Origin of the sequence: Pectobacterium sp. 1950-15, assembly GCF_037136835.1 — a bacterium.
Classification (GTDB): Bacteria; Pseudomonadota; Gammaproteobacteria; order Enterobacterales; family Enterobacteriaceae; genus Pectobacterium.
Genome location: NZ_JBBBQR010000006.1, coordinates 115,344 through 230,686 on the forward strand (window position 1 = coordinate 115,344; position 115,343 = coordinate 230,686).

99 protein-coding genes, 2 pseudogenes and 4 CRISPR repeat arrays (2 of these 105 cut by a window edge) are annotated in these 115,343 nt (G+C 49.5%); of the genes and pseudogenes, 55 read left to right on the forward strand and 46 right to left on the reverse strand.

What is annotated here, in order from left to right:
• Positions 1 to 439, forward strand: partial view of a peptide chain release factor H gene (gene prfH / locus WCT94_RS09030; RefSeq protein WP_336869172.1) — the 3' portion only. The gene continues 185 nt to the left of window position 1, outside the view; the window shows 439 of its 624 coding nt (coding positions 186–624); its start codon lies beyond the left edge, outside the window; it ends in the stop codon at positions 437 to 439.
• Positions 440 to 473: 34 nt separating this feature from the next.
• Here the strand turns inward: prfH and WCT94_RS09035 are convergent, their stop codons facing one another.
• Positions 474 to 926: a hypothetical protein gene (locus tag WCT94_RS09035; protein ID WP_336869173.1), complete on the reverse strand. Its 453-nt coding sequence runs from the start codon at positions 924 to 926 to the stop codon at positions 474 to 476.
• A 106-nt stretch (positions 927 to 1,032) separates the two neighbouring features.
• Between WCT94_RS09035 and bsmA the strand changes: the two genes are divergently transcribed.
• On the forward strand, positions 1,033 to 1,341 hold the full coding sequence (gene bsmA / locus WCT94_RS09040; RefSeq protein WP_336869175.1) for a biofilm peroxide resistance protein BsmA: 309 nt from the start codon (positions 1,033 to 1,035) through the stop codon (positions 1,339 to 1,341).
• A gap of 63 nt (positions 1,342 to 1,404) precedes the next feature.
• Here bsmA and WCT94_RS09045 read toward each other — a convergent pair whose 3' ends face one another.
• Positions 1,405 to 1,803 (reverse strand): DUF350 domain-containing protein, encoded by a 399-nt coding sequence (locus tag WCT94_RS09045; RefSeq protein WP_336869177.1) that lies wholly within the window; start codon positions 1,801 to 1,803, stop codon positions 1,405 to 1,407.
• A 368-nt stretch (positions 1,804 to 2,171) separates the two neighbouring features.
• On the opposite strand from WCT94_RS09045, the gene WCT94_RS09050 reads away from it, so the two are divergent.
• The gene (locus tag WCT94_RS09050) at positions 2,172 to 3,707 is read left to right on the forward strand and encodes a methyl-accepting chemotaxis protein (RefSeq protein WP_336869178.1); all 1,536 of its coding nucleotides are present in this window, start codon (positions 2,172 to 2,174) and stop codon (positions 3,705 to 3,707) included.
• Between the two features lie 56 nt (positions 3,708 to 3,763).
• Here the strand turns inward: WCT94_RS09050 and rlmB are convergent, their stop codons facing one another.
• From rlmB to nsrR, 3 genes are all read right to left on the reverse strand, one after another.
• Positions 3,764 to 4,495, reverse strand: coding sequence for a 23S rRNA (guanosine(2251)-2'-O)-methyltransferase RlmB (rlmB, locus tag WCT94_RS09055; RefSeq protein ID WP_015841585.1), 732 nt, complete (start codon positions 4,493 to 4,495; stop codon positions 3,764 to 3,766).
• Positions 4,496 to 4,602: 107 nt separating this feature from the next.
• A complete protein-coding gene (rnr, locus tag WCT94_RS09060) occupies positions 4,603 to 7,059 on the reverse strand; it encodes a ribonuclease R (protein WP_336869180.1) in 2,457 nt (818 codons plus the stop codon).
• Positions 7,060 to 7,100: 41 nt separating this feature from the next.
• Complete coding sequence (gene nsrR, locus WCT94_RS09065) at positions 7,101 to 7,526, reverse strand: nitric oxide-sensing transcriptional repressor NsrR (protein ID WP_336869181.1); 426 nt, start codon at positions 7,524 to 7,526, stop codon at positions 7,101 to 7,103.
• A 316-nt stretch (positions 7,527 to 7,842) separates the two neighbouring features.
• Here nsrR and WCT94_RS09070 point away from each other — a divergent pair, with 316 nt between their 5' ends.
• Both WCT94_RS09070 and WCT94_RS09075 read left to right on the forward strand, forming a co-directional pair.
• Complete coding sequence (locus WCT94_RS09070; RefSeq protein ID WP_336869182.1) at positions 7,843 to 9,414, forward strand: methyl-accepting chemotaxis protein; 1,572 nt, start codon at positions 7,843 to 7,845, stop codon at positions 9,412 to 9,414.
• A 522-nt stretch (positions 9,415 to 9,936) separates the two neighbouring features.
• On the forward strand, positions 9,937 to 11,769 hold the full coding sequence (locus tag WCT94_RS09075; protein ID WP_336869183.1) for a sensor domain-containing diguanylate cyclase: 1,833 nt from the start codon (positions 9,937 to 9,939) through the stop codon (positions 11,767 to 11,769).
• Here WCT94_RS09075 and WCT94_RS09080 read toward each other — a convergent pair.
• Positions 11,738 to 12,754: a type IV pilus twitching motility protein PilT gene (locus WCT94_RS09080; RefSeq protein WP_336869185.1), complete on the reverse strand. Its 1,017-nt coding sequence runs from the start codon at positions 12,752 to 12,754 to the stop codon at positions 11,738 to 11,740. The two genes, WCT94_RS09075 and WCT94_RS09080, sit on opposite strands and share 32 nt — an antisense overlap.
• A 20-nt stretch (positions 12,755 to 12,774) precedes the next feature.
• Between WCT94_RS09080 and WCT94_RS09085 the strand changes: the two genes are divergently transcribed.
• From WCT94_RS09085 to WCT94_RS09120, 8 genes are all read left to right on the forward strand, one after another.
• On the forward strand, positions 12,775 to 13,488 hold the full coding sequence (locus tag WCT94_RS09085) for a YggS family pyridoxal phosphate-dependent enzyme (RefSeq protein WP_336869187.1): 714 nt from the start codon (positions 12,775 to 12,777) through the stop codon (positions 13,486 to 13,488).
• A 90-nt stretch (positions 13,489 to 13,578) separates the two neighbouring features.
• Entirely contained in the window at positions 13,579 to 14,400 is an 822-nt protein-coding gene (proC, locus tag WCT94_RS09090; protein WP_336869188.1) for a pyrroline-5-carboxylate reductase, read from the forward strand.
• A gap of 48 nt (positions 14,401 to 14,448) precedes the next feature.
• Positions 14,449 to 15,003, forward strand: a complete 555-nt coding sequence (locus WCT94_RS09095; RefSeq protein ID WP_010295003.1) for a YggT family protein — start codon at positions 14,449 to 14,451, stop codon at positions 15,001 to 15,003.
• A complete protein-coding gene (gene yggU / locus WCT94_RS09100; RefSeq protein WP_010279110.1) occupies positions 15,000 to 15,290 on the forward strand; it encodes a DUF167 family protein YggU in 291 nt (96 codons plus the stop codon). The genes WCT94_RS09095 and yggU overlap by 4 nt, the downstream gene beginning before the upstream one ends.
• A 17-nt stretch (positions 15,291 to 15,307) precedes the next feature.
• Positions 15,308 to 15,901, forward strand: a complete 594-nt coding sequence (locus WCT94_RS09105) for an XTP/dITP diphosphatase (RefSeq protein WP_194430996.1) — start codon at positions 15,308 to 15,310, stop codon at positions 15,899 to 15,901.
• Positions 15,894 to 17,036 (forward strand): radical SAM family heme chaperone HemW, encoded by a 1,143-nt coding sequence (gene hemW, locus WCT94_RS09110; RefSeq protein WP_336869191.1) that lies wholly within the window; start codon positions 15,894 to 15,896, stop codon positions 17,034 to 17,036. Before WCT94_RS09105 ends, hemW begins: the two co-directional genes overlap by 8 nt.
• Positions 17,037 to 17,442: 406 nt before the next feature.
• Positions 17,443 to 18,006: a GNAT family N-acetyltransferase gene (locus WCT94_RS09115; protein ID WP_336869192.1), complete on the forward strand. Its 564-nt coding sequence runs from the start codon at positions 17,443 to 17,445 to the stop codon at positions 18,004 to 18,006.
• Between the two features lie 249 nt (positions 18,007 to 18,255).
• Positions 18,256 to 18,384, forward strand: coding sequence for an entericidin A/B family lipoprotein (locus WCT94_RS09120; protein ID WP_336869193.1), 129 nt, complete (start codon positions 18,256 to 18,258; stop codon positions 18,382 to 18,384).
• A 96-nt stretch (positions 18,385 to 18,480) separates the two neighbouring features.
• Here the strand turns inward: WCT94_RS09120 and WCT94_RS09125 are convergent, their stop codons facing one another.
• The 3 genes from WCT94_RS09125 to aas are packed head-to-tail and all read right to left on the reverse strand — an operon-like array spanning position 18,481 to position 22,339.
• Positions 18,481 to 18,936 (reverse strand): GNAT family N-acetyltransferase, encoded by a 456-nt coding sequence (locus WCT94_RS09125; RefSeq protein ID WP_336869194.1) that lies wholly within the window; start codon positions 18,934 to 18,936, stop codon positions 18,481 to 18,483.
• A gap of 11 nt (positions 18,937 to 18,947) precedes the next feature.
• On the reverse strand, positions 18,948 to 20,171 hold the full coding sequence (gene lplT, locus WCT94_RS09130; RefSeq protein ID WP_336869196.1) for a lysophospholipid transporter LplT: 1,224 nt from the start codon (positions 20,169 to 20,171) through the stop codon (positions 18,948 to 18,950).
• On the reverse strand, positions 20,168 to 22,339 hold the full coding sequence (gene aas, locus WCT94_RS09135) for a bifunctional acyl-ACP--phospholipid O-acyltransferase/long-chain-fatty-acid--ACP ligase (RefSeq protein ID WP_336869198.1): 2,172 nt from the start codon (positions 22,337 to 22,339) through the stop codon (positions 20,168 to 20,170). The genes lplT and aas overlap by 4 nt, the downstream gene beginning before the upstream one ends.
• A 634-nt stretch (positions 22,340 to 22,973) precedes the next feature.
• Between aas and WCT94_RS09140 the strand changes: the two genes are divergently transcribed.
• Positions 22,974 to 24,629: a methyl-accepting chemotaxis protein gene (locus WCT94_RS09140; RefSeq protein WP_336869200.1), complete on the forward strand. Its 1,656-nt coding sequence runs from the start codon at positions 22,974 to 22,976 to the stop codon at positions 24,627 to 24,629.
• Between the two features lie 73 nt (positions 24,630 to 24,702).
• Here WCT94_RS09140 and WCT94_RS09145 read toward each other — a convergent pair whose 3' ends face one another.
• From WCT94_RS09145 to WCT94_RS09165, 5 genes are all read right to left on the reverse strand, one after another.
• Positions 24,703 to 25,170 carry a GNAT family N-acetyltransferase gene (locus WCT94_RS09145; protein ID WP_336869201.1) on the reverse strand — a complete coding sequence of 156 codons (468 nt, stop codon included), beginning with the start codon at positions 25,168 to 25,170 and terminating at the stop codon, positions 24,703 to 24,705.
• Between the two features lie 2 nt (positions 25,171 to 25,172).
• Positions 25,173 to 25,940: an FCD domain-containing protein gene (locus WCT94_RS09150; RefSeq protein ID WP_319849199.1), complete on the reverse strand. Its 768-nt coding sequence runs from the start codon at positions 25,938 to 25,940 to the stop codon at positions 25,173 to 25,175.
• A 95-nt stretch (positions 25,941 to 26,035) separates the two neighbouring features.
• A complete protein-coding gene (locus WCT94_RS09155) occupies positions 26,036 to 26,353 on the reverse strand; it encodes a PTS sugar transporter subunit IIB (RefSeq protein ID WP_180741616.1) in 318 nt (105 codons plus the stop codon).
• Between the two features lie 29 nt (positions 26,354 to 26,382).
• A complete protein-coding gene (locus WCT94_RS09160) occupies positions 26,383 to 27,819 on the reverse strand; it encodes a glycoside hydrolase family 1 protein (protein WP_336869202.1) in 1,437 nt (478 codons plus the stop codon).
• A 24-nt stretch (positions 27,820 to 27,843) separates the two neighbouring features.
• Positions 27,844 to 29,181 carry a PTS sugar transporter subunit IIC gene (locus WCT94_RS09165; RefSeq protein ID WP_336869204.1) on the reverse strand — a complete coding sequence of 446 codons (1,338 nt, stop codon included), beginning with the start codon at positions 29,179 to 29,181 and terminating at the stop codon, positions 27,844 to 27,846.
• A gap of 254 nt (positions 29,182 to 29,435) precedes the next feature.
• Between WCT94_RS09165 and WCT94_RS09170 the strand changes: the two genes are divergently transcribed.
• A complete protein-coding gene (locus tag WCT94_RS09170; RefSeq protein ID WP_336869338.1) occupies positions 29,436 to 29,780 on the forward strand; it encodes a PTS lactose/cellobiose transporter subunit IIA in 345 nt (114 codons plus the stop codon).
• A 132-nt stretch (positions 29,781 to 29,912) separates the two neighbouring features.
• Complete coding sequence (locus tag WCT94_RS09175; protein ID WP_336869205.1) at positions 29,913 to 30,935, forward strand: LacI family DNA-binding transcriptional regulator; 1,023 nt, start codon at positions 29,913 to 29,915, stop codon at positions 30,933 to 30,935.
• Between the two features lie 70 nt (positions 30,936 to 31,005).
• On the opposite strand, the gene WCT94_RS09180 is transcribed toward WCT94_RS09175, so the two are convergent.
• The 6 genes from WCT94_RS09180 to WCT94_RS09205 all read right to left on the reverse strand — a co-directional run bounded on the left by WCT94_RS09180 (position 31,006) and on the right by WCT94_RS09205 (position 33,906).
• A complete protein-coding gene (locus WCT94_RS09180; RefSeq protein WP_442955485.1) occupies positions 31,006 to 31,239 on the reverse strand; it encodes an MFS transporter in 234 nt (77 codons plus the stop codon).
• A 95-nt stretch (positions 31,240 to 31,334) separates the two neighbouring features.
• The gene (locus WCT94_RS09185) at positions 31,335 to 31,940 is read right to left on the reverse strand and encodes an NUDIX domain-containing protein (RefSeq protein WP_336869208.1); all 606 of its coding nucleotides are present in this window, start codon (positions 31,938 to 31,940) and stop codon (positions 31,335 to 31,337) included.
• The gene (locus WCT94_RS09190) at positions 31,937 to 32,203 is read right to left on the reverse strand and encodes a hypothetical protein (RefSeq protein WP_336869209.1); all 267 of its coding nucleotides are present in this window, start codon (positions 32,201 to 32,203) and stop codon (positions 31,937 to 31,939) included. The genes WCT94_RS09185 and WCT94_RS09190 overlap by 4 nt, the downstream gene beginning before the upstream one ends.
• A gap of 161 nt (positions 32,204 to 32,364) precedes the next feature.
• Complete coding sequence (locus tag WCT94_RS09195; protein ID WP_336869210.1) at positions 32,365 to 33,030, reverse strand: HAD family hydrolase; 666 nt, start codon at positions 33,028 to 33,030, stop codon at positions 32,365 to 32,367.
• Between the two features lie 64 nt (positions 33,031 to 33,094).
• Positions 33,095 to 33,217, reverse strand: coding sequence for a hypothetical protein (locus WCT94_RS09200; protein ID WP_336869212.1), 123 nt, complete (start codon positions 33,215 to 33,217; stop codon positions 33,095 to 33,097).
• Positions 33,218 to 33,312: 95 nt separating this feature from the next.
• A complete protein-coding gene (locus tag WCT94_RS09205) occupies positions 33,313 to 33,906 on the reverse strand; it encodes a helix-turn-helix domain-containing protein (RefSeq protein ID WP_336869214.1) in 594 nt (197 codons plus the stop codon).
• Between the two features lie 121 nt (positions 33,907 to 34,027).
• On the opposite strand from WCT94_RS09205, the gene WCT94_RS09210 reads away from it, so the two are divergent.
• Entirely contained in the window at positions 34,028 to 34,948 is a 921-nt protein-coding gene (locus WCT94_RS09210) for a DMT family transporter (protein WP_336869216.1), read from the forward strand.
• Here WCT94_RS09210 and lysA read toward each other — a convergent pair.
• On the reverse strand, positions 34,945 to 36,207 hold the full coding sequence (gene lysA, locus WCT94_RS09215) for a diaminopimelate decarboxylase (protein WP_336869217.1): 1,263 nt from the start codon (positions 36,205 to 36,207) through the stop codon (positions 34,945 to 34,947). The two genes, WCT94_RS09210 and lysA, sit on opposite strands and share 4 nt — an antisense overlap.
• A 150-nt stretch (positions 36,208 to 36,357) precedes the next feature.
• Between lysA and WCT94_RS09220 the strand changes: the two genes are divergently transcribed.
• Positions 36,358 to 37,281, forward strand: a complete 924-nt coding sequence (locus WCT94_RS09220; protein WP_336869218.1) for a LysR family transcriptional regulator — start codon at positions 36,358 to 36,360, stop codon at positions 37,279 to 37,281.
• Positions 37,282 to 37,306: 25 nt separating this feature from the next.
• On the opposite strand, the gene WCT94_RS09225 is transcribed toward WCT94_RS09220, so the two are convergent.
• Positions 37,307 to 38,227: a LysR family transcriptional regulator gene (locus tag WCT94_RS09225; RefSeq protein WP_336869220.1), complete on the reverse strand. Its 921-nt coding sequence runs from the start codon at positions 38,225 to 38,227 to the stop codon at positions 37,307 to 37,309.
• A 107-nt stretch (positions 38,228 to 38,334) separates the two neighbouring features.
• Here WCT94_RS09225 and WCT94_RS09230 point away from each other — a divergent pair, with 107 nt between their 5' ends.
• From WCT94_RS09230 to pspG, 7 genes are all read left to right on the forward strand, one after another.
• Complete coding sequence (locus WCT94_RS09230) at positions 38,335 to 39,216, forward strand: MBL fold metallo-hydrolase (protein WP_336869221.1); 882 nt, start codon at positions 38,335 to 38,337, stop codon at positions 39,214 to 39,216.
• On the forward strand, positions 39,204 to 39,860 hold the full coding sequence (locus WCT94_RS09235; protein WP_336869222.1) for a DsbA family protein: 657 nt from the start codon (positions 39,204 to 39,206) through the stop codon (positions 39,858 to 39,860). The genes WCT94_RS09230 and WCT94_RS09235 overlap by 13 nt, the downstream gene beginning before the upstream one ends.
• 247 nt (positions 39,861 to 40,107) lie before the next feature.
• Positions 40,108 to 40,812, forward strand: a complete 705-nt coding sequence (locus tag WCT94_RS09240; RefSeq protein ID WP_336869224.1) for a tetratricopeptide repeat protein — start codon at positions 40,108 to 40,110, stop codon at positions 40,810 to 40,812.
• 130 nt (positions 40,813 to 40,942) lie between these two features.
• A complete protein-coding gene (locus tag WCT94_RS09245) occupies positions 40,943 to 41,725 on the forward strand; it encodes an ATP-grasp domain-containing protein (RefSeq protein ID WP_336869225.1) in 783 nt (260 codons plus the stop codon).
• 566 nt (positions 41,726 to 42,291) lie between these two features.
• Entirely contained in the window at positions 42,292 to 43,722 is a 1,431-nt protein-coding gene (locus tag WCT94_RS09250) for a hypothetical protein (protein ID WP_336869227.1), read from the forward strand.
• Positions 43,723 to 44,229: 507 nt separating this feature from the next.
• Positions 44,230 to 45,252, forward strand: coding sequence for a tRNA dihydrouridine(20/20a) synthase DusA (dusA, locus tag WCT94_RS09255; RefSeq protein WP_336869228.1), 1,023 nt, complete (start codon positions 44,230 to 44,232; stop codon positions 45,250 to 45,252).
• 183 nt (positions 45,253 to 45,435) lie between these two features.
• Positions 45,436 to 45,708, forward strand: a complete 273-nt coding sequence (gene pspG, locus WCT94_RS09260; RefSeq protein WP_225085712.1) for an envelope stress response protein PspG — start codon at positions 45,436 to 45,438, stop codon at positions 45,706 to 45,708.
• Positions 45,709 to 46,148: 440 nt separating this feature from the next.
• Here the strand turns inward: pspG and WCT94_RS09265 are convergent, their stop codons facing one another.
• Both WCT94_RS09265 and WCT94_RS09270 read right to left on the reverse strand, forming a co-directional pair.
• Positions 46,149 to 47,537 (reverse strand): cytochrome P450, encoded by a 1,389-nt coding sequence (locus WCT94_RS09265; protein WP_336869229.1) that lies wholly within the window; start codon positions 47,535 to 47,537, stop codon positions 46,149 to 46,151.
• Between the two features lie 377 nt (positions 47,538 to 47,914).
• On the reverse strand, positions 47,915 to 48,901 hold the full coding sequence (locus WCT94_RS09270) for a quinone oxidoreductase (RefSeq protein WP_336869231.1): 987 nt from the start codon (positions 48,899 to 48,901) through the stop codon (positions 47,915 to 47,917).
• 128 nt (positions 48,902 to 49,029) lie between these two features.
• Here WCT94_RS09270 and dnaB point away from each other — a divergent pair, with 128 nt between their 5' ends.
• The 8 genes and pseudogenes from dnaB to tssD all read left to right on the forward strand — a co-directional run.
• Positions 49,030 to 50,436: a replicative DNA helicase gene (gene dnaB, locus WCT94_RS09275; protein WP_010279223.1), complete on the forward strand. Its 1,407-nt coding sequence runs from the start codon at positions 49,030 to 49,032 to the stop codon at positions 50,434 to 50,436.
• 41 nt (positions 50,437 to 50,477) lie between these two features.
• Positions 50,478 to 51,560 carry an alanine racemase gene (alr, locus tag WCT94_RS09280; RefSeq protein ID WP_336869233.1) on the forward strand — a complete coding sequence of 361 codons (1,083 nt, stop codon included), beginning with the start codon at positions 50,478 to 50,480 and terminating at the stop codon, positions 51,558 to 51,560.
• Complete coding sequence (locus WCT94_RS09285) at positions 51,553 to 52,191, forward strand: hypothetical protein (protein ID WP_336869234.1); 639 nt, start codon at positions 51,553 to 51,555, stop codon at positions 52,189 to 52,191. Before alr ends, WCT94_RS09285 begins: the two co-directional genes overlap by 8 nt.
• 184 nt (positions 52,192 to 52,375) lie before the next feature.
• Positions 52,376 to 53,063: a CRISPR direct-repeat array (repeat unit 28 nt; unit sequence GTTCACTGCCGTATAGGCAGCTTAGAAA).
• A gap of 102 nt (positions 53,064 to 53,165) precedes the next feature.
• Entirely contained in the window at positions 53,166 to 53,645 is a 480-nt protein-coding gene (locus WCT94_RS09290) for an Lrp/AsnC family transcriptional regulator (protein WP_010279234.1), read from the forward strand.
• A gap of 249 nt (positions 53,646 to 53,894) precedes the next feature.
• On the forward strand, positions 53,895 to 54,509 hold the full coding sequence (locus WCT94_RS09295) for a YitT family protein (protein WP_336869235.1): 615 nt from the start codon (positions 53,895 to 53,897) through the stop codon (positions 54,507 to 54,509).
• Between the two features lie 64 nt (positions 54,510 to 54,573).
• Positions 54,574 to 55,767: an amino acid aminotransferase gene (locus tag WCT94_RS09300; RefSeq protein WP_336869237.1), complete on the forward strand. Its 1,194-nt coding sequence runs from the start codon at positions 54,574 to 54,576 to the stop codon at positions 55,765 to 55,767.
• 83 nt (positions 55,768 to 55,850) lie between these two features.
• Complete coding sequence (locus WCT94_RS09305) at positions 55,851 to 56,348, forward strand: M48 family metallopeptidase (protein ID WP_205947639.1); 498 nt, start codon at positions 55,851 to 55,853, stop codon at positions 56,346 to 56,348.
• Positions 56,349 to 56,729: 381 nt separating this feature from the next.
• Positions 56,730 to 56,966, forward strand: a pseudogene (gene tssD, locus WCT94_RS09310) (type VI secretion system tube protein TssD); the annotation flags it as partial.
• 49 nt (positions 56,967 to 57,015) lie between these two features.
• Here tssD and WCT94_RS09315 read toward each other — a convergent pair.
• The 3 genes from WCT94_RS09315 to WCT94_RS09325 are packed head-to-tail and all read right to left on the reverse strand — an operon-like array spanning position 57,016 to position 58,735.
• Entirely contained in the window at positions 57,016 to 57,423 is a 408-nt protein-coding gene (locus WCT94_RS09315; RefSeq protein ID WP_336869239.1) for a DUF1240 domain-containing protein, read from the reverse strand.
• 57 nt (positions 57,424 to 57,480) lie between these two features.
• The gene (locus WCT94_RS09320) at positions 57,481 to 57,885 is read right to left on the reverse strand and encodes a DUF1240 domain-containing protein (protein ID WP_336869240.1); all 405 of its coding nucleotides are present in this window, start codon (positions 57,883 to 57,885) and stop codon (positions 57,481 to 57,483) included.
• Positions 57,878 to 58,735: a hypothetical protein gene (locus WCT94_RS09325; protein ID WP_336869242.1), complete on the reverse strand. Its 858-nt coding sequence runs from the start codon at positions 58,733 to 58,735 to the stop codon at positions 57,878 to 57,880. Before WCT94_RS09325 ends, WCT94_RS09320 begins: the two co-directional genes overlap by 8 nt.
• Positions 58,736 to 59,047: 312 nt before the next feature.
• Positions 59,048 to 59,918: a CRISPR direct-repeat array (repeat unit 28 nt; unit sequence TTTCTAAGCTGCCTATACGGCAGTGAAC).
• A 293-nt stretch (positions 59,919 to 60,211) separates the two neighbouring features.
• Between WCT94_RS09325 and cas1f the strand changes: the two genes are divergently transcribed.
• The 6 genes from cas1f to cas6f are packed head-to-tail and all read left to right on the forward strand — an operon-like array spanning position 60,212 to position 68,366.
• Positions 60,212 to 61,192, forward strand: coding sequence for a type I-F CRISPR-associated endonuclease Cas1f (gene cas1f / locus WCT94_RS09330; RefSeq protein WP_336869243.1), 981 nt, complete (start codon positions 60,212 to 60,214; stop codon positions 61,190 to 61,192).
• Entirely contained in the window at positions 61,189 to 64,491 is a 3,303-nt protein-coding gene (cas3f, locus tag WCT94_RS09335) for a type I-F CRISPR-associated helicase Cas3f (RefSeq protein WP_336869244.1), read from the forward strand. The genes cas1f and cas3f overlap by 4 nt, the downstream gene beginning before the upstream one ends.
• A gap of 23 nt (positions 64,492 to 64,514) precedes the next feature.
• Positions 64,515 to 65,849 (forward strand): type I-F CRISPR-associated protein Csy1, encoded by a 1,335-nt coding sequence (gene csy1, locus WCT94_RS09340; protein ID WP_336869246.1) that lies wholly within the window; start codon positions 64,515 to 64,517, stop codon positions 65,847 to 65,849.
• Positions 65,846 to 66,778, forward strand: coding sequence for a type I-F CRISPR-associated protein Csy2 (csy2, locus tag WCT94_RS09345; protein WP_336869247.1), 933 nt, complete (start codon positions 65,846 to 65,848; stop codon positions 66,776 to 66,778). The genes csy1 and csy2 overlap by 4 nt, the downstream gene beginning before the upstream one ends.
• A 13-nt stretch (positions 66,779 to 66,791) precedes the next feature.
• Positions 66,792 to 67,802: a type I-F CRISPR-associated protein Csy3 gene (gene csy3 / locus WCT94_RS09350; RefSeq protein WP_248721514.1), complete on the forward strand. Its 1,011-nt coding sequence runs from the start codon at positions 66,792 to 66,794 to the stop codon at positions 67,800 to 67,802.
• A 9-nt stretch (positions 67,803 to 67,811) separates the two neighbouring features.
• Positions 67,812 to 68,366 (forward strand): type I-F CRISPR-associated endoribonuclease Cas6/Csy4, encoded by a 555-nt coding sequence (gene cas6f, locus WCT94_RS09355; protein ID WP_336869250.1) that lies wholly within the window; start codon positions 67,812 to 67,814, stop codon positions 68,364 to 68,366.
• A gap of 129 nt (positions 68,367 to 68,495) precedes the next feature.
• Positions 68,496 to 69,063: a CRISPR direct-repeat array (repeat unit 28 nt; unit sequence GTTCACTGCCGTATAGGCAGCTTAGAAA).
• 48 nt (positions 69,064 to 69,111) lie between these two features.
• On the opposite strand, the gene WCT94_RS09360 is transcribed toward cas6f, so the two are convergent.
• The 9 genes from WCT94_RS09360 to WCT94_RS09400 all read right to left on the reverse strand — a co-directional run bounded on the left by WCT94_RS09360 (position 69,112) and on the right by WCT94_RS09400 (position 82,056).
• Positions 69,112 to 69,513 (reverse strand): type II toxin-antitoxin system VapC family toxin, encoded by a 402-nt coding sequence (locus tag WCT94_RS09360; protein WP_431892030.1) that lies wholly within the window; start codon positions 69,511 to 69,513, stop codon positions 69,112 to 69,114.
• Positions 69,514 to 69,524: 11 nt separating this feature from the next.
• A complete protein-coding gene (gene vapB, locus WCT94_RS09365) occupies positions 69,525 to 69,752 on the reverse strand; it encodes a type II toxin-antitoxin system VapB family antitoxin (protein WP_011095187.1) in 228 nt (75 codons plus the stop codon).
• A gap of 452 nt (positions 69,753 to 70,204) precedes the next feature.
• A complete protein-coding gene (locus WCT94_RS09370) occupies positions 70,205 to 72,088 on the reverse strand; it encodes a sigma 54-interacting transcriptional regulator (RefSeq protein WP_336869253.1) in 1,884 nt (627 codons plus the stop codon).
• 161 nt (positions 72,089 to 72,249) lie between these two features.
• Positions 72,250 to 73,413, reverse strand: coding sequence for a metallo-dependent hydrolase (locus WCT94_RS09375; RefSeq protein ID WP_336869254.1), 1,164 nt, complete (start codon positions 73,411 to 73,413; stop codon positions 72,250 to 72,252).
• A 13-nt stretch (positions 73,414 to 73,426) separates the two neighbouring features.
• Positions 73,427 to 74,821 carry a DASS family sodium-coupled anion symporter gene (locus WCT94_RS09380; protein ID WP_336869255.1) on the reverse strand — a complete coding sequence of 465 codons (1,395 nt, stop codon included), beginning with the start codon at positions 74,819 to 74,821 and terminating at the stop codon, positions 73,427 to 73,429.
• Positions 74,822 to 74,884: 63 nt separating this feature from the next.
• A complete protein-coding gene (locus tag WCT94_RS09385; protein WP_336869256.1) occupies positions 74,885 to 75,583 on the reverse strand; it encodes an RraA family protein in 699 nt (232 codons plus the stop codon).
• Positions 75,584 to 75,593: 10 nt separating this feature from the next.
• Positions 75,594 to 76,547 carry a hydroxyacid dehydrogenase gene (locus tag WCT94_RS09390; RefSeq protein ID WP_336869257.1) on the reverse strand — a complete coding sequence of 318 codons (954 nt, stop codon included), beginning with the start codon at positions 76,545 to 76,547 and terminating at the stop codon, positions 75,594 to 75,596.
• Positions 76,548 to 77,176: 629 nt separating this feature from the next.
• Positions 77,177 to 77,626: direct repeats of the CRISPR family, unit length 28 nt; unit sequence GTTCACTGCCGTATAGGCAGCTTAGAAA.
• A gap of 157 nt (positions 77,627 to 77,783) precedes the next feature.
• Positions 77,784 to 80,888 carry an efflux RND transporter permease subunit gene (locus tag WCT94_RS09395; protein WP_336869258.1) on the reverse strand — a complete coding sequence of 1,035 codons (3,105 nt, stop codon included), beginning with the start codon at positions 80,886 to 80,888 and terminating at the stop codon, positions 77,784 to 77,786.
• 40 nt (positions 80,889 to 80,928) lie between these two features.
• A complete protein-coding gene (locus WCT94_RS09400) occupies positions 80,929 to 82,056 on the reverse strand; it encodes an efflux RND transporter periplasmic adaptor subunit (protein ID WP_336869259.1) in 1,128 nt (375 codons plus the stop codon).
• Positions 82,057 to 82,209: 153 nt separating this feature from the next.
• Between WCT94_RS09400 and WCT94_RS09405 the strand changes: the two genes are divergently transcribed.
• From WCT94_RS09405 to WCT94_RS09415, 3 genes are all read left to right on the forward strand, one after another.
• Positions 82,210 to 82,908, forward strand: a complete 699-nt coding sequence (locus tag WCT94_RS09405) for a response regulator (protein WP_336869261.1) — start codon at positions 82,210 to 82,212, stop codon at positions 82,906 to 82,908.
• A gap of 1 nt (position 82,909) precedes the next feature.
• Positions 82,910 to 83,974, forward strand: coding sequence for an ATP-binding protein (locus WCT94_RS09410; protein WP_336869263.1), 1,065 nt, complete (start codon positions 82,910 to 82,912; stop codon positions 83,972 to 83,974).
• Between the two features lie 369 nt (positions 83,975 to 84,343).
• On the forward strand, positions 84,344 to 85,342 hold the full coding sequence (locus tag WCT94_RS09415) for a VirK/YbjX family protein (RefSeq protein ID WP_336869264.1): 999 nt from the start codon (positions 84,344 to 84,346) through the stop codon (positions 85,340 to 85,342).
• 31 nt (positions 85,343 to 85,373) lie between these two features.
• Here the strand turns inward: WCT94_RS09415 and WCT94_RS09420 are convergent.
• Both WCT94_RS09420 and uvrA read right to left on the reverse strand, forming a co-directional pair.
• Positions 85,374 to 85,469, reverse strand: a pseudogene (locus tag WCT94_RS09420) (secondary thiamine-phosphate synthase enzyme YjbQ); the annotation flags it as partial.
• 33 nt (positions 85,470 to 85,502) lie between these two features.
• Positions 85,503 to 88,337: an excinuclease ABC subunit UvrA gene (uvrA, locus tag WCT94_RS09425; RefSeq protein WP_336869265.1), complete on the reverse strand. Its 2,835-nt coding sequence runs from the start codon at positions 88,335 to 88,337 to the stop codon at positions 85,503 to 85,505.
• Between the two features lie 244 nt (positions 88,338 to 88,581).
• Here uvrA and ssb1 point away from each other — a divergent pair, with 244 nt between their 5' ends.
• The 11 genes from ssb1 to WCT94_RS09480 all read left to right on the forward strand — a co-directional run bounded on the left by ssb1 (position 88,582) and on the right by WCT94_RS09480 (position 103,865).
• Positions 88,582 to 89,112, forward strand: a complete 531-nt coding sequence (gene ssb1, locus WCT94_RS09430; protein WP_336869266.1) for a single-stranded DNA-binding protein SSB1 — start codon at positions 88,582 to 88,584, stop codon at positions 89,110 to 89,112.
• A 160-nt stretch (positions 89,113 to 89,272) separates the two neighbouring features.
• On the forward strand, positions 89,273 to 90,481 hold the full coding sequence (locus WCT94_RS09435) for a tyrosine-type recombinase/integrase (RefSeq protein ID WP_336869267.1): 1,209 nt from the start codon (positions 89,273 to 89,275) through the stop codon (positions 90,479 to 90,481).
• Positions 90,474 to 92,036 carry a site-specific integrase gene (locus WCT94_RS09440; protein ID WP_336869268.1) on the forward strand — a complete coding sequence of 521 codons (1,563 nt, stop codon included), beginning with the start codon at positions 90,474 to 90,476 and terminating at the stop codon, positions 92,034 to 92,036. The genes WCT94_RS09435 and WCT94_RS09440 overlap by 8 nt, the downstream gene beginning before the upstream one ends.
• A gap of 1 nt (position 92,037) precedes the next feature.
• Positions 92,038 to 94,053: an integrase gene (locus WCT94_RS09445; RefSeq protein WP_336869269.1), complete on the forward strand. Its 2,016-nt coding sequence runs from the start codon at positions 92,038 to 92,040 to the stop codon at positions 94,051 to 94,053.
• 1 nt (position 94,054) lies between these two features.
• Positions 94,055 to 94,474, forward strand: coding sequence for a hypothetical protein (locus tag WCT94_RS09450; protein ID WP_052902952.1), 420 nt, complete (start codon positions 94,055 to 94,057; stop codon positions 94,472 to 94,474).
• A 647-nt stretch (positions 94,475 to 95,121) separates the two neighbouring features.
• On the forward strand, positions 95,122 to 96,288 hold the full coding sequence (locus tag WCT94_RS09455; RefSeq protein ID WP_336869271.1) for a hypothetical protein: 1,167 nt from the start codon (positions 95,122 to 95,124) through the stop codon (positions 96,286 to 96,288).
• Positions 96,285 to 96,731, forward strand: coding sequence for a three component ABC system middle component (locus WCT94_RS09460; RefSeq protein WP_336869272.1), 447 nt, complete (start codon positions 96,285 to 96,287; stop codon positions 96,729 to 96,731). Before WCT94_RS09455 ends, WCT94_RS09460 begins: the two co-directional genes overlap by 4 nt.
• Entirely contained in the window at positions 96,731 to 98,563 is a 1,833-nt protein-coding gene (locus tag WCT94_RS09465; RefSeq protein ID WP_336869274.1) for a DUF3732 domain-containing protein, read from the forward strand. The genes WCT94_RS09460 and WCT94_RS09465 overlap by 1 nt, the downstream gene beginning before the upstream one ends.
• A 904-nt stretch (positions 98,564 to 99,467) precedes the next feature.
• Positions 99,468 to 99,791, forward strand: coding sequence for a hypothetical protein (locus WCT94_RS09470; protein ID WP_181829275.1), 324 nt, complete (start codon positions 99,468 to 99,470; stop codon positions 99,789 to 99,791).
• A gap of 1,576 nt (positions 99,792 to 101,367) precedes the next feature.
• Complete coding sequence (locus tag WCT94_RS09475; protein ID WP_336869275.1) at positions 101,368 to 103,194, forward strand: amidohydrolase; 1,827 nt, start codon at positions 101,368 to 101,370, stop codon at positions 103,192 to 103,194.
• A 212-nt stretch (positions 103,195 to 103,406) separates the two neighbouring features.
• Positions 103,407 to 103,865 carry a GNAT family N-acetyltransferase gene (locus WCT94_RS09480; protein WP_336869276.1) on the forward strand — a complete coding sequence of 153 codons (459 nt, stop codon included), beginning with the start codon at positions 103,407 to 103,409 and terminating at the stop codon, positions 103,863 to 103,865.
• A 435-nt stretch (positions 103,866 to 104,300) separates the two neighbouring features.
• On the opposite strand, the gene WCT94_RS09485 is transcribed toward WCT94_RS09480, so the two are convergent.
• Positions 104,301 to 104,732: a carboxymuconolactone decarboxylase family protein gene (locus tag WCT94_RS09485; RefSeq protein ID WP_336869278.1), complete on the reverse strand. Its 432-nt coding sequence runs from the start codon at positions 104,730 to 104,732 to the stop codon at positions 104,301 to 104,303.
• Positions 104,733 to 104,870: 138 nt separating this feature from the next.
• Positions 104,871 to 105,308 carry a GNAT family N-acetyltransferase gene (locus tag WCT94_RS09490; RefSeq protein WP_336869280.1) on the reverse strand — a complete coding sequence of 146 codons (438 nt, stop codon included), beginning with the start codon at positions 105,306 to 105,308 and terminating at the stop codon, positions 104,871 to 104,873.
• Between the two features lie 91 nt (positions 105,309 to 105,399).
• Between WCT94_RS09490 and pdxR the strand changes: the two genes are divergently transcribed.
• Entirely contained in the window at positions 105,400 to 106,818 is a 1,419-nt protein-coding gene (gene pdxR, locus WCT94_RS09495) for a MocR-like pyridoxine biosynthesis transcription factor PdxR (RefSeq protein WP_336869282.1), read from the forward strand.
• A gap of 41 nt (positions 106,819 to 106,859) precedes the next feature.
• Here pdxR and WCT94_RS09500 read toward each other — a convergent pair whose 3' ends face one another.
• From WCT94_RS09500 to WCT94_RS09525, 6 genes are read right to left on the reverse strand one after another with little or no spacing between them, the layout of a single operon-like run.
• Positions 106,860 to 107,909: a LacI family DNA-binding transcriptional regulator gene (locus tag WCT94_RS09500; protein ID WP_336869284.1), complete on the reverse strand. Its 1,050-nt coding sequence runs from the start codon at positions 107,907 to 107,909 to the stop codon at positions 106,860 to 106,862.
• Positions 107,909 to 108,961 (reverse strand): carbohydrate ABC transporter permease, encoded by a 1,053-nt coding sequence (locus WCT94_RS09505; RefSeq protein WP_043881831.1) that lies wholly within the window; start codon positions 108,959 to 108,961, stop codon positions 107,909 to 107,911. The genes WCT94_RS09500 and WCT94_RS09505 overlap by 1 nt, the downstream gene beginning before the upstream one ends.
• A gap of 11 nt (positions 108,962 to 108,972) precedes the next feature.
• Positions 108,973 to 109,968: a carbohydrate ABC transporter permease gene (locus tag WCT94_RS09510; RefSeq protein ID WP_180778586.1), complete on the reverse strand. Its 996-nt coding sequence runs from the start codon at positions 109,966 to 109,968 to the stop codon at positions 108,973 to 108,975.
• Between the two features lie 23 nt (positions 109,969 to 109,991).
• Positions 109,992 to 111,083, reverse strand: a complete 1,092-nt coding sequence (locus WCT94_RS09515) for an ABC transporter ATP-binding protein (RefSeq protein ID WP_336869286.1) — start codon at positions 111,081 to 111,083, stop codon at positions 109,992 to 109,994.
• Between the two features lie 2 nt (positions 111,084 to 111,085).
• Positions 111,086 to 112,192 (reverse strand): beta-galactosidase BglB, encoded by a 1,107-nt coding sequence (bglB, locus tag WCT94_RS09520; RefSeq protein WP_182100583.1) that lies wholly within the window; start codon positions 112,190 to 112,192, stop codon positions 111,086 to 111,088.
• 1 nt (position 112,193) lies between these two features.
• Positions 112,194 to 114,656, reverse strand: a complete 2,463-nt coding sequence (locus WCT94_RS09525; protein ID WP_336869288.1) for a hypothetical protein — start codon at positions 114,654 to 114,656, stop codon at positions 112,194 to 112,196.
• Positions 114,657 to 115,109: 453 nt separating this feature from the next.
• Between WCT94_RS09525 and WCT94_RS09530 the strand changes: the two genes are divergently transcribed.
• Positions 115,110 to 115,343, forward strand: the beginning of a protein-coding gene (locus WCT94_RS09530) for an ABC transporter substrate-binding protein (RefSeq protein WP_336869290.1). 1,074 nt of this gene lie beyond the right edge of the window; 234 of the gene's 1,308 nt are visible here — the first part of the coding sequence; it begins with the start codon at positions 115,110 to 115,112; the stop codon falls past the right edge of the window.

Consider the following 115,343-nt stretch of genomic DNA (forward strand, 5'->3'; position numbering starts at 1 on the left):
GGCGGAACCGCTGACTGCCAGTTGGTGCGGTACACTTCAGTGGACGTGCAATAGCCCCTGGCGCAAGGGTGGTGGACGCAAAAACTGGTTCATCGGCGTCGCACGCTTTCACCAGGAACAGGCGTTTGCCGATAACGAGATTCGCTTTGAAGCCACCAAATCCTCCGGCCCCGGTGGGCAGCATGTGAATAAAACCGAATCTGCCGTCCGCGCAACCCATGTCGCCAGCGGCATCACGGTGAAAGTGCAAAGTGAGCGCAGCCAGCACGCCAACAAGCGTCTGGCCTGTTATCTCATCGCCTATCGTCTGGAAGCGTTACAGCAACAGCAGCACGCCGAACTACGGGCACAGCGGCGTCTGTTCCATCACCAGATAGAACGCGGTAATCCGGTAAAAGTCTTCAAAGGCGAAGATTTCACGCTGGTCACATCGCGCTGACCTCAGTTAACAGCGGGCATCGATTGCCCGCCTGTTATTTCTTCTCGGAAATGGCCTTAAAGTATTGAGATAGGCTGAACGGCATCTGTAAATCTGACTGTTGACCGAGTCGATTAAGCTCATCACGACGCGAAGCTATCCATTGCTGCTGCAAAGGCTTTAACGTTGTTGTTCGCGCCGCAATGAGCCTATCCAAAAACCCGCGATCGCCCTCCACCGCCAAATGGAATGCTTTTAGCGCCAATTTATCCACCTCACTTCCGGTACAGCGGTTCATCGCCTGTTCATTCAAATAAACAAGCGTAGTGGCTTTATCATCGTTGTTTAACGTCCAAAACCAATCATTTTCAGGCGGTAATGTGACGGGACTTTCCTTGCCCCGATCACGGCACTGCTGATAGATCAAATCTAATTCATGTAATGAAGGTTCGGCATATGCGCAGCCAATAAACAACAGCCAAAAAGCAAAGTTAACGATACGACACACAGATCAGACTCCTTCCAAAAATTGAACAGCTTCCCTGTTAAAGAGAATGCCATCGGTCCGACGATAGCGCTACACTTCCGCTATCTACTCTTGTCTGGCTGAAACGATGAACATCGTACGGATACTTTTCTTACCCTTAATACTGGTGCTGTCCGGCTGCCAGATCATACAAGGTAAGCCTGTCGCGGCACCGCCGCCTGCGGAGAAAGCGCTTGAAATTCGCTACGCGCAAACCAGCCAGTTGGAAAAAGTGGGGACGATTTCGGTGAGCATGCGCGGAAACGCAGATGATGTCGATCGCGCCCTTCAACAAAAAGCCGATGCCTCTGGCGCGCACTATTATGTGATTGTAATGAAATCCGAGGCCGAAACGCTCCCCGGCATGTGGTTCGCGCGCGCCGTGCTATACCGCTGAATCGGCGGAGCAGGTTATAAAAAAATACCGGGCGGATTCCCGGTATCGTCACGCAGTGGCAAATTAATACGACATACACGCCGCATTCAGAATCCCGCCGCTGAGCGAGGCGGCACAGAGAAAGGCACCAGAGGCAACATCGTTATTCTGGATATGCTGGCTAAGACGCGGCATATACAGACGCACCGCGAAATAAATCAGTAATTGCACCACTAACGCCACCACGCCCCAGGTAATGTAATCCACCAGACTCACCGAATTAATCGCCGCACTGGAAAGCGGGATCACATAGCCAATTAACGCCCCACCAAACCCAATAGCAGCCGTAGCATTGTTTTCTTTAATCAGCGCCCATTCATCATGCGGCGTAACGCGGGTGTAAATAAACAGGAAAGCCAGCACCATGGCAAACCCGATAAAGAAATAAGAAGCGAAAGCGAGTAGCGACGTAACAATAGGCATAGCGATATTCCTTTCAAATGAGGCACGTTGGCGCGTCAGCAATAAATAAGAGGAAGCATGAAGAATATAGATGATTCCCGCATAGCAAAGCGTCTATACATGACTTTACGTGATAAGCAACGCAGGAATCCCCAGCAGGGCGCTTTATCCCCACCTGTCACCCTATCCGCACGTGTACCCTCACATTTTTTAAGAAAATGAATAAGCATTGCGCCTGACATGCCGATAACAGATAAGGCATTTTTTATCAGTTAGATAGTGCCTGTTTCACATTCATCACCTGCTTTTTATGCAAACACACAACGATAACTAATCCGTTCCTGGCCTGCCATGACGGTAAATAATTAATGAACGAAAGGAAGAGGTTTATGCTGCGCTGGATGTCATTTCAAAACCTGTCTGTAACGCGAAAGTTATTGGTAGGGTTTGGTTTATTGCTCATCATGGGAGTGATTCTTTCCATGGTCGGCTTTTACGGATTACACAATAGCGACCAGTCGTTAAAACGCATCAGCCGTCTTGGCGCCATGTATGACAAAACGGTTGTCGCGCGGGAAGGCAACTTTGGTTATGCGCTGGAGCGTAAAGCCCAGTATCTGGAACAGCACGATAGTGCGATTGGTAACATTAAGGACGAGCTGTCAGCACTGCTGAAAGCGATCGATACGGGCCATTGGCCAACGGAAGATAAAAGCGCGATTCAGGATATCAGCGCCTCACTCAACGCCTACCTGACTCAGCGCCAGCAAGTCATGAGCCCTACCGTTAGCCAACAGACGCTCAGCGAGCTCAATAATCAAATGGCGGGGTTGCAGGAAAACATCAATAAACTTTACTTCACGGAAGAGAGCCGCGCGGGCCGTAACGTCATTAGCAGCGATATACAGCTGGGCGTGATTACGCTTATTGCCATCATACTCGGCCTGACCACGGCAATCGTTATCTCGCGGCAAATTGTACGCCCGCTACATCAGGCGTTACACGCCACCCGCGCGATTGCAGAAGGCGATCTGACCGTACAGCTTCACAATGAACGCCGCGATGAATTGGGCCAGCTGATTTCAGCCATGGGGCAGATGAACAACAACCTGCATAGCATGATTGATAAAATTCGCCTCAGCGCGAACCAGATTTCCCATGCCGCAGGGGAAATTTCCGCCGGTAACGCCGATCTCTCCTCTCGCACCACGCAACAGGCCGCTGCACTGGAAGAAACCGCCGCCAGTATGGAACAGCTGACGTCAACGGTGAAGCAGAATGCCGATAACGCTCATCAAGCCAACCGGCTGGTTATGGATGCCTCCGATACGGCGAACCAGGGGGGAGAGCAGGTTTCTAAAGCCGTCCATACCATGCACGATATCGCGCAAAGCTCCCACCGCATCGCTGAAATTACTTCAATGATCAACAGCATCGCGTTTCAAACCAACATCCTGGCGCTCAATGCCGCAGTAGAAGCGGCACGAGCCGGTGAACAAGGCCGAGGTTTCGCCGTCGTCGCCAGCGAAGTACGCAATCTGGCACAGCGCAGCGCGCAGGCTGCCAAAGAGATCGACACGCTCATTGCCGAGTCGGTTTCGCAGATTAATCACGGGGCAGCACTCGTTAACGGCGCGGGAAAAACGATGGAAGGGATTGTCCAGTCAGTGACGCAGGTCCACGCCATTATGAAAGATATTACGACCGCCTCGGACGAACAACATCGCGGTATTTCTCAGGTCGGTCAGGCCATTATAGAAATGGATCAGAACACGCAGCAAAACACCGTACTGGTGGAGCAGTCCTCTTCTGCCGCCAACTCGCTGGAACAACAGGCGATCGTACTTTCTGACGCGGTTTCCGTCTTCCGGCTTTTACAGCCTTCGCAACAAGGTATTCACAGGCTGGCGAGCCCCGCTGCATAGCCCCAACGAAAAAGAGGTGCCCCAGGGCACCTCTTTACTCTCATTCGCGACACGGATTACGCGCGCTGGCGAACGGCTTCAAACAAGCACACGCCTGTGGCAACAGACACATTCAGGGAAGACACGCTGCCCGCCATCGGAATGCTGATCAATTCATCGCAGTGCTCGCGGGTTAGGCGACGCATGCCTTCCCCTTCCGCGCCCATGACCAGCGCCAGTGGCCCAGTCAGCTTGCTTTGGTACAGCGTATGATCCGCTTCACCCGCCGTGCCGACGATCCAGATATTACGCTCCTGCAACAGTCGCATGGTACGAGCCAGATTGGTCACGCTGATAACCGGCACAGTTTCCGCCGCACCACAGGCCACCTTCTTCACTGTCGCATTCAGTTGCGCAGAACGATCGCGCGGCACGATCACCGCATGCACGCCAGCCCCGTCCGCATTACGCAGGCAAGCGCCCAGGTTGTGTGGATCGGTCACGCCATCCAAGATCAGCAGGAAAGGCGTTTCGAGATTGTCTAACAACGCAGGCAGGTCGTTTTCCTGATATTTCCGCCCTTCTTTGACTTTCGCTACGATCCCCTGATGCACCGCGTCGTCAGCCTGCTTATCCAGCCATTGGCGATTCGCCACTTGAATGACGATGCCCTGCGCTTCCAGCTCCGCAATCACAGGCTGAAGGCGACGATCGTCGCGCCCTTTCAGCACAAAAACTTCCAGAAAACGCTGTGGATCGCGCTCAAGCAGTGCTTTAACCGCATGGATACCGTAAATAATTTCGCTCATTGATACTCTTCAAATTAACCATAACAGGCGGTGCCCGTTAATTTAGAGATAGAGGTTTGCCCCGCGCCATCCTCCCCTTCGCAGGGGAGGGAGCAGATTAGCTAACCTTACTCAGCAGACTTTTTCTTCGCACGTTTCGCTTTGGTCGCGGCGGCGATTTTACGCGTTTTTTCCGCGTTCTTTTTCGCTTTATCGCGGTTCTTTTTCGGCTTGGCTTTTGGCTTATCCGATTTCGCGTTGCGGTCGCCTTCTTTGCGGAACGCGGCATCCGGCTCAAAGTTTGCCGGCGCTTTGCTGGCACTGCGACGACGTCGGGCTGGCTTAGCCTCACGCGACTCCGGTTTCTTCACGCGGTCACGCGCGGTTTTCCCTTCGCCGCGGACCTTACGCGTGCTGGAAATCAGCGCAAAATCAATGTTGCGCTCATCCATATGCACCGCCTCAACGCGAATTTCGACTTCATCACCCAGACGATAAACCTGCCCGCGCGATTCACCGATCAGTCGCTGACCGATATTATCGTAACGGTAGTAGTCGTTATCCAGCGTAGAAACGTGCACTAGCCCATCGATAAACAGGTCTTTCAGGCGCACGAAGAAGCCAAAACCGGTCACGCTGGAGATGATTCCCGTAAAGACTTCACCCACGTGATCCTGCATAAAGTCGCACTTCAGCCAGTCCGCAACGTCACGCGTGGCTTCATCCGCCCGGCGCTCCGTCATCGAACAATGCATGCCCAGCTGTAGCATCTCGTTAATATCGCTATGCCAGCCGCCCGTTGGTGTCCAACGTTCATGACGATTGCTCAGCAGATACTTAATCGCACGGTGCAAAGACAAGTCAGGATAACGACGAATCGGCGACGTAAAGTGGCCGTAAGACGTCAAAGCCAGACCAAAGTGACCCCGATTTTCCGGGTCATAAATCGCCTGCTTCATGGAGCGCAGCAGCATGGTTTGCAGCATTTCCCGATCGGGACGCTCCGCGACCTCATTCATCAATTCCGCGTAGTCTTTCGGCTGTGGCTTCATTCCGCCTTTCAGCGTCAGCCCCAGCTCGCCCAGCACGCTGCGCAGGGCTAAGACATGATCTTCGCTCGGCTGATCGTGTACGCGGAACAGCGCAGGCTCTTCGTTTTTCTCCACAAATCTCGCGGCGGAGATATTCGCCAGAATCATGCACTCTTCAATGAGCTTGTGGGCATCGTTACGCACCACGGCTTCCACACGGTCGATACGACGCTCGGCGTTGAAAATGAACTTCGCTTCTTCGGTTTCAAACGCGATGCCGCCGCGCACTTCACGCGCGTGCTCAAGCACCTTATACATGTGGTGCAGCTCTTCCAGCCCGCCCACCAGCGGTCTGTAGTGCTCACGCAGTTCGGCGTCACCTTGCAGAATATTCCACACTTTGGTGTAGGTCAGACGCGCGTGTGAACTCATCACCGCTTCATAGAACTTGTAAGACGACAGCTTACCCTGCGCCGAGATGGTCATTTCACAAACCATACACAGACGATCGACCTGCGGGTTAAGCGAACATAGCCCGTTCGACAGCACTTCCGGCAGCATCGGGACCACCTGCGACGGGAAATACACCGAGGTGCCACGCGCCCGCGCTTCGTGGTCAAGTGGCGTATTCGGCCGCACGTAATAGCTCACGTCCGCGATGGCAACCCACAGCCGCCAGCCGCCGCCGCGTTTCTTCTCGCAGTACACGGCGTCATCAAAATCGCGGGCATCTTCACCGTCAATCGTGACCAGCGGCAGCTTACGCAGATCCACACGACCTTTTTTCGCCGCTTCCGGCACTTCCTCGGCAAGATCTTTCACCTGTTCTTCCACTTTCGGTGGCCAGGTGTGCGGAATATCGTGGGTACGCAGGGCGATATCCACCGCCAGCCCGGTTCCCATGTTATCACCGAGGATCTCGACGATCTTACCGACCGCCTTCGTGCGGCGCGTGGCGCGTTGCGTCAGCTCAACCACCACCACAAAGCCCATGCGGGCGCCGTTAATTTCTTCTTTCGGGATCAGAATATCGAAGCTCAGACGACTGTCATCCGGCACCACGAACCCGACACCGGCATCGACAAAATAGCGGCCGACAATTTGCCCGGTACGCGGTTCCAGCACGCGTACAATACGCCCTTCACGCCGTCCTTTACGATCCGCGCCCAGCGGCTGTGCCAGCACGACATCGCCGTGAATCGCCCGTTTCATCTCTTCAGCCGACAGGTAAAGATCGTCCTTGCGGCCTTCCACACGCAAGAAACCGAAGCCATCGCGGTGACCGATAACCGTCCCACGCAGCAGATCGAGTTTTTCCGGCAACGCATAACACTGGCGGCGGGTAAAAATCAGCTGACCGTCGCGCTCCATCGCGCGCAGGCGGCGACGCAGCGCTTCGAGGGGTTCTTCTCCGGTTAATTGCAGGTCAGCGGCTAATTCTTCCCGGCTAATCGGGGTATCGCGCTTGGCGATATGCGCCAAAATATATTCACGGCTGGGGATGGGGGATTCGTATTTTTCTGCTTCTCGTTCCAGGAATGGATCTTGTGACATTGCGGTTCCTCCGTTGTCATCAGCAGGAGGCTGAACAAAATTCATTCAACCAACAATAATTTATAAAGCGGTGGGTTTTCTTTGACCATATCAGCCAGCGTGTATTGATCCAGCTCTTGCAGGAAATTTTGTACCGCCTGTTGCAGCACCTGCTTCAAACGGCAGGCTGGCGTAATGTGGCAAAACTCGTGGCTACAGTTAACCAGCGTGAGCGGCTCTAATTCGCGCACGACATCGCCAATTCGAATGGTTTCAGCTGGTTTCCCAAGACGGATACCGCCATTCTTGCCGCGCACGGCCATCACCAACCCAGCGCGACTAAGTTGATTGATAATTTTGACCATATGATTACGAGACACGCCATACACTTCCGTTACCTCAGAAATGCTGGTCATTTTCCCGTCCGGCAGCGACGCCATATAAATCAGCGCCCGCAAGCCATAATCCGTGAAACTTGTTAACTGCACATAAACCTCGGATACCTCTGGGTATCATTGACTGGCGTGTTAAGTACGCCCCTGAAAAACCAACGCTATTGACAGATAATAAACCAGGCGTAAACGCTACGGCTAATTATTTATACCCTTATGTGTTAAGAGAAACCCGCGTTGCAAGAAACCGCCAGGCTACGCCCTTCCCCCACATCCTCTTTCTTAGGCCAGCCATATCTTTTTAATTTTATCTCACCGCAACACAGATAACGTATTCTCTTCTGTTGGACACACCATATCCATTGATGACTGGGCTATCCCCCACGAAAGGCGGCGTAAGGAAAAGGACACCATGAGGTTGAAAAATATTTCTATTCGTACCGGCTTATTAACACTATTGCTGTTAACTACCCTGTTGCTGCTTATGGTTAGCGGCATGGGCGTGGTTGCCATTAAGAAAGACAGGGAAACGCTGACAGCACAAAATCAGATTCAGGGGATTGAGCTGGGCAACCTGATGAGCGGCTATAACCAAACGCTCAGCGCGCGCGCGTCGGCAACACTCGCCGTCAGGAAAATCGAAATCGGCCTGCTGGATGACGGGGCAAAGGAAACCGGGGTCGTAGAGAAACACCTCAGCCAGTCGCAGGAAGACATTGACCGCGTGATCAAATCAGCCAATGCCGATCCCAAACAGCAAGCGCTCGCGCAGGACGTGTTAAAAACCTATCAGGCCTATTTTCAACAGGGCATGACCCCGATGCTAAGCGCGCTGCAAAAACAGTATACCGATGAATATTATGAGGTTCTGGAAAAACAGCTCGGCCCGCTGAGTGAAGCCTTTGATTTATCGATCCAAAACTTTCGTCAGTACGCGCAGCAGCTGTCCGAACAGGGTCTGGCACAGTCCGAACGTAATGAGAGCATGATGCTGCTGCTCATTGCCATCGCCTGCCTGCTGTCTGTCACGCTGGTTGCATTAGCCTGGATCGCACTGCGACACATGCTGCTCAAACCGCTGGATTATGCCATTGAGCAATTGGAGCAGGTTGCCGCCGGTAACTTAACCCGCCGCCTGATTCAAGGCGGAGACAACGAACTGGGTAGACTCAACGATGCCATCGGCCGCATGCAGGGTGCGCTGCTGGAATCGGTGAGCCAGGTGCGTGATGCCAGCACCCAAATCGATCTCGGCAGCCGCGAGCTCTTTGAAGAGAACGCCCAGCTTGCGCAACGCACCGAAGAATCCGTTGCCGCACTGGAACAGACGGCAGCAAGCATGGAACAGCTAAGCGCTACGGTGAAACTCAATGCCGACCATGCTGAACTCGCGCACCAGCTCGCCAACAACGTCTCGAACACCAGCAGCCGCAGCAACGAGTCCGTCTGTTACGTGATTGAGAAAATGCAGGAGATCGCCGTCAGCGCCAAGCGCATCAATGACATCCTCAGCGTCATTGACGGGATCGCATTCCAGACCAACATTCTGGCGCTGAATGCCTCCGTTGAATCCGCTCGCGCAGGCGAACAAGGCAGAGGCTTTGCCGTCGTCGCCGGAGAGGTACGCAATCTGGCGCAGCATAGCTCGCAGGCCGCAAAAGAGATCCGTTCGCTGATTCTGGATTCCCAGACGCGCGTGTCCGAAGGGCTTGAGTTGGCTTCTAAAGCGGGTGAAACCATGGATGAAGTGACCGACGAAATCATTCGTATTACGCAACTGATGCGAGATATCTCCACCGCCACGCAAGAGCAGCATCGAGGTATCGAACAGGTTAACGTCGCTTTCACGCAAATCGACAAGGTTGCTCAGCACAATGCACAGCTCGTCAAAGCCTCATCCGCCACCACGCAGTCCTTGGAGCAGCAGTCTCAACAGCTCATGCGTTCGATGGCGCTGTTTCAGGTAGAACCTCACCTTTCCTAATCTACGGGTACATTACATCGCCTGTGGTCGGCCTCCGCGCTGACTACAGGCATCCTCCCGCTAATCCCCTATTGACTCCATCCTCTTTAAAAACCGAATAAATAATCAAACAAGGCTGGAACCCTCTTCACGCTTAGCGCACTTATTTTATAAGTATACTTTCAGATAATTTGAGTATTATTTTTTTACCGCTATTCTCTGTTTTTATACATAAGCGTATAAATAAGGTTTCAGCGTAAAAGCGGCCAACGTAATTGCCTCAACGCATTGAATAAAAAGACAATGAGAAACATTCCTTATTGGTGATATTCGCCGTACGTTTCAGGCTATTAATTACATTCTGACACAATGATTATTAACTTAATTAATAGCACGCTATTTTATTAATTCGTTCCATTGATTCTCGCGCACAAAAAAGGGACAGCCAATTACCCGATAACATCACAGACGGCATCATGATAAAGCGGGCGCCTCTGACAATAGCGAATCAAGGATAAAGAAAGAATATAGGCAAATATAAACATGAATAATCAGTCAGTTGATGTTGATTTGATTACCAGGTTTGACAATGAAGCCAAACTGCACGCGTTCAATTCCGTTTATGCCATCGCCGAATTCGACCTGGCAGGGAAACTGATTGAAGCCAATCCTCTTTTTTGCAAAATGCTGGGCTACAAAAAAGAAGACATTATTCAGAAGAACCACACGCTTTTTATGCCAGAAGCACAGCGCCAAAAACACGATCATTTCTGGCACGATGTGATTAAAGGGAATATTAATGCAGGGGAATTCCAACGGAAAACCCAAAAAGGTGACATCATTTGGCTCCACGCCGCGTATACGCCCATTATTGATCATTCAGGCCGTCGCATTGGCGTAATCAAGCTGGCTCTCGATATTACTCAGGAAAAGCGTTTGATGTCGGAGCATCGGGCACAGTTGGACGCGATTGAAAATTCGCAAGGCGTGATCGAGTTTGATAAAGACGGCTACATCACCCACGTCAATAAACACTACCTGATGCTGACGGGCTACGAAGAAAAAGAAATTCTCGGCCTGCACCACAAGTCACTCTGCGATCCTCTTTATACCGAACAAGCCGACTATCAAACCTTCTGGGAGACCCTACACCGCGGTCATCCTATCAGCGGGCGCTTTCATCGACTGGGCAAAGACAGTCATTCATTCTGGATACAGGCAACCTACAGCCCGGTCATGGATAGTGACGGCAATGTGCGAAAAATCATTAAATACGCTCACAACATCACGCAGAATGTCGAAATCGAAAAAAAAGCCCACCAGCAAGGCATCATTCTCGATATCCTGCTATCCGTTCACGACAGCTTTCTGCTCGACCATAATCTGCCCTCCGCCTGCGATAAAGTCTTTGAACGGCTGCTTGATATCACCAACAGCACCTTCGGCTTCATTGCCACGTTGCAGGAAGACGAAGACGGTCAGTCGCTCTACCTTCCTGCAATATCCAATCTTGCCTGGGATGAAGAGACGCTGGCCTGGTACAGAAACCAGCGCAGAACCCACGGCGGCCTGACGCTCCGCAAACTGGATAATCTGTTTGGTCACGTGGTGACCCACAACACGGTGGTGTGTACCAATAACCTGCTGAGACAAAAGGCTGGCCGGGACCTCCCGCCTATCCATCCCGCACTCTATTCCCTCTTGGGGATCCCTATCACCCACAACGGCAAAGCGATCGGAATGATCGCACTGGCTAACCGTCGGGAAGGTTATGATCAAACGATGATCGAACTACTGGCTCCGCTGGTGAAAACGCTCGGCATCATCATTCACGCCCGCTCACGGGAAGATGAGCGAGCACAGATAGAGGCCTCCCTGCGTTTTCACGCGGGGCATGATTTTCTTACCGGCCTACCCAATCGCAGCAGTTTCTTCGAGCAAGCCAACGCCTTTTTTCTGCACAAGCAGCAAAATCAGCAGACGGATAAAAGCTGCCTGGCGATTATTGATATCGATTTATTCAAAAACATTAACGATCAATACGGTCATCTGGCTGGCGATGCCGTCCTCAAAGAGCTGGCGATGCTCATGCGCATGTCGCTGCGTCAGGAAGATCTGGTCGCCCGCCTCGGCGGTGAGGAGTTCATCATCCTGTTAAAAGATGTCTCTTACCAAACAGCGGCGGTAACGATTGAGCGTATTCGTAAAGCAATTGAGCAGCATACGCTGGAATACGATCGCCAGACTCTGCATTTCACGATCAGCGCAGGCATTGCTGCTTACCGCTCCGATCTTGCTTCCGTTGAGGACTGGATTCAGTTAGCCGATGCAAACCTCTATGCGGCTAAACGGCAAGGACGCAACTGTGTGAAATAAGCCCATCCCGACAGCGCTGCTGGTAGCTTTGCTCGAACGTTTGCATTCCCGCAGCCGTTCCCGTTTGAATCAGGCCGGGAAGCTGATGCGTTTTCCCTTCCCGAATCAGGTTGCCGACTGCCGCTGTCGCCGTCAGCACTTCATAAAGTGCAATGCGACCGCCTTGCACTGCGGGCAACAGTCTTTGCGTCACCACAGCCTGCAAGCAGGTGGCGAGCTGGCTGCGAACATAGGCTTTCTCTTCGCCGGGAAAGACGTCAATCAGACGATCAACCGCCTGCGATGCGCTGCGCGTATGCAGCGTGGATAGCACCAGATGACCGGTTTCCGCCGCCGTCAGCGCCAGCCGAATCGTCTCCGTATCGCGCAATTCCCCCAGCAGAATCACATCGGGATCTTCCCGCAAGGCGGCCCGTAGCGCCTGTGCAAAAGACGCGCTGTGCGCACCGATCTCTCGCTGTTGAATCAGGCAGCGTCGGCTGGCATGGATAAACTCGATCGGATCCTCCAGCGTAATCACATGACGATCGCTGCTATCGTTTAACGCCCCGATCATTGCCGCCAGCGTCGTGGATTTGCCGCTCCCCGTCGCACCAGTAATCAGGATCAGGCCGTTCGGTTTCTCCAGCAGCGTCGACAGAACGGGTGGCGCCTGTAGCCCCGCCAATGAAGGTTGAGCGGACGGGATAATACGCAGTGCCGCAGATAGCCCTTCCCGCTGGCGAAACACATTGACTCGCAGACGTTGACCGTCGGGCAGCATTAACGCGCCGTCCACCTGACCAGACTGTCGCAGTTGCTCTCTCTGTGCCGGTTCGAGCCAGGCATCGCACCATTGTGCCACCTGCTCCGGCGTTAAACGTGGTAAGGTATTTTCAGGCTGTAGCCGCCCATCCACGCGTAGCACCGGGGGGTGACCGCTACAAAGGTGCAGATCCGAGGCATTATGTTTTACACTACGCACCATCCACTCATCCAACTCCATAGATAACCTCCTGAACAACCATGACGACAATCCAGCAGAATCTACAGGACATCCGGCAGCAAATCGCCACCGCCGCTGCGCATTGCGCACGAGCACCAGAAGACATTACGCTACTTGCAGTCAGTAAAACCAAACCTGTGAGCGCGATCGAAGAAGCCATCGCGGCAGGGCAACGGGCGTTTGGCGAGAACTACGTTCAGGAAGGCGTGGAGAAGATTCATTATTTCCAGGAAAACCACTCGGATACGCCGCTGGAATGGCACTTTATCGGCCCGTTACAGTCAAACAAAAGTCGGCTGGTAGCCGAGAATTTCGACTGGTTTCATACCGTAGATCGTCTGCGCATCGCGCAGCGTCTGAGTGAGCAACGTCCGGCCACGTTGCCACCGTTAAATGTTCTGCTGCAGATTAATATCAGCGGCGAACCGAGTAAATCCGGCATTATGGTCGATGAGCTGGCGGAGCTCGCTGCCAGCGTCGCCGCGCAGCCCAACCTGCGCCTGCGTGGCCTGATGGCGATCCCGGCACCGGAAACCGATTATGAACAGCAGTTGGTCGTTTTCAAACAAATGGCAGCACTGTTCCAAACGTTGTCCGTAACTTATCCGCATATTGATACACTCTCTATGGGGATGACGGACGACATGCGCGCGGCGATTACCGCGGGCAGTACGCTGGTGCGTATTGGCACGGCAATCTTTGGCGCGCGTGACTACGCAGCAAAAAGCGCATAACGATACAGTCAGCCAAAAGCGCATAAACCGCAGAGGCACGCCCTGAACGGCACGTCATCTTTGACAAACAGGTGAGCAACGAGGATGCAGATGCAGCAACGTAAAATAGCGTTTATTGGTGCCGGAAACATGGCACAGGCCATTATCGCCGGATTAGTCAACGGCGGTTACCCCGCTCAACACATCAGCGTCTGCGCGCCTTCGGGCAAGAATCGCGATGCGCTGGCTGCACAATACGGCGTGATCAGCAGCGCGGACAATATCCGTTGCGCGCAGGAAGCGGATGTCATTGTGCTGGCCGTCAAACCGCAAATGATGGCGACAGTTTGCGAACCGTTGCATGAACACGTCAACTTCACGGGTAAACTGGTACTCTCGATTGCGGCAGGCATCAGCATTGCACGTTTCCAGGCGCTGCTGGGAGAACCGCTGAATATCGTACGGATTATGCCAAATACGCCGTCTCTGGTCGGAAAAGGCATGAGTGGGATGTACGCCCCTGCCTCCGTCAGTCAGGCGGATAAAGACTTCACCGCACAACTGATGCAGAGCGTCGGTAAAATTTGCTGGGTGGATAGCGAATCAGGCATTAACGGCGTGATCGCCGCAGCGGGCAGCGCACCAGCCTATTTCTTCCTGTTTATGGAAGCCATGCAGCAGGAAGCCATCCGTCAGGGGTTCAGCCAGGAAACGGCTCGCCTGTTGGTGCAGCAGGCCGCGTCGGGCGCCGCTGCGCTGGTTGAAGCCAACCCCGATACGGCGCTGTCAACGCTGCGGGAAAATGTCACCTCCAAGGGCGGCACCACGGCAGAAGCCCTACGAGTCTTTAACGAACAGCAGTTGACGCAAACCGTGGCTGAGGCCATGCAGGCGGCCATTGCTCGCGCACAGGAAATGGAAACGCTGTTTTAACCAAAGCGGATTCCCCGATTCTTTATCTTATAAGGAAAAGACGTACTTATGCTCACCCTGACTTTTCTGGTCAAAACGCTGGTCGACCTCTATGTAATGGTCCTGTTGCTACGCATCTGGATGCAGTGGTCACGCAGCGATTTCTATAACCCGCTGTCGCAGTTTGTCGTCAAAATCACCCAGCCGATTGTCGGGCCGCTGCGCCGCATTTTGCCGTCGTTAGGGCCGATTGACAGCGCTTCGCTGCTGCTGGCCTTTATTCTCACGACGATCAAATACCCGTTACTGCTGTTGATTCAGGTTGGCGCGATTTCCCTCAGCCCCATGAACCTGCTGGTCGGGCTCATTTCGCTGATTAAATCCGCGGGCTATCTGGTCTTCTGGGTCATCATTATCCGTTCCATCATGAGCTGGGTCAGTCAGGGCCGTAGCCCTATTGAGTATCTGCTGCATCAGTTAACTGAACCGCTAATGGCACCGCTCCGTCGCATTATTCCGGTCATGGGCGGCATTGATTTCTCTGCGATGGCCGTCATTCTGATTCTGTATATGCTCAACTATCTGGGCATGGACCTGTTCCCGGGGCTGTGGTTTCTGCTGTGAGTGCGATTACCCGCCACGGCGATGCGCTGGTGATTCGGCTGTATATTCAGCCGAAAGCCAGCCGGGATCAGATCGTGGGTTTGCATGGCGACGAACTGAAAGTCGCCATTACCGCACCGCCGGTTGATGGGCAGGCTAATGCCCATCTGACCAAATTTCTCGCCAAACAGTTTCGGGTCGCCAAGAGTCTGGTCGTGATTGAAAAAGGCGAACTCGGGCGGCATAAACAGATTAGAATTACCCATCCGCAACACATCCCGGCTGACGTCGCGGACTTCATTGAATAAACACGCAGGACAAGACGATGCAAAAAGTGGTTTTGGCTACCGGAAACCCCGGTAAAGTGCGCGAGCTCGCCAGCTTGCTGGCCGATTTCGGTCTGGATATTGTGGCGCAGACCGAACTGGGCGTGGATTCCGCCGAAGAAACCGGCCTGACCTTCATCGAAAACGCCATCCTGAAAGCACGTCATGCGGCGCACATCACAGGGCTACCGGCGATTGCCGATGATTCGGGTCTGGCTGTCGATGCGCTGGGCGGCGCGCCGGGCATTTACTCGGCACGCTACGCGGGCGCAGATGCCAGCGACCAGCAAAATCTGGACAAGCTGCTGCTGACACTAAAAGACGTACCGGATGAACAGCGCCGCGCCAGCTTCCACTGCGTTCTGGTGTATCTGCGCCATGCGGAAGACCCAACGCCGATTGTCTGCCACGGTAGCTGGCAGGGTGTGCTGACGCATGAAGCGGCAGGCAGCGGCGGCTTCGGCTATGACCCGATCTTCTTCGTGCCGGAGTTGGGTAAAACAGCAGCAGAACTGACGCGTGAAGAGAAGAACGCGCAGTCTCACCGCGGTCAGGCGCTGCGCCTGCTGCTGGATGCGCTACGCAATGCTTAAGCTTCCCCCGCTCAGCCTGTACATCCATATTCCGTGGTGCGTACAGAAATGTCCGTACTGCGATTTCAACTCTCACGCGCTGAAAGGCGACGTACCGCATCAGGAATATGTCGATCACCTGCTGGCGGATCTGGACGCCGATTTGCCGTTAGCGAGCGGTCGTGCGCTGCACTCGATCTTCATCGGTGGCGGCACGCCCAGCCTGCTGAGCGCGGAAGCGATGCAGGCACTGCTCGACGGCGTTCGCGCGCGCATTCCGCTAACGCCGGATGCCGAAATTACGATGGAAGCCAATCCCGGAACGGTTGAAGCCGATCGTTTCAGCGGCTATCAGAAAGCGGGGATTAACCGTATCTCCATCGGCGTGCAGAGTTTCGATCCGCAAAAGCTGACGCGCTTAGGGCGTATTCACGGCCCGGACGAAGCCAAGCGCGCAGCGCATCTGGCGGCCGGTCTGGGGTTACGCAGCTTTAATCTGGACCTGATGCACGGCCTACCGGATCAATCGCTGGACGAGGCGCTGGACGACCTGCGTCAGGCCATTGCGCTCAATCCACCGCATCTGTCCTGGTATCAGCTCACCATCGAACCCAATACGCTGTTTAGCTCGCGTCCGCCGACGCTGCCGGACGACGACGCGCTGTGGGACATCTACGAGCAGGGCCACGCGCTACTGAGCGCCGCGGGTTACCAGCAATATGAAACCTCCGCCTACGCCAAACCGGGCTATCAGTGTCAGCACAACCTGAACTACTGGCGCTTCGGTGACTATTTGGGAATTGGCTGCGGGGCACATGGCAAGCTGACCTTCAGCGACGGCCGTATTCTGCGCACGGTCAAAGTCCGTCATCCGCGCGGTTATATGCAGGGCACGTATCTGGATAAACTGCACAACGTTGCTAACGACGATCGGCCTTTTGAGTTCTTCATGAACCGCTTTCGCCTGCTGGAAGCTGCTCCGCGCGCGGATTTCACGGCGTATACCGGTTTGGAAGAACACAGCATCCGCCCGCAGTTGGATCAGGCGCTAGCGCAAGGCTACCTGACGGAAACCGCCACGCACTGGCAAATCACCGAACACGGCAAACTATTTCTGAATTCCCTGCTGGAGCTGTTTCTGGCGGAAGAAGAGTAATCATTCGGTAGGCAGGTTTTCTCTGGTAAACCTGCCCATTGCTTCCCACCTTATCTCTCCTTTTTTACCTCTACGGCTTGCTGCATTTTAATCAGGAAAGGGCTGAAGCCTATCTGGAAGCCATCGATCACGCGTTTACCGCTATCAGGCATAACAAGAGAGGGACCGAACGTAAAGAGCTTAGGCCAGATTTGTACTCATTTCCCGTCGCCAGACATACGCTATTTTTCTGTACGAAACAGACAGCGTCCTTGTTGTGCGAAGCCTTCATCAGTCGCAGGAAGAACACAATCAAATATGAGAGGCTGTAATGAGCAAAAGCGGCCGTCAGGTTTCATGTTAGCATTCTGTAGGACGACGCTCGGGTATACTGATGTTATGACTGTTTAGTTTTTTAGGGAAGAACATGAAAGGCGATATTTTCAAATCGGCCAGGATTCGGCTTTGCGCACCGAGAGCCGACGATATAAAAGAAGTTTCCGCATGGTATGAAGATACTTTTTATTTGCGCAGTGTTGATACAGAACCTGCATATCCACTGTCAGCAGAAAAAATTGAAAAAGAAATACAAGGCGCAGGAGATGCGTTTTATTTTCATATAAGGGCTCTGGATGATGACAGGCTGATAGGCTTTGCCACGTTACATAGTCTTGAGTGGAATAATCAGCTCGCCAGTCTTGCCATCGGCATCGGTAATGAGAAGGACCGAGGACAGGGATTTGGCGACGAAGCCCTGAAGCTCATAATCCATTACGCTTTTATGGAGCTAAATTTATTCCGGCTGAATCTGGAGGTCATTGCTTATAACAGCAACGCAATTAACCTCTATCTCAGAAATGGTTTCATAAAAGAAGGTGTTATCAGAAAGGCAGTCTATCGCGATAATCAGCGCCACGATCGCATAGCGATGGGCATCCTGCGCCCTGACTGGCTCAAAGAAAATTACGGTGAAGATGGATGCGAACGCTGATAGGTGCAACATTTTTTATTCTTGACTAGCTTCTTGCATGCACGGTGATTGTGAAATGTTCGTTTCTGGCACAGAGCCGCCTGTCAGATCAGACCTGAACTAATATCCATAAGCAGCAACATAATCTCAAACAATATCAGTTGTTTCAGGGCTATCAAGGATTGAATTTTTACCTGCGGTTATGCCACAGTAGAAATCTATCGCATTCTGTTTATAGCCCTGTTTATCAACAACCTGCGGGTAATGATGATGAAACGTATAACAACAATCGTAGTGGCGCTGCTGGTCACAGCAGTATTGAGTGGCTGTAACACCACGCGCGGCTTTGGCCAAGATGTGCAAAAGCTCGGTAGCACAATTTCCCACGCCGCCAGCTAGTTCACCGTCAGAAAGCAAAAAACCGGCCATACGTTAGCGTTAGCCGGTTTTTTTAGCGGTAGCACCTATTCCTTCCGATGCGTACTCAATCCCCCCTCAGAACGCCGACAACATATCAATATGCGGAATGCCGTCTTCGTCGTATTCCTCGCCGGTCGCCACAAAACCAAATGCGCCGTAGAACGATTGCAGGTGAGCCTGCGCGGACAGGAAAAGATGCTTTTGCGGCCAGTGCCGTGCGCAGGCGATCAGCGTGTGTTCCATCAACTGGTGCCCCAGATGTTGCCCGCGGGCATGCGGCGCAACAATCACACGCCCAATCGTCACCACATCGTTGTTCGGATGGGGCGCGAGCAGGCGGGCGCATGCGGCCAGCTTGCCGTCACGGTACGCCGTAATATGGCGATTGCCTTCCACCAGATCGCGGCCATCAATATCCAAATAGGGGCAGGTTTGCTCAACCACGAAGACCTGATTGCGCAGCGCCAATATGTCATGCAGTGAATACACGTTAAGATCTGCTACATCCCAGTCATGCCATATCAGACTCATTTTCACCCTTCCTATTCTGCATCAGCGGAGCGCGCACGGCGCTTAGCCAGAATCAACCATGCCCACAGTAGCGCAATCGCCAGCGCAAACAAGGCGCCAAAGCCGATCCCAATGGCGATAACCGACACGCCCAGTTTCACCACCAGAGAATAGAGCCCAAGCATTAACAGCATAGCGCCGTTCTCACCCAAATTCTGTACGGCGATCGCATTCCCCGCACCGACGCTGGCCTTCCCTCGCTCCTGCAACAGCGCATTCAGCGGGACAATGAAGAACCCGCCAAGTGCCCCCAGCAAAATCAGCAGGGAGTAGGCACTCATGAGGTTATGCTGAAGCGTGAAAATCACTACCACCACGCCGATGAGGAAGCCCGCAGGCAGGCAGCGCCGCACGCTATCGAGCGTTACCAGTTTCGCCGCCGCACCGGCTCCCACCACGATGCCCACGGCGACCATCGCGTTAAGCAACGTCGGCGTCGCATTGTCGGTAATCCCGAGCGCATGCGGCACCCACAGCACCAGCAGAAAGCGCAGCGTCACGCCTGCGCCCCAGAACATACTGGTGCCAACCAGCGAAAGCCGGGCGTCGCCATCGCGCCACAGCACCCGACAGGCGGAAAAGAAGCTGCTCGCCATCTGCACCGGATGCCACGGCTGTCCCGGCCGTGCCGCGTTGAGGCGAGGAATCAGCATATTCGCCCCCAGCGCCACGCCGTAAGCCACCGCACAAATCGACAGCGCCCCGTAAATGTTCCAGTCCGCCAGCACGCCGCCTGCGACGGAACCGGTCAGAATCGCCGCAATGGTCGAGGCTTCCATCAGACCATTCGCTTTGACCAACTGGTCGCCGCGCGTGATCTCACCCAAAATGCCGTACTTCGCCGGTGAGTAAGCCGCAGCGCCAACCCCTACCAGCGTGTACCCCAGAAACGGATTCCCGCCGATGCAAATCAGCAGCGCGCCCGCCAACTTCAGGGTATTGGCGAACATCATCACCTGCCCTTTGGAGAAGCTGTCCGCAATTTGTCCAACAAACGGTGCCAGAATGATGTAGGCGGCGACAAACCCCATCTGCAAAAACGGCTGGCTCCAGTCGGGATACACCAACTGTTTAATCAGCGCTAACGTGGCAAACAACAGCGCATTGTCGCCAAACGCAGAGAAGAACTGCGCGATAATTACCGCGTTCATACTGCGCGACAGCAAAGGCGTCGCGGGTTCAGTCTGTTGACTCATGCGCTCTGCTCCGATGCGTTAGTAACAGGCTCTTCGGCCATATGGCGCAGCGTGACAAAGTCAGGCTTGCCGCTGCCGAGTAGCGGTAAGGCTTTCACATAGCGAATATCACGCGGCACGGCCAGTTCCGGCACGCCGCTACTGCGAGCCTGTGCAAGCAGCACGTCACGGGTAATCTGGCTGTCTGTCGTAAACAGCACCAGCGCCTCGCCTTTGCTGCTGTCGCTTTTCGCACTGGCGGCATGCTGCGCTTCCGGCGACACTTTAACCGCCAGCTGTTCCACACTTTCGAGCGAAACCATCTCCCCTGCCAATTTGGCAAAGCGCTTCACGCGGCCGATGATGGTGCAGAATCCTTTTTCGTCCAGTTCGACGATATCACCTGTGTCATACCAGCCCTGCTGCAATTCGCCCTGTGCATTTTCTGCCGCTGGCACTTCGAGCACGCCGGGGTTTTCCACCCGCAGATAGCCTTTCATGATATTCGGCCCACGCAGTTGCAGACGACCACCGCGCGTAATGCCCGGAACCGTAATCAAGCGCGATTCGATTTCCGGCAGCAGCAGGCCAACAGAATGGATTTTCGTCGCCATCGGCACGTTGATCGCCACCACCGGCGCACACTCGGTCACACCGTACCCTTCCAGAATGCGGATACCAAATTTGTCCTGCCAGACCTGACGCGTGGTTTCAGACAGCTTCTCTGCCCCGGCCACCACATAGCGCAAACGAGCAAAATCATACGGATGGGCAAAGCGTGCGTAGTTGCCTAAAAACGTAGACGTGCCAAACAGCACGGTACAGTTCTGGTCGTAAACCAGCTCCGGCACAATGCGATAGTGCAACGGGCTAGGATAAAGAAATACGCGAGCGCCCGTCATCAGCGGCGTTAACAGCCCCACCGTCAGGCCGAACGCATGGAACAACGGCAGCGCAGACATAAAGCGGTCGCGCGGCGTGAAATCCGCTACCGTACGAATCTGCTCGACGTTCGCCAGCAGACTGTCATGGGAATGCACGACGCCTTTCGGGTTCCCCTCGGAACCGGAGGTAAACAGCACGATAGCCGCATCATCGGGTTTCTGCGGCAGCATCGCGCGGGCAGGAAACAGCAGATGAAACAGGATCCACAGCTTATCCGCCAGCGTCACGGTGTCTTTCAAATCTTCCAGATAGACCCAGTTGGCTTCGCTGACCAGCTTCGGCAGATCCGTCAGCTTGCCCTTTTCAAGAAACTGGCGAGACGTGACGATGGTTTTGATGCCCGCCGCTTTCATCGCGCTTTGTAACCCTTTTGCGCCAGCGGTGTAGTTCAGCATGGCAGGAACGCGGTTACGCAGCGATGCGCCCAGGATGGATGCGGCAGTAATGGTCGCGTTGGGCAACAGCATACCGACATGTTCATCCGCACGGGTGAAGCGCTGCAAAATGCGCGACACGCCCAGCGATTTTTTTAATAAGCTCTGATAGCTGTCTTCGTTGAAGGAGATATCGGCGATGCTCGGGGAACGCCGTCCGTAACGGGTTCTCGCTGCCAGAAAAGCTTGATACAACGTGTGTTGCGGGCGCGTTTCCATCCGCGCCTTCATCATAATCTGGTGCAAATGTTCACCGGCCAGCGCACGACGCGTTCTGGCGCTGCTGGCTTCCGGCATGGGCAGCGTCGTAGGGGGCAAGTACGTGATCGTAATCTGCGGGAAGCAGCGGCGTTTAAACACACCCGCCAATCGGCCAAACGGCGTGAACTCGGCGCCATCAATGCGCACGGGGATGATCGTTGCCCCGGATTTCGCCGCGACAAACGCCGCGCCGCTGTAAATCTTCATCAACGATCCGGTGACGCTGATGCGCCCTTCAGGGAAAACTACGACGGGCTGGCCGCGCTCGATCACTTTGATCAACCCTTTGATCGCCAGAGGCTTGGTGGGATCTAGCGGCACAAAGTCGATATACGGCTTCAGCCAGCGCATAAACCAGCGATCGGAAATGGAGGAGTACACCGCAAAGACGGGTTTTATCGGTAAGAATAACGCCAGCAAGACACCATCAAGGAAAGAGACGTGATTGGGGGTGATGAGCAATTTGGCTTGCTGAAACTGGCTGCTGTCGCCCTCGATCCGGATGCGGTACAGACGCTGGAACACCCAACGTAACAGGGTATGAATCATGCCTTCTCCCAATAGACAGATAAACGGGCGGCTTGCCGAAGCGCAAAACCACCGGGCGATACGTCAAAATACTACATACATATCATACTTCAAGTGATGGGTACGTGGCTGAACGTGAAGATTGCCGTCGGCACAGCATTCGCATAGCATGAAAATCACTGGAGATAACGAAAACGGGAAATTCAGGCAAAAAAAAACCTACGCATCCGCGTAGGTTGGTGTAATCAAATGGTTTCAATGTACAGAGCACATTGATATATCACCAATCAATACCTCTGGGACTTGTTACTCTAAGGATCGCCACTTATCTTCACCAGCGATGAATCGAAAGAGTTATTCTATAAGTGCAACCAACTGTAAAATTCTAGCGAATCATGTAAGGCAACCCACGTTTCACCGCACTTTCGCCAGATAAATACCGCAATTTTCCCCGAAAGGTTCCTTTTCCCTCCGATGCCCGTTTTTCTCCATTTTACCGCTCGATCACATTTCCCGACTTTTTATGGGTAAATGACCCTTCAAATACAGGGGCATTAGTCCACTTTTTCAGCAGAATCAATCGGAAAGTGAGGAGTAGGATCGCGGAGTCTGCATGGGGCAGACATTGAATTTAACCAGGTGTGTGTAACGAATAATGAAGAACTACAAAATAGGTACCCGACTGGCCGGCGGCTTTGGCCTGCTTATTGCGCTTTCGCTGGCTATGCTGACCAGCGGCATTTATCAACTTAACCAGGTGTCCAGCAGTACGAAACAGATGATGCAAGAACCGCTGCGCAAGGAGCGGCTGGCATCGGACTGGCATGCTACGCTCGTCGCTGGCGTCCAGCGCAGTATGGCGGTTGCCCGCAGTAATGACGACTCGCTGGTTGAGCTATTTGCCGCAGAGAATACCCGCGCCAGTAAAGAAAGCGGTAAACGACAGGAGGACTTTGCCAGCCTGATCTCTACGCCAGAAGAAAAAGCGTTATTCGATAAAGTTGGCGAATATCGTCAGTCCTACATTAAAAAGCGCGATGCGATTATCACGGAAAAAGGGGCGGGCAATTTCGATCGCGCCAGAGCGCTCTTCGACAACGAGTTCGTTCCGGCTTCCAACGGCTATTTGGCCAGCGTGGAAGCGCTGCGTGACCATCAGCGCGCCAGCATCGACCAAATGGGACAAGACATCAACACCGGCGCCAGCCGTGGCGATCTCATCCTCGCCGTCACGGGCGCGCTGAGCGCCATCATCGGCGTCCTGATCGCCTGGGTGCTCACTCGCAGCATCGTGCAACCACTCGCGCGGGCAGTCCATGCGACACAGGCCGTCGCAGCGGGCGATCTGACACACAATGTGCAGCCAGAAGGACGCGATGAAGCCGCCCAACTGCTCCACGCCCTGCAAGACATGACGGTGCGTCTGCGTACTATTGTTGGCGAAGTTCGTCAGGGTTCCGAATCCATTGCCGGCGCGTCCTCACAGCTTGCCGCAGGCAACATCGACCTATCCAGCCGCACGGAAGAACAGGCCAGCGCGCTACAGGAAACCGCGGCCTCCATTGAGCAGTTAAGTTCAACGGTCAGACAGAATGCCGATAACGCGCGTCAGGCCAACCAATTGGCACAATCGACCACGCAGCAAGCGCAGTCGGGTGGACAACTGGTGACGGAAGTGGTGGAAACGATGGGCGCGATCGATTCCTCATCGAAGAAGATCGTCGATATCATCGGCGTTATCGACAGCATCGCGTTCCAGACCAACATTCTGGCGCTGAATGCCGCCGTAGAAGCCGCGCGGGCGGGTGAACAAGGTCGCGGTTTCGCCGTGGTCGCCAGTGAAGTGCGCAGTCTGGCACAGCGCAGCGCCTCTGCCGCTAAAGAGATCAAAGAGCTGATCGACCGTTCCGTTCAAACCGTGGAAGCGGGCAACCGGCTGGTGGTACAAGCGGGCGCGTCGATACAGGATATCGTCAACGGCGTGCGTAAGGTCAGCGATTTGGTTGGCGAGATTAGCTCTGCCAGCAATGAGCAGACGATGGGCATTGAGCAGGTGAATGTTGCAGTGAACCAGATGGAAGTGACGACTCAGCAGAATGCGTCGCTGGTGAATGAAGCCTCAGCCGCCACGCAGTCTCTGCAACAGCAGGCCGCGCAGCTGGCGGAGACGGTCAGCCAGTTCCGTCTGGGCAACAGCCATCAGATCGCCCGTACGCCAGTGGCAGCGCCCACGTTAGCCCTGCAACCCGCGCTGACCGCGCCGGGTAAGAACGCAGCCACAGCCGGTGAAGGTGACTGGACATCGTTCTGATGTCCGCGATGCTTCTCGGGTCTGCTTCATTTTTCTATGCAAACTCAGAGGCAGTTTGCATAAAAAAGACCACCTACAGCGGCTGGTGATACAGCCGCACGGTTTTATCCGGGTAATCCAACCCATCGCCGATGTAACGCCAGCCGTGTTTTTCGTAATAGCCGCTAAACGTGGCGTACAGATAGAGATCGTCAAAGCCCTGACGGCGGCAGAAGTCCAGTACGTGCTGTTGCAGCGCGATGCCCAGCCCTTTGTCACGCTGGCTTTCTTCCACATACAGCGATGCCAGCCAGGGAGTCAGATCCTGTCTGCTGATTAAATCACAGCGCCAGAGCCCCACCGTTCCGACTAAGCGCTCGCCTTCCAGCGCGATAAACGTCAGCGGCAGCGCCGCAGGGTTCAGGCTATTGCGTACCACGCTGGCAAAGAAGTCACGGCTGTTCTGGCTGCCGAATGCCTGCCATATCCAGTCAATCACCTGTTCCTGATGCTGGGGGTGATCCGCCAGATAAACAATGCTTACCCCTGAACTGTTCGCCATGATTACACCAACTTCCCCTGAAAAATCGGCACAGAATCAAACAAATAGCCGTCAAACTCCGGGGCATCGGCGTCAGAGATTTCCATCAGCGTATTTTTGACATTTTCGAGGTGCTGCCACATAGCCTGATAAGAACCGGACACATCACGACGCCGCAGCGCCGCCAGAATAGCCTGATGATCCGCCAGCCATTTCAGGCGATAACCCTGCGTCCCGACGTGGGTATAAAGCTGCTGCCAGAGCGCGTTATCATCACGGCACGCCCAGATATTGCTGACAGTTTCCAGCAGCATCTGATTTTGTGTCGCACCGGCAATTTGCAGGTGGAACAGGCGATCAAAATCGCCACGGTAATCTTTTCCGGCAATCGCCGCCTGCTCTTGCTCCAGCGTCTTACGCAGGTTTTCGATATCCGCCCGCGTTGCCATACGTGCCGCAAACGCGGCGATGTTGCTTTCCAGCAGTTGACGAGCCTGTAGCATTTCAAATGCGCCGATATGGTTTTTAGCGCCGTCTGCCGCCTCGTCTTCATCAGGAATGCGCAGGACATACACCCCAGATCCCTGGCGAATATCGACCGTGCCTTCCAGTTCAAGCATCAGTAGCGCTTCGCGCACTATCGTCCGGCTAACGCCATAGGTTTCCGCAATATTTCGTTCAGGAGGAAGGCGCGATCCAACGGGGTAATCCCCTGACTGAATCTTCTGACGCAAATCACAGCCGATTTCCTGATATTGCTTCTTCTCTTGCAGAACCACATCCTTCGCCACGCTTTCACCCTACCTGCACTGTCGCCCTGAGTGTGGACCGGACGTCAGGCCCACACCGAATGTACCCAGCCGCGTACTGACGCCGCGGTGGGGCATTAGTCTACCAAACTCAGCGCCTGATCCAGTACTTTTGCACCATTTAATGTGCCGTAGGCGACAGGGTCGATCACCGCGATAGGAATCTGGTAGCTGTCCGTCAGCTTTTTATTTTCGTTGAGCTTGAAGCGCACCTGCGGCCCCAGCAAAACGGCAATAATATCGCTGCTGAACTCCTGCAATTCATCCCGCAGATTTTGTTCGGGGATGGCGTAGATTTTCAGTTCCATCCCCCGGGTTTCCGCTTCTTTCTCCATCTTGGTGACCACCAGTGAGGTCGACATGCCTGCCGAGCAAGCCAGTACGATTCTTTTCATATTCCGTTCCTCATTTTGGTTATCTGCGCCTACTTCTCTTCATCATCCAGCGTTAATTCAAGCCGACGCGTGTCGTGTAGCTGGCGAAACCAGGCGGCAGACTTTTTCGGCCGCCGCTGCCGATCCTGTTCCAGATCGATTTCGATTAATCCGTAGCGATTTTTAAACGCGTTCATCGGCGAGACGTTGTCGGTAAAGGCCCACAGCATGTAGCCGCGGCAGTTTGCGCCCTCTTCCTTCGCCTTCAGCGTCCAGTAAAGGTGCTCAGCGATAAAGGCGATGCGGTAATCGTCCTGAATCACACCCTTATCGTCTTTAAAGCGCGCTTCGTTCTCAATACCGATGCCGTTTTCCGCCACAAACCACGGCGCATTGCCGTAGTCACGCTCCATGCGTTTCGCCATGTCGTAAATAATTTTGGGATTGATCTCCCAGCCGCGCGAGGTGTTCATACGACGTCCCGGCAGCTCAAAATGCTCGTAGTAATAGGCCGGATGGAACGGCGTCTCTTTGTTCCACTCACGGCTGGGCGCTTTGACCCGGTGCGGGTAATACAGGTTGATTCCTACTTCATCGACCGTGTTATCCCGAATGATCGCCAGCTCTTCTTCCGTGTAATCCCACTTCACCTGATGCTGTGCCAGCAGCGCCACCAGCTCCGCCGGATAGTCGCCTTTTAACGCCGGATCGAGAAAAACCCGGTTATAGAACAGATCGTAAAGGTGCGCGGCTTTCACATCGTGCGCGGCACGGGATCGTGGATACGTCACTTCGGGATTGAGGATCACACCGATCGAGCCGCCATCCCGGTGATAGCCTTTCTGCCGAAAGCGCTGCACCACTTTCGCCGTCGCCAGATTCTTATGGTGATTCCACTGCATCCACGTGTGCGTGTTCTGCTCATAAGGGTAGCGTAGCGCGTCCAGATAAACGCGCGTCTGCACCACAATCGGCTCATTGAAGGTAAACCAGCGCTTCACTTTTCCGGCATAGCGGGCGAACACCGCCTCAGCGTATAGCACAAACCACTCCACCACCTGCTTGGATGACCAGCCCTGATACTTCTCCAGCAGACAGGCGGGCAGTTCATAATGTTCAAGGCAGATCATCGGTTCGATCCCCTGCCGGTGCATCTCATCCAGCAGGTTATCGATATAGGCCGCGTATTCCTCATCCACCACGCCTTTCTCATAGTCCAGCATAAAGCGTGACCAGTTGATCGACGTACGATAGTGCGTCAGCCCAGCCAGTTTCATCAGCGCCACGTCTTCCCGATAGCGATTAAAGAAATCCGTCGCTTTTGCCGGGCCGTAGCCGTTATGCCAGACCTGACGATCCTGCTGGTACCAGAGATCCAGATAGGAATCCTGCCCCGCTTTCTTGCCGCTCCACCCTTCCGTTTGCCATGCCGATGCCGCCGCGCCCAGAATAAAATCAGGTGGAATAGTCAGTGCAACCTTACTCATGCGTTACCTCTCTTCTCGCCCCTTTCAGGCTTTTTCCGCTGCGACCTGTTTTTCCGCTTCCAACTGCGCCAGCTCGGCACGACGGGACGCGACTTTGACAAACGGCAGATAGATCAGCGTTGCCACCATGATGCACACGATCTGTGTAGCGACCGCCCCCATCGAACCCGCCGTCGACAGCCAGGCGTTAATGATCGGCGGCGTTGTCCACGGCACCATCACCACCGCTTTACCCGCGAACCCCATACTGGTGGCGAAATAACCAATCGTGCCCGTCACTAACGGTGTGATAATAAAGGGAATAGCCAGAATCGGGTTGAGCATAATCGGCATACCAAAAATCACCGGCTCATTAATATTGAACACGCTGGGGCCGAAAGAAATTTTGGCGATCTCTTTCATCTCTTTGCGTTTAGACGCGATCATCACCGCCAGCAGCAGGCCAATCGTCAGGCCGGAACCACCGATACTCATATACACATCCCAAAACGGCATGGTGATAATGTTCGGTATCTCCTGCCCTTGTTCGAACGCGGTCATGTTGACAGCAATCGCCCCCAGCAGTAGCGGTTCACGAATCGGTTTAATCATCTGGTTACCGTGGATGCCGATCACCCAGAACAGCTGTGCGACAAACATCAGCACCAGTAAACCGGGCAGGCTTTGCACCACAGATTCCAGCGGCTGCTGCACGACTTTATAAACGGCGTCATACAGATACATGCCCGTCACGCGCTGAAACACAAATCCAAAGGTGGCGATAGCGACAACCGTGATGATGGAAGGAAACAGCGCAGAAAAAGAGGCCGCAACGTTGGGCGGCACGCTGTCCGGCATTTTAATCTGCAGCCGATCGACATTTTGCAGCTTGGTATACATCTCGACAGACAGGATGGCGATAAACATCCCCAGAAACAGGCTCTTCGTATCGGAGAACTGTTTCGCCAGCACGTCTTTCACCACCATCATCTGCCCGTTGACGGCCATTTCGATCGTGGTTGGCGTCACGGCAATAAAGCAGATCACCGCCAGCAGGCCGGGAAACAGCCCGCGTGAACCGTTAATCTTCCCAAGCTCGATACCAATCAGGAAGACGGCACCGATAGTCAGAAAGCTGAGCGTGGCGTAGTTAATGCCGCTCATAATCGGTTTAAGTTCAGCCAGAAACGAGAACATGGAAAAACTGGCCAGACCATTTTTCGGATCCATCACCATGTTGGAAATCAGAACGGAAAACGCCCCGACGATAATGACGGGCATCAGCGTAATAAAGGATGCCTTAATCGCCATAATATAACGCAGACTGTTAAATTTATTGGCAAAGGAGCCCAATGAATCAATCAGTTGGTCCTTAAATGACATAACACCACCTCTTTCATCATCATATTGTTATATCGCGTGTAACACGCGGGATGGCCGTTACGCGCAGGGTAAATGCAGGTACCGCGCTTTCGCGTTTGGCATACCAAAAATCAACCATAATGAATTATTTTTCTGTGACACGATTCTCACAAGACGATATTGGAATTCCAATATGATGAAAATGTGATTTTTGGCATACCATAAATGGTCAGTGGACGTAGAGCCGATTCCTGACAGCGAGAAGGAAATTGATGATGAAAGACACAGAGAACCTCCCTGCATTCGATATGGAACAAACCGTGATGGAGCTGCTGATCAACGCGGGCGAAGCCCGTTCAAACGCCATGATGGCGATTCAGGCTGCGCGTCAACGGGAATGGCAACAGGCTGACGACCTGCTCGCCGCGTCGCTCGAAGCGGCTCGTGAGGCTCACCGTGTTCAAACACGGCTGATCGGCCTGGACGAAGGGGAAGGCAAAGTGCCCGTCAATCTGATCATGGTGCATGCGCAGGATCATTTGATGACCGCGATGCTATGCCGGGATCTGGCGGAAGAAATCGTCTTATTACGCCGCGAAATAGCGACATCACAAAACTGACAAAAATCTGATTGAGAAACGAGCACCGGACGTTAAATCCAACAATATGCCTGTGGTAACATGGCATAGGGTGTTCGTAACAGGGATGGACAGGCGCTTCAGCCCGTCATCATACTCAATTAAGGTGCAGCCATGAAAACCATGCTGGAAGTGGCGAAACGTGCAGGGGTGTCTAAAGCGACCGTTTCCCGCGTGCTAAACGGCACCGGTCAGGTCAAGCAGGCAACACGGGATGCGGTATTTCAGGCAATGGACGAGCTTGGCTACCGCCCTAACTTTCTGGCTCGCTCTCTGGCTCGCCGTACGTCAAACAGCATTGGCCTCGTTATCTCTAATTTTGACGGGCCTTACTTCGGCCGTCTGCTACGCCGCGCGACGGATATCGCGGAAAGCAATGGTAAACACCTCATCGTGACCGACGGGCACGATACCCCGGAAGATGAACATCGCGCGGTACAACTTCTGTCTGACAGACAGTGTGACGCCATTATTCTCTATACCCGCTATATGTCCGAAGCGGATCTCATGACGCTGCTGAATACGCTGACCATTCCGATGATCGTGATGAATCGCGATCTGCCGCAGGCGCGAGAGCGCTGCATTTTCTTCCGCCAGCAGTTGGCCGCGTTTGAGGTGGTGAATTACCTGATCGAACAAGGTCACCGCGAGATCGCCTGCATCACCGCACCGATGCAAACGCCGACGGCACGGGCGCGGCTCGCGGGCTATCAGCAAGCCTTAGTCGACCACCACATAGAGGTTGACCCGCGTCGGGTGGCACACGGAACCAGCATGGTCGCCAGCGGCTATCAGGCTGCCAAGCAATTGCTGAATAACGGCATCAGTTTTAGCGCGCTGTTTGTCAGCAACGATCACATGGCGATTGGCGCGATGAAAGCGCTGTACGAGGCGGGGAAAAAGTTACCGCAGGATGTCTCCGTCTTCGGCTTTGACGATGAGCCCTGCGCCACCTACCTGCACCCTTCACTTTCCACCGTCTATATGCCGATTGAAGAGATGGCCGCGACGGCGATTACGCAGGTGCTGGATCTGATTGCAGGCAAAGACGTCAAACCGCTACAGCCCTTCACCGGTGAACTTAAGCTGCGCGAATCGGTACAAAAAGGGCCGTACTATTCCCGCAGCGATCGCTGATCCCGCAATTCCCGCTGATATCGACCAGCTCACCGAGCAGGTCTGACAGCCTGCGTCGCAACCGATAATATCAGCGGGAAAAAATGGCAACCGCAATCGTCACCGCAAACGAGCCGGTGAGCAGAATACGTTTTGGCGAGACCCTTTTGGAACAGTAGGTAACGATGAAGCCTGTCGCAAACATGCCAATCGCGTAGAGGCTAAAGTGCCAGCCAATCACGATTCGGGACAGCTGTAATTCATCACGCAGGAAAGGGGTGATAGAGCCCGGTACGGCCTGATGAAAGCCGCACACCACCGACAACAGATATAAATAGAACGTGTAATCGTCGCGCTTGAATTGGGGTTTAACCAGACTCTGTTCCGTTATCTCTTCATTTCCTTTATGGGAATCGGGAATTACGGTTTACAAATATTTTTAATAACCAGGTGCTGAAGCAAAATAATGGTTTTGGCATCAATAATCTGACCGTCATCAATCATTCGCAGCGCATCTTTAATCGGAATTTCCATAACCTTGATATCTTCGCCTTCTTCAGCAATACCGCCGCCTTCATGAATTCGCATCTCATGCGTAAACGGCGCAATAAAGAAGTGTAGACGCTCGGTCACAGAGCCGGGACTCATGAATATTTCGCCAATTTTGGTGACGTCATTGAGCTTATATCCGGTTTCCTCCTCCGCCTCTTTTCTGATGGCCTGTATTGGGTCACGTTCATCCAACAGGCCTGCACACGCTTCAATAAGCTCATAATGATGGCCAATCAAAAAGGCTGGCAGACGAAACTGGCTGGTGAGAATGACCGTACGCGCATCCGGGTTGTAGAGCGCAATGGTCGCACCATGACCACGGTCATAGGCTTCGCGAATCAGGCGCTGTTCCGTGCCGTTTGAACGCGTATACGTGATGTCGTATTTGGTTAGCTTTCCCCAGTCATTGGCTAATACCCAGCTGTCATTGATAACCGCCGTCGTGGCAGAGGGTGCATAAGTCGTGTTTTTCATAGGTGATTACCGTTTGCAATGAATTCAAGCTGGGACAACCAGCGGGTTCGGTTTTTTACCGCGTTTTCAGCATCAATAACAAATAGCCGGCTACCCGGTTTTCCAAGAATAATTTTGTTGTAGCTGGCATAAATCCCTTCCGCTTCTTCTGACCTGAGCCATTCCAGTGTCTGAGTGACCAGCGAAGGGTGGCGGTATCCGCCCCCCTGAATCATATCTACCGGAGGCGCATGCTGCTCCTCAGCCAGCCTTGCCGTCGGCATTCTTTCAATGTGGACACCACATCAGGCATGTGATGCACGAGAGCACGCAGATAATCAGCAAGCTCGTAGGGCTCAAACGAGCTGTAGGCTCTGAGCGTGGCCTTTGAGCCATCGCCCGTTGGGGCATGAATGATAGTGGAGGCCATGTCGGTTCCTTTACCTCACGCGCTAAGCTTGCTGAGCATGACCGTCAGCCTGTCGTCTCTGAAATCAGGGATCGCGGCTGATGCACCATACTTCAGCAACGCCGCTTCATCCAGCGCTCCCGTCATACCGAAGGTAAATACCCCCGCCGCTGCCGCAGACTGAATACCGGGGCCGGAATCCTCAAACGCTAATGCATTTTCACGCCCAACGCCCAGCAGTCGCATCGCTTCCGCGTAGGGGTAAGGATCGGGTTTACTACGCGGCAGCTCCGCACCGATAAGCAGATGATCGACGGACTCCAGTAAATGTAGCCCCTTCAACATCATGATGGCGCTTTCACGCGGCGCGTTAGTCACCACGGCGATCCCAATGTTTCTGTCCTGCGCCCACTCGAAGAGTTCAGTCACGCCCGGCCGGCCTTCCAGCGGCCCCGTAAGCTGCTTCCTGAAAAGCGCTTCTTTACGCTCCCCCAGTTCATACCGGTGCTCGGGCGGTAAATTGGGGAAAAGATCGCGCGTGATTTGATCCATCGGCGCACCCATGATTTTTTCGTTGTAATAGTCGATCGTGACGGACTGACCAAAATCGGCCAGGAGTTCATTAAACGCGGCCAGATGCAGCCGGTCTGTGTCGAGCAATGTTCCATCCAGGTCAAACAACAATCCTGCGGTAGTTTTCATTCCAATCTCTCCCAGCTAAGCAACGATTTCAGGACGGCATATCGTCCTGTATAACACGGGCGAGTCACGGTGAAAAACGGCTAATGGCTTCGGACGTGATCAGGCTGAAATCCGTCATGATGGCGCCATCTAACGCGTGTTGGCAGTTATCGCGGCACAGCGCCTGACGCTGTGCGAGTTTTGGCACGATGACAGATAACAGAGACTCGGCTTTCTTAATATTTTTGCTAAAAAATGTGTCACCGCTTACCCCGTACGAACAGTACGTACGGGGTTGCCGCTTTAGCCATGCTCAATCAACATCACCGCGCTCGTATCGGCTTCCAACGCGTCAAACAGATGCGGGACGTCGGCGGAGTAGCTGATGTAATCCCCCGCGCTTAGCTCAACAGGCTGTGAAACAGGTCCAATTCTGGCGCGACCGCTGCTCAGGATCACGTGCTCAATCGTCCCCGGCCTATGCGGTTGAGAGACTCTGGCTTCCCCCGGCTGTACGTTAAGCCGATAAATATCACGCTGCGCGCCTGCCGGACACGCGGCCAGCAGCGTCGCAGCATAGTTTGCCTGCTCCGAATAGGTTGCTGCGCCTTCGTTAGCCCGAATCACCTGCACATGCTGACGAGACTGACCAATCAGCTGGCTGACCTGCACATCAAGCGCCATCGCCAATGCCCAGAGCGTTTCCAGGCTCGGGTTGCCAATTCCGGTTTCCAACTGCGAAAGCGTTGATTTTGCCAGCCCTGCACGCTTTGCCAGTTCGGTGACTGACAGATTTAGCCGCTCACGTTCCCGCCGAATCGCAGCGGCCAATCGCGCGATGGGCGTGATTTCCTGCACGCCCTTTTCCTGATTATCAATTGTCATAGCGTTCACCATAATGATCATTCGTTCGACTTGACGAACGAATGCATTGTGTTCATTATTTTGTCCTGTTGTTCATTATAAAAAATTTTGTTCGCTATAACAGCACACACTTTGCACAAATAGGCAGGAAAAAATGATATCTCAGACGCGCGGCACGATAGAAATGGCTATCGCGATGATCATTTCTGGTACGGTTGGCTGGTTCGTTTTGACGTCAGGACAGCCCGCCATGGCGGTAGTCTTCTGGCGCTGCGCGTTCGGCGCATTGACGATGCTGATCGTCTGCGGGCTATTGGGCTTGTTGCGGCGGGGCGTCATTAACCGGAAGCAGGCTGGTATTGCCCTACTCGGCGGTCTGGCATTGGTGTTCAACTGGACGCTGCTGTTTGGCGCGTATGCACATGCGTCTATCGCTGTCGCCACCGTGGTGTATCACACGCAGCCCTTTATGTTGGTGGGGCTAGGCGCGATCTTTTTCAGGGAAACGCTGACCCTCAACAAACTCTGTTGGCTACTGTGCGCCTTTGGCGGCATCGTTCTGATCGTCAGTGCGCAAACGGGAATCGATAGCGATGATAAAGGCTATCTGTCTGGTGTGCTGATGGCATTGGGGGCCGCGTTTTTCTACGCCGTGGCAGCCGCGATAACGAAAAAGCTGTCAGGGATCCCGCCGCACGTACTCGTACTCATACAGTTGCTGGTTGGCGTCGTTGTCCTTGCCCCCTTCGCGGCAATACCTGTATCGCCTACGGCTTCACAGTGGGGAATGCTTGTGGCGATTGGTGTGATCCATACCGGGCTGATGTCGACGCTGTTATACAGCGCGATCCAGAAAATCCCGACCGCGCTAGTTGGGGCACTCTCGTTTATCTATCCCGTTATCGCGGCACTGGTTGACTGGGCCGCGTTTGGGCACCGGCTGGATACCATGCAGCTTGCTGGCACTATCGCGATTTTGCTGTCCGCCGCCGGCATGACGTTCGGCTGGCGCATCACATTCAGGGGAAAGGCGCAGGCCGCCTCGCCCCAGACACAGCCAAATCAGGGTGATTAAAGCGCTTCCAGCGCCAGTAGCTCGTCCAGCGTCTGACGGCGGCGAATCAGGCGCGGCTCGCCGTTTTCAAACAGCACTTCCGGCAACAGCGGACGGCTGTTGTAGTTAGAGGACATAGATGCACCGTAGGCGCCTGTGTCGTGGAAGACCAGATAGTCGCCAACCTGAGCATCCGGCAGCGCGAACGTTTCCACGCCGCCGCCCGCCTGCTGGGTAAACACATCGCCGGATTCACACAGCGGCCCGGCAATCACGCTATCGCGCAAGGTGGACTGGCTGATATCGCGGCCGTCGCCCGACAGCAGAGAAACATGGTGATAGCTGCCGTACATCGCCGGACGCATCAGATCGTTAAACCCGGCATCCACCAGCACAAAGTGGCGGCTCCCCATGGATTTGACCGCCCGCACTTCCGCGACCAACACGCCGGACTCCGCGACCAGAAAACGTCCTGGCTCGATTTCCAGCGTCACCGGATGGCCAAGATGCGCGGCAATTTTCTCACGCGCCGCATTCCACAGCCCGTAATAGTGTTCGGTATCAATCGCTTCTTCGCCGTGGCGATAGGGAATCGACAGCCCGCCGCCCGCGGAAATCGCCTCGATATCCTGACCCAGTTCAACGACCTGACTCACCATCGCCTCGCACACCTGCTCCAGATGACCGTAATCAACGCCGGAACCGATATGCATGTGGATGCCCACCAGCTTCAGCTGATAGCGCTGAATGTGTGCCAGCGCCAGCGGCAAATCGCCGTACCAGATGCCATGCTTGCTGTTCTCGCCGCCGGTATTGGTTTTCTGGCTGTGACCATGACCAAAGCCCGGATTCACGCGCAGCCACACCGGATGCCCCGGCGACTGCTGACCCAACTGTTCCAGCATATCGACCGAACCGGCGTTCACCGGAATATTCAGTTCAGCAACGCGCTGTAGCGTCGGACGATCCAACAGATCGGCAGTAAACACGATCTCATGTGCATCAGTGCCCGGCACAAAGCCTGCAATCAACGCACGCTCGATCTCACCCAGCGATACCGAATCGACTTTTACACCCTGCTCACGCATCAGACGCAAAATGTGCGTGTTGGAACACGCCTTCTGCGCAAAGCGGATCGTGTCGAACTGGCGCAGTTGGGCGATACGGTTAACGATAGTTTGCGCGTCATAGGCCCAAACCGGACAACCAAAGCGGGCAGGCAGTTCACGCAGGCTTTGCGCGTTCAGCGCATGTGTTACGTCATTCAAATCGTGGGGCATAATAGTTACCGATTTACAGGGTTAAACGTGGTTGAGAGACACTATAGAAATACCCCAATGGGTAAACAAATATCGTTTTAAGCAGACTCTATTCATTTCTGATATGGTTTATAAAAATGATGGTTTATAAAAATAAAGGAAGGAGGCGACATGGCGGCAGTATCCTTACGACACATTGAGATTTTCCATGCGGTCATGACGACCGGGAACCTGACGGAAGCAGCGGCTCTGCTGAATACCTCGCAGCCGACCGTCAGCCGCGAGCTGGCACGCTTTGAAAAACTGATTCAGATGACGCTGTTCGAGCGACTGCGCGGCAGGCTTTACCCCACTGCGCAGGGGCTACAGCTGTTTGAAGAAGTGCAGCGTTCTTATTATGGATTGGATCGGATTATCAACGCCGCCAGCGATATTCGCCGTTTTCAGCAGGCGCAGCTTTCCGTTGCCTGTCTGCCTGTGTTCTCGCAGTCGCTACTGCCAGACGTCTGTAAGCCTCTGCTAGCGCGCTACCCACGGCTTAATCTGCACATCATTCCACAGGAATCACCGCTGCTGGAAGAGTGGCTGTCCGCCCAGCGCCACGATTTAGGCTTAACGGAAAACAGCCTCACGCCAGCCGGTACAGAGCGGCAAACGCTAATGCTACTCAATGAAGTCTGCGTGCTGCCTGCCGGACATCCGCTGGCGCAAAAAGCGGTGCTCACGCCGCCGGATTTTGCCGATGAACCCTTTATCAGCCTGTCGAGCGCCGACAGCTATCGCCAACTGCTGGACAAGCTGTTTCAGGAACAGGGCGTGTCGCGCCGGATGGTGTTGGAAACGCACAGCGCGGCATCGGTGTGTGCAATGGTGCGGGCAGGCGTCGGGCTGTCCATCGTCAACCCGCTCACCGCATTGGATTATGCCGCCTCCGGCGTGGTCGTGCGGCCTTTCAGCATCGACGTGCCCTTTACGGTCAGCCTGATTCGTCCGCTGCACCGCCCTGCATCGGCGCTGGTCGACACCGTGATTGAGCAACTCAGACAGTACGCTGCCGGCGTGCCTTCACGTCTGGAACAGGTCCTGCGGCGCTAGCGTATCGTCTGGGTCGTTCGCCCCATCACTGCGCCGATGGCTGTGCCAGCGCCCGCCAGCGCGGATCGTGAGCAAACCAGTCCACCAGAAAATCCAGCAGAGTGCGCAGCGCGGCAGGCATCTGGCGGCGCGAGGTGTAAATGCCATAAATCCCCATCGCCTGCGGACGGTATTCCGGCAATAGCGCCACCAGTTGTCCGCTGGCGAGATAAGGTGTCACAGAATAGCGCGGTTGCAGCGCAATCCCCGCCCCTTCCAGCGCACCTGCCAGTAGTACCAGTGATTCATTGCCGCTCAGGTTACCGCTAACCGGAATCGTAAATTTTTCATCGCCGCGAGAAAAATGCCACAGGCTTTTGCCGAAATAGGTATACGTCAGGCAGTTGTGAATCGAGAGATCGGTCAGTTGTCGCGGAATACCGTGCTCATTCAGGTAAGAAGGCGATGCACACAGCACCGACTCACAGCGTGCCAGCGGTCGGGCAATCAGATTGGGATCCAGTTCGTTGGTAATGCGCAGCGCCAGATCGATGCGCTCCTCGACCAGATTCACCGCGCGGTTATTCATTTGCAGATCGATAGCGACCCGAGGATGGTGCCGCAGGAACGTCGTGATCGCCATGCCGAGCGCCCCCTGCGCCAGCGACTGCGAGCAGCTCAGGCGCAGCAAACCGCTTAACGTGGCATCGTCGGTCTCGGCCTCGACGCGCATATCCGCCGTCAGCGCCAGCATCTCCCGACAGCGCGCCAGCGTTTTTTCCCCGGCATCCGTCAGGCTCAGCTTGCGCGTCGTACGGTGCAATAACCGCGCACCCGCCCACGCTTCCATCTCCGCCAGATAGCGCGTCACCATCGCCCGGGACATGTCCAGCGTCTCTGCCGCCGCGATCATGCTACCGCGGTCTATAATAGCCACAAACACTTCTGCTGCCGTAATGCGATCCATAGATTAGTCCGTTATATGCAACAAACAATTGCCAGTTTTGCGGTTTTTCGTACGATTAATGCAACATAACATGAACCCACTTTCTGTCATACCTGTGGAGTATCACCATGTCTAAATCTATCGCTTTTACCGTATCTTTACTCGCTGCATCGCTGGGTCTGGCTTCTGCTGCTAACGCCGCAGAGTTAAAAATCGATGTGTTTAATCCAGGTGAAGCCAGCGTATTCCCGGTTTCTTCCGAAATTATCAGCGGCGATAAAGAAGTTGCCCTGATCGATGCGCAGTTCCAGCGTAACGATGCTCAGACGCTGGTTGATCGCATCAAAGCCACCGGAAAAAAACTGACTACCGTTTATATCAGCCATTCCGACCCTGACTATTACTTCGGTCTGGACGTGATCAAAGCCGCGTTCCCGGATGCGAAAATCATTGCTACTCAGGCCACTATCGATGCAATCAACGCCAGCAAAGACGGCAAAGTGGCGCATTGGGGCCCCGTTCTGAAAGACAATGCGCCGAAAGAGATCGTGGTTCCTCAACCGCTCGAAGGCGATAGCTTTACCGTTGACGGCAAAAAACTGGAAGTAAAAGGACTGAAAGGGCCAACGCCGGATCGTACCTTCGTCTGGATCCCGTCGCTGAAAGCCGTTGTCGGTGGTATTCCGGTGTCTGCCAACATCCACGTCTGGCTTGCCGATACCCAAACGCCAGAATCTCGCGTTCACTGGCGTGAAACGCTGAAATCCATTGAAGCGCTGAAGCCGACCACCGTCGTGCCGGGTCACTTTATCGCACCAACCGATTACACCTTGAAAAATGTGACGTTCACGCTGCAATATCTGGATACCGTGGAAAAAGAGCTGGCAAAAACCAAAAACTCTGCCGAGCTGATCGCCGCAATGAAAAAACACTATCCAACGCTGAAAGAAGAATCGGGTCTTGAACTGAGCGCCCAGGTTCTGAAAGGTGAAATGAAGTGGCCACAGTAAGACTGCATTACATTTACGATCCACTGTGCGGCTGGTGCTACGGCGCCGCCCCACTCGCGCTGGCTGCGCAGGAGATTGAGGGGCTGGATCTGATCCTCCACGGCGGCGGTATGATGACGGGTAGCAATAGCCGCACCATCACCCCCGAGTGGCACGATTATGTGATTCCTCACGATCGCCGCATCGCGCAAATGACCGGGCAGACCTTCGGGGAAAACTATTACGAAGGGTTGCTGCGTGACACCAGCGTCATACTGGATTCCGCGCCGCCGACGGCTGCCGTACTCGCTGCGGAAGCGATAGCTGACAAAGGCATGGAGATGTTGTACCAGATTGAGCAGGCGCACTACGTTTCCGGGCTCAAGATCGTCGACGCCGCCGTGCTGCGTCAGTGTGCGGAAGAAATCGGCCTGGATGGCGACGCTTTCTGCACAGAATTCGCCTTTATTCAGGCAGAAGCGCTGTCAAAACACATCAGCGCCAGCCGGGAATTACTGGCGAAAGTACGCGGGCAAGGCTTCCCCACGTTCGCACTGGAAGATGCCAACGGGAATTTCCAGCAAATTCCCGCAGCAAACTACCTCGGTCAGGTAGATGCATGGCGCAAGGTGCTGACACAGATGGTCAACCACGCCACCGCATAACGTTCTCATCACTCTTCCCAAGGGAGCAAGCCACGGCCTGCTCCTTTTTCTTTTTTGTTCTTAATACCGCCCTATATCATTTTAAATGAGCGGGTTATCCCGCTAAAATGTCCCTCATGGTCAATTAACTCACTACTGCGTACGCGCTTTACCGATATCGCAAAATATGGCTAGGTTACTCACGAGCCGTTATTGTTATTCGTTGCGCCTTATCGGCGCTTTTTTATTAAAATGTGAAGGATTACACATGAAATTCATCTCGTTATTTTTAGCCACTGTACTCTCACTTTCCCTGTCCACGGCATACGCCGCAGCCGATGATTTTGAGAATAAATCTCTCACAGAAATACAGCAGCTCGCAAATCAGGGTAATGCTGACGCACAATTGGAACTGGGCGATCGGTACTATGATGGAAATGGGGTGGAGGAAAATGATGAGCAGGCAAAAGCCTGGTACATGAAAGCAGCGGAGCAAGGCAACGCCGATGCGCAATATGAAATTGGTGCTATGTATTTTGACGAACAAGAATCAGCGAAAGCGATCCCGTGGTTTAAAAAAGCCGCCGCACAAGGTAATGCTGACGCACAATTCCAACTCGCTATCATGTATATCAAGGGATTTGGCACTGCACCAAACTACGGAACTGCATTTAAATACGCGAAAGACGCTGCGGAGAACAATCTGCAAAGCGCACAACTTGCCTTATCAGGGCTATACATCGATGGGGTTGGGGTTAATAAGGACTATGCACAGGCTTATTTTTGGTTCTCCATATTTAATAGAGGTGAAAAAAATAACGTATTACTCGAAAACCCAGAAATAAAAAAATTAATTCAGACAATTGAGAAAAAAGCGCAGCAAATTGAAAAAAATATGTCGCAAAGCGACCTACTGGAGTCAAAACGCCTACAAGACGAGTTTATTAGTAAACATAACAACAACATTCAGTAACGCACGACATTATTAACCGTAAGCCTGCTGACGAGGTCGCTTAAGCGACCTTGATTATAATCAGCCGATCAGATGTGTGATAAGTTATTTTAAATTTCAATGTCATCCTTTCCTCGTTGAGATAATTTAAATGAATATAATTTACCCTAGTGACTACTTTGATAGTTCAAAAGTGGATGAGATTTTTGAGGCGGAATATCATTCAGCTAAAGAACGTGGCTTATCGTGTCTGTTATTATCCACGCAGCATGTATCCAATGGAAAATACACGTTTTCAAAGGACCTTGAATCGAATTCCCCAGTAATTTGGCGAGGCTGGATGCTCAAATCGGATGAATATAAGAGCCTGAGCGATGCGGTGACTCGGATTGGCGGTAATATGCTCGTACCCTTAGAAGATTACCTCTCAAGCCATCATATTACGGGGTGGTATAAATCATGCGAAAAATATACACCAGAGACCACTTTCTTAAAAGAAAATGATGACTTCGATCAGGTTATTAACCAGCTAAAATGGCCCAGCTATTTTGTTAAAGACTATGTTAAATCGCTAACCACATCCAGAGGCTCTATCGCTGAAAATGCTGAAGAGATCCACGAAATAATAGCCGCCATTAAGCAATTTCGTGGTGAAATTGAAGGTGGCATTAGTCTGAGAAAAGTTGAAGACATTATAAAAAGCAGTGAAAGACGCTATTTTTCCTTTAGAAATAACGTGTACTCTTCTGACAGCATGGTTCCTGATCTTGTTGCTGAAATAGCGCAGCATATCAGCTCACCTTTTTTCTCGATTGATATGGCTGAAAACACCGCTGGTGAACTTCGCCTGATAGAAATTGGCGATGGGCAAGTCTCTGATATCAAAGAATGGAACGTCGACAAGTTTCTTCAAATGTTTCTTAATATGCATTAACCTAATCCTGAGCTAATATCTTTATGGCTCAGGGTCGTACTTCATATGATGGTTTTTTTGTATAAGAAGCAATTCTTGCTAAAATCAGTCTAAATTAATCTAGGAGGGCAGGTCAAGGTGGCGGGTAACGGATTCCGCATCTCTTGGCCCTAAGCTGCCTATAATCTCCCCCCCCTAGATTTCTGGTGAAATTGTTCTGAGTTGTCTGGGATAAGGTAATTTCTTATCGCTCGTTGCTTTTATCAGAGGATGGCTGTGCATCATTGTTTTCTTCTTGTTGTATTCTTCGAGCTTGGGTACTGTGAGTTGCTTAAGGCCTCATATTATGGTTAAAAGTATTTATTTACTCGGAAGTGTTCAATGAATAGAGTAAATGGCCAATTGAGTCAGAAGGGTCAAACCTTCCTTACGCAATTTCTCGATTGTGAATTATTGAATCGCTTCGCCGCACATTGAGTGCTGCAATTATCATTCATAATGAACTCCAGAGAGAGCACGCAGGCTATAATTCAAATAACGTTAAAAAACCTCCGTTTAAATATCACATAAAATATCGGGATATAAATATGCAAAATATAATTCTTATCATTGCTGTAAGTGCGTTTTCGGCACTTTATGTGTTGTTATTTTCGTCAATAATTTATTTTTGTATAGTACATATTAAAGGAACACTATCCTATTTCCTGAAAACAGCCATTATTGGCTTGATGACTACGCCTGTTGCCATCCTCCTGTTGTGTCTTATGGTGCTTTATCTTTTAAAAAGATTGTGGTCAAGGATCATTATTCCCGGATGGCACTTTGTCTTGCCGCCAGCATCAAACGCGAATACGCCTGATCGAATGACGTCAGAAAGCCCCCCCGATACAATGATCCATCTAATACACGGTACATTTGAGAAAAACGCCCCCTGGACTCAAGAGGGTTCGGCAATGAGGGAAAAACTCAGAACGCTTGGCCCTGATATTGGCGTTACGAATTTCACATGGAGTAGCGATAATTCAGCATCAACGAGGACACAAGCGGCAATCGACCTCGCCCGAAAACTGGCTGATTCTCCGGCAAAACATAACTATATCATTGCACACAGCCACGGCGGCGCAATAGTCAGGGAAATGTCCTACATGCACAAAGACATTGCACATAAAATTAGCGGTGCATGCTTGCTTTCTCCCCCTTTTATCTACCGCGCTCATATCGAGCGCACATCTGGTAAGCTTATCAAACTTTTCAACATCAGCGGCACAATTTCAGCTCAGCTGTTACTGGCGTTAATTTTAGTACCTCTAGGTATTTACGATGTAACGTATGCGATTGCGTTGGCAGCCTCTTCATTTTTCCTCGAGTTAGTCATTGCACCAAAATGGCAGCGTGCGGTCACACGGGAAATCGAGAATGAAAAAAAAGACGATAATATCAATCTAAGTAATGTAAAGATTTATCAGGCAATTGGGGATGAAGCTGACTCAGGTTTGCGTTTTATAAGCTCCTTCCACGAAGGGTGCTTTGGATTAATCTCACAGCTTAAAATGGCCAGTTCCTCGGCCGAGAAGCTTTTATTGTGGTCAACGACACTAAGCTATCTATTTTACACCTTGGCTGCTTTGATTATTTATTTCTTCTTTCCTGACGATAATGATTGGCTCTGGGTATGCTTAGGAGGGCTGATAACTGTAGTAATCGTCCACATCTGTCAACACTTCTGGCCTTCTAAAGATATACCTCATGTGCTTATAATAGCAGCCCTACCCGTTGCGGTCTTCTCCTTCTGGTTGTCCGTTGCTAAAGCACTGGCTTATGGGGATTTGAGGCTGATTTTCTGCCCAGAGGTTTTTGTTTCATCGTCAGAAACACCTTCTGGGAAACATACTGTGGAGAAATTTACGCCGCAGCGTGATGGAATGCTGATCCACTCAACGCATTCAAATGAGAAAGCTATTGATAACGTAGTAAAGTGGTTGAGGGAATCCGAGGAAAATAGAAAAGAGCTATCTTAAGTATTCCCCAATAATATTCATAACATACCAACGTCACCGGCAAGGCCTGACAGTTTTGCCGGTCATCTAAGCTTACTAAGACGGAATTAAATTTCCGGTTTCAACTGAAATTGAGCCAGTTTGCTCTGGCCCGCTCCCCCATTGATTAACTCACAGCATTGTGAGTAATATCCTTACCAGCTGTTATATCTATTGCAAACTTCCGCTCCTAGCCCATACATAGCTGCCTGATTGCATGTATATGTGCTGCTCAGTTCTCGTTGAATACCTTCAAATTTAATCGTATTTGAACACAGGATCAAATCTGAGCTACGACACGTAATACGCCGCTAGCAGTGCCATGATCCATATTGTTGATCTCAGGCTATCGTGAACAGGGGACGAGTGTTCCCTAACCCAGGGTAAGATAACTATCCGTCACGACCCGCTCCCTATGCTATAGTCGCGCCAGCAAAGGTAACCTCAGACAACACCGCCAGACACACACGAAACGATAACTGACAAATCATGACCGACGTAAAATCAGGTACACATAACACGGTATCCACCGACTCTCGCGCTTCTCGCCTTAACCGCTTCTCCATCGCGCCGATGCTCGACTGGACCGATCGCCATTGTCGTTATTTTCTTCGCCAGTTGACTGGCCAGACGCTGCTGTATACCGAAATGGTGACGGCCGGCGCGATTCTTCATGGTAAAGGCGACTATCTGGCCTACAGCGAAGAAGAACATCCGCTGGCGCTACAGCTCGGCGGGAGCGATCCGCAAGCGCTGGCGCAGTGTGCCAAACTGGCTGAGCAGCGCGGCTATGATGAAGTTAACCTGAACGTCGGCTGTCCGTCCGATCGCGTACAGAATGGCCGTTTCGGCGCCTGCCTGATGGGCGAAGCGGCACTGGTGGCAGACTGTATCAAGGCGATGAAAGACAGCACATCAATTCCGATTACGGTGAAAACCCGCATCGGCATTGACGATCAAGACAGCTATGAATTCCTATGCGACTTTATTCAAACTGTCGCCGAACGCGGCGAGTGCGAGACGTTTATCGTCCACGCGCGCAAAGCCTGGCTATCAGGTCTTAGCCCGAAAGAGAATCGGGAAATTCCGCCGCTGGACTATCCGCGCGTTTATCAGCTCAAGCGCGATTTCCCCGCGCTCACCATCGCCATCAACGGTGGCGTCAAAACGCTGGAAGAAGCCAAAACGCACTTACAGCATCTGGACGGCGTGATGATGGGGCGTGAGGCCTATCAGAATCCCGGTATTCTGGCGCAGGTCGACCGCGAGCTGTTTGGCATCGACGCTGCCACGCCGGATCTGGCTGGCGTCGTACGAACCATGTACCCCTATATCGAGCGCGAACTCTCCGGCGGCGCGGCATTAGGCCACATCACGCGCCACATGCTCGGCATGTTTCAGGGCATCCCCGGCGCGCGCCAGTGGCGGCGCTACCTGAGTGAAAACGCCCACAAGCCTGGTGCCGATGCGGCGGTGGTAGAACGTGCATTAGCGCTGGTTAATCTGGTTTAAAAAACACTAATAGTTAGTCTTTTTCATCACCCCTCCTTCACTCTTTCTCCTGACGTCGCTGGTAAATCAACTACTTACCAGCGGCACATCTTGGCACGATTCTTGTTATAGCTTATGTAGCACGCAGAGCCACTTTTTCTCTTCCCTGCGTAAGATGCGGTTTAACAGCTACAGGAGCGCACCATGTTGGAAATTTTCTTCGTTATTGGCTTTTTTATCATGCTGATGTTGACGGGCGTGTCACTGCTGGGCGTGATTGCGGCGCTGTTTGTGGCGTCCCTTTTTATGCTGATTGGCGGGCTGTTTAGCATGGCGATAAAGGTGCTGCCGTGGCTGATTTTAGCCGTCGTGGCGGTATGGCTGTGGCGCAAATTTAGCGGGCGTCCCGTCTACAATTCGCACCGTTATACCTATCGAAAATACACTTATCGCCAACGCAACGGGAATGAGTGGTAATGCCAGACAGGGAAAAATCTGAATTACGCGCAAAAATGACGGGCAAGGCCGTATTTAATACCAACTTGTTTGAATACTGCATGTTTTAATACGACCAGCTTTAGTACAAAAGTGTGCGCCAACAGATATTTTTTCCCGGATGTGGCTGCTAGGATGACGCCACTGTTTGGCACTCGATTGTCGTTTACAGAGTGAACAAACCAGGTAAATAAAACAGGGTGGCAAAAAGCCACACGATTTCATCGTCGTCAGGGAAATAATAGCCGCACAGCGGCACCTTCGTGACGATCACCACGCTGTACCCTACATACAGTCTGATGAAATTAGCGTAATAGCCAAGGCCTTTCAGGCAATAATACCGACTCTTCGCGAGTCGGTATTATTGTCAGGTTCTGTCGCTCAGCCCCTGTCACCAACCGCCCGCCTCCCCTCACACCTCGCTATTGCAACAACTCGCGCTTGTGCAGCTTCACACGAAAGCCCGATGGCGTTACCGTAAAAGCAAAACTCTCCGTAACGGCCGATGCAGGCTGCTGCGCTTCTACGCGAAACCCGCTACACAATGCATGAAACCCCAGTTTCACTTCCATTAATGCCAGCGAGCGCCCGGGGCACATACGCGGCCCGCCGCCAAAGGGCTGAAGATCGGAAAAAGCCGCCTTTCCGCGCTCAAGCCATCGCTCAGGCACGAAATCATAGGGCTGCTGAAATAACGCATCATCAAACCCGCTCGCATTCAGCATCAGCAGCAGAGGCGTCCCCTTTTTGATCAGGAAATCATCAATAACCGTGTTCTTCGTTGGCTCAAGATACAGCAGGGGGGCAACGGGCTTGAGCCGCATCGATTCATACATTGCTGCCGTAAGCCAGGGCATACGCGGAAGCGGCCACGGAAGGATCCCGCCAGCCCCATCAGCCGCCTCTTTGCACTCCTGAAACACGCTCTCCTCTACCGAAGGTGCCGAGCAAAGCAGGAAACTCATCCAGGCAAGCGTATTCGCCGTCGTGTCTTCCCCGGCGATAAGAAGCGTAATCGCATTCGCCACAATGTCGTCGTCTTTCAGCATCTCGTCTTTTTTCTGCTCAGCAAGCATCACCTGTAGCATATTCTCTGGTGCTTCCATTAGCTGCGGGTTTAGCTGGATGCGTTTGCGCTGGCGATAAATAAATCCATCAACGTACTCGCGAATCTGGCTCAAACTTGCATCGAACTGCTTATCTCGCTCCCGCTTGATGTATCGCCATAGGGGAATCGGAGAATCACAGCGTTCGTTAATCACGGGAAACAGACGGCGTAAACTTTGCGAGAGCGGGTTATCCCCCTGTTCAAGGGTATTCACGTCTTCACCGAAAGCCAGCAATGACGTGATATCAACCGTATAGCGCTTGAATTCCTCCACCAGCGCGACGGTCTCCCCAGTTTCAGCCAACATCGTGAAACGGTCAGATAGCCGGGAGGTCACCTTCCTGAGGCTGGGATAGAAATACTTCAGATGGGCAGGCTGAAACATCGGTTCTGTCAGCCTGCGCTGGTTCTCCCACCGTGTCCCTTCCGATGAGAAAACCCCGTTCAACCCGGCTTCCTGAAAAACAGATTCAATGCTGCTGATGCGCCGGAACTCGTCGGGGCGAGATTTCATGATGGTGCGAATCCACTCAGCGTCAGCAATCACGATCGCTGGCGTCAGCCCCAACCTTAAGCGATAAAAACGGCCATATTGCGCTTTCCACCGCAGCATCTGTAAGTGGATGTCACTTCGTTTTAAGTAGTCAACATGCCCGAGAAGGCCTCGGGTCGGGGGCATGGGCAGACGTTTGATGGATCTCATACTCACATCCTTCTGTCGTGTGTTCAAAGTCAGGCGAGAAATCGCCTGCGAAAACAACCATCGAGATAGCGAAGAGGTAAAGAGAGAGCCATTTTTTGAAAAAATACCGTTGAATTTATGCTCACTGCCGCACGCGATACGAGCGAGCGGCGCGGCTTATTGGAATAGCCATGATGTACGGCGCAGACAACGCATCAGACACAGCATTTGAATGGCTGCCTGAGTCTATATTTTCGTCAAATCCTACAGAGGGGTGTTTAAGAAACAAACAGTCCGTTTTGGTTTTTTTGTTAAGAAGTAATACCGTGACAGCCCTTTTCCCGCAGTAGGGAAAGCGGCGAGGTTATCGCTAGACGTGCGATAACCTCATTGCGGGATTAGCCCGGAATCAGCAGGCATGAGCCTTGCGTACCGCGACTTTCCAGCGCCCGATGTGCCGCTTGCGCATCCGACAGCGCGAATTGCTGGCTCTGCGGCACGTCCACCGTAATCGCTCCGCTGGCGATCAGTGAAAAGAGCGCATTGCTGGCCTGCTCCAGTTCAGCACGGTTGGTGACGTAACCAAACAGCGACGGACGGGTGACGTACAGCGAGCCTTTCTGGTTCAGAATCCCCAGATTGACGCCAGTGACGGGCCCGGACGCATTGCCGAAGCTAACCATCAATCCACGGCGGCGCAGGCTATCGAGCGAGGCTTCCCAGGTATCTTTCCCGACCGAGTCATACACGACGTTGACCTTCTGCCCATCGGTCAGTTCCGCGACGCGCTGTGCAATATTCTCAGTACGGTAATTAATGGTTGCCCAGGCACCCGCTTGTGTCGCGCGCTCCGCTTTCTCATCGGAGCCTACCGTCCCAATCAGCTTCGCCCCCAGCGCCTTAGCCCACTGGCAGGCGATCAACCCAACCCCACCCGCCGCGGCATGGAACAGAAAGACCTCATTTGGCTTGATTTCATACGTCTGACGCAGCAGGTAATAAACCGTCAGCCCTTTCAGGAAAGAGGCCGCCGCCTGTTCAAAGCTGATGGCATCCGGCAGCAGCGCAACCTTCTCCGCCACCACGTTATGCACGTCGCTATACGCCCCCAGCCCGGACTGCGCATACACGACGCGATCGCCCACTTTCAGCACGCTAACACCCGCGCCGACTTTGGTTACGACACCCGCCGCTTCGGTTCCCAGCCCGGAAGGCAAATCAGGCACCGGATACAGGCCGCTGCGAATATAGGTATCGATAAAATTAATGCCGATGGCGCGGTTCTCAACCTGCACCTCTCCCGCAGCGGGGTCAGCCGGTGTGAAATCCACATATTGCAGAACCTCTGGGCCACCATAAGCTCGGAACTGAACGCGTTTTGCCATGTTATCTCCTTAATCGTGACAGGTTCATCGTTTCACCATTATAGGTATCCGATTGTGTTATTTCGGACGTGTGGCATATACAATGCCCCCTAATCCAATGGTAAATCAACCGGTAAAGAACCCGTTTCATGGCAGAGAAAAGACCCACCAATAAATCGAATGAACCCCGTGACCGCCAGATGGAAGGTCTGAAACTTCCGCCACATTCGCTGGAAGCGGAGCAATCGGTATTGGGTGGCCTGATGCTCGACAATGAACGCTGGGATAATGTCGCCGAGCGTGTTGTCGCGAACGACTTCTATAACCGCGCCCACCGCCTGATTTTCACCGAGATGCAGCGTCTGCTCGAAATGAGCAAACCGATCGATCTGATTACGCTGTCCGAATCGCTCGAGCTACAAGGCTCGCTGGAATCCGCCGGTGGCTTCGCCTATCTGGCTGAGCTGGCAAAAAACACCCCAAGTGCCGCGAACATCGGGGCTTATGCCGATATCGTGCGTGAGCGCGCCGTGGTGCGTGAAATGATCTCCGTCGCCAATGAGATCGCCGATGCGGGTTACGATCCACAAGGGCGTAGCAGTGAAGATCTGCTCGATCTCGCGGAATCCCGCGTCTTCCAAATCGCCGAAAACCGCGCCAGCAAAGATGAAGGCCCAAAAAGCATCGACCGCATTCTGGAAGATACCGTTTCTCGTATCGAACAACTGTATCAGCGCCCACACGACGGCGTAACTGGCGTGTCTACCGGCTATCAGGATCTGGATAAAAAGACCGCAGGCTTGCAGAAATCTGACCTGATCATCGTCGCCGCCCGTCCATCGATGGGGAAAACCACCTTCGCGATGAACTTGTGTGAAAACGCCGCGATGATGCAGGATAAACCGGTGCTGATCTTCAGTCTGGAGATGCCCGGCGAACAGATCATGATGCGTATGCTGGCTTCGCTGTCCCGCGTGGATCAGACCCGCATTCGTACCGGCCAACTCGATGACGAGGACTGGGCGCGTATTTCCAGCACCATGGGGATCCTGCTGGAAAAGCGCAACATGTACATCGATGATTCCTCCGGCCTGACGCCAACCGAAGTGCGATCCCGCGCCCGCCGCGTGTTCCGTGAACATGACGGCCTGAGCCTGATCATGATCGACTACCTGCAGTTGATGCGCGTGCCGTCGCTGTCCGACAACCGTACGCTGGAAATTGCGGAAATTTCCCGCTCGCTCAAAGCGCTGGCAAAAGAATTGCAGGTTCCGGTCGTCGCCCTGTCGCAGCTTAACCGTAGTCTGGAACAGCGCGCCGATAAGCGCCCGGTTAACTCGGATCTTCGTGAATCCGGCTCCATCGAGCAGGATGCCGACCTGATTATGTTTATCTACCGTGATGAGGTTTATCACGAAAACAGCGACCTGAAAGGCATCGCTGAAATCATTTTAGGGAAACAGCGTAACGGCCCGATTGGTTCCGTTCGTTTGACCTTTAACGGGCAGTGGTCGCGCTTTGATAACTATGCCGGCCCACAATATGACGATGAATAACGCAGCGCTCAGCAATGACAACACTGCACTAAGGAAAAAGAATGAAAACGGCAACTGCCGTCATTAACCGGCGTGCTTTGCGCCACAACCTGCAACGTATCCGCCAGCTCGCGCCTGGCAGCCAGGTCGTTGCCATCGTGAAAGCCAACGCCTATGGCCACGGTATGATCGACGCTGCCCATACTTTTTGCGACGCTGACTGCTACGGTGTCGCACGCCTCTCCGAAGCGCTGGCGTTGCGCGCGGCGGGCATCACCAAGCCTATCGTCCTGCTGGAAGGCTTTTTCTCCGCCGACGACCTTCCGCTTCTGGTCGAGCACCAGCTAGAAACCGCCGTTCACAGCCCCGAACAGCTTGCCGCGCTGGAGCAGGCTACGCTGTCACAGCCGCTACGCGTGTGGATGAAGCTCGATACCGGTATGCACCGGCTTGGCGTTCTGCCGGAACACGCCGACGCGTTTTGGCAGCGTCTGACCGCATGTCGCAATGTGGTTCAGCCTGTCAATATCATGAGCCACTTTTCCCGCGCCGATGAGCCCGAAGCCGGCACCACCGAACGCCAGTTGGCCTGCTTCGATGCCTTTACGCAGGATAAACCCGGCGCACAGTCCATCGCAGCCTCCGGCGGCATTCTGCTGTGGCCGCAGTCGCACCGCGATCGCGTCCGCCCTGGCATCATTCTCTATGGCGTGTCGCCGCTGGATAACGAAGACGCCGCGCATTTCGGCTTCCAGCCTGCGATGACCTTTACGTCGCACCTGATCGCCGTTCGCGAACACCACGCGGGCGAGGCGGTCGGTTACGGCGGCATCTGGACCAGCCCGCGCAATACTCGTCTGGGCGTGGTCGCCGTCGGCTACGGTGATGGCTACCCGCGCTGCGCGCCAGCTGGCACGCCCGTGCTCATCAACGGGCGTGAGGTGCCGCTTTCCGGCCGCGTATCGATGGATATGATCACGGTGGATTTAGGGCCGGATGCGCAGGACAAGGTTGGCGATGAAGTCATCCTGTGGGGGCCGACGCTACCGGTTGAACGCATTGCCGCGCATACAGGCGCCAGCGCCTACGAACTGATTACGCGCTTAACACAGCGCACCGTATTGGAATACGTCGACGGTGAGTAAAAACGGACTGGTTGGTTTTTATCGGCAGGCTCATGGCTTGCCGGCTTTCAGACGGGTTATCTACTATGCGGCAAGCTGGTTTGCCGCATCCGCTATCCTGACGCTGTTTGCCTTCATTAATTACTCGACCCTGAAACCGACGGATGTCGGCGGCACGCTGTTTGGCGGCATGTTTAGCGCGATGTTCGATCTGATTTACTGGTCTTTCGCGGCGTCGGGATTCTGCTTTCTGGCGCTCTTTCGGCTCTCGGGATGGCGTGTTGCCTGGGTGCTTGCAGGACTGGTGCAAATCGGCATCAGCGCCCTGTGGCGGGTTCAATATTGGCAAGAGTATGAAAACGACAATTTGATACTCTCACCCATGCCCGGTGAGCTGTATGTTTCCATGCTGGTAGGCGCAGGCATGGCCGCTATCGGCATCGTGAAATATCGACACGCGCGGCGCAACCCGATAGCACCACGCCCAACGTATGCTAAAGCCATCGCCGCACTGCTGCTCGTTGCGCTTTATCTAGCGCTTCCGCTACATCTCTACCTACGTGAACCCCTCCCCTACTGCGCCTTTAGCCCTGACGGGCAGCAGCTCAGTATCTGTCTGGGAGACAATGACGAGCGGATCATTGTGGAGTGATGCGGATTGGATCAGATGGGGTGGAGAATAAAACCTGTAGCAGGCATCTTCTCAACCCTTTTTTAACGACGAGTCGTAACTTACTGATTTTTAATCACTCGGTGCCACGACTATAAAAAAGGGTTTTTCCGAGAAAATAAGATATTCTCTTTAATAATCTAATGATTAGTGAAAAATTCTTACCGTTCACTGCCGTATAGGCAGCTTAGAAAAGAGAGTCGAAAGTGCTGACTGCTATGGATCTGTTCACTGCCGTATAGGCAGCTTAGAAACATATACGGAGCCACAATATGCCGCAATGCACGTTCACTGCCGTATAGGCAGCTTAGAAATCTGGCTACAGTGTCACACATGCAACGTCCATGTTCACTGCCGTATAGGCAGCTTAGAAAGCGAATCATCCAGCGCTGGCTGAGTGTTGCGAGTTCACTGCCGTATAGGCAGCTTAGAAAGCGAATCATCCAGCGCTGGCTGAGTGTTGCGAGTTCACTGCCGTATAGGCAGCTTAGAAATGTGTTTGTGGGCTTCCTGATAGAGTCACAGTGTTCACTGTCGTATAGGCAGCTTAGAAAGATGATGAAGGGCTGGCGATGGACAAAGTCATGTTCACTGCCGTATAGGCAGCTTAGAAATAATGAAATGCTGCACACTGCACACCATTGATGTTCACTGCCGTATAGGCAGCTTAGAAAAGAGCAGATGTGCGCTGTAGACGCAGGAAGCTGTTCACTGCCGTATAGGCAGCTTAGAAAATCAGCGCACCCCGTTGTGCTCAAGACTAAAGGTTCACTGCCGTATAGGCAGCTTAGAAATGAGACAAAAAATGGCTATGCACGAACTGTACGTTCACTGCCGAACAGGCAGTTAAGAAAATAAAACGCTCCTAAAATCAGGAATAAAAAACTCATAGGCAACGCGGCCTAAAAAGCTGGTAGTCTGTTTGGCCGACTGCCTGATACTGTTTAGGAAACGCGATGTACCACATTGATGATTTCGATCTGAAAATCCTGACGCTGCTACAGACGAATGGCCGCCTGACCAATCAGGAACTGAGCGATCTGGTTGGGCTTTCCGCCTCGCAGTGTTCCCGCCGTCGCATCGCGCTAGAACAGGCACAGCTGATTCTCGGCTATCATGCCCGCCTATCGCCAAACGCGGTTGGGTTGGAATGCCTGGGGCTAATTGAAGTACGGTTGATTAACCACACCAGCGAATACGTTGAGCGTTTTCACCAGATGCTGGGAGAAGTGGACGCCATCATCGACGCCTATAAAACCACGGGCGATGCCGATTACCTATTAAAAGTCGCCGTGGCAGATCTACCCGGACTCAGCACGCTGATTAGCCAGATTCTGTCGCAGAACAAGAGCGTCGCACACCTGAAAACCTCAGTGGTATTAAACCGCCTCAAAGAGAACGGTTTGATGATGCCGGAACGGCCTGCGTTGCCCTAAATTGGGGCAATCGCCTCTATTTGGTGCAAGAAAGGAATAATTCGCGCAATAAATCACAAGAAACGCACGAACCAACCAAATAAAGAATAACAAACGCATGAATCACGCATTATTTTCACTCATATAATTCAATGCGTTGCTCTTATTGCAGGCGATATTACATACAGGCCAGTCGCTAAGCGGCACTATCTGGTGCGATTCTTGCTTTGGTAAGCACATGTTTTTACGACAATCTGTTGAGTGCTCACCATGGATAACGTTATTCCCACACAAAAAATATCACACACGCTGCTGGAAGATATTCTGGCGATCTTGATTGGCACGCTGATGGTGTCGTTTGGCGTCATCCTGCTGCGTCAGGCTGGCGCACTCACCGGCGGCACCGCAGGCATGGCCTTCCTTATCCACTATCTAACCAACGTCTCCTTTGGTGTCGCCTTTTTCCTGCTGAACCTTCCCTTCTATTATCTGGCCTTACGCCGCATGGGGTGGGAATTCACGGTGAAAACCTTCTGCGCCGTCGGGCTGGTGTCGCTGTTTTCCGATCTGCACCCGATGTTCGTTCATTTTGATCAGCTCAACCCATTCTATGCCACGCTGTTTGGCAATATCATCACCGGTATTGGCTTCGTGGTGCTGTTCCGCCATAAGGCCAGCCTCGGCGGCATGAATATTCTGGCGCTGTATCTTCAGGACAAATATGGCCTGCGGGCGGGAAAACTCCAGATGGGCGTTGACGTTGTGATTGTGCTGACTTCCCTGTTCGTGGTAAGCATACCCATGTTGATTGCTTCGATTCTGGGGGCAACCATTCTGAACCTGATTATCGCGATGAATCATCGCCCTGGCCGTTATGCGGCCTGATTGTCCCCCACCATCGTCGGGGTTGCGGTACCCATAAAAATGACACACTCAGGAGAGCTACACTGTGTTTCAAAACGTTGATACCTATGCCGGAGATCCTATCCTGTCTCTGATGGAAAAATTCAAACAGGATCCAAGAGCAGATAAGATCAATTTGAGTATCGGGCTCTACTACAACGAGCAGAATATTATCCCGCAGCTGCGCTCCGTCAGTGCGGCTGAAAGCAGCCTGAAACAGCCAGCGCAGAGCGCGAGCTCTTATCTGCCGATGGAAGGGTTACAACCTTACCGTACCGCGATCCAACACCTGCTGTTTGGTGAAAACCACGCAGCGCTGGAAGCCGGTCGCATCGCCACCATCCAGACGCTGGGCGGTTCCGGTGCGCTGAAAGTGGGTGCGGATTTCCTGAAACGCTACTTCCCGAATTCAGAAGTGTGGGTCAGCGATCCAACATGGGAAAACCATATTGCGATTTTTGAGGGCGCGGGCTTTAACGTTCACACCTACCCGTATTTCGATGGCGAAAGCTTGGGCGTGAAATTTGACGCCATGCTGACCACGCTGCAAACGCTGCCAGCGCGCAGCATCGTACTGCTGCACCCGTGCTGCCACAACCCGACCGGTTCTGACCTCACCACCGAACAGTGGGATCGCGTCATTGAGGTCATCATCCAGCGTGAGCTGATTCCGTTTATGGACATCGCCTATCAGGGCTTTGGCCTCGGGATCGAGCAGGATGCCTATGCGATTCGCGCCGTTGCCAGCGCGGGCGTACCGGCACTCATCGCCAACTCGTTCTCCAAGATTTTCTCACTGTATAGTGAGCGCGTCGGCGGCCTTTCCGTGGTGTGTGACGATGCCGACAGCGCACAGCGCGTGCTGGGTCAGTTAAAAGCCACCGTCCGCCGCAACTACTCTTCCCCACCGAATTTCGGCGCCCAGGTGGTCTCTAAAGTCCTGAATGACGCGCAGTTGAACGCTGACTGGAAAGCGGAAGTCGAAGAGATGCGTACCCGCATTCTGAGCATGCGTCAGGAACTGGTGTCGGCACTGAAAAACGCGCTGCCGAACCGTAACTTCGACTATCTGCTCACCCAACGTGGCATGTTCAGCTACACCGGATTCAGCCCAGAACAGGTTGATCGTCTGCGTGAAGAATTCGGCGTCTACCTGATCGCCAGCGGCCGTATGTGTATGGCGGGGCTGAACCACAGCAACGTCCAGCGCGTCGCTGCGGCTTTCGCCGCAATTCAGTAAATCGTAAAATAATAAAGCCACTGGCTTAACCGGCTCACCGTTGTGAACTCGCTTAACTCAGTGGCTTGTGTGATAAAAATCCCATGACTCAACTACGCTACCTGAACGGCTACCCTCCGGCGATTGTTGCCCAAGTACAAACGCTCCTCGATCAAGGCAAACTCGGCCCCTGGCTGGAAAAAAGATATCCTGACCGTCATCAGATCCAGAGTGACAAGTCGCTCTATCAGTTTGTGGCCGAACTGAAACAGCGCTATCTAAAAAACGCCCCGGCGATATCAAAGGTGCTTTACGACAATAAACAGAACCCGATAAAAGGGACGCTGGGCACCAATACGTTTGTGGCACGTGTGCAAGGCGGAAAATTAAAATCCAACAATGAGATCAGAATAGCGACGCTATTTCGTGACGGGCCAGAAGATTTCCTGCGGATGATCGTGGTACACGAACTCGCCCACCTCAAAGAAAAAGATCACAACAAGGCCTTCTATCAACTCTGCTGCCATATGGACCCTGATTATCACCAGCTGGAATTTGATATGCGCATCTGGCTAAACTGGCGAGAAATAAATTCAGGTTAGGATCTATATTCCCTGCAAAAGGAAAGGCGGATTCGTCAGAAAAACAGAGTAAATCTGATTTTATTTTAATACGTTGATTTTTATTATTTCATATCGCGTAAAAATAACGCTGAGGTGAACGAAACCGCCGGGTGAGCGGCAGGACGCCGCGAAAGTCAGCGCCGCGTCGGGAACGCGTCGCTGTCGGCCCGACAGCGGAGTCGATCGCCGAAGGCACCGCTAAGCGGCGTTATTTCCCGCGAGAAGCCAGGGGCCACGGGGTGATGGCGATTGAACACCCCGTGTCGGGCGCATACGACTCACGTTGCAAATAATCGCATTCGTCAACGCGCACGAAACTCTCTCTTTGCGGGCATAAATCACTATCTCGCTGATCTATATGTTGATATGACATTTTATTTCTATCGTGTCAATTCCGCTGGGCAGTTAGAACTTTATTACGAAGTGACCTTAACCGATGCGAGCATTGTCGACGTCACCTGTGTCTATCCACACGTCATCGATAACAACGACATCATGCCGTATGAAAAAGTCCAGCTGAAATATAAAACCATAGCATGGAACCACAAAATCGCGGGAACGTCGGGTTACAGTATTTGGGAGGAAATGAGCCTCTAAGATTTATGGCCTTTGATAACAGGCACATCTTATTAGTTGTGCTTGTTATTCACCATTCATCACAAATAGAGATATTTTTCACATACTTATTAGGATCCATCCAGGAGTGTTTAGGGCAGATTTCATAGCCTTGATGGCTAAGGCTATGTGACATATATATCGATAATAACAAACTCACCACGGCACCAATTATAGCGATTACTGCTAGTCTATCCGCTAATTTATTATTCATTCTTGGTAATTCATTTTTCATTGCAGAATAAAATGCCAAATATGAAAAATAGAATAATAGCGGCATTGCAAATGCTAGAACGCCAACTTTCCAAGAGAAAGTGATTACATCACTTAATGTAAAGAAAGCTAAATATCCACTTAAAGAAAACCAACATCCCCAGCAGGAAATAATAGCAATAAACACTGAAAATGTACCAACTAATGGCCTATTTACCTTAACCACGACTGACTCCCCCCTAGGCATGAAAAAATATTCCCTATCAGACGTCCATTTTTCTTCTTACTCTTTACAAAGAGCGATGTCTTTCACATACTTATTGGGAGCTATCCATGAGTTCTTGGGACAGATTTTATAACCCTGCTCATTAAGGCTATAAGTGATATACATAGATGAAAATAAACTCACCGCAGCACCAAAAATAGCAAATATAACCGATACATTTGAAATTTTATTATTCATTTTAATTAGTCTATTTTTTACAGCAGAAAAAAAACCAAAATAAGAAAACTGGAACACTATTGGGACTAGAAAAATTACCACCCCGAGTTTCCATGAAAATGAAATAACATCATTTAGATTAAAGAAATCAATATACCCGCTTAAAGAGAACCATCCTCCCCAGCATGAAAGAATAAAAATAAAAACTGAATATATGAAAAAAAATGGTCTATTTATCTTAACCACGACTGACTCTCCCCCATGCATGAAAGAATTGATCGGGATGGTATGGTGTATATTGTATTTTATGCGATTTCAAATTTTTTATTATCGTCTCACTTATTTTATACTCATTATCCAACCATAGTAATGAAAGACTGACTATCACCCCAATAGCAAAGATGCCAAAAGCAATGCCAATAACACTGAACCCCGTAGCCATAAGTCCAGTCGCTAATGTTTTTGCTCCCCAGGCAACCCCAACCGATACAGCCAGTTTTTCCGCATCCATCGTTAAATTAACAAAGAAATCGGTTAGGACGTATTCATCTTTCAACATCAACTCAACGGCTCGATAAGCGGCTGAAAAAATAATGCAGAACCTTGCCCCAGTCGCAATACCGCTTTCAATACCTTTCGTACCAATCCCCATATCGAGTATTTTTTGGTTACCGACTAAATATCGGGTGGCATCTAAATATTTCCTTACCCCCGGATAGCCAGATAATTTTATGTACTTACTGCCATTCTTCCCGACATATTCCGTTGCCGTGACGCCGAACCCTTTCATCTCCACCACGATTCGGCTCACAGACACGGCTTCTGCGATGTTTCCGGCAAACGATGAAACAGGATCGGTACAGCCAAACATGGCCGTTTTCCACGATTGATTAGGGTTAGGTGTGCATAACGTCTGTAAAAAATACGCCGCTTCCTGCGCAGTTAATATGGCATGAATGTTATCGTTATTTATTTCATTGAGTTGAGCATGTAATTTCTGATAGTTAATATCAGCATGCTGCTTTTTAAAATCAAGATGATCTTCTAACCGATAGTCATCATCAACAAGTGTTTTTAAAACCGGATCGTATTTCACAGCCACTCACTCCCTTGAATTTGACTTAAGTCAACGCACTATTTCCCTGTAAGGGAACTTTAACGGAAAAATGATGATTTTTAAATATTAATAATGCCCAATTCGCAATTTTCCATTCCCCACAAAGAAACCCGTTACTTAAAAATGTTACGAAAAAAGGGAATCAAAAATACGTTATTTAAAGACGATAACGCATCAAACACTGCCGATAGTGCTACCTCGATAAGAGCCAGATCATGGTGCTTAAAACTGGGGATAAACTGCCTGTACGGCAGTGAACACGAACCGGAATACTCAGGCTCGCTACGTTTCTTTCTCAGCTGCCTATCCGGCAGTGAACCTCAGCCGAGTTGCAAGTTTATCGAGTTTAAATTTCTAAGCTGCCTATACGGCAGTGAACATTATTATGCTGGCCGATAGATTCACGATGATTTTCTAAGCTGCCTATGCGGCAGTGAACTGTTAACCAAGCTCAATGTACCCGTTGCCACTTTTCTAAGCTGCCTATGCGGCAGTGAACATTGACCAGCTACGTTTTCATAATCGAATTATTTTTCTAAGCTGCCTATCCGGCAGTGAACCCGCGAAACATGGCGGGCTGATGGCGGTCATTTTTCTAAGCTGCCTATACGGCAGTGAACGTGCGAGTCGTGACCCGTCAGCATTGCTGGTTTTTCTAAGCTGCCTATACGGCAGTGAACGCAGTATCTGCATGATCTTTGGCAGAACTCAGTTTCTAAGCTGCCTATACGGCAGTGAACTTCTGCTATTTGTGCATCTGATTTAGAGCGTATTTCTAAGCTGCCTATCCGGCAGTGAACTCTTACCAGCTAATCACTGGTTCTCTGCGTACTTTTCTAAGCTGCCTATCCGGCAGTGAACCCTCGCGTATTGTCTCGCTTGTAATTATGAAATTTCTAAGCTGCCTATCCGGCAGTGAACCTTTAATCGGGCTAACTGCTTTAAAAAAACCATTTCTAAGCTGCCTATCCGGCAGTGAACATTGATTCAAGCGTATGTAATTTTCCGTTGCGTTTCTAAGCTGCCTATCCGGCAGTGAACAAATAATTTCCGCTAAGCCCATTAATGAACGTTTTCTAAGCTGCCTATCCGGCAGTGAACTAAGTCTCGAGCAGGATCGGCGTTGCGAGTTCATTTCTAAGCTGCCTATCCGGCAGTGAACCGTTTCCCGATCACTCTAACGGTTTGTTTTATTAGCAGCAATTGCCGTTTTCCCTGCAAAAACCCTTTTTTTCCGTCCTTTCGTAACCTATTGATTTTTAATCCTGTGAAACAGGCCAAATAAAAAGGGTCTGCGTCTGGGTAATATTTTTGGCAGCCACCACTTTCCCAGAATATTTGTGATAGTCTGATTTTCGTTAGTTTTCTGAAGATTATATTTTTCTTATCAAATAGTTAGCCTGCGATTTATTCGCTGGCGTCACAGCTATTATCGATTGCGGCAGAAAATACATTATGGATAACGCCTTTAGCCCTTCGGACTTAAAAACTATTCTGCATTCCAAACGCGCCAATGTTTATTACCTCCAGCATTGCCGTATTCTCATTAACGGTGGTCGTGTCGAATATGTCACGGAAGAGGGAAATCAGTCTCTGTACTGGAATATTCCCATCGCCAATACCAGCGTGGTGATGCTGGGAACCGGCACCTCCGTCACGCAGGCAGCGATGCGGGAATTTGCCAGAGCCGGTGTGATGGTTGGCTTTTGTGGCGGCGGCGGCACACCGCTGTTTGCGGCCAACGAGGCGGAAGTCGCGGTATCCTGGCTATCGCCACAGAGCGAATATCGGCCAACTGAGTATTTGCAGGACTGGGTCAGCTTTTGGTTCGATGATGAGAAAAGGCTGGCCGCCGCCATCGCTTTTCAACAGGTGCGGGTAGCACAAATTCGTCAGCACTGGCTGGGCTCGCGCCTGTCCCGCGAATCCCGCTTTACCTTTAAGGCCGACCATCTTCAGGCGCTTCTTGATCGCTATGAAAAAGGGCTAACCGACTGCCGTAGCAGCAATGACGTGCTGGTGCAGGAAGCGATGATGACCAAAGCCCTGTACAAACTGGCCGCTAATGCCGTGAGCTATGGCGACTTTACCCGTGCCAAACGCGGCGGCGGCACCGATCTGGCTAACCGCTTTCTCGATCACGGCAACTATCTGGCTTATGGGCTGGCTGCCGTCGCAACATGGGTGCTGGGTCTGCCGCACGGGTTAGCCGTGTTACACGGTAAAACTCGCCGCGGCGGGCTGGTATTCGACGTTGCCGATTTAATTAAGGACGCACTCGTACTACCGCAGGCGTTTATTGCCGCAATGGAAGGCGAAGATGAGCAAGAATTTCGTCAGCGCTGCCTGACCGCATTTCAACAATCCGAGGCGCTGGATGTGATGATCGGCAGCTTGCAGGATGTCGCTAGCAAGCTGAGTCAGGTGGGTCGATGAACATTCTGCTGATTTCAGAATGCAATAAGCGCGCGCTGATCGAAACCCGCCGGATACTGGATCAGTTTGCTGAACGCAAGGGCGAGCGCACGTGGCAAACCGCTATTACGCAGGAAGGGCTGAACACGCTACGCAAGCTGTTGCGCAAAACGGCGCGTCGTAACACGGCCGTCGCCTGTCACTGGGTTCGCAGTGCGAATCATACGGAACTGCTGTGGATCGTCGGTAATTTACGGCGTTTTAATGCACAAGGGAGCGTGCCGACCAACACCACCAGCCGCGATATTCTGCGCTCGCAAGATGAAAACCCGTGGCACAGCGCCGAAGTGTTTAGCCTGCTGGCGGCTATTGCTGGGTTATTTCACGATGTCGGCAAGGCCAATGCGCTATTCCAGTCAGGGTTGAGCGGCGCAGGCCCACGTAGCCAACCGTATCGTCATGAGTGGGTATCGCTGCGGCTATTTCAGGCTTTCGTGGGGGAGCAAGACGACAAAGGCTGGTTAACCGCACTCAGTAGCATCACTTCGGAAGCCGAAGTCGCTTTGCTCGCCAGCCTAAAGCAAGATACGCCAGCAGTGAACGACACGCCATTTCTGACCCTGCCACCGCTGGCGCAGGTTATCGCCTGGCTGATTGTGTCACACCATCGGCTGCCGGTGTTTAACGTCCCTAAAACACCCGATCCAAACAGCAACGCGCCGGATTTGGGCCATTCGGATACCTGGCTAACCGAACACCTTTCTCCACGCTGGAACGCGCTTAACCATCGCAATCCCGATGTCACGCCGTCCGATCTTGAGCGAAACTGGCAGTTTCCGCATGGCACACCGCTGCGCAGCAGCGTCTGGCGTGAGAAGGCGCACAAGTTTGCGGGTCGAGCGCTAAAGCTCCCCTCATTCATGCATTTCGCTCAGTTAGATCAACGGCTGACCGTGCATCTGGCGCGTCTCGCACTCATGCTGGCTGACCACCATTATTCAGCAGGCGATCCAACAGCGGGCTGGCAGGATCCCGCTTATCCGGTTTGGGCGAACACCGATCATCGTGGCAGTAAACCTGAATGTAAACAGAAGCTGGACGAACACTGCGTCGGCGTCGGGCAAAATGCTCTGCTGCTGGGCCGCAGCCTGCCGAACCTGCGCGACACGCTACCCGCAATTACTCGCCACAAAGGATTTCGTCAGCGCAGCACGCACCCGCGCTTTCGCTGGCAGGATCGCGCATTCGATCTCGCCTGTTCTATTCGCGAATCCAGCAAGCAGCATGGATTTTTCGGCATCAACATGGCCTCGACAGGCCGGGGGAAAACCTTCGCTAACGCTCGAATTATGTATGGCTTGTCGGACGAAGCACTCGGCTGTCGCTTCTCGGTCGCACTGGGGCTGCGAACACTGACGCTGCAAACCGGCGATGCGCTGCGGCAGCGTCTAAAGCTGGAAGAGGACGACTTAGCGGTGCTGATTGGTTCACAGGCCGTGCAAGATCTCCATGAAATGCAGTTGGAAAATGAGACACGCCAACAAAACACAGCGCAGACGGGCAGTGAATCCGCCGATCCACTGTTCTCTGAACATCAATATGTCCGTTACGACGGTTCGCTGGATGATGGTCGTTTAAAGACGTGGCTGGAACGTAGCCCAACCCTGCATCAATTACTGAGTGCGCCGGTGCTGATCACCACCATCGACCACCTGATGCCCGCCACAGAAAGTCTGCGCGGCGGCCACCAGATTGCCCCAATGCTAAGACTATTAACCGCCGATCTGGTGCTGGATGAACCGGATGATTTTGGTCTGGAAGATCTGCCTGCGCTGTGCCGACTGGTGAACTGGGCTGGAATGTTGGGCTCACGCGTGCTGCTGTCATCAGCCACGTTGCCACCGGCGTTAATTTGTGCGCTGTTCGGTGCCTATCTTGATGGCCGTGCTGCCTGGCAGCAGGCTTACGGTACACCGAATACGCCCTTGAACGTGTGCTGCGGCTGGTTTGATGAATTTGATTGTCAGCATGAGCAGTACGGCGATGTGAAAGGATTCATGACCCAGCATGATGCGTTCGTTCAGCAGCGACTGAAGAGTCTTATCAAAGAGGAACTCCCGCTCCGGCTAGCTTCCATTGTTCCCGTCAGCAGCCCCAGCAAAAATAAAGATGATGTTCATCTGGCCGTCGCACAGGCGATCCACCCGCTGATACGCGATTTGCACTTACAGCACCATCAGCAGAATAAGAGCGGAAAAATCGTCTCGCTGGGGCTGGTCAGAACGGCAAACATCAACCCGTTGGTTGCCGTCGCCCGCCAGTTGCTTGCCATCCCCTCACCGCCGGACACCTGTATTCATTACTGCATTTATCACAGCCAACATCCGTTGGCGATGCGTTCCTATATTGAGCAACGGCTTGATGCCGCGCTGATGCGTAACGACGCCGAGGCGCTATGGCAGGTCGATGAAATTCGTCAGGCGATAGAAAACACACCACAGCAGCATCATATCTTTGTGGTGCTGGCGACCTCGGTCGCCGAAGTGGGTAGAGATCATGATTACGATTGGGCGATTGTCGAACCCAGCTCAATGCGTTCATTCATCCAACTCGCCGGACGAATATTGCGCCATCGGCAGGATGAACAGCATGTGCCTAAAACCCCCAATATCTGCCTACTTAGCCACAATATTCGCGCGCTGAGAGGGGAAGATATCGCGTACTGTAAACCCGGCTTTGAGTCAAAAGACGAACGGCTGGATACGCACGACCTTCGTCATCTATTGCAGGAGGAGGACTACCGTCATCTCAACGCCGTCCCGCGCATTGTGCAACCGCCGGCCCTCACCAAACCGTTTTCACTGGTGGCGTTAGAACATGCTGTTTTAGGAAAAACGCTGCTTGGTCTCAAAAATCAAAAGCTCGATGGCCTGAAACGCCCGCCCGCCGCCTTCTGGTGGCGCGCACATCCGCACTGGAACGGTGAATTACAGCGGCGCACGCCCTTTCGAAAATCCGACAGAGATGAACCGTACACCCTGTGGATCGCCGATGACGATGAAGATGCCGTTTTCATGATACCGGACGACGGCCCCAGCGGCTGGAAGCCAAGCGATGTGATCCGCCCCACGTCACTGCACATGGCAGAGGGCGTTTGTGCGTGGATCGATCCCGACTACCACGCCTTATACCAACGGCTGGCGGATGAGAAACAGTGGGAACTCGAACGGGTTAGCGCTCGCTTCGGCGAAATCCGCCTGCGGGAAGACGAGGAAAAAGACTGGCTCTGGCACCCACTGCTGGGAGTGTTTGGACAGTGACAAGAATAACAATAGGAGGAGGAATGGAAGAAAGCAGACTGACACGGTTCATCGTGTCCTACATCAGCACGCGAAAGCAGGCCAAACTGGATGCGTTCGATAAAGAAGCGGAGAAGAAGCGTGCGACGCTCAGCGGTGAAGCGTTAGCCGCAGAGGAATTGGATCTAGCCGAGAAGCGGCGAGAGATCGAGCAAAAACATGAGGTTCGCGCGTGGTTAAGCGATGCTGCCAGCCGCGCTGGACAAATCAGCCTGGTCACCCACGCGCTGAAATTTACCCACAGCGATGCCAAAGGCACCAGCGTCTTTAGCGCTGAAACGGTAACAGAGGCCAAAACGCTCTCCACTGCGACGCTGGCACAACCCGCTATCGATGCCGTGGGAAACGCCGCCGCCCTTGATGTCGCCAAACTGCTCCAGACTCAACACGACGGGGATTCGCTGGTCGCGGCGCTACAGCGTGGCGATCACCGTGCATTAGAAGCACTGGCAGAAACCCCGGAACAGCTCGCACAGTGGCTGGCAGGGTTTCAGCAGGTCTTCACCGATCGCCAGCCCAGTTCACATAAGCTAGCCAAACAGATCTATTTCCCAACAGAAAACGGTGAATATCATCTGCTCAGCCCACTTTACTCTTCTTCACTGGCGCAAGCGCTCCACCAGCGGATTAACACCATGCGCTTTGGTGACGAAGCCAAAGCGATCCGTCAGGCGCAAAAAGCAAATCAGTGGCACGACCAGCTCGCCATCAGCTACCCCTATCTGGCAGTACAGAATATGGGCGGCACCAAGCCGCAAAATATTTCCTCACTCAATAGCAGCCGCAGCGGCCGTTCCTATTTGCTCAGCAGCGCACCGCCACAGTGGAACAGCATTGAAAAACCACCACAGCAGCATGACTCTATTTTCCGTCCACGCGGCGAGGTGGACTATCACACCCGAGCGACCTTAGCGCAGATGCAGCGCTTTTTGCTTAGCGTCAAAGAGGTGGAAAACAATCGCGACATTCGTCAACAGCGCCTGCGTTATCTCGACCAGTTGATCGATCAGCTCTTCTTTTATGTCGCCAGCGTCCAAAACCTGCCCTCCGGCTGGAGCACAGAGTCTGAACTGAAACGCGCCCAGCAGCTGTGGCTCGATCCTTATCGTGCAGAAACGGATACGGTTTTCCGCCGCGAGCGTGAAGCAGGAGACTGGCAAAAGGCCGTGGCCTACGATTTTGGCCGCTGGCTGAACCGTCGGCTCAAGCATGAAGATTTGATCTTCGGCGAAGTCGAACGCCGCGAATGGTCTACCGCTGCGCTGTTCAAGCGCCGGATGCGTGAAATGGAAAGCGCACTGAAAGAGGATCTGGCATGAGCACATTACTTATCCTGCGGCGTATCAAGGTCGAAAATGCCAACGCCATCGCCGGGCTGACCTATGGCTTCCCCGCTATTACGCACTTTCTTGGTTTTACCCATGCGCTGTCACGCAAGTTACAGGCCAGCCACGGGTTGACGCTGGACGGCTGCGGCGTGGTGAGCCATCAACATCAGCTACACGCCTACGGTTCTAGCTGGGAACGGAGTTTTGCCCTGACCCGCAATCCATTGACCAAAGAAGCGAAAACCGCCGCCTTCAATGAAGAAGGCCGTATGCACATGACCGTCTCGCTGTTAATCCGCTGCGAGGGCCAGATCCCGGCGGATACCACGGCATTGCGTGATTTCCTCACCCAGCAGGCACAGTGCCAGCGGCTGGCGGGCGGCACGATTGTCGATATCGAGCGCGTCATCCTTCAGTCATTACCCAACGACGAAGCGGAAACCCGTAAAGTTATGCGCCGTTTGTTACCTGGCTTTGTACTAAAAGATCGCACATCGCTGCTGTATGACCATTTCCAGACGCTACAGCAGGATAATCCGCAAGCGGAACTGATTGATGCCTGGCTGGATTTTGCCGCGTTAAAAATGCGGTCAGAGCGCGATCCCAACGGGAGCAATGTACAGTGGCAGTACCAACCCAAACCCGGTGGTGGCGGCTTCCTGATCCCGTTAATGGTCGGTTACCGCGCTATTTCGCCGCTTTATGCACCCGGTGAAGTCGATAAAACCCGCGATCCGCACACGCCATTCTGTTTTGCCGAAGCCGCCTACGGCATCGGGGAATGGCAAGGCGCGCATCGCATCAGTGATATCGGCCAGATATTCTGGGAGTACGACTATCAGAACGGCGATTATCACTGCCACCAATTAGCAGACACCCATTCAGCAGCAGAAGACACTTCCTACGAATTCGATTACTAAAAAGGACGACATCATGGCAAAAGCACCAACAAGTTTAAAAACTGCATCGGTACTGGCTTTTGAACGCAAGCTGGCGAATTCGGACGCGGTAATGTACGCAGGCAACTGGGCGCAGCAGGATAGCTGGACACCTATTGCCATTCAGGAGAAATCGGTGCGCGGGACGATCTCCAACCGCCTGAAAAATGCCCTCACCAGCGACCCGGCCAAGCTGGATGCAGAAATCCAAAAAGCCAACCTGCAAACCGTAGACGTTGCCGCCCTTCCCTTCGGTGCCGATACCCTGAAAGTCGTGTTTACTCTGCGGGTGCTGGGTAACCTCGCGCAGCCTTCGGTCTGTAACGATCAGGATTATCAAACCGCGTTGGGTAACATCATCACCGGATACGCTCAGGATCAGGGTTTTGGCACACTGGCGGCACGCTATGCGGAAAATATCGCAAATGGTCGTTTTCTGTGGCGCAACCGCGTCGGGGCGGAAGCCATTCGCGTGGTGGTGACCACAGGTGAACAACGCTGGGAATTTAACGGCGAAGACTATTCACTGCGTGAGTTCAGCCAGCCAACAGGTGACCTTGCAGCACTGGCACAGGCGATTGAGCAAGGGCTAGCTGGCGACTCATCGGTGCTTTTTACCGTGGAAGCCTATGTGCAGCTCGGCAACGGTCAGGAAGTCTTCCCTTCTCAGGAACTGGTGCTTGACGACAAAGCACGCAATGGCAAGAGCAAGATCCTCTATCAGGTCAATGACGTCGCCGCGATTCACTCACAGAAAATCGGTAACGCGTTGCGTACCGTTGATGACTGGTATCCCGCGGCGGATGAGGCTGGCCCAATTGCCGTCGAACCTTACGGTTCCGTCACCAGTCGGGGTAAAGCCTACCGCCAGCCCAAAGAGAAGATGGATTTTTACACGCTGCTGGATAACTGGGTGATTAAAGGGGATGTTCCTGCACCGGAGCAGCAGCATTACGTGATTGCCACGCTAATTCGCGGCGGCGTGTTCGGTGAAAAAGGCGAATAAGGTGGCGGTATGGATCACTACATTGATATTCGCGTCCAGCCCGATCCCGAGTTCACGGCCTCGCAGCTCTTGAACGCGCTGTTTGCCAAACTGCACCGAGTGCTCGGACAGGTGGCGGATGGCAAGATTGGGATCAGCTTTCCCAACGTGGGTAAAACGCTGGGGGAATGTCTGCGACTGCACGGTACAAAAGAGGCGCTCTCTACGTTGGAGCAAACGGCCTGGCTGAAAGGGTTGCGGGATTATACGCGGGTTTCTGAGTGTAAAGCCGTACCCAACGGCGTGAAATTTCGCACCGTACGCCGCGTTCAGTTCAAGAGCAGCGCTAAACGGTTGCGCCGACGCTCGGTGAACAAAGGCTGGCTAACGGAAGCGGAAGCCGCAGCACGAATTCCCGACGCGGTGGAAAAACGCAGCGCACTGCCATTTGTGCAAATTAAGAGCTTGTCCAACGGGCAGATGTTTTTCGTGTTTGTGGAACATGGCCCGCTACAGGACGCCCCTGTCGCCGGCCGCTTCTCTTCCTACGGTTTAAGCGCAGAAGCTACCGTTCCCTGGTTCTGACCCTTTTTTGGCGACCAGCTGCAAGTTATTGATTTTTAATTGCGGTTGGTCGCCCTAATAAAAAAGGGTTTTCCGCGATAAAATGAATATTCTCTTTAACAATCTGGTGGTTAGCGTAAAACCGTAACGGTTCACTGCCGTATAGGCAGCTTAGAAAAGCTTAAGCAGGTATTCCCCGCTGCAAGTCAAGTTCACTGCCGTATAGGCAGCTTAGAAATGGATAACTTTTTGACATAACTGTACCTCAAAGTTCACTGCCGTATAGGCAGCTTAGAAAATGATGCTACGGAAGAAGTTAAAGCAGGAGCAGTTCACTGCCGTATAGGCAGCTTAGAAAGTCAGAGATTCATCATTGCAGCGCTAAAAGAAGTTCACTGCCGTATAGGCAGCTTAGAAAACAGGCGATGTTGTTGAATCTGTAATGACAGCGTTCACTGCCGTATAGGCAGCTTAGAAAAGATTCCAGCAGCAAATATCGAAATCCATCACGTTCACTGCCGTATAGGCAGCTTAGAAAGGACGCCCAAGTTGCTAACACGGCCCAGCGTAGTTCACTGCCGTATAGGCAGCTTAGAAAGCGTTGTTGAATGAGCCTACAAAAGAAAGCCCGTTCACTGCCGTATAGGCAGCTTAGAAATGACAGCACTAATCCGTACCTGAATGGTCGCCGTTCACTGCCGCGCAGGCAGCTTAACAAATATCAGGATGTTCACTTCGCCAGACATCATCCGGTCAGACTGGCCGATTATTTAACCCAGTCTTCCAACGTCAGTCCCGGTACTCGCTCAAATTCTCTCAGATTATTGGTGACCAATATGGCCTTAGCGCTGATAGCATGACCAGCGATGGCCGTATCGTTTGGGCCAATAGGCGTGCCAGCAGCGGCTAGTGCGATTTTAATTTTTGTGGTGGCGTCTACCGCAGCGCTATCCCAGGGTAATACCGCATCAAGCCGACGACAGAAAGCATCAACGAGTTGCATATGGCGCGGCGAGGCTTTTTTGCCAACCGCCCCGAAACGCATTTCAGCGTAAGTGATGGCAGAAACCACGATCCGATCACGCCGCAATGTGCACTGCTGTAACTTGTCAATCACCGCTGTTGGGTGTTCACGCATAATGAAGGAACAGATATTGGTATCCAGCATGAACAAACGACTCACAGCTCGAATCTCCCTTCTTCGACTACATCCTGACGTTCTGTCATAAAGTCAGCGTCAGCGCGCTCTTCTTGCAGAAACGAATGCCAATTGGGTTTGACCGGACGCAGCATGATGGTATCCCCCTCACGCACGATCTCCAGTTCGTTGACCCCTTCAAAGTCCATATCACGCGGCAAGCGAATGGCACGGTTGTTACCGTTTTTAAATACCGAAACAATACGCATGATGCACCTCCTTCTTCATATAAAATGAAGCCAGCCACTTACCGTTTATTATTGCTGGCTAAAACATAAGCTAAGTATAGATATTAATCATTCGATTGTATATTCATAGCATATGCAGATACCTGGCATAGGCCTATCGAAATACGTTCATGACCTTTTTTACGCATCACTGTAACTCATTGATTTTTAATTCCTATTAGCGCTACGATAAAAAAGGTTTTTTTGGGGGAGAATGTCTTATTTCCTTTTAAATTTAGGTAACTACCGTAAAATATGAACGGTTCACTGCCGCATAGGCAGCTTAGAAAAATTACTCAATCCCTTGCGGTGTAGGCTGATAGTTCACTGCCGTATAGGCAGCTTAGAAATGATCGAACCGAGGCCCATACCAGTAATCAGCATTCACTGTGGGTAGGCCACGCATCAATTACTGACGTTCAAGAGTGTAGACATCAACTACCGATGTTCAGCTCTTTGATTTTACGCCAAAGGGTTGTTGAGCTTATACCAAGAATGACGGAAGCTTTCGCTCGATCGCCGTTAGTGTTTTTCATAACGCTATCGATAAGAATCCTTTCCTGTTTTTTCAACAAATCAGTCTCATCTCCCTCGAATTTCATCCCTGAACTGCAAACCAAATTTTTAGTATGAGCAGAATCTATTCTACCGATTGATATAAGGCTATTCTTATCAACGACATCGATATCAAGCAAAACAACCAATCTATGTATGATGGCTTGTAACTCACGCACATTCCCAGGCCATGGGTAGCTATTTAGAAAATCCACAGCATCATTCGTAAATATTAATTTTTTACCGTGGCGAGTTAGGAGATCGTGAATAATTAACATCACATCACCAGAACGTTCATGCAGTGCTGGCAGTTTCAATTCAAGTATATTAATCCTGTAGTACAAATCTTGCCTGAAAGTACCAGCATTCACTGATTCAGCAAGCTCTTTATTGCTGGCCGTAATAAGACGAAAACCAGCCGTAATCAAAGTATCACCACCTAAACGCGTAAATTGCTTTTCCTGAAGCACCCTTAATAACTTCACTTGAACAGATAAAGGTGCCTCGCTGATTTCATCAATAAAAACAGTTCCATTCATTGCCATCTCAAATATACCAGGCTTCCCTCCTTTACGTGCATCGGTAAATGCACCTTCGGCATATCCAAATAATTCACTTTCAAGTATACTTTCAGGAATCGCTGCGCAATTTATTGCAATGAATGCTTCTTCACTTCTGGTACTGGCATGATGAATACTTTGTGCAAAGAGTTCTTTCCCTGTACCAGTATCGCCAAAAATATTAATAGGAAAATCATTGCAAGAATAAACCTTAGCTTTCCTAATCGTATCGACAATAATATCAGAATTGCCAATAATATCAGAAAAAGTGTAATGCGTATAAAACCCACCAGATCGAGATTTTTTATTACCCCTCGTATAAACCTGAGGTGACTCTTGTTTAAACCCAGTTATCACACTAAAAAAATCTTGTTTTTGTGAAAAGTGATTAACTGTCAGACTTATCAATTCACCATCAATTTCCACATTATGATCTTTAAGAGACACCTCATTTATTATACTACCGAAAATACTTTTAAAATCATCTTTTTTAAAAAGCTTATCACCCACATTGCATTTAAATAACATCACACCTTTAGTATTTACGCTAATCACCTCACCGACTTGGTCTATACACATAATAGCTTCTCGAGACTGATTCAATGCTGAAAAACTCATTGACAGCTTAAAACTCTCTTTCTTTATATATTTCAACAGACCCAGTGATTCATTAAGAGCCTGTTCTATAGATATGTTGTCGGTATCGCCCATAACGACATTGAGATTATACTTCTTTGCCATTTCAGCAACAGCAAGGCCACCAATAACAAGTTGATAATCGTTGTCCGCAAGATTTTTAACAACACTCTCTATATCATAATGATTATAAACCTGACATATTTTAAACTCTTCTCCCGTTATGTTCTGATAATGTCTTAGCACATTACAGAACTGAGGAAAACCTACAACAGCTATTTTTTTTGTTTTATTTTTCGCTTCTTTAATCGTCCTATAGATACCGTGAAAGTCATGCGCGATATCGATGATAGGAATGTTGACGCTATTTCTTAACAGTGCGGCAGTCCCCCCACGACTGATGATTACTTTAGTTCCGTTACTGATAAAATCAAAAGCTTTATCTACAACATCAAAATAATCAAACTCATAGACAGGAATGTCCAAATTCCGTTCCACCAAGACATTAAGAATTCTCTGTGTAATCGTTTTTGAAACTGAAAAAATAATAATATCATTGTTTTTCATATCGTATCCGCACATATCACGTTCAATGAGTTAATTATATAGGCAGATTGTTTTTATCAACAACAGAAAAATGATGAAACATATTGACAATACATTTCATCATAAATAAAAAAGCCCTGAGACAATCAATTCAGGGCTTAACTTCGGTGTGTAACACAAAATTAGAATTTCATACGACGATATACAATTGATCCATTACATATCGTAGCACAGTTGTCGATATAGCGATCACCTTCAACCCTTACACCGTGCGTATCCTCAAATATTACGTTCTTTTTATTTATCTTAACGATCGAGATGTCTGCTAATGCACCTGGCTGCAATGAACCAATCTGCCCTTGCATTTTCATTAGTCGCGCAGGTGTCGACGTAACAGAGCGAACAATATCAAAGAACGACATTCCCATATTGAGATATTTTGACATAACAAACAATAGGCTATAAACCTTGTCCGTACGTAGACTATTTTTCTGCGTTAAATCAGTACTGATGATATCAGGTAAAAAGCCTTGCTCAATTGCGGTACTCGCAACCTTGAAGTCAAAATGCGCGACACCATTTGAACAATCAAAGATTACACCTCTGCTTTTTGCCTCTTTAATCGAGGGGTAAAGTTCTCCTGATTCATCAAGAATCGAGTTACCAGTACCATGAAAGCAATGGGCATAAATATCGTCACCGTTGAAATGCTGAATGAGCTCATCTGCTGACATCAAGGAATCCGTAACATGTACACAAATTGATGTATTCAACTCACGAGCCAATTTAACCGTCGCAAAGAAGGGATCGCTAGAGTAATTTTTTCCTTTAGCGATATCCTGGCTATAGCGTAATTTAATCCCCAAAATATTTTCTTTATTTTCTTCCAACGTTTGAGCAATTTTCCCTACGTTGTAATTAGCTGGATTGGTATTTTCGAGATACCCTGTCACTCCTCCGCCCAGCGTTGATAATCCGACATTAACGACATTGAGGTAACTTTTTATTTTTACCATTGATGTATTAATGACAGAATTACGGAATAGAGGATAGTTTACCCATCCGCTACTTCCTGCATCTACCATGCTGGTCACCCCATTCGGCAGGCAAACAACATCAGGATTTACACTAATTGCGGTACCACCATGAAAAACATGTGCATGAAAATCAATCAACCCGGGTAGCACAATACAGCCCGCAGCATCAATCACGGTTTCAGCCTGCGAGACATCAGCATGGTCTAAATCAACAATTCGGTTGCCAATAATACCGACATTACGATTAATGTAGTTATCAGTATCAATATCAGCGATTAGCCCATTCTTAATCAGAATATCCAGCTTCATTTCACGATCTCCATTAAATACCGATAAATTTCCAGTAAGGGATGCCAATAAGGAAATACACCAGGACGTTGATGAGAACCATAATAGTTCCAAGCAACCAGAAGGTTTTTTGTGGGACATAACCACTTGAGAAAGTAAATACGCCCGCACCGTTACCATAATGCGTCAGCAGGGCACCGTAACCCGCGGAGAATGCAAGAGAAAGTGCGACATACATCGGATGAGCCTGCGTAGTCATACCTAGGGTAAACAACACCGGGTAGAAGGAGACAACAAATGCACTATTCGATACAAAGAAGTAGCGTACTGCAAGGCTGATAAAGACCAACACACCAATCGAACTGATCTCACTGAGATGAGAGAGATCGAGATAACCTTTAATCACTTCGACAAGGTAAACATAAAAACCACCTTTCGACAGTGCAATAGCACAGCCATAGAATGCGCCATACCAAACAAAAGTCTGCCACGCCGCTTTTTCAGTAACAACATCATTCCAACTCAGCACACGGAACAACAACAAGCATGCAAGGAAGGCAAGACCTACCGGAATAAAATCGATCCCTGTGACAGACCCCGTCATCCAGCCCAAAACACCTAAAATGAAGAAGACAATGAGCAATTTCTCTTCACGCTTTACTGGGCCAAGTTCCCGAAGGCCTTGCTCTGCAATCTCATTGACGTTAGCGATGGTTTTTAATTCTGGCGCATAAAGCTTGTAAAGAACCCAGGGTGCAATAAGCAATATTATCCCGGCCGGCACAATAGAGGCTTTGAACCAAGTCATCCATTCGAGATTCACTTTCATGATCTCATTAGCCAGCGAGACCGTAATTGAATTAGTCGCCATTCCCGTCAAGAATAGGGTCGATGTCCCCATAGAAACGACATACATTAAAATGGTGAGATACGCACCAATTTTACGACTTCCGCTTTCAGGTTTAGAGCCGAGCGCTTCGGCAATATTCCTAAATATAGGGTAAGTAATACCGCCAGATCGGGACATATTTGACCCGGTTGCTGGTGCAAGCAGTGTATCGGTTACCATCATCAGGTAGCCAAGCGTCAGCGTATTTTTTCCGTAGCGTTTCAATAAAAGATAAGCAAGGCGTTTACCCAAACCGGTAATTACGAATGCTTTGCAAATAATGAAAGCACTGATAATAAACCACACCATTGGGCTACCGAAGCCAGCAAATAATGGCGCAGGTTCAATAACCAGTGAAGCAAACCCTAAAATAATCAGCATAATAACTGAATCGGTAAAAGGGCGAAGAACCAGACCACATAGCATTGCGAGATAAATACCGACGATATGCCACGTTTGGGCCGACACCCCCTCAGGGTGAGGTATTATCCAGAATAAAACGGGAAAAAATAAAATAGGCAAGAGTTTTAAATAAAGCATTTAATATTACCTTTGCTTTAGAGCCACAAATATTTATTTGTGGCTTTTAATTATTAAATTATATTAACGGTAAACGTCGTCGATAAATTCAACGCCTTTTTCGTCGAGTGATTTTTTGACCCATGCACGATTAGCCGTACCATTTTTCGCTGCCTCGACTTTACTGGCATCAAATTTTGAATATTCTTTTGCTTTATCCAATAATGTCGCCGCATCCCCTAACGGGATGGTAATAACACCATCTGCATCACCAATAATCAGATCGCCTGGGCACACAGCAACACCACCAACCGCAATGGGGGTATTCACTTCTCCAGGACCTTCTTTAAATGGGCCAGCAGGATTGGAACCTGTGGCATAGAGAGGGAAATCCAGCACAGAAAGGGCATCAATATCTCGGATGGGGCCATCCAGCACGATACCTGCAATTTTCTTTGTATAGTGGGCATAAGCCACCATGATTTCGCCCATCAGTGCACGGGAACGATCGCCTTCATTAGAAACCACGATGACATCGTTCTCAGTCGCCATATCCAGTGCGGCATGCAGCATTAAATTATCCCCAGCCCGTACTTTTACCGTAATGGCATAACCCGCCATGATTGGTTTTTTCGGTGAGGAAATTCGTTTAATGCCATTTCCTAGTACGGCAATTCGGTTCATCGTATCAGCGATATTTGCAGCAGGCAGTTGCTCGTAATGTTTCAATAGCTCAACGTCAAAAGCCGGGCGTTTTGTGAATACACGATTTCCAATAGACATATTATGCTCCTTAAAAGCCCGGCACTGGCCAGGAAGGTTTTTTACCTGATAGGACTTCATCAATACCAATAGCTGAATGCAGCGATGCGCGGTCGGTCGCTTCTTTAGTCGCGGCACCAATATGTGGACCAATAACAATGTTGCTTAATTTGAAAATAGGATCGTTGGCATCAAAAGGCTCTTTTTTCAGCACATCAATCCCTGCGCCAGCAATTGTGTTACTGGATAGCGCGTGATATAGCGCTTTTTCGTCAACCAGTTTTCCGCGGGCGGTATTAATGAAATAAGCAGTGGGTTTCATGATGGAGAATTGCTTCTCACCGACAAAATCTATTGTTTCTGTGGTGGTTGGACAGTGCAGGGAAACAAAATCGCTTTCCTTGAAAATACGGTCAAAATCGTTCGTCAATTCGACCCCTGCAGGAACCTGCTCCTGCGTTTTATATGGATCATACGCGATGACTTTCATGTTAAAGCCATGCAATGCTTTAATTGCAACCCGAGAACCAATATTCCCTACGCCAATTAACCCGACAGTTTTTCCATCCAATTCAACTTTTGGTGTGCGTAGTTTTGCCCAGTAATAATCTTCAAGCATTTTTTCTTCAACTAGCTTGAAATTACGAGAGCAATGCAACATATAAAAAATTGCCAATTCTGCTACAGACATACTATTCGCAATCGGAGCATTTAATACCACAACACCATGACGTTTTGCTGACTCTAAATCTACGGTGTCATAACCAGCCCCGTGGCGCGCAACGACTTTCAATGCCTTAGCTGCTTCAAATACACGGTCAGACATTTTAGACAAGCGAACAATAATACCGTCGCAATCTGGAATATCACGGATGATATCCTCTTCTTCCATCCCTGAACCATCAATAAGTTGATAACCCCGGCTTTCCAAATACTCTCTTCCTTCTTTCATTATTTCTTGAGGAAGTAAAATCTTATATGACATTTAACTATCTCCATTGTTGATTACTCCCTATTATTTGCACTTCGCGTGCCAACAAATATAAAAAAACAAAAAACAAAAAATAAGTAATTGATTTTTATTGGTTTTGTTTTAAGGCGTTATTTTTATCAAGTGATGAAAATCACATATAAAGATTATTCACCGCATCAAAAAACACGCGATCATTTCAATATGAAAAATAGATATTTCAATTTTAAAAATAAAACACGGAATATATCACATAATAAATAACAAAAACGGACTAATAAGCCCTGTTCATTTTGCACGCAATTTCGTTAACAACGTCATGGATATGTCGGAAAAATCCTTTCCCGGTAGCAGTTGTGATTTATAGACTCAATCAGGCAAGGGGCTTTAGCGCCAAGGTGAGAAATAAGGTCGGTTTTTCGTGTATGTAGCCCATAGCGTACGGCAAAAGGCTCCTACTTAAGCGATTTCTCTTTCTATAGCTAAAGCGCGGAAACCATCATCACGTAGTAACAACCCTTTTTTAACGGATACTCATAACTTATTGATTTCTAATTTTGATTACGCGCTACGATAAAAAGGGTTTTTCAGGAGAAATGGTTTATTTTCTTTTAAAATGAGGCAACTACCGTAAAATAGGAACGGTTCACTGCCGTATAGGCAGCTTAGAAACTCATGTAACAATTGGACTCGTTCTACAGTCACGTTCACTGCCGTATAGGCAGCTTAGAAATGATGGTTCCCGCTGTTGTTCGGATTGGCTCGGTTCACTGCCGTATAGGCAGCTTAGAAAGCACTGGAATAGCGCCGAATCGTGGAGTGATTGTTCACTGCCGTATAGGCAGCTTAGAAACTAGAGTGCAGCGAGCAAAGATCGCGCATAAGTGTTCACTGCCGTATAGGCAGCTTAGAAATCACTAATAAATGAAAGGATATTTTTATGAATGTTCACTGCCGTATAGGCAGCTTAGAAAAACAGGTCCTGAAATGTTCAGCGCCAGTGATGGTTCACTACCGTACAGGCAGCTTAGAAAACTGGCGTAGACGGAGCAACGGGAGCAAACGAGTTCACTGCCGTATAGGCAGCTTAGAAAAGTTGAGCAGGGTATCGAATTTCCTAACGGCTGTTCACTGCCCTATATGATATAAAAGCACCGTCAATGACATGTCACGACTAAAATATAGCACCTTATGAAAATAAAAAATGAGGGCTATATTTATAAAAATAGCCCATCAACGACATTAGTAATTTTATACTTTCCGGCTTCGTTTAATTTTCTCCGCTAAGGACATAACGAAAATAAAGAAAACCGGCACAAAGAATATCGCTAACAATGTGCCACTAATCATCCCGCCAAAAACACCTGTCCCTATTGCATGCTGAGTCGTTGAACTTGCACCGGATGCCAACATGAGAGGAACAACGCCAAGTGTGAATGCTAACGACGTCATTATTATGGGACGCAAGCGTAAACGTGTAGCCTTAACCGTTGCATTAAATAGGCTTTCTCCTTGCTGGTGTAATTGCCTACCGAATTCAATAATTAGAATGGCATTTTTAGCCGAGAGGCCAATAATCGTAATTAAGCCGACTTTGAAAAAGACGTCATTAGGCATCCCTCTTAAAAAAATAGCAGCCACAGACCCCATCAGTCCCAGAGGAACAACCAACATAACCGATAGCGGTATTGACCAACTTTCATATAATGCTGCCAGCACCAGAAACACAACCAGCATAGATAAAATCATAAGCATGGGTGCCTGAGATACCGATTGTTTTTCCTGAAGCGATTGCCCGGTCCACTCAACCACAAATCCTGGCGGTAACTGCTGAGCAATTCTCTCCATTTCCCTCATTGCATCCCCCGAAGAATAACCATCATTGGCGTACCCCGAGATTCTGAAAGAGGGATAGCCCTGATACCGAACGAGTTGCTGGGGGGCTTGCTGCCAATCAGCATGAATAAACTCAGAAAGAGGAACCATACCGCCATTTTTATTGCGTACATACAGAGAAAGCAGATTGTTCAGTTGCATACGATATGGCGCATCTGACTGCACAATAACCTGCTGCATCCGACCATTATTCGGGAAATCATTAACATATGCCGATCCCATTGCGCCAGATAACGTTTGGTTAATCTCATTGAAAGATACGCCCATGGCCTCCGCTTTTTTCCGATCGATGTTGAGATTGATGCTGGTCCCCTCGGGCAAACCGTCCAGATAGACAGAGGTTACGATACGGCTCTTTTCTGCCAGCGAAAGCATCATACGCAGCGCATCTGAAAAGGCTTTGGCTCCTTTCCCAGAACGATCTTCAAACCGGAGTGTAAAACCGGATGACGTTCCCATTTCAGAAATGGGAGGGGGTAACAGGCTGGCGACGGTAGCTTCAGCCACATTGCCCATTTTTTCCTGAACATAGGCAGACTCCTCCTGAGCGGTGAGTCTGTTTTCATTATCCCAGTCTTTTAATGTGGTGAATGCCAGAGCTGAGTTGGTGCCCGATCCCGAAAAACCAAATCCAAGAATGGAGAGATTACTTTCAATACCCGGACGTTCCCCGATGATTTTTTCAAACTGTTTCACCACATCTTCTGTTCTCTCAAGCGTCGCATCCGCTGGAAGCTGTATCGACGTCATAAAATGCCCCTGATCCTCATCAGGAAGAAATGCAGAAGGCCACATTTTAAGCGCGTAAAATAATACAAAGCAGAGGGCACCATAAAGCACCATCATTCGGCCTGTTTTTTTTATTACCTTTTTCACACCGGATTCATAACGCTGCGTTAAACGTTCAAAAGATGCGTTAAACCAGTTAAAGAAGCGACCATGTTTATGCGTTTCAGGTGAATAAGGCTTGAGTAATGTGGCACATAGCGCAGGGGTTAACGTCAACGCTAAAAATGCCGAAAATAAAATAGAGACAGCCATTGAAAGCGTAAACTGTCGATAGATAATGCCAACGGAACCACTAGCGAGTCCCATCGGAATAAAAACAGCGGTAAGGACAAGTGTTATACCGATAATCGCACCGGTAATCTCACGCATTGCTTTTTCAGTCGCCTCTTTTGGAGGCAGCCGTTCTTCAGCCATTATGCGTTCAACATTTTCGACGACGACAATGGCATCATCAACAATAATTCCTATCGCCAAAACCATACCGAACATCGTCAAAACATTTATTGAATATCCGGCTATCAACATGATAGTAAATGTTCCTAACAATGCGATAGGCGCTACGATAGCGGGAATTAATGTGTAGCGAATATTCTGTAGAAAAAGGTACATCACGATAAAAACGAGCACCATGGCTTCTATAAATGTATGGATGACTTTTTCGATAGAGATTTTTACGAATGGAGCGGTATCGAACGGAATAGAATATACCATGCCATCGGGCAATGATTTTGCCAGCTCATCCATTCTTAACTTAATCGCTGCTGATGTTTGAACAGCATTTGCCCCAGGAGAAAGCTGAATAGCCGCGGCAGTGGAAGGCTGGCCATTTTCTCGTGTAGTAAACGAAAAGGCTTGAAGGCTAAGCTCAACCCTCGCGACATCACCTAAAGTAACATTCGCACCTTTCGAATCGGCTTTTAATACGATATGACGAAACGCGTCAGGCGTTCCCAACTGCCCGCTGACAGTAAGAGGATATCCTGAACGCTGGCCCAGGACGGTAGGCGCATCGCCAAGTCGACCCGGTGCAATTTGGACATTTTGCTCGCTAATCGCAGTCGTCACATCGCTTACCGTGAGCTGATAAGACATTAGCTTCGCCGGATCGAGCCAAATACGCATCGCTTTTTCCGCACCAAAAACCTGAATTTTACCTACCCCGTTAATACGTCGGAGTTCGTCGGATATTTTCCGAACAAAGTAATCACTCAGGTCCGCATCGCTGTATTTTCCCATTGGCGATGTGAGCCCTACCATCATCAGAAAACCAGACGACGCGGCCTCAACATTCAACCCATTTTGCCTAACGGCTTGAGGCAATCTGGGCTCGATAGTTTTGAGCTGGTTCTGCACATCAACCTGAGCCATTTTAATATTGGTACCAGGCTTAAATGTAACCGTGATGGAAGCAGCACCAGAGGTATCACTTGATGACTCAAAATAGAGCAAATTATCCACCCCAGATAATTCTTTCTCAATGAGCGACACAACAGACTCATCCATTATCTGAGGTGTCGAACCGGGATAACTCGCCGTTATTGTTACGCTTGGAGGGGCGACTGAAGGATATTGTTCAACGGGAAGCTGTGGGATTGAGACAATCCCGAACAGTATAATAAACAGCGCAATAACCCAGGCAAAAACGGGACGATTAATAAAAAACTGAGGCATCAGGGGTTCCTGTGTCTTGTTATAACGTTATGGCTTTGAATTAACTTTTCGGTATCCAACGCTCTGATTTGACCCGAACACCGTCCTGAAGCCTCTCCTGCCCCTCCACTATCAACATGTCTCCGGGACTCATTCCACTTAGAACGACGACGCTTTGATTCGTCTGTTCGCCAATCTGAATCGCTTTATACTGCGCTTTATCTTCTTTATTTTTGACCCAGACGAAGGCCCTGCCTTGTTCATGCTGCACGGCCTGAAGCGGCACCAACAGCCCACCTTTTTGTTGCAGCTGGGTAATCTTCATACGCACATACATTCCGGGCATCATTTGCCGATGCGGGTTATCAGCCACGGCTCTGACGACCACATCCCCCGTATCACTGTTGACGCTGCTTCCTGAAAAAAGCATCTGGGGATTAAGCTCGTACGGCTGGTTTTTATCATCGAGAATCGCGATCGCGATGTGGCTTTTATCATCCTGTGGGCTTGTTATCCCCTGTAGCATTTTCAATTCAGAGGCGGGCAACCGGGCATCGATGTAGACTTTTGTCGTTTGCTGAACGATAGCCATAGCCTGAGTATTGTCTGTACTGACAAGAGCGCCCTCCGTCACGAATTCTTGCTCTATCCTGCCATCAATGGGCGATCTGACGGTTGAATAAGCGAGGTCGAGTTTTTTTCTATTCAGCGAGGCTGTCGCTTCTGCAACGCTTGCCGCAGCCTGCGCGGTATTTTCTTTTGCATCGTCATAATCTTGCCGACTTACCGCACCACTGTTTTGCAACTGTGCGAGCCTGTCTGTCCGCTGACGTAATTGACGGTATGAAGCTTCAGCGCGCTTGAGTGACGCCGAGGCTATTTCGACATCCACTTCAAAAGGCGCGCGATCGATTTGAAACAGTGGTTGCCCTGCTTTAACTTCCGAGCCCTGCGTAAACAGACGAGATTTGATAATGCCCCCGACCTGAGGACGGATTTCAGCGGTACGCATAGCAATGACTCGCGCAGGCCAGACGCGCTCCAGATAGATATCCGCGGGAGCTAACTCAGCAACCCGTACATGTGGCTCAGCACTTTCCGTCGTTGAGGAGGTTTCTTTATTATCATTACAGCCACTCGCCCCCAACACGGCCGCCGCGGCAAAAAAAATCATCCCCAGTTTGTTCATATAAATTCCGGTTTATAAAATAGAGCAAAACGCAATTCAGAACGGTAAACTATGAAGGTTTAGATTTTTTGCGTGTTATGTGGAGAATGAATGGAGAACAAAAATATTAAAAACTACTTAACAGCGCATCACTTTTAGAATAGGTTAATTTTTATGAATAAAAAGCCATTAATTTTAGTTGTAGAGGATGAAGCTGAAATAGCAGATATTCTCATTGCTTATCTCGCACGAGATGGGTACGACACGTTATATGCAAATAATGGAGTTCAAGGGCTTGATTATCACGAGAAATTCTCACCTGCTCTGATCATTCTTGATATACGCATGCCTGGATTGGACGGATGGGCCGTGCTCGCAGAAATCAGAAGACGAGGAGAAACCCCTGTCATCATGTTGACCGCCAATGACGAAGATGCCGATAAACTTTCAGCGCTTCGAATAGGTGCGGATGATTATGTCGTTAAACCATTTAATCCTTCCGAGATTGTCGCACGTACTCAAGCCGTATTACGGCGTACCCATCATGCTATCGTCAGTAATAATGAAAAAACGCTGGAATCTGAATTTATTAAAATATCACCAACAGAACATAGCGTATTGATTAAAAAATCAAATGAAGATATAGGCTACAAGCTGACAACCACCGAGTTTAAGATTCTCATGCATCTTATAAAACACCCAAAAAAAGTTTTCAGCAGACAGGAACTCATGGAGTCTTGTTTATCAGAAAGCGATGCGCTTGAAAGAACCGTAGACAGTCATATTAGTAAGCTACGAAAAAAATTAGAGAATGCCGGTGTAGAGGGTGTACCTGAAAGTATACGCGGGTTTGGTTATCGCCTGGGGAAATAATATGAAACATTCGAAACTGAACCGAGAGCTCGCGTACCTGATGTTCAGGGTAACAATTTACTCAACAGTCGTCACAATGGTTTTCTATTATGTCTTTGCCTGGATTTCCTTCAAATACCTGGGTTACAATGAAAGTGAATATAATGCTCTATTTGTGATGACGGAAGAGGATTGGTTTCTATCCTTTATTACTCTTTTACTGTCATTAGCCATATCAGTATCTTCCGCAATAAGATTTTCAAAGAAAATTCTGTCCCCTATGTATTCTCTTGCAGAAACGGCCCGGGATATTACCAAGGGTAAACTCAGTGCCAGAGCCGAAGTCAGCAATGTGGAAATTTTAGAAGTCGCTCAACTAATCGCCGATTTTAATACCATGGCAGAGAAACTCGAAGTGACATCGGGAGAAATAAAAACGTGGAATGCCGCTATCGCTCACGAATTAAGAACCCCAGTCACAATTTTACGTGGCCGGCTGCAGGGTCTTGCTGATGGCGTTTTTCTACCGGAGAACGAGCTTTTCATCAATTTACTTAAACAAACCGACGGCCTTGCCAGATTAATTGAGGATTTGCGTACCTTAAGCCTCGCCGATAGTGGCCATCTTTCACTACAAAAGAACACCGTTGACCTAAAAGTTGAAGTTGAGGCCATCACGGAAATTATGCATTCTTCCTTATCAGAGAAGAAAATCTCCTTAGTTTCGCGGCTGGACGATCTAACACTGGTTTGTGATGCCGTACGCATCAGGCAGGCATTACTGGCTATATTGGACAATACTCGCCGTTATACACAGCCCGGGCTTGTTATGGTTTCATGTTTCCGGGAAAAAGATAATGCCATTATTACCATTGAAGATGAAGGACCTGGAATTCCTTTATTAATAAGAGATTCGCTATTTGAGCCATTCAGAAGAGGTGAAGACTCACGATCGAGACAACATGGTGGGACAGGTTTAGGGTTAGCCGTAGTAAGCGCCATAATACAAGCACATAAAGGAAATATTACTTTATTTACCAGTTCCATGGGCGGAGCGGGTTTCAAGATATCATTACCGATTCAGTAAAAGGTGGAGTTATATCTATTGTACGTTTTAACATTAAGATTCATCATAGTAAAAATATGCTTGTTTTACGCATTCGCTCCCTTCGTTGTTAGAGAAAAGGGAAAGCAATACTATTTTTTATAAAAAACCACCCGATAAAAACGATTGTTTTATAAAAAGTAACACTTCTACATACAGCCTCCATCGACCATCGATAAATATCCCATAATAAAATGTATCATATATGCATTCACGATAATCATCTAATCAGCCTGCAATGAGTGTGAGAGAAATATTTTTAATTCGTTCCCCTAAATGAAAAGTACGAATCTAAAATACAACATCTATCTCATTCAAAAGGCGACTAGATTTTATTAATCAGAGTTAAACATGTTAAACAACAGAACGATAGTTAGAAAAAATGATGGATTTAGCCTTTTCTGGGATTTAACCGTAGGGAACGTAACCCCCTCCCCAAGCTGGCTGGAAAGGAAAAATAGACTAAAGTTCATGTTGAGAACATTATTTCATTTTCGTTCATCTATACAGTATTTGAATGAAATTTCAAATTTGAAAAACATCGAAGGCATACTTTCAAATCAACCTTCTCTACCTATAAAAATACACAGGCCTTATCTCACAAAAAACTTCCCATTGAGATCAAGGATCACAACAATTGTTAATCACTATAAAATCTGTGAGGAAATCTTACCTACAGAGATGTTTGACCTTTACACGGTGGGAGATAGTGTAAATCTCTACAAATGTGACGACCCAGAATCGCATTCCTTTTCTATCGACCTGCTATCCATAGACAACTTAAATAAAGAGGGAGAAATGACCATTCTCCTCCGTGATTCTGATGGTGAACCTCTGGCAAAACTCACATTTAGCTTCATAAAAATTGATAATGAACTCTGTTTTTTTGTCGGGGGGATACAGGGAACTAAACTTGATGGAAGCTATGACAGAATAAAAAACATAACGAAAGCCTGTCATGGAATTTTTCCGAAAAAAATGCTGATCGAATCACTGGTTTTTCTTGGAAAGCAATTAGAAATAAAAAATATCTTGATGGCCGGAAATAAAAGCCATATTTACAACAATTGGCGATACAGAAAAAGACTCAAATTTATGCACGCTGATTATGATGAGCTATGGCAGTCAATTGGAGCAACCGAGAAGGCTGACGTCTATACCACGCCATGCTTTATCCCTCGCAAATCGCTTAGTGATATTCCGAGTAAAAAAAGATCGGAATATAGGAAGAGATTTCAACTGCTGGATTCTATCGAGGAAGCAATCGCTCTGCATTTTGAAAAAGACGGGAATGTTCAAAGGAAGCAAAGCGGGACTTGTTATTCGCTATATGACAAGCACGAGGCGTGAAGCGGTTAAGAACACATTTACATTACAGTCCCATCAGCCCAACGTTGATCTGGCGCAGTGTGACAACCTGCGCCAGTATTTCGTCAGTCACCAGATGGAAATCTCTGGCTTTCGGCTTCAGGCGGATTGCCTACTGCGTCCGCATCGCCGTACCCTGCTATCAGGCTTCGCGCGCCAGAATCGGTCGCAGGAAACGTGCAGTGTGAGACTGTTCGCACTCTGCCACCGTTTCCGGCGTGCCGGAAACCAGGATTTCTCCACCGCCGCTGCCGCCTTCCGGCCCTAAGTCAGCAATCCAGTCTGCCGTCTTAATCACATCCAGATTGTGTTCAATCACCACGATGGTATTGCCCTGATCGCGCAACTGATGCAATACAGCCAAAAGCTGCTGAATATCGGCAAAGTGCAGACCGGTAGTGGGTTCGTCGAGAATATACAGCGTCTGACCGGTCCCACGTTTTGACAGCTCACGCGACAGTTTCACACGCTGCGCTTCCCCGCCGGACAGCGTGGTGGCCGACTGTCCAAGGCGAATGTAGGACAGACCAACGTCGATCAGCGTTTGCAGCTTCCGCGCCAGCGCCGGAATGGCATCAAAGAACTCTCGTGCTTCTTCGATGGTCATATCCAGCACTTCATGAATGCCTTTGCCTTTGTATTGAATTTCCAGCGTTTCGCGGTTGTAGCGCTTGCCTTTGCACTGGTCGCACGGCACATAGACATCCGGCAGGAAGTGCATTTCAACCTTAATCACACCGTCGCCCTGACAGGCTTCACAGCGTCCGCCGCGCACGTTAAAGCTGAAACGGCCAGGGTTGTAGCCGCGAGTACGCGCTTCTGGCACACCAGCAAACAGCTCACGAATCGGCGTGAAAATGCCGGTGTAGGTTGCCGGGTTGGAACGCGGTGTACGGCCAATCGGGCTTTGATCGATATCGATCACCTTATCGAAATGCTCCAGCCCCTGAATTTCCCGGTGAGCGGCAGGCTCCGCCAGCGTCGCACCGTTCAACTGACGCTGCGCCAGTGGGAACAAGGTATCGTTGATCAAGGTCGATTTACCCGATCCTGACACGCCGGTGATACAGGTAAACAACCCAACCGGCAGCGTCAGCGTGACATCTTTCAGGTTGTTCCCCTTCGCACCAATCAGCTTCAGCACTTTGGTCGGATCCGCAGGCACGCGCTGTTTCGGGATTTCGATCTTGCGTTTACCGCTGAGGAACTGCCCCGTCAGCGAATCCGGCACCGCCATGATCTCTTCCATCGTGCCTTCAGCGACAATCTGGCCGCCATGCACGCCCGCACCGGGGCCGATATCAATCACATGGTCAGCGGCGCGAATCGCGTCTTCATCATGTTCTACCACAATGACGGTATTGCCCAGATTGCGCAGGTGAATCAGCGTTTCCAGCAGGCGCTCGTTGTCACGCTGATGCAGGCCGATGGACGGCTCATCCAGTACGTACATGACGCCAACCAGCCCGGCACCAATCTGGCTCGCCAAACGAATACGCTGCGCCTCGCCGCCGGACAGCGTTTCCGCCGAGCGGGAGAGCGACAAATAGTTCAGCCCGACGTTCACCAGAAACTTCAGCCGATCGCCAATCTCTTTCAGCACTTTCTCGGCGATTTGAGCGCGCTGCCCGCTAAGCTTCATATTCTGGAAGAACGTCATCGCATGACCGATGCTCATATCGGAAATCTGCGGCAACGTCGTCTGCTCAACAAACACGTTACGCGCCTCTTCACGCAAGCGCGTCCCGCCGCAGCTGGCGCAGGAACGGTTGCTGATGAATTTCGCCAGCTCTTCACGCACCGCCGTGGATTCCGTCTCTTTATAACGGCGTTCCATGTTGTGCAGCACGCCTTCGAACGGATGGCGGCGTACCGAGGTGTCGCCGCGATCGTTGATATATTTGAATTCGACGTTCTCTTTACCGGAGCCGTACAGAATCACTTTCTGCACCGCGGCGCTCAGGCTTTCAAACGGCGCATCGACGTCAAATTTGTAGTGCTCCGCCAGTGAGCGCAGCATCTGGAAATAGTAGAAGTTACGGCGATCCCAGCCACGAATCGCGCCGCCCGCCAGCGACAGCTCCGCGTTTTGCACCACGCGGGCCGGATCGAAGAATTGCTGCACGCCCAGACCATCGCAGCTTGGGCACGCGCCCGCCGGGTTGTTGAACGAGAACATGCGCGGTTCCAGCTCGTGCATGCTGTAGCCACACACCGGACAGGCAAAGTTCGCCGAGAACAGCAGTTCAGGCTGGGTAGGATCGTCCATGTCCGCGACCACCACGCTGCCGCCGGAGAGATCCAGCGCGGTTTCAAACGACTCAGCCAACCGCTGCGCCAGATCGTCACGCACTTTAAAACGATCGACGACAACTTCAATGGTGTGCTTTTTCTGTAATTCCAGCTTCGGTGGATCGGACAGATCGCACACTTCGCCGTCGATACGGGCGCGGATATAGCCCTGAGATGCCAGGTTTTCCAGCGTTTTGCTGTGTTCGCCTTTGCGATCTTTCACAATCGGCGCCAGCAGCATCAGGCGTTTGCCTTCCGGCTGCGCCAGCACGTTGTCCACCATCTGGCTGACCGTCTGCGCATCCAGCGGCACATCGTGCTCCGGGCAGCGCGGCTCACCCACGCGTGCAAACAGCAGACGCAGGTAGTCATGAATTTCGGTAATCGTCCCGACCGTAGAACGCGGGTTATGCGAGGTGGATTTCTGTTCGATAGAGATGGCGGGCGACAGCCCTTCGATATGATCGACGTCCGGTTTTTCCATCAGCGACAAAAACTGACGGGCGTAAGCAGAGAGGGATTCCACATAGCGCCGCTGCCCTTCGGCATACAGCGTGTCAAACGCCAGCGATGACTTACCCGAGCCCGACAAACCGGTGATCACGATCAGCTTGTCACGAGGGATTATCAGATTGATATTCTTGAGATTATGGGTACGAGCACCACGAACTTCGATCTTATCCATTCACACACTTCCCGGAATAAAAACGGTTTGTCATCGCCTCTCGAAGGGAGAGAACCGGTACGAAACGAGCAATTATGGCACAAAAAAAACTGAATGGATATCCAGTATTAAACCCGTTTACTTTGCAAACGCTGCAAATCTTACTTTCATTTCTGAAGCCATTTCGCAGGTATGATACAAATGTGTATCATGATAAAATTGATCGTTTAGACTTACATAAATTGGTTCATCAGGAGACACGAGCATGGCCAGCAGAGGCGTTAATAAAGTGATTCTTGTCGGGAATCTGGGTCAAGACCCGGAAGTCCGCTATATGCCGAATGGTGGTGCAGTTGCCAACATCACACTGGCGACTTCCGAATCCTGGCGTGATAAACAGACCGGCGAACAGAAAGAGAAGACCGAGTGGCACCGCGTGGTGCTGTTCGGCAAACTGGCTGAAGTCGCAGGCGAATATCTGCGCAAAGGCTCTCAGGTTTACATCGAAGGCGCACTGCAAACTCGTAAATGGGCCGATCAGGCTGGCGTAGAGCGCTACACCACCGAAGTCGTCGTTAACGTCGGCGGCACCATGCAGATGTTAGGTGGACGTCAGGGCGGCGGCGCACCAGCAGGTGGCGGCCAGCAGCAAGGCGGTTGGGGACAACCTCAGCAGCCACAGGGCGGCAACCAGTTCAGCGGCGGCGCGCAGTCTCAACAGCGTCCTGCACAAAACAGCGCTCCAGCGCAAAGCAACGAACCGCCAATGGATTTCGACGACGATATCCCGTTCTAACAGTTACTCGTTGTAAAGTGTAAAATTTAAAACCTAACCCCCTGTTAAATGGGGGTTTTTTATTTATCATTGCTTATAAGTGTAAAAAATAACTTGCGAGATTTATTGGATAAATATACTATTAAGATAGTGTAAAATTGTAAAAAACAGTGAGTAATCGATGAGTTACAGCACTAAGAGCTTTATGTTAAAAAGTTCTGAAAGATACTGTCTAATTGTAGACCACTCAACACACTTGCCCGTTTACTATCCAAACCTTTTCATTACTACTCAAATCAGAAATAAAAGTGAATCCATTTCAACGATGTTGTCTACGGCTGCTTCTCTGATTATTTTTTTAAAATTTTTAAGTATTCGAGATATAAATATTGAAGAACGAATTTATAAAAAACAGTTTTTAAGTATTTATGAAACAGATGATTTGAGAGACTTTTCTCAAAAAAGAATTATCAATAAAAAAGAAAACAACGTAAAAACCATTAAAGAAAAAAGAAATACGCATGTTGCTTCACAAACACAGTATGCACGATTAACTATCATTTATAAGTATATAGAATGGTTATCTTACTACTTGGTTGAAAATCAAGACGATTTTTTTGCAAAAAACTTAACACATTGTTTAAATCAAATAAAAGAAAGGCGACCTAATAAGAAAGGTAGGAATAATTTAATCCAAGATAAATCATTAAACGAACAAGAAATAGAATCACTTTTCGAAGTCATAAGAGTAGGCTCCGATTTGAATCCATTTAATAAAAGCGTCCAACGGAGGAACAGGCTTATTATATTAATGCTATATTATTTTGGAATTCGTGGCGGTGAATTACTAAATATTAAGATCAGCGATATAGACTTTTCTTCAAATCAATTAAGCATACGAAGAAGGGCCGATGATAAAAGCGACACAAGGATTATTCAGCCTTTAGTTAAAACGAATGAAAGAGTTATACCTATTACAGAATCGTTAGCAAAAGAAATTCATTTTTATGTTTTAAATGAACGTCGTTTTTTTGTTCAAAAAAGGAAACATGACTATTTATTTGTTAATCACAAAAAAGGAAACGGACTTCCTTTAACTTATATGGCCTATAGTAGGATCATAAATAATATAAAAAACTCAACTCCTAATTTAAAGTCATTAACAGGTCATATGTTAAGGCATACATGGAATTCAGAATTCTCGAAAAGAATGGACTCAATGGATAATCCACCTTCTGCTGAAAGACAGGAGCAACTGAGATCTTATTTAATGGGATGGAAAGCTGGGTCTGGAACAGCCGCACATTATAACAAACGATTTATTCATGAAAAATCACATCAAGTTGCATTATTATTACAAGAAAGAATAGGAGAAGATGACAATGAATAATGTGATAAAAAAAGGGAAATTAGCCCCTAGGTATTCTAAGGCTCAGGGATATACATTTACTATTTATGATGAGATCTGGGTCTTAGATAAGGATGTGAAATTAAAAACAGGAAATTTTAATTTCATATCAAACAAAAATGAAAAAATAAGTTTCATTGAGACACTGGCATATTTTGCTGAGAACTATAGCTCTAAATATGTTTCTAATCTATACTATAGAGTTAAAGATTATTTTTTGTTTTGTAAGGATAATAATGCTTTAACTACAGAACAACTAATAAACTTTAAATCAACATTATCCTCTGAGCACTCATGGTATCTTAGCATAATAAAAATATTTTTTAAAAAATGGCATGGGTTAGGATATTCTGGTGTAACAGAAGAAATGATATATCTATTAAATAGCTGGAGAATAAAAGGAAATATAAAAGGAGACAATATAAAAAGAAGAGACCCAAATGAAGGTCCTTTAACTGATATTGAATTACAAGGGTTCAATGATAAAGTCACACAAGCATATGAATTAGGGAGTATAAATAAAACAGAACTGGCGATCTCATTAGTTATGAGTCATACAGGAAGAAGACCTTTACAAATAAGTTTGCTAAAAACAAAGGATTTAATTACAACCAGTAATAAGAAAGGTGAAGATATTCATTTTTTAAACATCCCAAGAATAAAACAAAGAAATAGTGAGTTCAGGGAAGATCTCAAAATGTTTGCTATCAAAGAAGACTTATGGAAATTACTTCACTCCTTAATTGAAGATAATATAAAAACATACAAAGAAAAAATACCTTTTGAATTAAATAATTCCATATTAGATAACTTACCATTATTCCCATGCTGGAAAACAGTATTAACTGAAAAAAATGAGATAGAATTTAAAAGTAATATTTTATTTGATAAATATCATATAAAAGCAATTAATATCTATTCGATAATAAATAGTATGACAAAGAAATGTAATGTTTTTTCAGAAAGAAATGGAAAAATATTAAAATTAACTCCTCGTAGATTTAGATATACCATAGGCACAAGAGCCGCAAGAGAAGGTTTTGGTGAGTTAATTATTGCGGAATTGCTCGATCATTCTGATACGCAAAATGCTGGTATTTATGTAAAGAACGTTCCTGAGCATGTAGCTAAACTGGATGAGGCGGTAGGCTACCAGCTTGCGCCATTCGCACAGGCTTTTGCTGGCAAGCTGGTAGATAAGGAAAGCGACTCAGTTAGGGGAAATGACGCCACAAGCCGTATAAGGAGTGAAGAAGGGAAATCTATAGGTAACTGTGGCGATCATGGCTTCTGTGGGGCAAATGTGCCTATTCCTTGTTATACCTGCATACACTTCCAACCTTGGGTAGATGGACCACATAAAGAAGTCTATGACAGTCTTTTAGAAGAGCGTAAGAGAGTAGAGCAGATCACAGGAGATATCGCCATAGTTGAAATTTTAGACCGAAGTATTTTAGCTGTTGCCGAAGTCGTTTTGAAATGCGAGAAACGAGTCAAGGAATTATCAGAGCTAGAAAACAATGTAAAAGGAATATAATATGGATAATATATTTCAATTTAAATCTAAATCACATAGAACTGCTGAAGAAAACATGTCTGAGTTCATCAGGAAATGTCGTGACGAATTAACTGTTTTTGGTGTAGATTTAAATTGGAATAGCCATATTTGGCCTAATGTTGCCGTCTTCTCACAGTTTGGTGTAACAACAAGAAAACCAAACCCAGACCAAATCATGGACGAAAAATTTATTGATTTTGCAAAAGCATATTTTAGATATCAGCAAGGCCATAATCCAACTGGTACTAAAAATGAACTTAAAGCATTACGAGCAATTGAACTTTCATTAAAGGAATATACTGGTAGCTGTAATGCACAAGAAATTAATATATCAGTCTTGAATAAAGCGATTGAAGTAGCAAAACCTCATTACTCAGTAGGCGCGGTCTATCAGTGTGGTAGAGAGTTGGAAAAATTAGCAAAGTTTTTAACAAAAAATAAATTAGTTCCAACTAAGCTTGACTCTTGGAAAAATCCCATTAAGCGACCAAACGATACGGTTAGAACAGGATTGAAAGGAAAACAAGAGCGAGAAAAGAAACTTCCAAGTGAAGAAGCTTTAAATGCTATGGCTGAGATTTTTTCCCGTTCCCCAGATAAGCCACGAGATATTTTCACCTCATCAATATTTGCAATATTAATGTCAGCACCTTCAAGAATATCAGAAGTTTTATCATTACCAGTAGATTGTGAATATACTGAAAAAGATAAAAATGGTATTGAAAGATATGGATTACGATTTTTTTCTGGAAAAGGATATGATGGCGATATCAAGTGGATACCAACCACTATGGTTGAAATTGCAAAGGAAGCGATTAAGAGAGTTCGAGAATTAACCGAGCCTGCCAGAAAATTTGCAAAATGGGCAGAGATGCATCCACTCGAATTCTATAATTTAGATGATAGCATTAACATTAATAACAAAAAACCTTTAAGCATTAAAGAAATATGCTATTTTTTAGGAGTTACTTACCACAAGAGCAATTCACTTTCATTTTTAAGAAGTAAAGGGTTTATTACTGAGAATGGACATTATTGTTTAGACACATTATGGCCTGTGATCATGAAGAATTTGCCGCAAGATTTTCCTTGGTACGATGAAAAGCTAAAAATAAAGTATAGCAACGCTTTGTTTTGCATGAATGAAAATCAATTACATGAAACAAGGATGTCGATCCCCCACTCACTTTTTAAACCAGATAATACATTTTTCTCTAATGATATCTCTTCAAAAACTCATGTTGGAGACACTAGGAAAAACATTTTTGTCAGAAACGGCTATATAGGTGAAAATGGAGAGCCGATTGTTCTTAGGAGCCATCAGGCAAGGCACTTATTAAATACAATAGCCCAGAGAGGTGGACTCTCAAATCTTGAAATTGCGAAATGGTCTGGTAGAGCAGATGTAAAGCAAAATCGTGTCTATAACCATATGACCGAATTTGAAATGGTGAAAATAGCAGAGTTGGTAGATATAACAGCTAATAAACACTCAATTATTAGTGATGTAATTAATGAGAATTTACCGATCACCACTCAACAATTCAACCTATTAGAAACTGGTGCGGCGCATGTTACAGAATACGGATATTGCGTCCATGACTACACAATGAGTCCTTGCAATAAATTCCGCGATTGCATTAATTGCTCAGAACAAGTATGTATAAAAGGGGATAAATTAAAATTAGAACGAATAAAAGAAAGAGAAAATAAGATTAATAAGCTATACAACAATGCCATATCGAATAAGGATGATTACTATGGCGAAGACCGTTGGATTGAATATCACAAGAAAACATTAGAAAGACTTAGAGAGCTAATATCTATAATGGAGAACCCAGATATTGCAGACAATGCTCAAATAAAATTACGTGGCAAAGATTTTAGCCAGTTAAGTAAAGTAATGAATAAAGAAAAAGAGCCTCAATTAGATGACAAAAAGAAACAAGATGAAAATGATATGCTTTCAGACATCAGAGCAATAATGGGGAATTAAGATGGCTAAACACTTATCAGATAGAGACGTTGAAGCGATTGTAAACATGATCAACGGATGGAGTGAAGAAAAAATATCGTGGAATAGCATCTGTTTTGCTGCTGAAAACCTTATAGGTAAGGTTCCCACAAGACAATCGTTAAATGGATATAAAGATATTGTTTTTGCATATACAGCAAAGAAAAAAGGTTTGACTGATGCACCGCCAGTAGAGAAAAAAGCAATTAATTTAGATTTTGCATCTCAACGAATTAACAATTTAGAAAGTAAGATCGCCCAACTCAAAGAGGAAAATAACTACTACCATGAGATGTTTGTTGTGTGGCAGTACAATGCCTATAGGTTGGGGATCAAAGAAAATGAACTAAACGCTCCGCTTCCTAAGATCGACAGGGAACGGTCGGATGGGGAAAAGCGATGACACCCAAGCAAGGACAGACCAGCCTGTTATAGGACTAACAACATGGCTATCAGCAAGTATAGGGATCGATTACCGCCAAGGAGATCATCCCATTAGACAGCCAGGTAAAGGTTGTTTTAACCTTATCTGGCAAGAGGCTATGGTGTTACTCTCGTTAGAGTAGGAAGAGATCATAGGTCAGTGTAGAGTGTTGATCTACGTAGTGATCGAGACTAAGCAACCACAGGTGAAAAAAACTCTGACGTTCATCTTATGGAAAAGGCTCGACTGGCAGTATCAGGACTTTCATTCGGAAGAAGTTGCACCAAATTAACGATTTGGTGCAACTGTAATCCTTTAATTTAAAACACTTATCTGTAAATCGATTAGGTGTAGTGATCAATGAGGAGCTTGCTACTACACTTCAGACACGCCCATATTTTAATAAAAACTCATCTAGGTATCTAAACAATTAGCACGTAAATAGTTAATGATTTGCATTATTTTGGGTGTAAAATTAAATTAGCTGTATAAAATAACAGTTAAAATCATTTATTTATGTGAAAAAGCAACAACATTATCACTTCCAAATACTATTAGTGTTTGGTACTGTAAACTATACCTAATTTATTACGCACCTCTTATTTGTTACCTCAATGGACAGCCATATGGATATCTTTGACAAAACAAGTGCAGAGAAAAAATCGATAGGATTTTCCTATCAGGATTATGTGGCTCTAAAACATGCATTAGAACTTAAACCTGAAGAAAGTATAGGGATAGAAGTTTTTGATGATCTTCATCTTGAAAACATTAATGGTCAAAAAACTTTTATCCAAGTTAAGCACTCAATAAACAACTCAAATAACATTACGAATAAGGATATTGATTTATGGAAAACTTTATATAATTGGTCAGAGGCAATAAAAATAATAAACGACAAAGATGTTAGCCTTGTTTTTTATACTAATAAAGGACTCACTTTAGAGAGTGGTATTGTAAAACTATTATCCAGTGATACAAAAGAAATAAATCAAATAAATAATGAAATAATAGAAATATTACAAGCACATAAAAATCATGACGATGACATCTACAAATATATTTATTCAATTGCTAATCTTCCTGATAATGTTTCCGAACGTTTATTTAGGAGTATAACTTTTCAGCATAGTGAAGATGAAATAATTGTACAAATAAAAACGTTGCTTAAAACATTTTCCATTCCTGATGATAAAATAGATGATGTATTTCACAATATATCAGGTGCTTTTTTTGAATATAAATACAATCAAGTCAAGAAAAAAAATAAGATTATAATAAATTATAAAGATTTTAGAAATACGCTAGCCGTAGATAGAATTATTCAAATATCAAGAAATTGCATCAATAATTTTGATCAATACTACGATTTTGAATCTGCATATCCTACAGATATAGAATCTAAAATTTCATATAAACAACTTCAAGATTTGGATTTAAATATTGATGCTATCATAAAATACATCAATGAAATGGCAAAAACTGATGCGTTTATACAAAAATTAAAAAGTATTGGTGATCTGACAACGCAGGAAGAAAAATTAATATACAAGAAAGCGTTTGATGAATGGCAATCTCGGCACTTGATAGCATATATGAGAAGTCGATATTCAGAAATAAATGAAGATCATCTATCTATTGCATTTTATGTTTACTCAGAACTAACAGGTAATTGTGATATTACACTAGAAAATAACAAATTACCGAGATCTATGACTACTGGGGCCTTTTTGCTATTGTCAGATAAACCAAAAATCGGATGGCTTCAAAATTGGGAGTCTATCTATAAATGAAAATATACAATAATGAACTTTTGGGCATTTTTTCTATGCAGGAAGTACTATCAAGAACACAGGAAATGGCATTATGTAATATTATGTTAGTATTGCCGATAGTATTCCATAAAAAAAGTTTAGACTATTTATCCCATAAGCGAACTAATATTATATCTTTCCAAGACCTACTATTAACAAAACCAGAACTATTAGTATCTATAAATAAGAGATTCTATAACTTCCTTCCATCTTCTATAAACTGTGTTTCTCTATGTATAGAAAATGGCGTAGCCGAGTTCGTTGAGGACAATTTAGTATTTAAAAAAAAGTTGATCACCGATGATGCAATATCTTTGATTGGAAAAAGATCTGTAAAAATACAGGCGGCATCTATAAATATTGCAAATTTAATATTAGATGAACCCCATAATATATATGACATTTGTGGAGTGAGATTATAATGCAGATTACAAACATATTAATATGGCAAACTGACTCAACCTTAAGAAATTTTGAGCTTGAAGAAAACAAAGTAAATGTCATAACAGGTGATTCAGGTAAAGGAAAATCATCGATATTATCTATTATCGATTACTGTTTGTTATCTTCGTCATCTGACGGAATTTCAAAAACAAATGTTGATAATTATGTCAATTGGTATGGGATTAGATTTAATATAAACGGGAAATACCATACTATATGTAGAAAAGCCACTCACTATGAAGAAGACGATTTTGTCTATTTTGATAAAAATGGAGAGATACCAATATCTCCAGTAAATAACGTAAAAAAAGATGTTTTAAAACAACATTTAAATTACGAGTTTGGTATTAATAGCTCGTTAAAAATCCCCTATGGTGGTAGATTTATTCAGCAAGGCTCGAAGGTATCATATAGATATTTCCTTCCTCATTGTTTCATAGATCAGACAACGCTAACATCTTCAGAACATCTTTATTCAAAAATTTCAGATTTAAAGACAAGAGAACGTATTGATAGAACTTTTGATATGGCATTGGGAAGTGAAAATGCCGAAACAATGATAATGAGAACCAGATTAGAGGAATTACAGAGAAACTTAGCGAAAATTGAGTATAAACAATCTGCGAGTAAAGAGTCTTATATTAATTTTGAGAGTGAAATAGAATCATTATACCAAAGATCATATCAATTTGGTTTAACAACGGAAAACAACAATCAGGAACTGCCAGTAGGAGATAAGTTTGATCATTTAAAAACCATTGTAAATTATAGAGATATAAATGACATTCCGATTATTAATGAAAGGCTTAATATAGAAAAAGAAATATTCACGTTAAAAAAAGATCTTTCAGATATGAATATTTATATCGAAACTAGCACTGAATACAAAAAACTCCTAAAAGAAAATCAAGATTCATTATTAATAGCAAAATATTTAGATGATAACTATCATAACATTTTGTACACTGAGAATATATACTCAATAATTAAATCGCTATTAAATAAAAGTTTAGAAATCAAAAAATCCATAGCACAAAAAGGAAAAAACTCTCTTATATCAAAAACTCAAGAAAAGAAGAAGGAAATTGAATCTAAAATATCGTTATTAAATAAAAAACTCGCAGTATTCAGCAATGAAAAAACGACACCAAGTGTTCTATATCGCTTTATAGGCGAACTAAGCTCTGAAGTAAAACGAATAGATGTGCTACCAAAACACGATTACAGAGAAGACATAGATAAAATAAACTCTAAAATAAATGAATTAGATGATAAAGTTAATAACAATAATATATTCAAAGAATATACCTTAAGTTTAATTAATGAAAAAATAAAAGAAAACCTTTCAAGGTTGCCATTGAAAGGGTTTGAGAATGCTACTCCGATATTCAATAAAGGTAAAAAAACTCTCGATCTGGTGAATAAAAACCAAGTGGAGAAGATGGTTGATATTGGAAGTTTTTCCAACTATATGTATGTGCATGTGGCTTATTTCCTTGCACTTCATGAATTAGTAAGAGAAAGAAACGTACAGTGGGTTCCACGATTCTTAGTAATTGACCAGCCTAGCACTCCATATTTTAGTACTGGCGGTAAAAAAACTGATGACTTTGCAAGCCTTGATGCAGCTCTAAATGAAATTAATTCTTTTGTTGAGAGAATGCAGTCTTATGGTGGTTTCCAAATAATATTGCTGGAGCATATAGAAGAGTCATATTGGCTTGACAGAGAAATGAAGAACTTCAAGCTCGTTGATAAAGAATTAAGAAATAATTACGGATTGATTCATTTCACTAAGACAGCCAGTTAAATAATCGAAAGCATAAAATTAAGGCTGTGTTATATTTCTTAGCCCTGCCTTAATAAACAAGCATACTTAGGGAATACTTTTGGATGCATTAATTAAAATCTGAACTGTATTGTGATCTATATCAACAATAAAAACCCTTATAGCTAACTCATGAATACAGAGTTGTTTGCAAGTCAGACGGATCAGAGAGCTTTTCCAAAATCTTATCTCAGCAGACACTGTAAGTGCCATGTTCAATAAAAACAGCTCACACCTCAACGATTTTTCACACCTAAAAATCATCTAACCAGCAAAACACTTAACCCTATGAATATTATTAATTCACAGTAACGGGAAACCATTACGCAAACAGTTAATCTTGGTTAAACAGGCAAGAAATAACGCTTAAATAACAGATATAACAATCAATATGAATATTGTCACTTACAGCATAGCTACCGTTTAAATCGCTCAGAGTGAAGTCCTGCGAGCTTCTGGTGGTGCTTGCTCTGTTTTAACACATCAAAACTTGGCCTATCCAACCATCAAAACAGAAAAAAAAATTTAACACTATAAAACAACAAGTTAAATACAATCCGTAGCATGATTAGATTATGTCTGGAATTTAGTCAAGAAAATATCGATCGTTATTACAGATCAATAAACAAAACATGATAGATTTTACCTATTAAGAGTGATCTATTGATCGTTACAAACGATTTTACTAAAGACAGTAATTAATCGAAAATCTAGAAAAACATAGCAACAGCTTAGTTGCAGCCTATATGGATGATAAGAATATAAATTCAATTTTTATTTTAAATAGATCGCTAATTGGATTTATCGCGATAAAAAATATCGATCATAAATATTTTCCGATAAGGTTGTTTTTATACATAAAAATTAAATATATAAGGAAAAGCCAATGAAAAAATACTCACTTCTTGCAATTATTATTTCCTCTTCTTTTTTTCTTGCTGGTTGTAGTGATGAACCATCTGAAAAAGATATTTATAATGCGTTCAATGATGCAATTGAAGACTCTCGTAATGCTTCAGGATTAAGTGGCTACAATCCCGAATTTTTAAATAACATGTTCAAGTCAATAAAGAAAATAAATTGCTCAGAGCAGCAAGGAAAAAATTATAAATGTAATATAGAAATTGTCATAGAAAATAAAAAAGTAGAGCGTGAAGTTAATTTAACAAAAACAGATAAAGGGTGGAGAATACCAGATAGAATTTTTTAATTACATTTAAATAGCCAATAAAAACAACAATTAAATAATTTTAATTACCCCCCGTAAAATATAGAAAGGCTTCTGCTGGGAAGCTTTTTTATAACCGTTTACTACTCATCTCTATTTTTATTAAAAACCACATTCAAACAAAAAAAATAATCTAAAGTGTTTTCATGGTGAGATTTATCTCTCACCATATAACAGCCTTGTTTAATATTGGTTTTATACGTCAAAAAGAATGGGCATTCAGCCCATTCTTTTCAGGAATATCATCTATACCATAGGGTTTTATTCCTATTTAATATACAAAAAAACAATAGAGGTAAGAAAAGACCGATTACAAAAATACTAATACCAATAGCAAAACTCTTTATTGACAACCCCACCAGCAGCCCAATAAAACCACCCAAAAAACCACAAAATTTCGTAGCAACTCCAACCTTACGCTCTTGCAGCTTTAGGTGTCGCTGGACAGTTCTAACCTTTTCAGCACCACAACTACGACACACAGAAGCATCGTCATGCACAGGAGACTTACAGAATGGACATTCAGACATGTTAACCACCTTCTAATTACAATATAAGTAATTGATATAATTGATCTACATTGGGTAACATGTCATATCGTTTGTAACGATAAAAGGCAAATTAATGATAGATTTAGGCTATTAAAAAATCAATATAGATCGCCATAACGAATCAAAAACCAAATCAAACCATGAATTTTCAATATGCATTGACTATCAAATTACCATTTTCAATAGGATTTTCTTAACTTCTTACTATAAGAAATACCAACTTTATGGAACTTTATACTGCTTAGAGTTGATATAAAAAGATGGCATGTTTTGGTGATGGAAAACGCTCACATACTGCGTATAACCCCCACAATAAAACTATATAAAGTTATATATCTCCATATATTTGTCACTTAAATAAAAAACCATAATCGGGTATTCTCTGTATATTATTAGATGGTTTTTCCTGAGCGATAGATTTTATCTACGCTCTCCTTGTTTTGCTGTTTTTTTAATTACTTCAAAGGATTTATCGAATGAATAGAATACCTGCCGAATGACGCGATCAGACCAAAGAACGGATAGCCATGCAGCAAAGCAGAAGTGTAAAATCACCAACGGGAGCACCGACAACAAATGCCTCATCAAGCGCAGCGCTGTCAAATCGTCTTGCCTATGCTATTATGCCTCAAGAGACACAAGCTCTTCTCTTCCAGAGACTATGTTTTTAAATTTTACACATTTCGATTTTTAAAAAAATTCATAACAAAATCAAAAACATAAAAAACAGGTGTAGAAAGGAATGAAAATAACCGTTCTGAAGATGACCTTAGAGTTATCTGTAAAGAATGCAAACATAGACCCCTGTTAATTCAGGGGTTTTTTATTTTTGCGGCGCACAGAAAAAGTACCGGTAAACAATCAACTAAAGAAATCATCACCCGATGTGCGTTTAGTGCTCATCGAGATAAGCAGAGCACAATCTGTACAGTTATTTCTCCATCGCTACTAAAAAATAGCAACACCCCATCAACGGGGTATAAACGCTATATATGGAGATATAACGTATGGAAAAAAATAGTGCGCTTCGCGCCGATAACAAAAAGCTGTCCCACATCCTCGTCAGCAAGACATCCTCACCCCATTTTGGCAATGCGCCTTTCAGGCTCGCAGCACTTGCTATAACCGTCTCCGGTTTGCTTTTTGCCTCACCGACACTCATCGCAGCAGAAACGGCAACGACTGCTGATTTAGTGTTACGTAACGGCAATATCTACACCGTTAATCAAGGCCAGCCGTGGGCAGAAGCCGTCGCGGTACGCGATGGCCGCTACGTTTTCATCGGTTCAAATGCACAGGCCGCGGAGTTTATCGGCCCGAAAACACAGGTAGTTGATCTTGAGGGCAGCATGGCAATGCCGGGGATTAATGACGTCCATGCTCACCCGTTAGACGGCGGCTATGAAGATATTTACTCCTGTAACTTCGTGCAAACAAGCTCACTGGATGACATTCTGAATAAGGTCAGTGAATGCGCGCAAAAAGCCGGGCCGGGCGAATGGGTGATCGGGTCGGCCTGGGGGAGCCCGCGTATGGCGGAGCTGTCTACCGCTGAAGCCTTGGCGAAACTGGATAAAGTCAGTAATGGGCGCCCAGTCATTCTGCGTGATGATTCCTACCATAACCGCTGGATTAACAGCGAAGCGATGCGTTTAGCCACTATCACCGCCCAGTCAGTTAGCCCAGCCGGAGGCGTGATTGTGAAAGACGCCAAAACAGGCGAGCCTACAGGTCTGTTGCAAGAATTCCCCGCGTTCCAGCATGTACAAAGTCTGGTTCCAGTACGCACGGAAGAACAACGGCTGACATCAGGACGCGGTGCCGCAAAAACGATGGTGTCGTTAGGTATTACGGGCGTGCAGGAAGCGGTCAGCTCCGAAGTGAATCTGCGTATCTGGAGCAAGATTGACCGTGCAGAAGGCCTGCCTTTACGCATTATTGGCTCGATCGTTTCTACTCCGCTTCTGGATGAAGGTGCCGCGGGCATGGAGCTGGTTGCCCGACGCGACGTCTACCGCACCACCAACTTCTTCCCCGATCGTTTTAAATTTGTTTTGGATGGCGTCCCGCCAGCCCATACCGCGAAACTGCTTGCCCCGTATTTGCCCACTCAGGCACATGGCGATCACTACCACGGCGATACGCACTACACCACCGAGCAGGTTGTAGAAATTTTATCCAAGCTGGATAAACAAGGCATATCAACCAAGCTTCATGCTGCGGGAGATGGCTCGCTGCGTCTGGCGCTGGATGCCGTTGAGCAGGTACGTAAAATAAATGGGCCAAATGGCCCCATGCATCAAATCGCGCATACGCACCTGATCTCACCGCAAGATATGCCACGCTTCGCACAATTGCGGGTAGCTGCCGACCTCTCGCCGATGCTGTGGTTCCCGTCCGATATGACAAACGCCAGTGTAGTGACGATTGGCGAAGAACGTATGAAGGATTTTGTTCCCACGGTCAAATTGCTGCGTTCTGGCGCAGTAGTTGCCGGCGGTTCTGACTGGCCCGCAGGTGGCCCAACACCGTCTCCCTGGATTGGCATTGAAGGGCTGGTAACACGTCAGAACCCACTGGGTGACGCACCCGGTACACTGGCTCCCGAAGAGGCCGTCGATCTGTCTGAAGCAATTCGTATCTATACCATCAACAGCGCAAAAGCGATGGGGATCGAAAAAGAAACGGGCTCGGTAGAACTGGGTAAATCCGCCGATCTCATCGTGTTGGATCGTCACTTATTTAACGTACCGATCAAACAGGTTCATGGCACCAGCGTGGTCAAGACGTATTTCAAAGGCCAGCTTGTGCATTCAGCGCCAGAGAAATCCTGACGCCGCGCAGTCTATTACACGCATAAATATCAGGGGCGTCGATACGGCGCCTCTGCAAACACCGCTCTCACCCCCCGAATTGGTCTGCCTATCTATCAATAAGTGGCGGGGCACATCCGGCTATTCCGTTGCTATCTTATTGCTATGAAAAGCAGCCTGATTTTCAGCCCCCATTCGTAACCACAAAATATTCGCGACAACATGAGAGTAAAATGATGAATTCAGATCGGGAAATAATAATTAATTCAGTCGAGCCAGAAGATTATGAGCAATGGCTACCCTATTGGGAAAGTTATCAGGAATTCTATAAGGTGCAGCTTTCCGATAAGGTCACAGAAGTCACCTGGAGCCGCTTTTTTAAAGCCGATATCCCTGTGTATTGCGCGGTAGCGAGAGAAGGATTACACATTGTGGGCTTCGTGCACTTTGTTTTTCACGATTCCACCTGGGGTGTAAACCTTTATTGTTACTTGGAAGATCTTTTCGTTGCCCCCACCGCTCGCGGTAAAAACGTTGGCAAAAAACTGATTGAATATGTGAGAGAAAAAGCGCAGGAAAAACACTGCGATCGGCTGTATTGGCATACTCAGGAAACCAATAAAACAGCCCAGCGACTTTATGATTGGGTAGCGGAAAAACCGGGCGTGATAGAATATAGAATGCCGCTTTAACGATAAAAAATAGATTGCCGCCGCACAGACTTTCTGTACTGCGTCAGACACTCACCACCACACCAAATATCCCCCCGAATGTGGCAACATACGCCCACAGCGGTAAGTTGATTGCAGGATGAATCTGCATAAGATCCGCGACAAGACTCATCCCGGCAATAAACAAACGGCCACAAAGCTGACAATGAACTTACTCTGTTCAGAATGCGATATTTCCTTATAAATGCGAGCCGTGTTTTCACCCGCCAGATTAGTGTTATTGCCCGTGGTGGTTATTGACGTTAATAACGCCGGATTCATTATTGATAACCGTTTGATGTTCGACCGAGTTTCTCTGTTCAATCTCCATCACTCCCTCCTTAGATACAAAGTCATCACAGTAAGGGGTTTGAGCACAACATGAATGAACCCGCTACGTTGATCTTCACTCACACCTTATTGGCGCATGCCGATCGCCAACCGATTAAAGGCACTCATCAGCGCAACAGCAAAGCTCAGATCGGCGATCTCTGCATCGCTGAAATGCGCCTTCAGCGGTTCGAAATCTTCATCAGGCGCGTGGCTGCGAGCCACATCCACAAGCGATTCAGTCCAGGCCAGCGCCGCACGCTCGCGTTCATTGAACTGCGTGCTCACACGCCAGCCCGCTAGGCTGTCCAGCTTGGCATCCGGCACGCCGCCAGCACGCAGAGCCGACGCATGCATCTCCAGACAGAAAGCACAGCCATTAATTTGTGAAACACGTAAATAGACCAATTCGATCAACGGTTTTCCAAGACTGCTTTTGTCCAGCGCTTTCTTGGCAATGCCGAACCCTTGATAGGCTTCTGGCGAGAGGGTTTGGTAAGGTAAGCGAAGCGTACTCATAGAAGATCTCCAGTAAGTAAGAATGAAAGAACGAGAAAAGCAGTCAGCGCATAGAGCATCTGAGCCCCTGTTTCAACCGTCGGGAGTTGCCTGACCGTGCCATCCGAGGTGATCGCAAAGTCGTTGTTTCATGGCCCCTCACACCGATAGCGCCTGGCTGAAATGCAGCCCTTTAGCGAGTAAGCCCTGACGAAAATAGAAGCGTTGTGCCAGCGCATTGCCCAGAGCCGTATCGAGCACCAGATGCACACAGCCTTGCCGCTGCGCTTCCTCGCGCATTGCCTCGATCAGCAGGCCGCCGAGCCCCCGATCGCGGGCCGCGACGGCAACCACAAGGTCATCAACATAGAGGAATCGGCCATACAATAGGTTTTCCTGAATGCGGTAGCCCGCCAATCCCATGACGAGATCGCCCTGCCATGCCGCCAGCAGACAATAACCTTGCCCGGCCTGACGACGTGCCTGCGCAGTAAATACGGCAGCATCAGGAAGATGAGGCCGTAGCTCCCGCATAACATCGAAGCAAGCCAGGTAGTCCCGATCGCTGTCAATGAGGCTCAATCGAAAGGTGCTCATGCCAATCTCCTTGTAATAGAGCGGGTATGTTAGGAAAATCATGCCCCATAAAAAAGGTGCAAGAATTGAGTAAATGAATGGGACATAACGGATGGACATGCAGCAACTGAAGCCAAGCAAGGAACACGATGCACCGCTCTATTTACAGTTGTATCGACGCTACCGCGACGCCATTACCGCCGGAAAACTTCATCCGGGCGATCGCGTGCCGTCCGTGCGCAGCCTCGCCAGTGAGCTAAATCTGGCACGCGGCACGGTCGAAATGGCTTATCAGATGCTGGCCAGTGAAGGCTATTTCCTGACACGCGGCCCAGCAGGAACTATCGTCTCACCCCGGCTGGAAAATCTGGGCGAGTCGGGACACATCGCCACATCCCTTTCTCAAATACCCACGCGCCCGCAGACCGAGACAGATCAAGTACACCCTTTCCAGCTCGGTTTACCAGCACTGGATGCCTTTCCCCGCAAGAGCTGGACGCGCCTTGCCGGACACAACTTACGTACTCTGGATACGGCAGCCATGATCTATCCCGATCCGGCGGGCTATGAACCACTTCGTCGCGCCATCGCAACCTATCTGGGAATCTCGCGCGGTATCACTTGCACATACGAGCAGGTGTTCATCACCGCAGGCTACCGGGGAGCGCTGGAACTGGTGTGTCGCACGTTGTTGCAACCCGGTGATAGTGGATGGTTCGAAGATCCTGGCTATCTCTTTGCGCGCCAGTTTTTGGAACGAGCAGGTATGCATCTGGAACCCGTTCCAGTGGATGAGGAAGGTCTGAATGTGGACATGGGTCAACAGCAAGCCGCAGAGGCACGTTTTGCCGTAGTGACCCCCACGCACCAAAGCCCCATGGGCGTGGCGTTGTCTTTACCCCGGCGACTACAGCTGTTGGAATGGGCCAGCCACCGCCGATCGTGGATCATTGAGGACGACTACGACAGCGAGTTCCGTTACCACGGTCGGCCATTGCCGGCGCTGAAAAGTCTGGATCGCGACGGGCGCGTGCTCTATACCGGCACCTTCAGCAAGGTGCTGTTTCCCGGCCTACGCTTAGCCTATCTGGTTGTCCCTGAACCGCAGATCGAGCGCTTCAAGGATACGGCAAATCACTTTTGCTGCCCCGGTTCGATCTTGCCTCAGGCCACGGTGGCAACTTTCATGGAGCAAGGTCACTTTGCCCGCCATTTGCGCAGAATGCGGTCACTGTATGCGACTCGCCGCGGCTATCTCGTCGATGAGCTGTTACAGAGATTAGGTTCACACCTGATCGTCCAGCCGCAGGCGGGCGGTATTCATGTGTTAGCTAGGCTGGCCGCCCGTGGCAACGATCAGTCTCTGGCAGCGGCGGCGCAATCTCATGGTCTTGCCATTCAGGCGCTGAATGACTGGCGAATGAGCAGGCCATCACACGGTGGGCTGCTGATGGGATTCACTAATGTGACCGAACCTGCGATGGCGAAGGCGTTGGTACATCGACTGGCCGTTGCCATCGGGTTATCGTGAAAGGGTTATCCCATAGTCGAGCCGCATTGCGGCCCGTAAGCTCAATCGGTATGACTTCCCACCCGCCGTACCGACTCTCTGACCACCACCTGTCCGGCCAGTTCGGTGCGCTGGGCAATTCCGAGCGCCTGTGAGGGCGTCATTTGCTGCGCCAGCAGCTGTAGCGCCGCGCGAGCAATCGTCTCAAACGGCAGATGCACCGTAGTGAGTGAAACCGGCAGCATATCGAACGGCAGGATGTCGTCCATTCCCATCACCGACATGTCTTCCGGCACCCGTAGTCCGTGCTGATACAACGCGTCGATCACGCCGATGGCCTGATTATCCGCCGCACAGAAAATCGCGGTAACCCCCAGTCTGTCAGGGTTCGCCGTCAGCCAACGCAATAGCGCGTCACGCGCCGTGCGCGGGTGGAAATCCGGCAGCGAAAGGATCAGATCCTCATCGACCGTAATGCCCGCCTGCATGAGCGCATCCCGATAGCCGCGCTCGCGCTGTTTGATCGTCATACGCGACGTCCAGGTCAGGTGCAGGATCCGCGTATGTCCTTGCTCGATCAGGTAGCGCACTCCCGCCGCCGCCGCATAGTGGTTGGCGGGCGTCACGCTGCTTAAGCGCATTGAAGGATCTTCACCGTTGATCAGCACCGCCGGAATCCCGCTTTCCGCGACGGCATTCAGCAGCGTCGGGTGATCGTCATTCACAATCAGAATGCCGCTCTCTTTTCCGCCCTGAAGCTCACGCAGCAACTGCTGTTCGTTAATGGTGTCGTGCTCCCCCAAAAACGGACGCAGTTGGATATTCCGTTGCAAACACAACGTTTTCAGGGCGTTAATCAGCGTCAGCGACACCAGATTGTATTCACTCTCCAGCATCAGGTTGCGCGGCGTCGCCAGCAGAATGTGGCGCAGCGGTTCCGTTTGCGCGACGGTCGCTTTGGCCACTTTATGCAGCGGATAACCCTGCTCGGTGGCAATCGCCATGATGTGCTGCCTGACTTTGGCGCTGATCGGTGCTGTACCGTTCAGCGCACGGGAAACCGTGCTGATGGAAACCCCGGCGCGGTCGGCAATATCCTTGAGTGTCGCCATTATTTCATCCCCGTGTTGGCAATCCCCGTCGTGATGTATTTTTGCAGGAAGACGAACACCGCCGTCACCGGCAGAAGCGAGAGCATCGTCATCGCCAGTATATAATGCCACTGCACCGAGAACTGCCCCTGAAACGCGTTCAGACCGATTTGCAGCGTAAAATTATCCTGACTGGAGAGGACGATCAGCGGCCAGAGGAAATCGTTCCAGCGCCAGATCACCGAGAAGATCGCCAGCACGGCCAGCGCGGGGGCGGTTAACGGCAGGATGATCTTCCAGTAAATACGGAACTCGCTGGCAGCATCGATGCGCGCCGCCTCGATCAGCTCATCGGGGATGGTCAGCATATATTGTCGTAACAGGAATACGCCCGTCGGTGTCGCGACCGTAGGAATAATCACGCCCCACAGGTTATCGCCCATGTTCAGGCCAATCACCACCAGGAACGTCGGCACCATGACCACCGACAGCGGAATCATCATGGTGGAGAGAAACAGCGTCAGCACCGTACCCCGCCCGCGAAATTCGTATTTCGACAGCGCAAACGCCGCCATCGAACTGAGCAACAGGGTCAGCAGCGTCGCCATCACCGTCACGAACACGGTGTTTTTCAGGTACGTCGTAAAGTGGAACTTCGTCAGCGGCGTGGCGTAGTTATCCATCTCCAGATGCAGCGCTTTCATCGGCACCAGATCTTTGGTCGGTACACGTACCACCTCGCTCGGCGCATCCGGGTTCACCAGTTGCGCGATCAGGCCGATGCGCCGCACCAGCGCCATCGTTTTCGCGTCACCATCGTCCTGCTTAACCTGCCACAGCTCCAGCGGCTTCGGGTATTCCGGCAGCGTGATGGTATCGGCCGCCTGCGGCAGAAAGCTGGGCGGAAAACGGTTGATCTCCGCGGGCGTTTTGAACGACGACATTGCCGCCCACATCACTGGAATCAGTACCAGCAGCGTACCGACCACCAGCCAGACCCAGCTCATGATATCGGTGATGTGAATGCGTCCCGGATGGCGGGTGCGGGTGAGAAATGCGATTATCTTCATCATGGCTCCCGTTATTATTTCCCTTCCAGCCGACGCGTCAGCAGGAACTGCAACGCCGTCAGGATCATCAGCACCACGCCCATCAACACCGAGGCTGCCGAGGCCAGCCCGTAGAGCGACGCGTTAGACGAAAAAGCGGTCTGGTAGATGTACTGCACGATAAAGCTGTTGGCCGTACCGGGGCCGCCACCGTTGGTTAACACCCAAGCTTCATCGAAGATCTGCACACTGTTGATGGTCAGCAGAATCACCACCACCAGAATGTTCGGCGCCAGCAGCGGCAGCGTCAGGCGATAAAAACCGCGCCAGCGCGAGGTGCCGTCCACCGCCGCGGCCTCATAAATATCACGCGGGATCGCCTGCAATCCGGCCAGCAGGATCAGGGTATAAAACCCGACGTGAAACCAGACGGAGACAAACACCACCCAGAAGCGCGACAGCGTCGGATCCAGCAGAAAGGTAATCGGCTGCCCGCCGAGCGACGACAGCACCAGATTCAGCAGGCCGTTGCGGTTAAGGAACCACTGCCAGATCAGGCCCACCACCACCGGCGACAGCAGCACCGGATAGAAGAACATCGCGCGGAAAAAGCCTCGGGCGATAATCTTGCGGTTGAGGATTAGCGCCGTCACCAGCGCTACCAGCAGCGTACAGAGCACGTTGAAAAAGGTGAACGACACCGTGTTATAAACACCGGTCCAGAACAGATCCTGTTCACAGCTTGACGGCTCGGCGTAGTTGCCGCAGCTCAGCAACGTGGCAAAGTTATCCACCCCCACGTAGGGGCGTTCCCACAGCAGAATATTGGTGCCGCCGGTAAAGGCGTAGCACACCGCCAGCAGAATCGGAATAAAGACAAAAACGGCGAACAGCAGCATATTCGGCGCGATAAAAAACCACGGCATCACTTTGCGACCACCGAGTTTTTGTAGCAGATTCACTGCTTTCTCTACTGGAGTCACCAGCTTATCAACCAGCGAGCCTGCGGGCAGTAAGGCAATCTTTCTCATGTCGTCCTCTCCCGTCGCGATAATTAATGCGCGGTGCAGCGCGGTAATGTGTCATCCGTTTCGCTATCGAACAGATGGCAATACGCCGCTGGAAAGCGGACGAACACCGACTCACCTGCGGCGAACTCGCGGTGCTGCGCCAGATGGACGATCATCTCGTCGTCAATACCGCCCATTCGCCCGTAGATGAAAGTCTCATGTCCCATCATCTCGCAGCGATCGACGCACAGCGCAATCCCCTCGCCTTCTTCCACCAGTTCACAGTGTGAAGGGCGAATACCGAGCGTGACGTTTTGCCCGACGGTGCCGATAAACGGCAGCACCAGACGATTACCGGACGGGCATTGCACCTCGACGCCATCCGCGCAGGTGGCGACAATCTGCGCCGGGAACATGTTCATGCGCGGCGAGCCAATGAAGCCCGCGACAAATTTGTTTTTCGGCCGATTGAACAGCTCCAATGGCGTGCCAACCTGCTCAATGCGACCCGCGTTCAGCACCACAATGCGCTGCGCCATCGTCATCGCTTCCACCTGATCGTGAGTCACGTAAATCATGGTGGTACGCAGTTTCTGGTGCAGGCGGGACAGCTCGCCGCGCGTCTGCACGCGCAGCTTGGCATCCAGATTGGAGAGCGGTTCATCAAACAGGAACAGATCGGGTTCGCGTACGATCGCACGACCAATGGCTACACGCTGCTGCTGTCCACCCGACAACGCGCGCGGCTTGCGATCCAGATAGGGTTCCAGCCCCAACATACGCGCCGCTTCATCAATACGGCTGTTAATTTCCGCTTTAGGGAAGTGGAGATTTTCCAGCCCGAACGCGAGGTTCTTACGCACCGAGAGGTGCGGATAGAGCGCGTACGACTGGAACACCATCGCAATCTTGCGCTCCGCCGGCGTGAGGTCATTCACCTTGCGCTTGTCGATCCACAGTTCACCGCTGCTGATTTCTTCCAGTCCGGCAATCATGCGTAGCAGCGTGGATTTTCCACAGCCCGACGGGCCGACAAAGACCATGAACTCGCCGTCATGAATCGTTAAGTCCACGCCTTTGATGATGTTCACCGCACCATAACTTTTGTGGACGTTTTTTAGTTCCAGACTCGCCATTGTCAGCCCTCGCAAACAGAATCTAACTGTGCCAATAACATCAGCATGACCAGCGCCTGCCCGTAAGGCACGGCGACATTGGGAATATCGCGATAGAACTGTAAGTCGTGCCCCATCGCCGTGCCGTCCGAGACACCCTGCACCACGCCCTGTGCATCAATCTGCGCCACCACGGCGGCATAGCCTTTTTCCAGCACCTCCTGCGGGAAATCGTGCAGCATTCCCAGCCGACGCGCCGTCAGAATACCAGCGATAAATCCGGCGCTGGCGGAGGTCTCCAGCGGTGAATCCGGGTCATCCAGCAGCGTGTGCCACAGGCCGGACTCGTGCTGGCAGCGCGCCAGCGTGGTCGTTTGCTGTTCCAGAATCGCTTCCAGCGTGCGCAGTACCGGCGCGGACAGCTCATCTTCCGCCAGCACCCGCATTTCCGGCAGCACCAGCGTGATCCAGGCGTTGCCGCGTCCCCAGAATGCGTTGGCATAGTGATGACGACCGACGAACGTCCAGCCGTGATACCACAGCCCGCTGCGCACATCGGCCAGATAGCGCGCGTGCGTGACGAGTTGGTATTCCGCCTCTTCAATCAGATCGCGGCGGGAGAGCAATTTCCCCGCGACCACCAGAAACAGACCGGCCATAAACAGCGTGTCATCCCACAATTGCCCGGTGTTCGGGCGCTCTTTCACCGTGTGCTGAAAGCCGCCGTCCTCGGTTTTCGGCAGCGAGTGCAGCAGCCAGTCCGCCCAATCGCTCACGGTTTCACGCCACTGCGCGGGGGCATCCGGTTTGTCCTGACACAGTAACGCCAACACCAGCATCGGTGCCGTCGAGTTGATCTGACGCGGCGGCAGCCCGGCATCCAGCTTTTGCTGATACCAGTTCGCCAGCGTCGTCAGCATGGTGTCGTCCTGCGTCAAATGCGCCAGCTTCCAGAAACCGTACAGCCCGACGCCAACTTCCCAATCCCACTCTTCGAATTGAATCGTCAGCCCGGCATCCGGCGTGTCGTCCTGCGTCACGCTGTCGATCGCTTTCAGGCGGCAAAATGCCCGCGCCACCTGCGCCAGTAGCGCTTCGGTTTGTTGTCGGTTAAGTGAACCTGTCTGCATGTCATGGGTTTCCTGTGTTGAACTGCGGGACGACCGGGACATCGTCGGGAAAAATGAAAGGCTGCTGCGCCACGCTGAATCCTGCCGTGTGGCTAAAGGCCAGCTCGCCGTAATCGGGATCGTCGATACGCACGCCGTCGCGGTCCTGTATCAGCGAACGCCCTCGGAAGCGGGCAGCAAATGCGGTGAATCCTTGTGCGCCGTCGCCGCTGTCCACGGCAACGAACCAGACGTTCTGTTCGCCATACGCGCGTAGTTCGCCTTCCGCCTGCTGGCCTGCGGTCGCAAACGGCTGTAATCCGGCGGGATTATGGAAGGCGGCATAGCCGTTGCCGCCGCGTACGAAGCACCAGACATCTTCAACGATGACGTCATCCAGCGCGGTTTGCGGCAGATAAAGGTGCGTCCAAGGACGGACATCCTGTTGCAGATCGAACACCATCAGCGCGCGATTACGGTGCTGCATCAGGTGCGGCAAACGCCCGTTGCCCGCCCAGTAAGAAGGACGGTGCACGCCGTCGGGACGATCCTCGCCGGGGTGGTTCACCCACAGGCGGGCGGCATAGTGTGTCCCCAGCCGCACGTCCAGCAGATGCTGCTGGTGTCCTGGCTGGCCGGGGTGATGATCGAAAACGGAAGAAAAGGCGACATCCTGCTGCTTCCAGGCGATGATGCGGGCGCTGCGATTCAGCCCTTGCACCCAACGTGCTTCTGCACCGTGCGGCAGTGACCAGTGTGCAATCCGATCCGTCGTTTCCGGCGGTTGATAGTCGCTCAGGCACAGCAGCGGCAGTGCGGCGCAGTGCGGAATCAGCCAGCCCTCGCCCCACATCAGCGCACACAAACCGGACAGCTCGGTCAACATGCCGGAACGCAGCTCTTTATCGTAGGCGCGTCCCATGGTGCCAACCGCGACACCGTTCTGATGTACCCACGCCGTCATCAGCATGATGCGGTCAATCACCACGCGAGATTTCTCGCGCAGATCGGCGTCCTGTGCCAGTTCGTACAGCGCCACCAGCCCAATCAGATCGATGGGGTAATAGGCCGCCGAATTCCACTCCACCAGCCCGTGCTCCAGAATGGAGTCAAACCAGCGCGTCAGGCGTTCGTGGGCAATCGCCCTTTGCTCCAGACCGCGACGGCCGCTGCATGGGAAGGTGTCATCAGGGAAGTTTTGTCCAGCCAGATATTGCGCGACGTGGAAGCACAGGCAATGGTTTTCGCTCCAGAACCACATGGTGTCGTTGCCCGGCTCATCAATCCAGTAGCGGAAACCGAGAATGGCGCTACGCACGCGACGCCAGTCCTGTGGCGGCAATTGCTGCCCCTGATAGCGCTGCCACAGCCAAATCAGCGGCACCAGTTGAAAATCCGCACAGTCTTCGCGGCGGCTGATTTTTTGCAGCGCGCTGTTGAGAATCGGCGCGGCGGCATCGCTGCCCTCACCTGTCGCAACAATCGCCAGCAGCCGCCCGAGGCGCTCAAAACCGTGCAGCGCGGTATGGCACAATACCGCCTCACGCCGCGCGGCTAGCGTCGGTAAGGCTGGCATCGTTTGTTCAGGCAAGCGACCGAAACTGAGCGTGCGCGTCAGCGTAATACCGTTGCAGGTCGCGGCGCAGACCAGATCGTAGTAGCCCACCAGAGCGGAGGGTAAATCCACCTGCCAGCCCAGATTACTAGCAGGCAGCGTCTGTTTCTGCTGCCATGCGGGGACGGATTCGTTGACGTTGCCAATCAGCCGATGCGCCATCGTCACGGACTCCGGCAACGGCTGCGTGCTGTTCAGCACCAGTACGGGCGGTTGGATCAGGTTATTTTCCAGCGTCAGCCCGTTTATCCAGCCATCCAGCGCGGCCAGCTGTGCGCTGAGCGCCGCGTCGTCATCAAGCTGCCAGAAGAGCGTGTCTTCCCCCTGATAGCACAGGCTGAACAGGTAATCGGTATCGCGCTCGCACAGTTCTTCGCTATGTACCACCAGCGTGTTCGCCCCTGCTTTCAGCGACAGCGTGATAGCACAGGTTTGTTCGGTATTACGGGTAAAGGGCGTAAAGCGGGCAACCTGCTCGCCGTTCAGCCACAGCGTGACGCCGCCGCAGGTGCTGAGCGTAAAGGGTGCCGGCTGCGCGCTATCGCTGTGGATCACGCAGCGGGAAAACCGCTGAACGTGAACCGGACACGGCCAGAAATCGCTGAAATTCACGCTGCGGCTTTCATCGCCGCCGCTCCACATCAGCGGGAAGCGTAAATTATCCGGCAACGCCACCTCGCGCTTTGCCTCTTCCTGCAAAAAACGCACGCGGCAGGGCAGCACACCAACATCGACAAAGCCGTTAATAAAGCGGTAATTCACCTTATCCGGCAGCGTATCCGGTTCGGCGAAATAACGTTTTTCCGTCAATTCGGTAATCAAAAACCGATTAATGACGCCGTTCTTCTTTAATTTCCAACCGATATTCATACGGAATCCTGTTTACGGCTTTGACAAATAAAATAACGAAAATGTATGGCTGCACGTATTTGCACTTCCTCTGTGCGTACGCTGCCAATATTTAGGGCAGCGAGTCATTTCCTGCACTGTAATATCGCAATTAGAATGCAAATTTGCATTAAATTGCCATTTGCATTCATTTATTGACATTTCGCATTAATAAATAAGATTCTCACGTTTATATATGTGATTAATATCACAAAAACGCTTTATTTAAATCAACATTTAAAATATCTTTAACCTGCCTCACATAAATCAGTCGAGGTTCTGTCCATGATTGCATGATGAAAATGACAGATGAATGCAAATTTGCATTAATTAAAAAACAGCCTAAATCTCAGGAATAAAATAAACCCCGTCGCCAACGCCAGGGTATTTACGTCATTAATCAAACATCAGATGTGCTCACCAACGGAGAGGTTTATGATGCGTTCCAACACCGCGTTATTTTTTTCCGCCCTTGCACTGGGGTTATTCAGCAGCAGCGCGTTAGCCGCTAAAACGCAAATAACATTTTTATATAGTGACGACGATCCCGAATTAGTGCATTTCATGGAGCAGAAAGTAAAAGCTTTCTCCCAAAGCAATGAGCGCATCGATGTGAATTTTGTCAGCACCGGCTATAACGCGCTGCAAACGCAGTTACCGATGCAGCTG

Excerpts from the sequence above, each read along its gene's own strand:
- bsmA (WP_336869175.1), top strand. The coding sequence starts at position 1,033 with ATGAACATCGTACGGATACTTTTCTTACCCTTAATACTGGTGCTGTCC.
- WCT94_RS09045 (WP_336869177.1), bottom strand. The coding sequence starts at position 1,803 with ATGCCTATTGTTACGTCGCTACTCGCTTTCGCTTCTTATTTCTTTATC.
- WCT94_RS09050 (WP_336869178.1), top strand. The coding sequence starts at position 2,172 with ATGCTGCGCTGGATGTCATTTCAAAACCTGTCTGTAACGCGAAAGTTA.
- rlmB (WP_015841585.1), bottom strand. The coding sequence starts at position 4,495 with ATGAGCGAAATTATTTACGGTATCCATGCGGTTAAAGCACTGCTTGAG.
- rnr (WP_336869180.1), bottom strand. The coding sequence starts at position 7,059 with ATGTCACAAGATCCATTCCTGGAACGAGAAGCAGAAAAATACGAATCC.
- WCT94_RS09070 (WP_336869182.1), top strand. The coding sequence starts at position 7,843 with ATGAGGTTGAAAAATATTTCTATTCGTACCGGCTTATTAACACTATTG.
- WCT94_RS09075 (WP_336869183.1), top strand. The coding sequence starts at position 9,937 with ATGAATAATCAGTCAGTTGATGTTGATTTGATTACCAGGTTTGACAAT.
- WCT94_RS09080 (WP_336869185.1), bottom strand. The coding sequence starts at position 12,754 with ATGGAGTTGGATGAGTGGATGGTGCGTAGTGTAAAACATAATGCCTCG.
- WCT94_RS09085 (WP_336869187.1), top strand. The coding sequence starts at position 12,775 with ATGACGACAATCCAGCAGAATCTACAGGACATCCGGCAGCAAATCGCC.
- proC (WP_336869188.1), top strand. The coding sequence starts at position 13,579 with ATGCAGCAACGTAAAATAGCGTTTATTGGTGCCGGAAACATGGCACAG.
- WCT94_RS09095 (WP_010295003.1), top strand. The coding sequence starts at position 14,449 with ATGCTCACCCTGACTTTTCTGGTCAAAACGCTGGTCGACCTCTATGTA.
- WCT94_RS09105 (WP_194430996.1), top strand. The coding sequence starts at position 15,308 with ATGCAAAAAGTGGTTTTGGCTACCGGAAACCCCGGTAAAGTGCGCGAG.
- hemW (WP_336869191.1), top strand. The coding sequence starts at position 15,894 with ATGCTTAAGCTTCCCCCGCTCAGCCTGTACATCCATATTCCGTGGTGC.
- WCT94_RS09115 (WP_336869192.1), top strand. The coding sequence starts at position 17,443 with ATGAAAGGCGATATTTTCAAATCGGCCAGGATTCGGCTTTGCGCACCG.
- WCT94_RS09120 (WP_336869193.1), top strand. The coding sequence starts at position 18,256 with ATGAAACGTATAACAACAATCGTAGTGGCGCTGCTGGTCACAGCAGTA.
- WCT94_RS09125 (WP_336869194.1), bottom strand. The coding sequence starts at position 18,936 with ATGAGTCTGATATGGCATGACTGGGATGTAGCAGATCTTAACGTGTAT.
- lplT (WP_336869196.1), bottom strand. The coding sequence starts at position 20,171 with ATGAGTCAACAGACTGAACCCGCGACGCCTTTGCTGTCGCGCAGTATG.
- aas (WP_336869198.1), bottom strand. The coding sequence starts at position 22,339 with ATGATTCATACCCTGTTACGTTGGGTGTTCCAGCGTCTGTACCGCATC.
- WCT94_RS09140 (WP_336869200.1), top strand. The coding sequence starts at position 22,974 with ATGAAGAACTACAAAATAGGTACCCGACTGGCCGGCGGCTTTGGCCTG.
- WCT94_RS09145 (WP_336869201.1), bottom strand. The coding sequence starts at position 25,170 with ATGGCGAACAGTTCAGGGGTAAGCATTGTTTATCTGGCGGATCACCCC.
- WCT94_RS09155 (WP_180741616.1), bottom strand. The coding sequence starts at position 26,353 with ATGAAAAGAATCGTACTGGCTTGCTCGGCAGGCATGTCGACCTCACTG.
- WCT94_RS09160 (WP_336869202.1), bottom strand. The coding sequence starts at position 27,819 with ATGAGTAAGGTTGCACTGACTATTCCACCTGATTTTATTCTGGGCGCG.
- WCT94_RS09165 (WP_336869204.1), bottom strand. The coding sequence starts at position 29,181 with ATGTCATTTAAGGACCAACTGATTGATTCATTGGGCTCCTTTGCCAAT.
- WCT94_RS09170 (WP_336869338.1), top strand. The coding sequence starts at position 29,436 with ATGAAAGACACAGAGAACCTCCCTGCATTCGATATGGAACAAACCGTG.
- WCT94_RS09175 (WP_336869205.1), top strand. The coding sequence starts at position 29,913 with ATGAAAACCATGCTGGAAGTGGCGAAACGTGCAGGGGTGTCTAAAGCG.
- WCT94_RS09185 (WP_336869208.1), bottom strand. The coding sequence starts at position 31,940 with ATGAAAAACACGACTTATGCACCCTCTGCCACGACGGCGGTTATCAAT.
- WCT94_RS09190 (WP_336869209.1), bottom strand. The coding sequence starts at position 32,203 with ATGCCGACGGCAAGGCTGGCTGAGGAGCAGCATGCGCCTCCGGTAGAT.
- WCT94_RS09195 (WP_336869210.1), bottom strand. The coding sequence starts at position 33,030 with ATGAAAACTACCGCAGGATTGTTGTTTGACCTGGATGGAACATTGCTC.
- WCT94_RS09205 (WP_336869214.1), bottom strand. The coding sequence starts at position 33,906 with ATGGTGAACGCTATGACAATTGATAATCAGGAAAAGGGCGTGCAGGAA.
- WCT94_RS09210 (WP_336869216.1), top strand. The coding sequence starts at position 34,028 with ATGATATCTCAGACGCGCGGCACGATAGAAATGGCTATCGCGATGATC.
- lysA (WP_336869217.1), bottom strand. The coding sequence starts at position 36,207 with ATGCCCCACGATTTGAATGACGTAACACATGCGCTGAACGCGCAAAGC.
- WCT94_RS09220 (WP_336869218.1), top strand. The coding sequence starts at position 36,358 with ATGGCGGCAGTATCCTTACGACACATTGAGATTTTCCATGCGGTCATG.
- WCT94_RS09225 (WP_336869220.1), bottom strand. The coding sequence starts at position 38,227 with ATGGATCGCATTACGGCAGCAGAAGTGTTTGTGGCTATTATAGACCGC.
- WCT94_RS09230 (WP_336869221.1), top strand. The coding sequence starts at position 38,335 with ATGTCTAAATCTATCGCTTTTACCGTATCTTTACTCGCTGCATCGCTG.
- WCT94_RS09240 (WP_336869224.1), top strand. The coding sequence starts at position 40,108 with ATGAAATTCATCTCGTTATTTTTAGCCACTGTACTCTCACTTTCCCTG.
- WCT94_RS09245 (WP_336869225.1), top strand. The coding sequence starts at position 40,943 with ATGAATATAATTTACCCTAGTGACTACTTTGATAGTTCAAAAGTGGAT.
- WCT94_RS09250 (WP_336869227.1), top strand. The coding sequence starts at position 42,292 with ATGCAAAATATAATTCTTATCATTGCTGTAAGTGCGTTTTCGGCACTT.
- dusA (WP_336869228.1), top strand. The coding sequence starts at position 44,230 with ATGACCGACGTAAAATCAGGTACACATAACACGGTATCCACCGACTCT.
- pspG (WP_225085712.1), top strand. The coding sequence starts at position 45,436 with ATGTTGGAAATTTTCTTCGTTATTGGCTTTTTTATCATGCTGATGTTG.
- WCT94_RS09265 (WP_336869229.1), bottom strand. The coding sequence starts at position 47,537 with ATGAGATCCATCAAACGTCTGCCCATGCCCCCGACCCGAGGCCTTCTC.
- WCT94_RS09270 (WP_336869231.1), bottom strand. The coding sequence starts at position 48,901 with ATGGCAAAACGCGTTCAGTTCCGAGCTTATGGTGGCCCAGAGGTTCTG.
- dnaB (WP_010279223.1), top strand. The coding sequence starts at position 49,030 with ATGGCAGAGAAAAGACCCACCAATAAATCGAATGAACCCCGTGACCGC.
- alr (WP_336869233.1), top strand. The coding sequence starts at position 50,478 with ATGAAAACGGCAACTGCCGTCATTAACCGGCGTGCTTTGCGCCACAAC.
- WCT94_RS09290 (WP_010279234.1), top strand. The coding sequence starts at position 53,166 with ATGTACCACATTGATGATTTCGATCTGAAAATCCTGACGCTGCTACAG.
- WCT94_RS09295 (WP_336869235.1), top strand. The coding sequence starts at position 53,895 with ATGGATAACGTTATTCCCACACAAAAAATATCACACACGCTGCTGGAA.
- WCT94_RS09305 (WP_205947639.1), top strand. The coding sequence starts at position 55,851 with ATGACTCAACTACGCTACCTGAACGGCTACCCTCCGGCGATTGTTGCC.
- cas1f (WP_336869243.1), top strand. The coding sequence starts at position 60,212 with ATGGATAACGCCTTTAGCCCTTCGGACTTAAAAACTATTCTGCATTCC.
- cas3f (WP_336869244.1), top strand. The coding sequence starts at position 61,189 with ATGAACATTCTGCTGATTTCAGAATGCAATAAGCGCGCGCTGATCGAA.
- csy1 (WP_336869246.1), top strand. The coding sequence starts at position 64,515 with ATGGAAGAAAGCAGACTGACACGGTTCATCGTGTCCTACATCAGCACG.
- csy2 (WP_336869247.1), top strand. The coding sequence starts at position 65,846 with ATGAGCACATTACTTATCCTGCGGCGTATCAAGGTCGAAAATGCCAAC.
- csy3 (WP_248721514.1), top strand. The coding sequence starts at position 66,792 with ATGGCAAAAGCACCAACAAGTTTAAAAACTGCATCGGTACTGGCTTTT.
- cas6f (WP_336869250.1), top strand. The coding sequence starts at position 67,812 with ATGGATCACTACATTGATATTCGCGTCCAGCCCGATCCCGAGTTCACG.
- WCT94_RS09360 (WP_431892030.1), bottom strand. The coding sequence starts at position 69,513 with ATGCTGGATACCAATATCTGTTCCTTCATTATGCGTGAACACCCAACA.
- vapB (WP_011095187.1), bottom strand. The coding sequence starts at position 69,752 with ATGCGTATTGTTTCGGTATTTAAAAACGGTAACAACCGTGCCATTCGC.
- WCT94_RS09370 (WP_336869253.1), bottom strand. The coding sequence starts at position 72,088 with ATGAAAAACAATGATATTATTATTTTTTCAGTTTCAAAAACGATTACA.
- WCT94_RS09375 (WP_336869254.1), bottom strand. The coding sequence starts at position 73,413 with ATGAAGCTGGATATTCTGATTAAGAATGGGCTAATCGCTGATATTGAT.
- WCT94_RS09380 (WP_336869255.1), bottom strand. The coding sequence starts at position 74,821 with ATGCTTTATTTAAAACTCTTGCCTATTTTATTTTTTCCCGTTTTATTC.
- WCT94_RS09385 (WP_336869256.1), bottom strand. The coding sequence starts at position 75,583 with ATGTCTATTGGAAATCGTGTATTCACAAAACGCCCGGCTTTTGACGTT.
- WCT94_RS09390 (WP_336869257.1), bottom strand. The coding sequence starts at position 76,547 with ATGTCATATAAGATTTTACTTCCTCAAGAAATAATGAAAGAAGGAAGA.
- WCT94_RS09395 (WP_336869258.1), bottom strand. The coding sequence starts at position 80,888 with ATGCCTCAGTTTTTTATTAATCGTCCCGTTTTTGCCTGGGTTATTGCG.
- WCT94_RS09400 (WP_336869259.1), bottom strand. The coding sequence starts at position 82,056 with ATGAACAAACTGGGGATGATTTTTTTTGCCGCGGCGGCCGTGTTGGGG.
- WCT94_RS09405 (WP_336869261.1), top strand. The coding sequence starts at position 82,210 with ATGAATAAAAAGCCATTAATTTTAGTTGTAGAGGATGAAGCTGAAATA.
- WCT94_RS09410 (WP_336869263.1), top strand. The coding sequence starts at position 82,910 with ATGAAACATTCGAAACTGAACCGAGAGCTCGCGTACCTGATGTTCAGG.
- WCT94_RS09415 (WP_336869264.1), top strand. The coding sequence starts at position 84,344 with ATGTTAAACAACAGAACGATAGTTAGAAAAAATGATGGATTTAGCCTT.
- uvrA (WP_336869265.1), bottom strand. The coding sequence starts at position 88,337 with ATGGATAAGATCGAAGTTCGTGGTGCTCGTACCCATAATCTCAAGAAT.
- ssb1 (WP_336869266.1), top strand. The coding sequence starts at position 88,582 with ATGGCCAGCAGAGGCGTTAATAAAGTGATTCTTGTCGGGAATCTGGGT.
- WCT94_RS09435 (WP_336869267.1), top strand. The coding sequence starts at position 89,273 with ATGAGTTACAGCACTAAGAGCTTTATGTTAAAAAGTTCTGAAAGATAC.
- WCT94_RS09440 (WP_336869268.1), top strand. The coding sequence starts at position 90,474 with ATGAATAATGTGATAAAAAAAGGGAAATTAGCCCCTAGGTATTCTAAG.
- WCT94_RS09445 (WP_336869269.1), top strand. The coding sequence starts at position 92,038 with ATGGATAATATATTTCAATTTAAATCTAAATCACATAGAACTGCTGAA.
- WCT94_RS09450 (WP_052902952.1), top strand. The coding sequence starts at position 94,055 with ATGGCTAAACACTTATCAGATAGAGACGTTGAAGCGATTGTAAACATG.
- WCT94_RS09455 (WP_336869271.1), top strand. The coding sequence starts at position 95,122 with ATGGATATCTTTGACAAAACAAGTGCAGAGAAAAAATCGATAGGATTT.
- WCT94_RS09460 (WP_336869272.1), top strand. The coding sequence starts at position 96,285 with ATGAAAATATACAATAATGAACTTTTGGGCATTTTTTCTATGCAGGAA.
- WCT94_RS09465 (WP_336869274.1), top strand. The coding sequence starts at position 96,731 with ATGCAGATTACAAACATATTAATATGGCAAACTGACTCAACCTTAAGA.
- WCT94_RS09470 (WP_181829275.1), top strand. The coding sequence starts at position 99,468 with ATGAAAAAATACTCACTTCTTGCAATTATTATTTCCTCTTCTTTTTTT.
- WCT94_RS09475 (WP_336869275.1), top strand. The coding sequence starts at position 101,368 with ATGGAAAAAAATAGTGCGCTTCGCGCCGATAACAAAAAGCTGTCCCAC.
- WCT94_RS09480 (WP_336869276.1), top strand. The coding sequence starts at position 103,407 with ATGATGAATTCAGATCGGGAAATAATAATTAATTCAGTCGAGCCAGAA.
- WCT94_RS09485 (WP_336869278.1), bottom strand. The coding sequence starts at position 104,732 with ATGAGTACGCTTCGCTTACCTTACCAAACCCTCTCGCCAGAAGCCTAT.
- WCT94_RS09490 (WP_336869280.1), bottom strand. The coding sequence starts at position 105,308 with ATGAGCACCTTTCGATTGAGCCTCATTGACAGCGATCGGGACTACCTG.
- pdxR (WP_336869282.1), top strand. The coding sequence starts at position 105,400 with ATGGACATGCAGCAACTGAAGCCAAGCAAGGAACACGATGCACCGCTC.
- WCT94_RS09500 (WP_336869284.1), bottom strand. The coding sequence starts at position 107,909 with ATGGCGACACTCAAGGATATTGCCGACCGCGCCGGGGTTTCCATCAGC.
- WCT94_RS09505 (WP_043881831.1), bottom strand. The coding sequence starts at position 108,961 with ATGATGAAGATAATCGCATTTCTCACCCGCACCCGCCATCCGGGACGC.
- WCT94_RS09510 (WP_180778586.1), bottom strand. The coding sequence starts at position 109,968 with ATGAGAAAGATTGCCTTACTGCCCGCAGGCTCGCTGGTTGATAAGCTG.
- WCT94_RS09515 (WP_336869286.1), bottom strand. The coding sequence starts at position 111,083 with ATGGCGAGTCTGGAACTAAAAAACGTCCACAAAAGTTATGGTGCGGTG.
- bglB (WP_182100583.1), bottom strand. The coding sequence starts at position 112,192 with ATGCAGACAGGTTCACTTAACCGACAACAAACCGAAGCGCTACTGGCG.
- WCT94_RS09525 (WP_336869288.1), bottom strand. The coding sequence starts at position 114,656 with ATGAATATCGGTTGGAAATTAAAGAAGAACGGCGTCATTAATCGGTTT.